The sequence below is a fragment of the Chitinispirillales bacterium ANBcel5 genome, assembly GCA_029688955.1.
GTDB lineage: Bacteria > Fibrobacterota > Chitinivibrionia > Chitinivibrionales > Chitinispirillaceae > Cellulosispirillum > Cellulosispirillum alkaliphilum.
Genome location: JARUKZ010000008.1, coordinates 57,672 through 159,063 on the forward strand (window position 1 = coordinate 57,672; position 101,392 = coordinate 159,063).

71 protein-coding genes and 2 pseudogenes (1 of these 73 running past the window's edge) are annotated in these 101,392 nt (G+C 42.0%); 27 read left to right on the top strand and 46 right to left on the bottom strand.

The window, feature by feature from the left end:
- From QA601_06150 to recA, 3 genes are all read right to left on the bottom strand, one after another.
- Nucleotides 1-739 carry the 5' portion of a geranylgeranylglyceryl/heptaprenylglyceryl phosphate synthase gene (locus QA601_06150; protein MDG5814649.1) on the bottom strand. Its footprint begins 17 nt before the window's first position, so 739 of the gene's 756 nt are visible here — the first part of the coding sequence; it begins with the start codon at nt 737-739; its stop codon lies off the left edge, out of view.
- Nucleotides 736-3,405, bottom strand: coding sequence for an alanine--tRNA ligase (gene alaS, locus QA601_06155; protein MDG5814650.1), 2,670 nt, complete (start codon nt 3,403-3,405; stop codon nt 736-738). Before alaS ends, QA601_06150 begins: the two co-directional genes overlap by 4 nt.
- 73 nt (nt 3,406-3,478) lie before the next feature.
- Nucleotides 3,479-4,555, bottom strand: coding sequence for a recombinase RecA (gene recA, locus QA601_06160; protein MDG5814651.1), 1,077 nt, complete (start codon nt 4,553-4,555; stop codon nt 3,479-3,481).
- A 304-nt stretch (nt 4,556-4,859) separates the two neighbouring features.
- On the opposite strand from recA, the gene QA601_06165 reads away from it, so the two are divergent.
- Together QA601_06165 and QA601_06170 are read left to right on the top strand one after the other, a co-directional pair.
- Nucleotides 4,860-4,949 carry an AURKAIP1/COX24 domain-containing protein gene (locus QA601_06165; protein MDG5814652.1) on the top strand — a complete coding sequence of 30 codons (90 nt, stop codon included), beginning with the start codon at nt 4,860-4,862 and terminating at the stop codon, nt 4,947-4,949.
- A 259-nt stretch (nt 4,950-5,208) separates the two neighbouring features.
- Entirely contained in the window at nt 5,209-5,331 is a 123-nt protein-coding gene (locus QA601_06170) for a hypothetical protein (GenBank protein ID MDG5814653.1), read from the top strand.
- A gap of 56 nt (nt 5,332-5,387) precedes the next feature.
- On the opposite strand, the gene QA601_06175 is transcribed toward QA601_06170, so the two are convergent.
- Genes QA601_06175 through QA601_06190 form a run of 4 tightly spaced genes read right to left on the bottom strand, consistent with a single transcriptional unit; the run spans nt 5,388 to nt 9,092 of the window.
- The gene (locus QA601_06175) at nt 5,388-6,617 is read right to left on the bottom strand and encodes a dihydrolipoamide acetyltransferase family protein (protein ID MDG5814654.1); all 1,230 of its coding nucleotides are present in this window, start codon (nt 6,615-6,617) and stop codon (nt 5,388-5,390) included.
- 14 nt (nt 6,618-6,631) lie between these two features.
- Complete coding sequence (locus QA601_06180) at nt 6,632-7,612, bottom strand: pyruvate dehydrogenase complex E1 component subunit beta (protein ID MDG5814655.1); 981 nt, start codon at nt 7,610-7,612, stop codon at nt 6,632-6,634.
- 19 nt (nt 7,613-7,631) lie between these two features.
- A complete protein-coding gene (gene pdhA, locus QA601_06185; GenBank protein MDG5814656.1) occupies nt 7,632-8,612 on the bottom strand; it encodes a pyruvate dehydrogenase (acetyl-transferring) E1 component subunit alpha in 981 nt (326 codons plus the stop codon).
- Nucleotides 8,613-8,642: 30 nt separating this feature from the next.
- A complete protein-coding gene (locus QA601_06190; GenBank protein MDG5814657.1) occupies nt 8,643-9,092 on the bottom strand; it encodes a pyridoxamine 5'-phosphate oxidase family protein in 450 nt (149 codons plus the stop codon).
- A 169-nt stretch (nt 9,093-9,261) separates the two neighbouring features.
- On the opposite strand from QA601_06190, the gene QA601_06195 reads away from it, so the two are divergent.
- Entirely contained in the window at nt 9,262-10,806 is a 1,545-nt protein-coding gene (locus QA601_06195) for an alkaline phosphatase family protein (protein ID MDG5814658.1), read from the top strand.
- Between the two features lie 10 nt (nt 10,807-10,816).
- Here QA601_06195 and QA601_06200 read toward each other — a convergent pair whose 3' ends face one another.
- Nucleotides 10,817-11,491 (bottom strand): thioredoxin family protein, encoded by a 675-nt coding sequence (locus tag QA601_06200; protein ID MDG5814659.1) that lies wholly within the window; start codon nt 11,489-11,491, stop codon nt 10,817-10,819.
- A 180-nt stretch (nt 11,492-11,671) separates the two neighbouring features.
- Nucleotides 11,672-12,178 carry a DUF4168 domain-containing protein gene (locus tag QA601_06205; GenBank protein MDG5814660.1) on the bottom strand — a complete coding sequence of 169 codons (507 nt, stop codon included), beginning with the start codon at nt 12,176-12,178 and terminating at the stop codon, nt 11,672-11,674.
- Between the two features lie 284 nt (nt 12,179-12,462).
- Here QA601_06205 and QA601_06210 point away from each other — a divergent pair, with 284 nt between their 5' ends.
- Nucleotides 12,463-13,188 carry a Bax inhibitor-1/YccA family protein gene (locus tag QA601_06210; protein ID MDG5814661.1) on the top strand — a complete coding sequence of 242 codons (726 nt, stop codon included), beginning with the start codon at nt 12,463-12,465 and terminating at the stop codon, nt 13,186-13,188.
- 861 nt (nt 13,189-14,049) lie between these two features.
- On the opposite strand, the gene QA601_06215 is transcribed toward QA601_06210, so the two are convergent.
- The 15 genes and pseudogenes from QA601_06215 to QA601_06285 all read right to left on the bottom strand — a co-directional run bounded on the left by QA601_06215 (nt 14,050) and on the right by QA601_06285 (nt 33,860).
- On the bottom strand, nt 14,050-15,594 hold the full coding sequence (locus tag QA601_06215; protein ID MDG5814662.1) for a dockerin type I repeat-containing protein: 1,545 nt from the start codon (nt 15,592-15,594) through the stop codon (nt 14,050-14,052).
- A 254-nt stretch (nt 15,595-15,848) separates the two neighbouring features.
- Nucleotides 15,849-16,700: a metal ABC transporter permease gene (locus tag QA601_06220; protein ID MDG5814663.1), complete on the bottom strand. Its 852-nt coding sequence runs from the start codon at nt 16,698-16,700 to the stop codon at nt 15,849-15,851.
- Nucleotides 16,697-17,323, bottom strand: coding sequence for an ATP-binding cassette domain-containing protein (locus QA601_06225; protein MDG5814664.1), 627 nt, complete (start codon nt 17,321-17,323; stop codon nt 16,697-16,699). Before QA601_06225 ends, QA601_06220 begins: the two co-directional genes overlap by 4 nt.
- A complete protein-coding gene (locus QA601_06230; protein MDG5814665.1) occupies nt 17,320-18,228 on the bottom strand; it encodes a metal ABC transporter substrate-binding protein in 909 nt (302 codons plus the stop codon). Before QA601_06230 ends, QA601_06225 begins: the two co-directional genes overlap by 4 nt.
- A complete protein-coding gene (locus QA601_06235; GenBank protein MDG5814666.1) occupies nt 18,225-19,517 on the bottom strand; it encodes a hypothetical protein in 1,293 nt (430 codons plus the stop codon). The genes QA601_06230 and QA601_06235 overlap by 4 nt, the downstream gene beginning before the upstream one ends.
- On the bottom strand, nt 19,501-20,040 hold the full coding sequence (locus tag QA601_06240; GenBank protein ID MDG5814667.1) for a hypothetical protein: 540 nt from the start codon (nt 20,038-20,040) through the stop codon (nt 19,501-19,503). Before QA601_06240 ends, QA601_06235 begins: the two co-directional genes overlap by 17 nt.
- Before the next feature lie 116 nt (nt 20,041-20,156).
- Nucleotides 20,157-20,579: a hypothetical protein gene (locus QA601_06245; GenBank protein MDG5814668.1), complete on the bottom strand. Its 423-nt coding sequence runs from the start codon at nt 20,577-20,579 to the stop codon at nt 20,157-20,159.
- Between the two features lie 396 nt (nt 20,580-20,975).
- A complete protein-coding gene (locus tag QA601_06250) occupies nt 20,976-23,429 on the bottom strand; it encodes a PAS domain S-box protein (GenBank protein MDG5814669.1) in 2,454 nt (817 codons plus the stop codon).
- Nucleotides 23,395-23,778: pseudogene (locus tag QA601_06255) on the bottom strand (mechanosensitive ion channel). Before QA601_06255 ends, QA601_06250 begins: the two are co-directional and overlap by 35 nt.
- A gap of 255 nt (nt 23,779-24,033) precedes the next feature.
- Nucleotides 24,034-24,825: a glucosamine-6-phosphate deaminase gene (nagB, locus tag QA601_06260; protein MDG5814670.1), complete on the bottom strand. Its 792-nt coding sequence runs from the start codon at nt 24,823-24,825 to the stop codon at nt 24,034-24,036.
- 250 nt (nt 24,826-25,075) lie between these two features.
- Nucleotides 25,076-28,390: an AAA family ATPase gene (locus tag QA601_06265; protein ID MDG5814671.1), complete on the bottom strand. Its 3,315-nt coding sequence runs from the start codon at nt 28,388-28,390 to the stop codon at nt 25,076-25,078.
- A gap of 12 nt (nt 28,391-28,402) precedes the next feature.
- The gene (locus tag QA601_06270) at nt 28,403-29,641 is read right to left on the bottom strand and encodes an exonuclease SbcCD subunit D C-terminal domain-containing protein (protein ID MDG5814672.1); all 1,239 of its coding nucleotides are present in this window, start codon (nt 29,639-29,641) and stop codon (nt 28,403-28,405) included.
- A 411-nt stretch (nt 29,642-30,052) separates the two neighbouring features.
- Nucleotides 30,053-31,201, bottom strand: a complete 1,149-nt coding sequence (locus QA601_06275; protein ID MDG5814673.1) for an ATP-binding protein — start codon at nt 31,199-31,201, stop codon at nt 30,053-30,055.
- Between the two features lies 1 nt (nt 31,202).
- Entirely contained in the window at nt 31,203-32,672 is a 1,470-nt protein-coding gene (locus QA601_06280) for an ATPase domain-containing protein (protein MDG5814674.1), read from the bottom strand.
- Between the two features lie 414 nt (nt 32,673-33,086).
- Nucleotides 33,087-33,860, bottom strand: coding sequence for a hypothetical protein (locus tag QA601_06285; GenBank protein ID MDG5814675.1), 774 nt, complete (start codon nt 33,858-33,860; stop codon nt 33,087-33,089).
- A gap of 602 nt (nt 33,861-34,462) precedes the next feature.
- Here QA601_06285 and QA601_06290 point away from each other — a divergent pair.
- From QA601_06290 to QA601_06300, 3 genes and pseudogenes are all read left to right on the top strand, one after another.
- On the top strand, nt 34,463-39,802 hold the full coding sequence (locus QA601_06290; GenBank protein ID MDG5814676.1) for a PAS domain S-box protein: 5,340 nt from the start codon (nt 34,463-34,465) through the stop codon (nt 39,800-39,802).
- Nucleotides 39,803-39,921: 119 nt separating this feature from the next.
- On the top strand, nt 39,922-40,629 hold the full coding sequence (locus tag QA601_06295) for a hypothetical protein (GenBank protein ID MDG5814677.1): 708 nt from the start codon (nt 39,922-39,924) through the stop codon (nt 40,627-40,629).
- 166 nt (nt 40,630-40,795) lie between these two features.
- A pseudogene (locus QA601_06300) lies at nt 40,796-41,150 on the top strand (integrase core domain-containing protein).
- Nucleotides 41,151-41,531: 381 nt separating this feature from the next.
- Here QA601_06300 and QA601_06305 read toward each other — a convergent pair.
- From QA601_06305 to QA601_06315, 3 genes are all read right to left on the bottom strand, one after another.
- Nucleotides 41,532-42,863, bottom strand: coding sequence for an MBL fold metallo-hydrolase (locus tag QA601_06305; GenBank protein ID MDG5814678.1), 1,332 nt, complete (start codon nt 42,861-42,863; stop codon nt 41,532-41,534).
- A gap of 437 nt (nt 42,864-43,300) precedes the next feature.
- Entirely contained in the window at nt 43,301-43,696 is a 396-nt protein-coding gene (locus QA601_06310; GenBank protein MDG5814679.1) for an endonuclease domain-containing protein, read from the bottom strand.
- Nucleotides 43,697-43,969: 273 nt separating this feature from the next.
- The gene (locus tag QA601_06315; GenBank protein ID MDG5814680.1) at nt 43,970-44,740 is read right to left on the bottom strand and encodes a hypothetical protein; all 771 of its coding nucleotides are present in this window, start codon (nt 44,738-44,740) and stop codon (nt 43,970-43,972) included.
- Nucleotides 44,741-44,953: 213 nt separating this feature from the next.
- Between QA601_06315 and QA601_06320 the strand changes: the two genes are divergently transcribed.
- Nucleotides 44,954-45,613, top strand: coding sequence for a hypothetical protein (locus tag QA601_06320; protein ID MDG5814681.1), 660 nt, complete (start codon nt 44,954-44,956; stop codon nt 45,611-45,613).
- 247 nt (nt 45,614-45,860) lie between these two features.
- On the opposite strand, the gene QA601_06325 is transcribed toward QA601_06320, so the two are convergent.
- The gene (locus QA601_06325) at nt 45,861-46,061 is read right to left on the bottom strand and encodes a hypothetical protein (GenBank protein MDG5814682.1); all 201 of its coding nucleotides are present in this window, start codon (nt 46,059-46,061) and stop codon (nt 45,861-45,863) included.
- A gap of 334 nt (nt 46,062-46,395) precedes the next feature.
- Between QA601_06325 and QA601_06330 the strand changes: the two genes are divergently transcribed.
- The 4 genes from QA601_06330 to QA601_06345 all read left to right on the top strand — a co-directional run bounded on the left by QA601_06330 (nt 46,396) and on the right by QA601_06345 (nt 50,681).
- The gene (locus QA601_06330) at nt 46,396-46,875 is read left to right on the top strand and encodes an NUDIX domain-containing protein (protein MDG5814683.1); all 480 of its coding nucleotides are present in this window, start codon (nt 46,396-46,398) and stop codon (nt 46,873-46,875) included.
- Nucleotides 46,876-47,008: 133 nt separating this feature from the next.
- Nucleotides 47,009-47,968, top strand: coding sequence for a GDP-L-fucose synthase (locus QA601_06335; GenBank protein ID MDG5814684.1), 960 nt, complete (start codon nt 47,009-47,011; stop codon nt 47,966-47,968).
- An 81-nt stretch (nt 47,969-48,049) separates the two neighbouring features.
- Nucleotides 48,050-49,114 (top strand): GDP-mannose 4,6-dehydratase, encoded by a 1,065-nt coding sequence (gmd, locus tag QA601_06340; protein MDG5814685.1) that lies wholly within the window; start codon nt 48,050-48,052, stop codon nt 49,112-49,114.
- Between the two features lie 274 nt (nt 49,115-49,388).
- Complete coding sequence (locus tag QA601_06345; GenBank protein MDG5814686.1) at nt 49,389-50,681, top strand: glycosyltransferase family 4 protein; 1,293 nt, start codon at nt 49,389-49,391, stop codon at nt 50,679-50,681.
- On the opposite strand, the gene QA601_06350 is transcribed toward QA601_06345, so the two are convergent.
- The 12 genes from QA601_06350 to QA601_06405 all read right to left on the bottom strand — a co-directional run bounded on the left by QA601_06350 (nt 50,626) and on the right by QA601_06405 (nt 69,900).
- On the bottom strand, nt 50,626-54,429 hold the full coding sequence (locus tag QA601_06350) for a right-handed parallel beta-helix repeat-containing protein (protein MDG5814687.1): 3,804 nt from the start codon (nt 54,427-54,429) through the stop codon (nt 50,626-50,628). The genes QA601_06345 and QA601_06350 overlap by 56 nt on opposite strands.
- Nucleotides 54,430-54,555: 126 nt before the next feature.
- Entirely contained in the window at nt 54,556-55,734 is a 1,179-nt protein-coding gene (locus tag QA601_06355; protein MDG5814688.1) for a glycosyltransferase family 4 protein, read from the bottom strand.
- The gene (locus tag QA601_06360) at nt 55,709-56,968 is read right to left on the bottom strand and encodes a glycosyltransferase family 4 protein (GenBank protein MDG5814689.1); all 1,260 of its coding nucleotides are present in this window, start codon (nt 56,966-56,968) and stop codon (nt 55,709-55,711) included. Before QA601_06360 ends, QA601_06355 begins: the two co-directional genes overlap by 26 nt.
- Nucleotides 56,969-57,045: 77 nt before the next feature.
- Nucleotides 57,046-57,978: a beta-1,6-N-acetylglucosaminyltransferase gene (locus QA601_06365; protein ID MDG5814690.1), complete on the bottom strand. Its 933-nt coding sequence runs from the start codon at nt 57,976-57,978 to the stop codon at nt 57,046-57,048.
- A 103-nt stretch (nt 57,979-58,081) separates the two neighbouring features.
- Nucleotides 58,082-58,939, bottom strand: coding sequence for a glycosyltransferase family 2 protein (locus QA601_06370; GenBank protein ID MDG5814691.1), 858 nt, complete (start codon nt 58,937-58,939; stop codon nt 58,082-58,084).
- 10 nt (nt 58,940-58,949) lie between these two features.
- On the bottom strand, nt 58,950-60,281 hold the full coding sequence (locus tag QA601_06375; protein MDG5814692.1) for an O-antigen ligase family protein: 1,332 nt from the start codon (nt 60,279-60,281) through the stop codon (nt 58,950-58,952).
- A 155-nt stretch (nt 60,282-60,436) separates the two neighbouring features.
- Nucleotides 60,437-61,921, bottom strand: coding sequence for a lipopolysaccharide biosynthesis protein (locus QA601_06380; protein ID MDG5814693.1), 1,485 nt, complete (start codon nt 61,919-61,921; stop codon nt 60,437-60,439).
- Between the two features lie 4 nt (nt 61,922-61,925).
- Entirely contained in the window at nt 61,926-63,059 is a 1,134-nt protein-coding gene (locus tag QA601_06385) for a glycosyltransferase (GenBank protein ID MDG5814694.1), read from the bottom strand.
- A 36-nt stretch (nt 63,060-63,095) separates the two neighbouring features.
- Nucleotides 63,096-63,869 (bottom strand): WecB/TagA/CpsF family glycosyltransferase, encoded by a 774-nt coding sequence (locus QA601_06390; GenBank protein MDG5814695.1) that lies wholly within the window; start codon nt 63,867-63,869, stop codon nt 63,096-63,098.
- 17 nt (nt 63,870-63,886) lie between these two features.
- The gene (locus QA601_06395) at nt 63,887-65,755 is read right to left on the bottom strand and encodes a polysaccharide biosynthesis tyrosine autokinase (GenBank protein ID MDG5814696.1); all 1,869 of its coding nucleotides are present in this window, start codon (nt 65,753-65,755) and stop codon (nt 63,887-63,889) included.
- Between the two features lie 1,383 nt (nt 65,756-67,138).
- The gene (locus tag QA601_06400) at nt 67,139-68,386 is read right to left on the bottom strand and encodes an SLBB domain-containing protein (protein MDG5814697.1); all 1,248 of its coding nucleotides are present in this window, start codon (nt 68,384-68,386) and stop codon (nt 67,139-67,141) included.
- 71 nt (nt 68,387-68,457) lie between these two features.
- The gene (locus tag QA601_06405) at nt 68,458-69,900 is read right to left on the bottom strand and encodes a sugar transferase (GenBank protein MDG5814698.1); all 1,443 of its coding nucleotides are present in this window, start codon (nt 69,898-69,900) and stop codon (nt 68,458-68,460) included.
- A gap of 1,801 nt (nt 69,901-71,701) precedes the next feature.
- Here QA601_06405 and QA601_06410 point away from each other — a divergent pair.
- From QA601_06410 to QA601_06475, 14 genes are all read left to right on the top strand, one after another.
- Nucleotides 71,702-73,213 (top strand): hypothetical protein, encoded by a 1,512-nt coding sequence (locus QA601_06410; GenBank protein ID MDG5814699.1) that lies wholly within the window; start codon nt 71,702-71,704, stop codon nt 73,211-73,213.
- Nucleotides 73,206-74,525 (top strand): Coenzyme F420 hydrogenase/dehydrogenase, beta subunit C-terminal domain, encoded by a 1,320-nt coding sequence (locus QA601_06415; protein MDG5814700.1) that lies wholly within the window; start codon nt 73,206-73,208, stop codon nt 74,523-74,525. The genes QA601_06410 and QA601_06415 overlap by 8 nt, the downstream gene beginning before the upstream one ends.
- Before the next feature lie 8 nt (nt 74,526-74,533).
- Nucleotides 74,534-75,691, top strand: a complete 1,158-nt coding sequence (locus QA601_06420) for a polysaccharide pyruvyl transferase family protein (protein ID MDG5814701.1) — start codon at nt 74,534-74,536, stop codon at nt 75,689-75,691.
- Nucleotides 75,676-76,695: a glycosyltransferase family 2 protein gene (locus QA601_06425; protein ID MDG5814702.1), complete on the top strand. Its 1,020-nt coding sequence runs from the start codon at nt 75,676-75,678 to the stop codon at nt 76,693-76,695. Before QA601_06420 ends, QA601_06425 begins: the two co-directional genes overlap by 16 nt.
- The gene (locus QA601_06430; protein ID MDG5814703.1) at nt 76,695-77,936 is read left to right on the top strand and encodes a hypothetical protein; all 1,242 of its coding nucleotides are present in this window, start codon (nt 76,695-76,697) and stop codon (nt 77,934-77,936) included. Before QA601_06425 ends, QA601_06430 begins: the two co-directional genes overlap by 1 nt.
- Nucleotides 77,902-78,951, top strand: coding sequence for a glycosyltransferase (locus QA601_06435; protein ID MDG5814704.1), 1,050 nt, complete (start codon nt 77,902-77,904; stop codon nt 78,949-78,951). The genes QA601_06430 and QA601_06435 overlap by 35 nt, the downstream gene beginning before the upstream one ends.
- 69 nt (nt 78,952-79,020) lie before the next feature.
- Nucleotides 79,021-80,196, top strand: a complete 1,176-nt coding sequence (locus QA601_06440) for a hypothetical protein (protein MDG5814705.1) — start codon at nt 79,021-79,023, stop codon at nt 80,194-80,196.
- Nucleotides 80,197-81,294: a sugar-transfer associated ATP-grasp domain-containing protein gene (locus QA601_06445; GenBank protein MDG5814706.1), complete on the top strand. Its 1,098-nt coding sequence runs from the start codon at nt 80,197-80,199 to the stop codon at nt 81,292-81,294.
- Entirely contained in the window at nt 81,272-81,466 is a 195-nt protein-coding gene (locus QA601_06450; protein MDG5814707.1) for a hypothetical protein, read from the top strand. The genes QA601_06445 and QA601_06450 overlap by 23 nt, the downstream gene beginning before the upstream one ends.
- Before the next feature lie 210 nt (nt 81,467-81,676).
- Nucleotides 81,677-82,771: a sugar-transfer associated ATP-grasp domain-containing protein gene (locus tag QA601_06455; GenBank protein MDG5814708.1), complete on the top strand. Its 1,095-nt coding sequence runs from the start codon at nt 81,677-81,679 to the stop codon at nt 82,769-82,771.
- The gene (locus tag QA601_06460) at nt 82,749-83,804 is read left to right on the top strand and encodes a glycosyltransferase family 4 protein (GenBank protein MDG5814709.1); all 1,056 of its coding nucleotides are present in this window, start codon (nt 82,749-82,751) and stop codon (nt 83,802-83,804) included. The genes QA601_06455 and QA601_06460 overlap by 23 nt, the downstream gene beginning before the upstream one ends.
- 21 nt (nt 83,805-83,825) lie before the next feature.
- Entirely contained in the window at nt 83,826-85,175 is a 1,350-nt protein-coding gene (locus tag QA601_06465; GenBank protein MDG5814710.1) for a hypothetical protein, read from the top strand.
- Nucleotides 85,172-86,353 carry a hypothetical protein gene (locus tag QA601_06470; protein MDG5814711.1) on the top strand — a complete coding sequence of 394 codons (1,182 nt, stop codon included), beginning with the start codon at nt 85,172-85,174 and terminating at the stop codon, nt 86,351-86,353. The genes QA601_06465 and QA601_06470 overlap by 4 nt, the downstream gene beginning before the upstream one ends.
- Nucleotides 86,354-86,663: 310 nt before the next feature.
- Nucleotides 86,664-89,393, top strand: a complete 2,730-nt coding sequence (locus QA601_06475) for a FlgD immunoglobulin-like domain containing protein (GenBank protein MDG5814712.1) — start codon at nt 86,664-86,666, stop codon at nt 89,391-89,393.
- A 31-nt stretch (nt 89,394-89,424) separates the two neighbouring features.
- Here QA601_06475 and wecB read toward each other — a convergent pair whose 3' ends face one another.
- The 6 genes from wecB to QA601_06505 all read right to left on the bottom strand — a co-directional run bounded on the left by wecB (nt 89,425) and on the right by QA601_06505 (nt 100,481).
- Nucleotides 89,425-90,651 carry a UDP-N-acetylglucosamine 2-epimerase (non-hydrolyzing) gene (gene wecB / locus QA601_06480; GenBank protein ID MDG5814713.1) on the bottom strand — a complete coding sequence of 409 codons (1,227 nt, stop codon included), beginning with the start codon at nt 90,649-90,651 and terminating at the stop codon, nt 89,425-89,427.
- 18 nt (nt 90,652-90,669) lie between these two features.
- On the bottom strand, nt 90,670-91,434 hold the full coding sequence (locus QA601_06485) for a WecB/TagA/CpsF family glycosyltransferase (protein MDG5814714.1): 765 nt from the start codon (nt 91,432-91,434) through the stop codon (nt 90,670-90,672).
- A gap of 149 nt (nt 91,435-91,583) precedes the next feature.
- Nucleotides 91,584-93,440 (bottom strand): polysaccharide biosynthesis tyrosine autokinase, encoded by a 1,857-nt coding sequence (locus QA601_06490; GenBank protein ID MDG5814715.1) that lies wholly within the window; start codon nt 93,438-93,440, stop codon nt 91,584-91,586.
- Nucleotides 93,441-93,622: 182 nt separating this feature from the next.
- Complete coding sequence (locus tag QA601_06495; protein MDG5814716.1) at nt 93,623-94,870, bottom strand: SLBB domain-containing protein; 1,248 nt, start codon at nt 94,868-94,870, stop codon at nt 93,623-93,625.
- A gap of 73 nt (nt 94,871-94,943) precedes the next feature.
- Nucleotides 94,944-96,386, bottom strand: coding sequence for a sugar transferase (locus QA601_06500; protein MDG5814717.1), 1,443 nt, complete (start codon nt 96,384-96,386; stop codon nt 94,944-94,946).
- A gap of 1,269 nt (nt 96,387-97,655) precedes the next feature.
- Nucleotides 97,656-100,481, bottom strand: coding sequence for an InlB B-repeat-containing protein (locus tag QA601_06505; GenBank protein MDG5814718.1), 2,826 nt, complete (start codon nt 100,479-100,481; stop codon nt 97,656-97,658).
- 237 nt (nt 100,482-100,718) lie between these two features.
- Between QA601_06505 and QA601_06510 the strand changes: the two genes are divergently transcribed.
- The gene (locus QA601_06510) at nt 100,719-101,015 is read left to right on the top strand and encodes a hypothetical protein (protein MDG5814719.1); all 297 of its coding nucleotides are present in this window, start codon (nt 100,719-100,721) and stop codon (nt 101,013-101,015) included.
- The last annotated feature ends 377 nt before the right edge of the window (nt 101,016-101,392 follow it).

Sequence of the window (101,392 nt, forward strand, 5' to 3'; positions counted from 1 at the left end):
CTGCAGAAGCGATCTCTTTCATAGTACTGATACCATTTTCCTTACTAAGCATATTTCCGGTTACTATTATATCGGCGCCTGCACTAAGTTTTTCTGCTGCGGTTTCAGTATCTCTGATCCCTCCGCCCACTATTACCGGAATATCAATATAAGAGCACACAGCTTTTATAAACTCGGGGGGCACAGAGATTTTGGCCCCGCTTCCAGCTTCAAGATACACCAGGTGCATTCCCATGTACTGAGCCGCAAGAGCATGAGCAGCAGCAATTCCTGGTTTGTTTCGGGGAAGCGGCCTTGTATTACTCATAAACTCAACGGAACTCACTGATCCACTTTCAACCAGCATGTATGCTGTTGCTATCGGTTCGATACCGATGCTACGGATTTTTGGAGCAGCTTTCACATGTTCCCCTATGAGGTTTACTGGATTTCTACCTGAAACAAGAGACAAATAAAGAAGGGCATCTGCAGAACTGCAAAGCTGAGTAGAATCACCGGGAAATAGTAAAACAGGTACAGAAGCTGCCTTTTTAACTTCTGATGTAAATAAATCGAAGTGGTTTGAATGCAAGAGACTTCCGCCTATAAGTAAACCATCAACACCACACTCCTGGGATTTCACAGCGACATTCTTAGCCTCTTCTATAGTGAAATCATCAGGATCCAGGAGTACCCAATACATCTTTTTTTCTTGAGCATGTGCTTCTACAATAGAATTCAATACAGGAGAGTTTCTCATATGTTCGCCTTTTGAGATAATTGTTCTTTTACCTCTTTTAGTGCCTGTTGGATTTTGGTATAGTCTTTACCACCAGCCTGAGCTCTATGCGGTGATCCACCACCGCCACCGCCTGTTATTTTAGCAGCTGTTTTTACCAAATCACCACACCGAATGCCCTTTGAGACGGCATCTTTACCCGCACCAGCTGCAAACAACGCCTTCTCCCCTACTCTGGCCCCTATGAGGATGACCACACTATTCAATCCGCATTGCTTTATAGTATCACTGATTGCATCGGCAAATCCAAGAAAAGCCTCCTTATCCACTTCACCCATGTCTTTTACAGAAAAAGCGATCTCACCCTTATTATCCTCAGCTTCGCGAAAAAGCTCAGCCACAGATTCTTTAGCCCTTTGCACATTATAAGTCTTTAGTTTGCCTTCAAGATCCTTAACGGTATCAAGAAGACCACTTACTTTCTCAACCAAAGACCCTTCAGCGCATTTCAGAAGAGTTCCTAACTGTGAAAGTCTCATTTCCTTGTCCCAAATCGCATTGACTGTTTCCATACCGGTTATGGCACTTATCCTGCGAATACCTGCAGACACACTCTCTTCACCCACTATATGAAACATGCCGATTCGCCCTGTTGAGAGAACGTGTGTGCCCCCGCAGAGCTCTTTTGAGATCTCTCCAATGGTGATCACACGCACCTTTTCACCATATTTTTCACCAAAAAGCGCCGTTGCCCCCTGGGATTTTGCCTCATCAGCCCCCATGACATCTGTAACCAACGAGTAGTCTTCCATTATCCACTCATTTACCAGTTGCTCTATGCGCTTTAATTCTGCAGATGTGAGAGCTTTAAAGTGTGTAAAGTCAAATCTCAGTCCCCAGGGATCAACCCTGGAACCAGACTGCTGTACATGATTTCCAAGCACCGCTCTTAAAGCAGCCTGAAGCAGATGGGTAGCTGTATGATTGCACCTTGTTGACGATCGAAATGCAGTGTCGATTTCAGCTGTAAGGGGAGCCTTTAGATCCTCATCACTCAGAGATGTTCCCGATTTACACTTATGAATAACAAGATCATTCCATTTAAAGGTATCCTCAACTACAAGCTCTGTACCGGAGGATGTTTGTATAAGTCCCCTGTCTCCAACCTGCCCACCTGCCTCAGCATAAAAAGGTGTTTTGTCAAGGATCAGAAGATACACTACTTTTGCGCTCTCATCCTCGACTCTTTTGTATCTGCATACATTGACTTCCGTGCTATCTGAATCATAACCGACAAATGCAGTTCCTGAAGCCTCCCTGAGCTCCACCCAGCCTTCGGGACTCAGCCCACCGGCCTCACCTTTTCTGGCCTCTCTTGCTCTCTCTTTTTGTTGCTTCATCAGTTGAGCATACCCCTCTTCATCAACCCCCATTTCCATTTCAGAGGCCATCAAGCGGGTGAGATCCATAGGGAAACCGTAAGTATCGTAAAGCGTGAAAAGATCGCTGCCCGAAAGTTTTTTACTCCCACTCTTCAGGGAGTTTTTAACCATAGTTTCAAATTTTTCGATACCCTGTTCAAGTGTGGCTCCAAAACGCTCCTCCTCAGAGCGAATTACCTCTTCAAGATAGGATTGTCTCTGAGCGATTTCATCAAAAGCTTCCCCCATGTTTTTGATTAGAACCGGCACAAGCTTATAAAGGAAAGGGTCTTTAAAACCCAACTCTCTGCCAAACCGGTATGCCCGCCTCAGAATTCTCCTCAGCACATACCCTCTACCCTCGTTTGAAGGAAACGCTCCGTCTGTTACTGCAAATACAAGTGCCCTAATGTGATCGCCAATAACTCTGAAAGGTGTTCCCTGCGGACCATTTGAATAGGCCTTTCCGGACATCTTTTCCAATTCACTAATTATTGGCCGGAAAAGATCGGTATCGTAATTTGAATCTACCCCCTGAATAACAGAAACAATTCGCTCAAAACCCATTCCGGTGTCCACATGACAGGCAGGAAGAGGTGAAAGCGAGCCGTTTTTTTCGCGATTGTACTGAATAAAAACCAGATTCCATAACTCACGATATCGGTCATTTTCACCATTAACACCCCGTAGGGGATCGTTAAAGGTAGCCTCTCTTGTGGAAGCATCCCCGGTATCAAAGTGAATTTCTGAACAGGGACCACAAGGGCCGGTTTCCCCCATTTCCCAAAAATTACTCTCTTCACCGAAACGCATAATCCGATCATGAGCAATATCGGTCTCACTTTTCCAAATAGCTAATGCTTCATCATCGTCCTTGTAAACGGTAGCAAAGAGTCTGTCTTTTGGCAGTTTCCAAACCTCAGTGAGAAGCTCCCAGGCCCACTTTATTGCTTCCTTTTTATAATAATCACCAAAAGACCAGTTGCCTAACATCTCAAAAAACGTATGATGATAGTGATCTCTTCCTACCTCTTCCAAATCATTATGCTTACCCGACACCCGCATACATTTCTGGGAATTAACTGCGCGTTTAAGCCCCCGGGGGTTATCACCCAAAAAGATTGACTTAAACTGATTCATACCTGCATTGGTAAAAAGCAGTGTAGGGTCATCCTGTGGTACAACCGGTGCACTTGGAACAAGTGTATGATCCCGTTTTTCAAAGAAACGGATAAACTCTTTACGTATTTCGTTAGAAGATTTCATAATCGATTACATCAATACCCGAAAAAAATGTTATTATAAGTGTTTCAATTTTTTACCTGAATGTAAGCAGAAGTTACTGCACAGTTTCCTTCTGCTCTTGATCCTCCACAGGAACCACGGCACGTTTAGCCTCCACCCGCTCCCGTACTTTGGCTTCAATAGTGGAGAGGATGTCTTTGTTTTCCATAAGAAACTCCTTGGCCTTCTCTCTGCCCTGACCAAGTCTTTCACCCTCATAGGAGAACCACGCTCCACTTTTATCGACTATGCCAAGATCCACCCCAAGATCAAGAATATCACCGGCAAATGATATCCCTTTACCGTAAAGAATATCAAACTCGGCCTCTTTAAAGGGAGGAGCCACCTTGTTTTTCACCACTTTTGCCCTGGTACGATTGCCAACCACATTCTCACCATCCTTTATAGCGGCAATCCGACGAATATCAATACGTACCGAAGAATAAAACTTAAGGGCATTCCCCCCGGTAGTTGTCTCCGGATTACCAAACATCACACCAATTTTCATTCTCAGCTGATTAATAAAGATCAGAGCGGTTTTTGACTTGGAGAGAATTCCGGTTAGTTTTCTGAGAGCCTGAGACATAAGCCTTGCCTGAAGGCCCATGTGACTGTCCCCCATCTCCCCCTCAATTTCGGCTGCAGGCACCAGTGCAGCAACACTGTCTACCACAATAATGTCGATTGCGCCACTGCGGATAAGGGTATCAGCAATCTCAAGAGCCTGTTCACCAGTATCTGGCTGAGAAACCAGTAAATTTTCTATGTCTACACCCAGACTTTTAGCATAAGCTGCATCAAAAGCGTACTCAGCATCAATTAAAACAGCAATCCCCCCCTGTTTTTGCGCATTCGCTATGGCATGAAGCGCAACAGTGGTTTTACCGGATGACTCAGGCCCATAGATCTCAATTACTCTACCCTTGGGAAATCCACCAACTCCAAGGGCAGTATCAAGGGATATTGATCCTGTAGGGATTACCGGTACATTAATATTTGAGCCTGCGGTTCCAAGGCGCATGATTGAGCCCTTACCATGCTGTTTCTCTATTTGCCCCACCGCCTGCTCGATTGCATTTATCTTATTTTTGCTCTCAGCATCAACACTGGACGAAGCGTTTTTTCTTGCCATCGGATTACTCCTTGTGGGTTAGACCGAAAAAAAAACATTTCCGGATCGTTTCACGTTCTATATATAGTTCTAAAAGATACGATTTGCACACTGAGGTTATAAAACATTATTTAAGAAACATCATACGGCCCCTTTAAACGATAATCATTCGATGCAAAACCTCTTTTTTTCTGCCCAAAAGTGATTTTTTTTATCTCAAAAACGAGGTTTTAAATTAGTTTCTTGACTGAAATAGGCCGCAAAATGCATTTTATACAATTCTCTAAAGCTTTTAAGCACAATAAATGAAAGGATGTCCGTCGAAATGGCGAGTGTAAAAAAGAAAAGAAAAGCCAAGATCAATAAACATAAAAGAAAAAAAGCACGCCGCTTAAACCGCCACAAAAAGAAATAAGCGCGTAACTAAGAGACATTGATACCTCCTTTTTGAAAACACGGGACTCTCTATTTGCAGAGCCCGTGTTGTTTAATTGATACAGCCACTAAAGCCATATTCAGTAGATATTAACTTGTTCTGTACAGCTTAAAGGTACTATCTTCAGGCTTGCCTCAATTAAGCACTTAATGGTATAATTAGCAAATGTTCAATCTCTTGCCCATTTCAGGGCTTTGTATTATTTTGAAAATAAGCCATGCATTTTTTAGGAGGTTAAATGTCAAACACTATAAAAATCGCTGCAATTGTTGCTGTAGTGGCATTTATTGTTACTTTGGTTTACGGTCTCAGTCACCGCAAACAAAAACCCCACTATGATGACGACTGTTGCGGATGCTAAAAGATCTCCCTAAGGCGGCGTATAACTCATAGTACGCCTCCTTTTTGATACTACGGTTAAAACAACATACTTACCGGATTTTCAAACACCTCTTTTAAAGTCGCCGCAAACTCTGCTGCCAACGCTCCATCTACTACCCGATGATCACAGGAAAGCGTCAGAATAATCGTAGACTGCACCTCTATATCTTTGTTTTGAGCAACAACTGGTTCTTTAAATACCTCGCCCACCGCAAGTATTGCGGAACCTGGTGGATTAATTATTGCAGTAAAGTGACGCACCCCATACGATCCAAGATTGCTTATAGTAAATGTTGCATTAGTGTAATCTTCAAGCGAAAGCTTACCCTTACGTGCCTTTTCAACCAGCCCCCTCAACTCCTCATCAATAGTAAGTATTCCCTTTGAAGTACAGTTACGTACCACCGGGGTCACCAGTCCATCCTTAACTGCTACTGCAAGTCCTATATCGACCGCGCCGAAATGCCGTATTGCATCATCCTGCCAGGTTGAATTAACCTGAGGATATTGACGTAGCGCTTCAGCCACCAGTTTAATTAAAAATGCATTGAGAGATATTTTTTGGTCTCTTTTTGCATTTAAGTTGCGCCTGGCTTCCACTATCAAATCAGCACATACATTTACCGAAAGATAAAAATGCGGAGCAGTAAACATAGACTGGGAAAGCCTCTGAGCGATGACTCTTCTACGCTCAGAATGGGGAATTTTTTCCTCCCTCATTGCAGAAGATGTAACCGGAGCGGTACTAGCCGCCTCTTTCTCCTTAATCCTTCTTTCAATATCCTGCTTTATCACCCGCCCTTGCGGACCAGTACCATGAACCGTAGTGATATCTATGCTGTTTTTTTTGGCGAGTTCTCTTGCCAGTGGTGATGCCTTTACCCCTTTGGGCGGTTTTTGCTTACCATCACCTTTAGACTGTTTATGCACTCCGTCTATCTCAGCTTGCTCTCTGATAGCCCCCTCAGGTTCTGCTTCTTTTTCCTGTTCCCCTTCTATCTGTTTAAGCAAAGCCGAAATATCCTCTCCGGGACTCCCTGCGATTGCAATTACTTCTCCAACCTTTACCCTAGCCCCTTCACCAGCAATAATTTTTAGAATGGTTCCATCACTGTTAGCCTCATAATCCATGGTGGCTTTATCTGTTTCTACTTCACATAATACATCACCGGCAGAAAAAGCCTCTCCCTGCTGTTTAATCCATTTTGCAACAGTAGCTATCTCCATAGTGGGGGAAAGAGCAAGCATTACCAGTTTCTCAGCCATATTTTTTCTCCTTATCAGACCATATAGGCGCTTTTCTTTGCCGCCTGCACGGTTTTTCTTACGGATGGCAACACTGCCAGTTCCAGGCGGTGATTATAAGGTACCGGAACATCTTCGGAACATACCAACTCAACTGGAGAGTCCAGAAAGTCGAAACAATTACTTGAAACAAGATAGCACAGATGAGAGCCGACACTGGCATAGGGCCACGCTTCGTCCAAAACAACACAGCGATTGGTTTTTTTCACTGAGGTATAGATAGCCTGCTCATCAACCGGCCTTAAACTCCGAAGATCAATCACTTCAGTTTCAAGTCCCTCTTTTGCAAGCTCTTCTGCAGCTTCCAGTGCAAGTCTGACAGGTTTTGAAAAAGCCAGTATAGTCACATCTTCACCTTCCCTGACCACATTTGCTTCCCCAAACGGTATAAGGCTTTCTGAAGATTTTATCTCGCCCTTCCAATTATACATAAGTTCACTTTCAAGAAATAGTACCGGGTTATCATCCCTGATAGCGGTTTTTAGCATGCCCTTAGCGTCGGCAGGATTTGAAGGAGCCATTACTTTTAAACCCGGACAGTGACAGTAAATGGACTGCAAAGCCTGTGAGTGCTGCGAAGACAGAAATTCTGCCGGCCCATTAGGGCCTCTGAACACAGCGGGTATTTTAAACTGTCCCCCAGACATATGACGCATTTTCGCAGCATTATTATAGATCTGATCGAGTGCCTGAAGAGAAAAATTAAACGTCATCCATTCTACGATAGGTCGTAAACCCACCATAGCTGCACCTATCCCTATTCCAGTAAATCCTTCCTCTGAAATGGGAGTATCTATTACCCGTTTTGAACCATACTTCTCAAGTAAACCCTGGCTCACTTTGTAGGCTCCGTGGTACTGCGCTACTTCTTCACCTATAAGAAAGACCGTTTCATCCCGCTGCATCTCTTCATCAATTGCCTGGCGCAGCGCTTCTCTGAATGTTACTTGTGCCATTTTTTATCCCCTGTTTTTTTCAGGCAAGAACATCCTGGTATATAGATTCAAGAGGCGGCTCTTCACTCTCCCGGGCAAATTCAACAGCCTCTTCACACTCTTTTTTTACCTCAGCATCCATACCCAGAAACTCTTCTTCTGTTAAACGTTGATCCCTTATCATCCGAGCCTTCAAAAGAAGAATCGGATCCTGTTCCCTGAATGCATCCAGTTCCTCTCTTGTACGATACCTTGCCGGGTCACTCATTGAATGCCCTTTATAGCGATAGGTTTTAAGCTCAAGTAGTGAAGGCGCATGCTCTTTGCGTGCCTTTTGCACCATCTCCCCCACAGCATCATACACTTCAAGGACATCCATGCCGTTTACCTGCTTACCTTCAATACCGTACGATGTTCCCATAACAGAAAAATCGGTCACCGCACTTACTCTGCGATAATCGGTCCCCATACCGTACTGATTATTTTCGCAAATGTAGAGGACCGGCAGGTTCCAGATTTTTGCCATATTCACACTTTCGTGAAACGAACCCTGATGAATCGCTCCATCGCCGAAAAAACAAAGCACCACGCCATCCTGTTCTCTGTAACGGATCGCCAGAGCTACACCTGTTGCGGTTGGGATATGAGCACCTACAATTCCATTGCCCCCCAAAAAATGCTTCTCTTTATCGAAAAAATGCATCGACCCCCCTTTACCTCTCGAGCAGCCGGTTACTTTTCCATACAGTTCAGCCATAAGGACACTGGATTCCATTCCACTTGCTATAGCCAAACCATGATCTCTGTATGCTGATACCACGTAATCTTTTTTGAGATCGAGAGTAGCTATAGCCCCTACCGCTGAAGCCTCCTGTCCTATATAGAGGTGACAAAACCCACCGATTTTTCTCAAGCCATACATTTGTGAGGCCTTCTCTTCAAAACGCCTGATCAGCAGCATTTGTTTTAAGAGAGAGAGCAGCATCGTTCTGTCATATTGTTTAACTTCTCGCATTTGCATTTTCTTTAAGCTCCTTAGATGAAGAGACTTCTATGCCTTAGCTTCAAACTTAACCGTTTCGCGAGTACCATTCATAGGTGTATAGTACATCGCCTCATCAATCACCAGTTCAAGCACCACAAGCTCCCCTTCACTTACATTTGCTTTCCAAAACGCTGCCAGTCTTGAGCCGATAGCCTCAAGAACCTCTTTTCTTATGGAAGGATTTTCAAGAATATTCATCACTCCTCTTACGTTTATGACTTTATCCAGTGCAGGAGACTGAAGCATCATTTCCACATGAGGATTACTATGGAGATGTTCCACTTTTGAGAATTTCAGTGCAGTAACTGTATAAAGAGCCCCCGGACGATTTTTTAAGACTCCCGGAATAACCCAGCGGATATGAGGTTTTTCATCCTGATCAACGGTAGCTAAAACAGCCGTTTTAGACTCATCTATGATTGTTTCCATGGCAGAAAGTATCTCCTGAGTGTTCATATAGCCCCTCATGTTTAAGCATTTAACTCGATGGTTTTTCCTGAAAGGATCAAAGCAAAACTGCAACTCCCATGCCAAAAAATTTACCGGGACAGAGAAATCTTTGGCACAGTTATTGTCTCTCTCTTAGTTTGCAGATAATACCAGGGAATCTAAAGGGAGTTTTTTTTTGAGGGAAACAAAAAGAGAACAATTGCCTCAGGGCATCATTATGCTACAAATTGATGGCTTAGGGATGAAACAGTTCCAAAAAGCACTCAGCTCCTCAAAGATGCCATTTTTGGCTTCACTTCTAGCAAAAAAGAAGTATTCGCTCCATTCATTTTACTCCGGTCTCCCTTCGAGCACCCCGGGAGTGCAGGCCGAAATCTTTTTCGGTGAAAAAACTGCTGTACCCGCTTTTGGATACTTAAATAAAGAAACCGGTGAATACTGTAATATGCTAAGTTCCAAAACCTCACGTCGCATTCAACGAGAACTTAAGCAAAAGGCAGATTCGCTTCTTAAGGGTGGAAGCTCCTATTTAAATGTATATAGCGCCGACAGCATAAAGTCAGGCTTTTGCTCCACTGATAATGGAATAAAATTTTACCTGAGTCTCATAAACCCCCGTACACTGTTATCGATTTTGTTTCTTCATGGGTTTATGATTGTCAGAACGTTAATTCTTTTTATAGTCGAATTTTTTCTGGCTATTTTTGATTTTTTCAGAGGAATAATACAGAGGGAAAGTTTATGGAAAGAGATAGAGTTTGTTCCGGCAAGAGTAGGTATTTGCGTTCTTTTACGGGAGCTTATCACTGCAAATGCCATAATTGATGCATCAAGAGGGCTTCCAATCATACACTGTAACTTTCTGGGTTATGATGAGCAGGCACACCGCAGAGGCCCTTCATCCCGATTTGCCCACTGGACCTTAAAGGGAATAGATGATGCGATTCGCAGAATCCACAATGGTAGCAAAAAATCATCAAAACGCAACTACACGCTTCTGGTTTATTCCGATCATGGACAGGAACAAACAATCTCTTACACACGACAGTACGGCAGGTCTGTTCAAAGTGCAGCCGCTCAGATTCTCAGAAACTCAGGAATAAAAAATGTATCAAACGGAAGCATTTCTGAAAGTATTCAACTTAAAAGAATCGCACTTTTGGGAATACAGTTTATAAACCGATTATCTGACGGTCATCTTTATAGCTTTAGAGAAGAGCGATCACCTGGAAGGATTATAGCAGTTGGGCCGGTTGGACACATCTATTTGCCAAAAAAAATCTCCTCATCACGTATGGATCATATTGCGCGGGCTCTGGTACACGAAGGCAACCTCCCTTTGGTTATGCGGGTAGAGAGATCGGGGAAAGTTATAGCCTGGAACAGTGAAGGCAAATGGCACCTGCCGGAAGATACCGCAAAGGTAGTAGGTGAAGACCATCCCTTCTTGAACGAACTTTGCTCCGATCTACTGAATTTGGTTAAGCACCCTCATTCGGGGGATTTTGTATTTTCAGGTTGGAGCCCCAGTCAACCGCCGCTTAGTTTCCCCAGTGAAAACGGAGCACATGCCGGTCCTGGAATAAACGAAACCCGTGGCTTTGCATTGATTGCACCAAATATAAATACGGTATCAAAGGACACTAAGTATTTAAGAGGCGCGGTATTAAGAAAGGTTGTTTTAGATTTTTTACAAAACCACTCAAAAAGCGCCCCCTAAGAGGCGCCTGCTAAACGATTTTTGTTCGCTCCAGATAGCGCTCACAACAAAGTTCCTGATCAGTTGATGTTTTATCCTTAGTACTAAGGTAGCGCTGGTATTCCTGAACATATGCTGGAAGAGTATCATCGTGCCATTTGATGGCACAACCGGGGAAAGTATCTGTCTGAGAGGTTTTGATTTTTTTGTGTTTTACAACCGAATTTAAAGCATCTCTGAGCAAAGCACCCGTTACAGGCACACCATTTCCTGGCCTGCTCTCATCCATTTGTCCCTGGTATACGAGGTGACCGTTTTTGTTGAAAATGAAAAAATGAGGCATAAAAACTACTCCAAATGCTTTTGCCACTTCCTGTGTACCATCAAAAAGATAATAGAACGGGTAGTTGTGAAGCTTTGCCTCTTCGCTCATTTTTTCTGGACAGTCTTGGGGTGAAAGCGTAATGTCGTTTGAATTTATTGCAGCAATATTTACCCCTCTTGTCTGGTACTCACTTGCCAGTTTTTTGATTACTTCCCTTATATGTTTTACATAGGGGCTGTGGTTACATATAAACATGATAAGAACAGCTTGAGCACCCATGGTCAGATGATCTCTAGGAATAATAGCTCCTCTGTAATCGGGAAGCCAGAAATCGGGAATCTCACTGTTCAGGGGAAGAACCGGATTTGGATAATTACTCATAATCTTATCCCCCTTGTACAAAAAGAGCAAATCCAAAATTCTTTATATACTCTAAAAATTGCAATTATTATGCCCCTGAGCCGAGAATGAAATTCAAAACATAAGCAAAAAAAAGCCGACATCTTGCTGTGCAGAGTATCGGCTTTTCTAGTCTAGTTTCAAACGAAACGAAGTAATCTATTATCCAAGCTCTTGTTCCATTAGCTCATTGTACCTTTCCTGATACTCCGGGCTGTTTTGAAGACTCATAGCGATCTGATTATAACGTTCGGGTGTAAGCCCTCCTTCATCTATTATTTCAAGGCTCCTTTGATGCAGTTGCTGATCAAGAGCTTCCATCTTCCCGGAAATCTCCTGTGCCTTTTCAAGCTCCTCACCCGTTGCGACACTTTCGGCTTCAGGGTTATTTTCTGCAGTAACTATATCGATGTATTTTTCAATGCTAAACCCCTGCTCTTCAATTATCTCAACCATCTCTTTTTCTGCTTCTACCTGCAACTCAATCATCTGTTTGTTAACTTCAACAAAACTGACCATATCTTCTTCGGTAAGATCGATCGTCTCTACCTGTGATGCACCGGCACCAAACATCGGCGCCTGACCTAAACCAGCTACCAATAGTGATGTTATCACAAGAAGCCCTGCTACTACAGTGGGCCATCTCAAGTACTTTCTGAATCTGTTCATAAAAGTATGCTCCTAAAATAAATAAATAAATAAAAAGTATTTACTGATCCTAACGGTGATCATCCGGCCCCTGCAGACTTTCTCCCAGGGTGATTTCTCAGACTAATAACGCCCAAAGGGGGGATATATTTTAAAAAAAAAGAGAAATTTAATGTATCGTATCCCAGCACACAGAAAACTTTTTCTAATCTATGCTTTTTCTGTATATTGTTGCCTTTTTTATAATATTTTTACTGTACTCAAACCATCATAGAACTCTCAAATTACCCTAAGGAGCCCAAAATATGAGATCATCCAATCCGGCACTTTCAACCAAAGTTTTTCAGGAGCAGTATAGCAGAGCAGGCCAGGAAGTCATGGACATGAACGGAACCGTGAACAAATCCGGTTTATTGCTTTTAATTGTAATCACTATGGCCTCGGTGACCTGGACAAACCCATCCATTGGTATGCCTTTTATCCCTATTGGCGCACTGGGCGGATTTGTGATAGCACTCATCACCGCTTTTAAAAAAGAGTGGGCGCCCGTTACAGCTCCTCTCTACGCTGTACTTCAGGGAGCTTTGCTTGGCGCACTATCCATGATGTTTAATCAGATGTATCCGGGGATAGTAATAACTGCCGTCTCACTCACATTCGGGACCCTGCTAGTGATGCTTATGGCCTATAAAACCGGTATAATTAAGGCTACAGAAAAGTTTAAAACCGGGGTAATTGCTGCTACGGGCGCCATAATGCTAGTATATCTGGGCAGCTTTATTTTAGGTTTTTTTGGCGTAAACACCGGTATTCTTCACGGAAACTCTACCCTTTCTATAGGTATAAGCGGTGTAGTGGTAGTAGTCGCAGCACTGAACCTTGTGCTTGATTTCGATTTCATCGAAAACGCTTCAAAAAGAGGGCTCCCTAAGTATATGGAATGGTATGCAGCATTTGGCCTGATGGTAACGCTTGTCTGGCTGTATCTTGAGATTTTAAGGCTTCTGGCTAAGCTTAGAAGCAGAGACTAAGTTTTTTCGCCTACTAGCTGTTAGCACCTAATTATTGAGTATGCTTTACGAGGCCCGGGACCGGGCCTCTGCTACTAGCCAAAACCTTTTTTCGCAGCTTACATCTACTACCCAACGCTATGATTAAAAGCATTTTGCATACTGCTTTGGTGTTTTCTGCCGCAACCCAGCGCATCTACCCCATGCTGGACAATGCTTTATCTTTCAATCTTGAGGCACATGCATTAACCGATTTTTGAACCCTGACAGACTTTTGTGTGAAACACGAGTTTGGATTTTGCCCGCTTTGTTACATATGATTTGAGAGCCATTTGCCAACTGATCTAAACCTGCTTATTACTGGATTACAATGTTTGTTATGTTTTTACTATGTTTTGTTTGGTTATTTCAGAATACTGCGTTTTAGAGTATCGTTTACAGAATTCGAAACAGGCAAGATCCATTCCGTGATGAGCATTACGGATTTCAGTAAGTCTGGAACAGTTCCATAGATCCTGGATCGAGTTTTTATGGACATCACCAGCCCATTCAACATCACTGTACCAATGAATATGCCCGCAAAGTGGTACTAATCCATCCCATCTTATATAAATAGTAAAATAGATCTCTGAACAGCGTTTTAGCGTTGTAGTTTCTTCTTCGTGCCCTGATGTGAGCGTATTAAACCTGATGTAATCTCGGGAAAAGGAATCCAGTTCTGTTTAAACATGTCGATCTGTTTTGAGGTGATGTTAGGGAATATTACGTTATGAATCTGAAGCTCGGGCAGCTCCCTGCGTTTTCACTCGTCTGATAGTAAAGGAGACGTTTTTTGGTTCCAAAACGCCTCCATTTACCTCTTCCTTAGCACTAATACTTCTACTACATCCTCTCGACAGGAAATTCATCAATCATTTCGAGAATATATCTTCTTAGTAACACTAAATCGGTACTATCGATATATCCATCACCGTTAAGATCAGCAGCTTGCTTATTGAAGTTTTCAACCTCATGATCAAGAATATATCTTTGAAGCAATATATAATCATTCGAATCTATTTGACCATCACCATTGACATCACCATATAAAACAACATTATAATTTTTTCTAATCTCGATGTTAAATGCATCATCATGTGTCCAGGTCAGGTTATCACTTTCCCGTCCATTTCTTCCAACAACTTTAATTTCAACGTTTCTGCCTGCATAGGTTGCATCTGGTACCCATTCCAGAACTCCGTCCCATTTTTCATTCTCCCAGTCCCCTGAGTATTCAACAGTTGATTTCCACCTGTTATTGACAAAAAGTGCTATATGACTACAATTAGTCGCTTCTACGTTTACCTTTAAGGGCTCATTGACACGCGTGTTCCAATTAGCATAGGGGTTATCAGAAAATTTCTTTATTTTTACTGAGGGTACATAATACCCATTATTTCCTGAATATCTATATGACCTGGTACGTTCAAAGGTTATTTTTTCTTTGTTACCTCCAAACACAACGTCAAATTCTAAATAATGCTGAATCTTTCTTTCACCCATAGCTATACCCTGATCATATGGAGCAAAAGGAACCACTGTGTATTTAAATCGTTCTTTGGGCCTGCTTAAATTACATTTTGCAGAAAACTGTGTACCCCTAAATGCTACTCCATTACCGAACCGATTACTATTACCCTCGAGATCTTGATCGTAGGTCAAATAATTATCATTACTCTCTTCAATTGCTGTGCTAAACATATCACCGAAACCTAAAAGGCCATCAAATGTCGAAACAACCGCGCCAACCTTGTTTGCTTTTGGAATTAATCCAACCACAGTTTTTATACCAGGAACGATACTAAACTGATTTTTCCTATTACGATAAACGACCTCTCGAGTCGTACTGTAAATTATATCCTGATTCCCTTCAATTAATCGTACATCAATTAAAGGATTTTCAACACTTACTTCATATGGAATATCACCTATTTTTCTGATTATTCTATTCCTTTGAGGATCAGTTGAGCCATAATCATATTCATAAAAGCCAGAATGTACAATTTCAACACCTATAGATCCATTACCTGCTTCTCTGTTACCATCACTAATATCAGAGGGTTGACCACTTGTAATAAGCCAGTAAATTATACCTGTTTGGTGCACACTAGGTAGCCCGTGAACTTCCCATGTTTTATAAACATATCCCCAGGCACCACCCTCCCAGTCTCCAGTCATTACCCCTTCACCAACAGATGAAAAAACATTGGTCTGCACATTTGGTATTTTTATACCCTCGTCCCAGGTTGCTCTGTGCTGATAAGTGTTTCCCATAGTTTCGGTGTTCTCTTCAACTTCAATCGATGCAGGGTTTTGTGAGCATCCAGCAAACAGAGTAATTAAATATAATGCAATCAACAAAAAAGCATTCTTTTTAGTATTCATCATTGTTCCTTTGGTATTAGTTTACCCCAACCGTTATTATTTTTATGATTTTCAAAAAAAAGCAGGCCTTGTTTTCCAGAAAACACTGCTTATAAAATAGTAACAATTGAAAGCAAATAACATTCAAAGGTACAAATTAGTGTTTCAAATTTTGAAACACCCAAAGAAAGCGAAATTGGTACTGAAATGATCCTATAGCATAAATGATTTACAATAGGTTGACCACTCAGCATGAGCTGTTTGAAAGTACTAAAAAATCAGGGTCGTTGGGAGCGACGGCCTTTTACATATCCAACACCAACAACACCTGTTCTGAGCACCATGCCCAAAACTACAATTGCCACCGATGCGCTATAAGCGGGTGGTATATCCGCTGCTACTCCTGCAATAAAGCCAGTGATTGAACCTGTAAGCCCCATTACTACCGCGATGAGAAAAAAGATGCTGATCGAGCTCTTCCCTGTATCTGAGAGTAACGCCGGAAAGATGAGCAGTGCAGATGTAAGCAAGGGTCCGATAAAGAGAACTGAAGCAGAGATAAGTACTGTAATTATAATCCGGTAAAGAATAGTGAACAGGGAGAAGTGTACTGTCCTCAGACGCATCAATTCTTCATCAATACAGTAGGAAAAAACCGCATTTTTGAAGAATAAAAGCAGCACCCAAACAGAGAGACACAGAAATGCAGTTTGGATAAGTTGCCACATTCCTAAGGAAAGCAATTCACCGGTCAGTAAAAAGCTTAGATGATTGTGGGCTTGTGTAGAGATACTCATCAGTAGATGTGTCATTACACTTCCACCGGCAAACAGTGAGGCCAGGATTATCTGGCGCTTTATTCGCGAAACCCGAATGCTACCAAGAATTGACACAACAACAAAAGCTACGATAAACGAAAACGTTATAAGAGCAATGTGATTTTCTGGTGAAAGACCTAAGGCAACACCTAAGGTCAAAGCAGCTCCTGTCAGCGGAGGCAAAGCGATAGCCAACATCACTTCATTTCTCATGTAAAGAGCTGAGCCGACTGCGGGTAAAATGGTGGCAAACACTGACAAAACAAAAAACGGTACAAGAACAAACTGAAAGGTAAATAGAAAGTCACTCATTTTTTTACATTCTCTTCAAGTTGTATACGCCTGGCTTCCTTTGCCCAATGTGGTGCATGCGATGTGGCAAGCACAGCCTTGTCCTCAGAATTAGTAAGCTCCACAAGCAACTCTTCGAGCACCATTTTAGTAGCTTGATCGATATTTGCAGTGGGCTCATCAAGTATGATTAACCTGGGATCAGAAACAAGGGCTCGTGCTAAAAGTACACGACGGCGTTGCCCCCCGGAGAGAGCACCGTAGCGATTATGACCTTTAGTTTCAAGACCTACTCGGTTCAATACATATTTTATAGTTCTCATCGATACACCCCCAAAGGGGAAAGTACTCTTAATTACATCTATAGCCGTTATAGGAGCACTAAGCTCCACAGCGGCATCCTGGGGAACATAGCCAATCTCAGCTCTGGGTATATTTAATGAAACATCACCTTTAAAATGGGCTCCCATTTTCAAAAGGGCCCTGATAATAGTGGATTTTCCACATCCATTTGAACCATCTAAAACGACAAACTGTCCGGAAGCAAGCTCGAAAGATATGTTAGAGATTACTGGAGTGAAAATCATTCCTGAGAAGTACCCAAAGCTCGAATCCCTGATACTGAGAAGAGGTGATGAGGTCATCTATCCGCTCCCAAAGCCTCAAGCAAAATACGGTTATTATATTCCTGCAACTGAAGCCATGTTTTAATCTCTCTTTTAGCACCCACCGCATTTGCTATTTCAACAACCGGAAGGCCAAGATTGCGCGCCAGCCTTTGCGGTATTCTCGGTGATTGAGATTGATTATGAATAATCAACTTTACGTCACGTTTTCTTGCCTCTGCTTCAAGACTTCTCAAATGTGCAGCTGTGGGTGAAACACCTGCTTTGGGTTCGATATGTCCGATTATTTCCATATCGTAAAATTCAGCTAAATAGGGCAGATCAGGGTGATAATCAATTACGGCAATGCCGCTAAGGGCAGAGCTTCGCTCTTTGAGAACTATGATAGTACTGTCAATCTCTTCCATATAGGAACCAAGATTTGCCTTGAACAGTTCTCTGTGTTGAGGAGCAGCAGTAGATAGTGCATCATAGATATTTTGAGCCATAACAGTTCCGCATTGCGGTCCTATATTGTAATGAGGGTTACCTCTGGGGTGCTGTTCACCTTCGCTGCGGTCGATAATATCCGCAATACCTAAAACAGTAATCCCCTTATACACCTCTACCCACCCCTCTCTTCCTTTCATAATTTTAGGATTACGGGCTTCTTTCACAAGAGCAGGTAACCAAGCATGTTCCGCATCCAGCCCAAGGGTGAGCAGAATATCTGCTCTGTTAAGGATGGGCAAAAAACTTGGTCTGACCGGGACCGCATGAAAATCTTCACGTCCCGTGGCAAGGGTAGTTACTTTTATTTTATCCCCACCGATACGCTCTGCCATATCGCCCAGATCAGGAACAGAAGCAACAACATTCAGTTTACCTGCTCTGAGAATCGTTAGCGGCATAAGTACAACTAATATACAAAGTATGATTTTCATCTTTGCCTCCCGTGCGTATGATATCCAATAGTAGCATCATACTGAAGCATAATGCGATTCACCCCGTCTAAATATCCCGGATACTCATAGCGGCTGTATTCAAGACGTAAATACTGAAAGTGAGTAATTACAAACGTTATATATCCCCCGGCATGAATTCTTAGATCGTTATTGAGATCGTTAGACTGAAACAGACTCCCAAACCCTCCAACATGCCACTGTTCTGTATGCTGATAGTCGATGTGAGCGATTCCGCCGGTTCGAAACCCTTCAATAATTTGGCTTGTAGGGTACAGACTTTCATAACTTTCCTTACTGCCAATTACTTCAAACCCCAACTGCAGGTTACGATATTGATTCGCGTGTAAAGGGTGCCAGAAAAAGGTTACATCTGCACCCCATAGTAATTTATTATAGAAGTCTGGAAAACCTTGATCGGAACGCGAAGATTGTTTCCATTGTCCCTGATATAATATACTGCCTCCTACATCGGCACTCAGCTCTGTGCCAAATTCAAAGCTGGTTGTTATACGACCACCGTAGGCATAATCTTCCGGGCTTCTTAGCCCCCTGTAAACAGTAGGGTTGTTGGGGATCGGTAGATTCAGTCCCAGTTTTTCATTTGCTATTTCATACAATTCGCTCTCATCATATATATGGCGATCCTCATAGTCATAATGGCCACCGTGGGGAACCGCGCCGATCATTTCAGCAACTCTATCTGCAGTAAAATATTGAGCGTTATCGGGCGGATCGAAATCGTGGGTATGCCCATCAATAAGGTCATAAACCGAAGCAGTAACCTCTAAATAATGGGGTATTGGTACCAACCATGATAACTCTATACCTCTAAGCCCCATCATACCTCCGGCATATTCCCTGTGGATACGCGGCTCAGATATAAAGGGCAAAGCATGGGTATGAAAACGGTTCCACCTGCCAAAATTGGCCAGCATCAATCCGCCCTTTAATTTAAGATTAAACGGCAACAGCGGGAATTGAACAAATGCCTCATGCAATTCTGCTCCTTGTTGGGAAAACAGTACATTTCCCACCAAAGAGGCGTAGGGATCTATATTGGCACTGATTATCAATTCCGCCTCTCGCAGGATGAGCCCCGGGCTCTTCCAGGAACCCGAAGCATCATGCACATCAGTGACAGCATCTACAGTCAACCCAACGTTTGGATTTTGCCACGTTGGAGATACTTGTGAACCTAAAACCGATGTAGCCACAAAGGCACCAATAATCAAAGCCCGGAACGACGTTCGATTAATGGCTATGCCCATGGCTGCCCTCCTCAATAATTACTTCCACAGTATCAAATGCTGTGGGCCCAATTTTTATAATGTTTTCACCAGGGTTTGCACTAAAAACAATCGCTTTTTTTATCAATTCACAACCAGTCTCTTCGGCGATTTGCTGTGCAGTGAATGTTCTCTCAATTTCTGATTGTGCAACACCTTCGGCTGTGCTGTTGGTTATTTCAAGCGGCACATCTTCGCTGGTCATTACAAACACATCTCCGGTGATATCGGGGCCTAAATAGATATAGCCGCCTTTACCCCCCTCTATATCGGTAAGAACGACCCTGAAGAGCGTGTGGTAAAAATCCTCCAGTTGCAGACCAGGATGAGTTGAAGCAGCCTCAATGACCACCCCTTCATCGGTCATGTGATCACACCCATGCTCGATTATACCGAAATCGCTGTGGTCACCATGAACACATGTTGATGAGTCATTGCAGCCAGTAGCCCATAAAACAACTATTGCTATGAAAAAAACTTGTACTACCATATGTATAAATTTCATTGTATACTCCTGTTCTGTATTTTTGTTTAGACAATAGGAATTAACGCACAAATAGCTTCTATCTGTTTAACAATGCTTATCTGCGATCTTAAAACTTATTACGGAGTTGTTACAATTCAAAACAGAGGTGGAGCACGAGATCCGGGTAGTAGATAGGAGATGTCTGAAAAAACTACAGTTTTCTTTGGCCTGATAGTACTTTGAAAGTGGTAAGAGATGAGATTGGCGACTTGAAATAGTGCTGTATTTCGTTTAGCCATTGCCTGCCACATGCATGGGGAGCATAAATCTTTTTTATGCTTATCATCATTGCACTCAGGGGCAGCAATTTGTTCAAATTCAGTGTACTCAGAGTGATTACATATATGTTTTTCTTCACTGCAGGTTTCATGCTCATTAAACCCATGATCATGAAATGCAGGTAAATGGGAAGTAATACTGATAAAGGTATATAGCAGAATCGTCAGAGCAACAGTTGTTTTAGTCTGGAATTTATACCTCGTTTTATTATCATTATTCATGATTTTAAAATAGTTCATGTTCTCTTATCTACCCAACACGAAAGTGAAACATCTAATTATTTTAAACTTATGCTTCCTATTGTTTTTAAGTTGCGAACTTTGCTGCTATTTGTTTCCACAACTTCTATGCCATAATCATTGTTTTTAAAGGTAAAATAAAAGAAGCTATAGCTGATACTACAGGCGAAAACGACAGTGGAAAAGTAACTGGTCAAAAAAAAATGTTTGCGTTTATCTGACACACGATCACCCGTTAGCCCCAAGTGTGCAACGTCTATTGATCATAGAAACTTATAAGAAAAGTGGGTACCATTATTAAAACGATTTTTCATAGCGACGGCGACACGTAAGTTTGAAAGATCGCTTCATCCCTAACCGCAGCGTCTGTTTACCTCAGCCCCCTGAGCCTAACTCTTAGGGCAAAGTAAAATAAAACACAGCCCCTTTATCAGGCTCCCCCTCTGCCCACACTTTACCCCCATGGCGCTCAATAACTCTTCGTACAATAGACAAACCGACCCCGGTACCACCATACTTTTTCTCTGCATGTATACGCCTGAAAGGTTCAAAAATGATCTGTGAAGAGCCTTTATCAAACCCTATTCCATTGTCCCTGATAAAAAAGCGTTTAGTGCCATTGCTTGTAGTTGTTCCAAATTCAATTCTGGTAATAGGGCGTGTTGAGGTAAATTTAAAGGCATTTCTGAGAAGATTTTCGAGTACCATATGTATCATACCGTCATCTGCCCTGGCGTGTACATTATCTTCAATAACAAACTCCACTTCTCTTTGGGGATGATCTTTTTTCAGCTCCTCTGTAATCTCTTTTACCATAGCACTGAGGTTAACATCATCTCGGTTTACCTCTTGTCGGCTGACGCGTGAAAGCTTAAGCATATCATCTATAAGCCGCTGCATTTTTTCTACACCATTTTCGATCCTGCGCAGGTACTCCTGCCCCTCTTTATCCAAGCACTCGGCGTATTCCTCTAAGATAATGTGGCTGAAAGACCCAATGATACTTAGTGGATTTCGCAGATCATGGGATACAGAGTAGGAGAAGGATTCCAGCGAATGGTTAGCTTCTTCGAGCTGCCACTGCATACGAAACAGTTCAGTTACATTGCGCACGATTTGTGCTGCGCCCATGATTTGACCCTGACTATTGCGAAGGGGATTGAAACGAATGTCATAAACCTGTTTTTTCTCTTGTGTGGGACCAAATTCCTTTATCTCCCTAAAGGCTTCTCCTTTCATTGCCCTTCCCCACAGTTTTTTTGCCTTAGCCTGCTCCTCCGGCCAGGGTGCCATGACATCTAACATACTCATTCCCACTTTTACCTCTCTTCCCCAATACTTATCGAAATCATGCCTGAATGGTTCATTTAAAAACAGAAAACGAAAATCCAGATCCTCTGCTGCAATAAGATCATCTGTTCCCTGCGCAATGCTGTAAAGGAGTTCGTGTGCCCGACGAAGCTCCTCCTGAGACCGATTGCGTTCTGTAATATCCACAGCAGAAGATATAAACACCTTCGTGCCCCCCAGCTCAACAACTTCAGCGGAAAAGAGCAGATCTAACGTTTCACCATCTTTGGTGCGCATCACCGTATCCTGAAGGTATACTCTGCCTCCTGAAACGATTTGTTGTTTTACTCTCTCCATCGCCTCAGGTGTGGTGATACCAAGCTCCAGAGGAGAATGCCCAATCAGCTCACCTCTTGAAAACCCGGTAAGGTTACAGAAAGCATCATTAACATCCAAAAATTTGTCATCCTCAACACGCATCAGCGAAATTAAGGCCGGGCTGCTATAAAAAAAATTAGCGAACTTGGTTTCGCTTTCATAAATTTGACTTTTTGATACTTTGGCTTGCTCTGTTAGATCCTTCCAGTTGCCTATGGCTCCTATTATTTTAAATTTTGAATCGCGTATCGGGGCCGCATCTACCTGAAGATGCTTTGTTTGCCCGTTAGTTTTGAGTGCCAGTTCGTTTCCACTATACACTTCACCGGTAATTACTGCTTTTGAAAGGGGTATATCACCAGGACGGTTCAGTCGTAATCCATCGGGCCACTGAAGGTTAAGCTTTTGAAGCAATGCAGTTTCGCTTGAATTTTGTAAGTCAATAACCGGTACACCTAGTATTTTTTCCAGGTACCTACTGACTCTCAACAGCACATGATTAGAATCGGTAATCATGATACCTTCAGGAATAAACTCAAGCAAAGCATTTAGCGCAGAGGTACTTTCTTCACATTCTCTTCGTACATTTTTCAGTTCGGTGACATCATTACCGTCAATAATGATTTCAACCACCTCTCCTGATAAGTCACGTACAGCTCTTGCACTCCAGGAAAAGTTGATTATGCTGCCGTCCTTTCGTACCCCTTCACTCTCGTTGTGGTAGTGCTCATAGGGACTTTGCAATAGTTCTCTTATGAAAAAATTGTTTTTTCCATCATCAGGTATAATGGTACCTACAAACCGCTTTCCCATAAGCTCTCTACAGCTGTAACCAAACACTCTTTCGCTGAAATGGTTAGACTTTGTGATTAAACCATCACGGTCAACAGTAATAATAACGCAGCTTATCTCTTCAACCAATTGGTGGTACTTATGTTTTGATTGATGTAACTCTGTTGTATCCTCTATTGTAAGAAGAAATATGGCGGGTACCTGCCCCCCCATTTTCATAAATCTGGCATTAAAATGCAGCATTTTCTTGCTGTTCTCTTCAAAAAATTGCGCCTCTGTATATTCTTTTTCACATTCAGAATTCTTTAAAACACTAAGCAGCTCATGAATCACGGGGGTATCAAAAACCCCCTTTTTAAGCGTATAGAATGGAACCAACGATTTTATCACTAAGAGTCCAGTTAATAAGGGGGTTTTCTATCAGGTTACTGTTGGGAATAATAAGGTGCTCGTTATTGGGTGTGCGTATACGGGCACTTCTAAGACCGATCCTTTAAACCGTTCCAATTGAAGTGTTTAGTTCGATAAGGTCACCTGTTTTAACCGGCCGCTCCACAAGGAGAACAAGCCCACTGATAAAATTTTTAATGATATTCTGACTTCCAAAACCGAACCCCAGAGCAAGTGCACCACCCAGGAGAGTGAATACTGTTAATGGAACCTGAACAATATTAAGTGCATATAAAGAAAAAAGTAACGATAACAGGTAAAAGGAGAGCTTCCTACCTGAGAGCAACATATATGGTTCTTTGTTTCTTACTACCATAAATGGATAAACTTTTTTAAGCTGTAGAAACACCTTTTTAATTAAAATATATAATGCATTTCTGCTGGTGTCTGATAAAGAAGTGAAAGCCAGCTCCTAACACAAAAAGTCGTTTTGTTACAACGATTCAAATAACCTACGAAAGGAACCACTTAAAACAAAAACAGCACAGGCCCCTTTTGTAGGACTCATGCTGTTAACTTGAATTTGTTACTGTAACTTATCAGTTTACCTTCCCACTCTCTTTTGTACCATATGTTTGTTATCCCGAACCCAATTGTAGTACTCTTTTCTGGTAAGCTTTGAAGCAGCGTCTTCATCAAGGATTACCGTTGCATAACAGTGTAGCTGCAGGGCCGAAGCGGTTACCTGAGAAGTCACGGGGCCTTCAATAAACTGCGCAACCACATCAGCTTTGCTCCTTCCGTTCGCGATAAGCAGAATTTTACGTGATTCCAGAATTGTTCCAATTCCCATTGTTACCGCAAAACGTGGTACTTCATCAATGTGATTGAAAAACCGCGCATTGTCTTCGATTGTCTGTTTATAGAGAGCCTTTACCCTTGTGCGGCTGGCAAATGACGAACCGGGTTCGTTAAACCCGATGTGACCATCCCGTCCTATGCCCAGTACCTGAAGGTCTATACCACCAGCTTTCTGTATCTGCGACTCATACCAAAAACTAAATTGCTCAGGATCATCAATATGCCCCTGAGGTACAAACACATTTTCCTGGTTAATATTAACGTGCTTGAAAAAATTCTCCCGCATAAAATAGTTATAGCTGTTAACATGTAACGGAGCAAGACCGACGTATTCGTCAAGATTAAAGCTTTTAACTTTAGAAAAATCCAGCCCTTCTTCATTATGCAGGTTAATGAGATGCTTGTAAGTACCAATCGGTGTGTCTCCAGTAGCCAATCCCAACACCAAATCGTGTTTATTCTTTATCTCTCTTGCAATATATTCGGCTGAAACTCTGCTCATATCCTCATAATCAGATGTGATGATTATCTCCATGTATGGCTCCTTTATTCAGATTGGGGATTAAACGAGTGGGGATCGAAGTCTTTTTTAGAAAATATTAATCAGCAATAGTGAAAATGAAGAAAAAAATGTTTTTTTTGCATAGTTTCTCTGCTGATTTGAAACCTGCTTACTTAGTATCTGTACTGAAGTATACACTATGATACTGGAATTGTGTATCTATGCCCTAACGAACACTATAAAGGTAACTTTCTGGGTTTAACCCCCTTCAGCTTACCCTAAATTATACTGCCAAAGTAGACTCTTTCTCTGTGGCCCGCCCTATATCTTCGTTTTCATTCTGATTTTTATCTCTTGAGTTATACCTTGCACACCCCGGTCCACCGAGCACACTGTGACCGCCCGAAACCGGCGTTACGCTTATCTGTGTACTGATCTGCTCTTTTAATGCACTAACATGGGAGATTATTCCAATCAGTTTGCCATCCTGCTGAAGCCCCGAGAGTGTTTCCAATGCAGTTTCCAAAGCTTCCTCATCCAGGGTACCAAAACCCTCATCGAGAAAGAGTGAATCCACGCGAACCTTGCGACTGGCCATCCTGGAAAGCCCCAGTGCCAGAGTAAGACTTACGATAAAACTTTCTCCACCCGAGAGATTCTTTGTCGAACGGATCTCGCCAGCCTGATAGTTATCAATTACATTGAGCTCGAGGGGTTCCTGGTCATCACGAATAAGCAGGTATCGATCGGTCATATTTTGAAGCTGACGATTGGCGTGGGACACCATCAACTCAAATGTCAAACCCTGAGCAAAGTTACGGAATTTCTTTCCGTCTGATGATCCAATCAACCCGTGCAGCTTCTCCCAGCGCCGACACTCCCCCTTCTGAGCCTCTATCAGGGACTGTTTCTCCTCGATACGTTTTTTTGCTGCAACATTCTCCCTTAACCTATGATTAATGCCTGCAATGGTTTCACGCATCTGTTTCAGTGATAACTCATATTCTTTATGCTGCAGCTCAAGTTCTTCCAGTGGTGTAGCTGTAGTAACTCTCTTATTTTCTGTTGCCAAACGTGTTTCACGGTCCATTTGTTTCGCCCTGATCTCTGTTTGCCGGTCATCCATCTGTTTTGCTTTTAGAGAGATAGTCTGCTGTTGGTCCGTACTCAACCGGGCTTCAAGAAACTCCTTTTCATCAGAAAAGCCCAAACCTTCCAGTGCTGCATGTAGTTGCGATTCTGAGTTTTTCAACTCGCCATTTCTAATGACTATAGTACCTTTTAGTGATTCCACAAGGGTTTGTGCAGCGTTGAACTTTCGCTGAACCTCCTCTTTAGCCACTCTGACTTTTTTTTCTTCCTCCTCAGCATCACTTATAGCACGGTTCAAACATTGTTCTTCATAATTGGGCCTTTTCTCACCAAAGAGCGCCTTACGCTCTTCCACTCCTGCAGCAAACTCTTTTTTTAGAGCCTCAAGCTTTTTATACTTTTCATCTAAAACATCATCTTGGGTCTCGATAACCGCATCCAGGCGCCTCAGATCACTTTCCGAAGTTGCAATCAATTTCTCTATATCACTTTTTCTGTTTGCATGTGACAACCAGCCATCAAGACGTTTTTTTAATGATAGAAGCAGTGAAGAAACATCGCTGATCTCGGTAATACCAAGGGGCTTAAGCCTCTCAGACGCAGCCACTTTTAAGGCGGCTAACTCAGATCGTTTTCTCTCCAGGCTCTCCCTAAGCTCAGACACCGCTTTACCGGCAATCCCTTTCTCGTGCTCCGCGGCGGCTTCACGCTTTTCACATTCAGTCAGAAGCTTAAGTGCTAAAGCGTGCTCCTCTTCAAGCTTCCTTATGGCAACCTCCTGATTCTCTGCCTGTTGTATTATTCCGTTAAGCGATTCAACTCTCTTTTCAGTCTCATCGGGGACAGGAACATTACCCTGTGCAAATGGGTGCTCGTGTGCCCCGCAGAGCGGACAGGGTTTTCCATCCTCAAGTCGTGAGCGATGATCCTCAAGCTCTGAGATCTTTGCCAAAAAAGCCATCTCCCGAAGCAATGTATCCTTCTCTGTTCGATACTCACGCAGCAATCGCCCTGCCAGCAGTTCGCTTAGAGTTTCTTTTTTATGCTGCAACCTTTTTACTATGTCATTGAGTTCCCGGCTACGTACCTTACACAGTTCCTTGCTCTCTTCTGATTTTTTTGTCGCCTCATCCAGTACGCCAAAAGCTTTTTTCTGCTCAGTTTCCTTTTGCTCAATTTCCTTTTGTCTGGAAAGAAGCGCTCCCAGCTGCTCCTCTACCCCAGCCAGACCACTGACCAGCCACTCATCGTGTGAGTGTTCTGATAAATACCGATCCGTATTCTCCAAAGACCGCTTTGCTGTGGTAAGTTTTCCTAACAGCGTCTTTCTTTCCTGTTTGTCCCGATGGATCTTTTGAGCATCTTTTTTGCAACCATCCTCACACTCTTTTATAGCTGTTTTCTGCTGCCATAGCAACTGATCAAGAGAGCGGACTTTCTGAATAACCGGCGCCGCGGTTTTAAGCTCCTCTTTTGCTTTGACTATGTGTTTCTCAGCCGACAACAGCCGTTCAGCAAAACTACTTACAGCCTTTTCCAGGTCAGGAAGCGCCTCCTTCTCTTTTTTAAGCGACTGCTGATCATACGCCAACTGATTTCTTAATCCTGTGACCGACGCATACATACCATCCAGTGACGCTGCCTTCTGTGCACGGGCAAGCCTTTCACGCTGTGGTTTGAATGCCTCGATATCACCTTGCAATCGGGACCATTCATCAGAAAGACCGACCAGTTCCTTTTTCAGCTCTTCGACCGATTTCAGACATGTAATCGCTTGTGCAGCTCTATTTGCTTTATTGGTTAGGTCTTGTTCCTCTTTTTGCTTCTGTTCAAGTTCCTTCTGCAGCTCTTTTTCGAACTCAGGCTCAAGGATCACAATGCCTTTTGTTTCTGCCTGAAGCAAACTGAGTTTTTCACGTTCATCACGTTGCCGCTCATGAACACGTCGTGAGATTTCCGAATAGATCTCTGTACCGGTGATCTGTTCGAGGATCCTGGATTTCTGCTCAACATCAGCTTTAAGGAAGGTGTCAAAACCTCCCTGTGCTAAGAGTATCGACCGTGTGAACCGGTCAAAGTCCATACCGGTTTTCTCTTCTATAACAGCGCCCACCAGACTCTTTTTTGTCTCAATAAGTTTACCGGTATCTCCATTGGCGATCTGATGTTCCTGATCCTGTAATTTGCCATCAGTCTTTTTACGTGCCCGACGCTGCTCCCAGTGGCACCGATAGCGACCGGCCTGAGATTCAAACAGCACTTCTGCATAGCATTCACCGGTTTGACGTGACATAATCTCATTTGCACTCTTTGTAATCTTTCCAAGCCGGGGTGTGGCGCCATACAGCGCAAGACACAGTGCATCAAGGATAGTTGACTTACCTGCACCTGTTGGTCCTGTCAGTGCAAATATGCCGTTTGAAACATATTCCGGATCGGTGAAATCAATAATCCATTCACCATAAAGGGAGTTAAGGTTCTTAAATCTCAGTTCAAGTATCTTCACAATCAGCCGCTCCTATTCTGCGTTCCTGTCATCTTCTTGAAGAGACCTGAGTATTTCGTTATAAGAAAGCGTCAGTTCCTCCCGGTCTTCATCAGTAACATCAAACGCATCCATGCAACGGGCAAAGACATCTCCTTCATCCAGATCATCAAGGGTTTCTTCTTCACAGATATTATTTATGACCCGATCAATTGCCCTTCTGTTCCTTATCCGCCTTATTTCCATTGTAGAATCAGCTATTGCTTCATCGAGCATATCCCTGAGATTACCAACAACATCTTTGCCTGTATACTCAATTTCCAGCCATGCCCCACTGTTTTCAGTTTTAAGCTGTTCGATCGTTGTGAGAATATCGTCCAGTGATCCAACGATTCGAATCAATTGCTGAAAAAGCGGCACCTTTATCTCTTTTATATCAGGTGCGGTGCCGTTAAAATCCACAACAATCACCTTTTTTTCATGATTTGCTTCGCCGTAGCCCATCGGCAGAGGTGAACCACTGTAGCGTATGTGCTCCCTTTTCCCAACTACCTGAGGGACATGAAGATGTCCGAGCGCAAGATAGTCTATCGATGATGGAAACAGATCGATCCCTACATGGGCAAGTGACCCCACGTAAAGCTCACGTACTCCGTCGCCTTCAACAGTTTTACCCCCCGCTGTAAAGAGATGCCCCATAGCGATGAGTGGAACGTTAGTAAAGCCCATCTTTGAAAACTCCAAACGTTTCTTCTCTGCAACCGCACAGACTGTCTCGTAGTGGCGTTTTACTCCATCGATGAGCCGGGCATTTTTATCATCAATTGTTTCTCCCGGTAAAGCAGTGCGGATATCCTTGTCGCGCAGATAGGGTACGGCACATACGATCGCCTCAGGCGTATTGTTGTTAAGTAGGCATAGCACTTCATCCTGAGCAGATTCTGTCATGGAGCCGATCACATGTACATTAAGAGCCCGCAGCAGCTCTTTGGGCGCGTTTAGAAATGATGGCGAATCGTGGTTACCGGCTATAACTACGACATGCCGGCAGCGACTGTTTGAAACAGTACAAAGAAAGCGGTAATAGAGCTCCTGAGCGCGATTTGCGGGTGTGCTGGTATCAAACAAATCACCGGCCACAAGCAGAGCATCAATACGCTCCTGCTCAATAGTTTTAGCCAACCAGTCCAGAAACGCAGCGAATTCATCATACCGTTTTCTGCCATAGAGCGAGCGCCCCAGGTGCCAGTCTGATGTATGAAGGATCTTCATGGCTCCCCCGCTGATCGCTTGTTGTTTTTACTTTGGCAGCTTCTTTTGCCGAGCTGACGATGTAGCTTCATAGAGTGCATACGCTCCTGAGTGGTAGTTTGGGCGTTTTCCCGGTTAAGTACCTAATAATATACAAGGTGCCCGGTGTTTAATATTCTGTTTAAGGCGTTTTAGTTTATGCTTTCGATGATTAAAATGGAGCTGTTTTTTGCAGGGGGAAGATCGGCTCTCAAGTCGTGGAACGGTCTTTGTGGCAAAAGGCCCCGGGGAACTGAGGTAGTGCATTTAGCGTTTCCTGGGCGGAGATTCAACAGATCCGCCCCTCGGCTACGCTCGGGGAACTGAGTTAGTGCGCTGCACGGCAAGCAGATTCAGCTAGCTTCCTTAGAACTGAAAACACACCCTCCCCCTCTACCCACCTTCCTTCAGGGTAAAAAAGAATGTTGCACCTTTGCCACTCTCACTCTCTGCCCAAACACTCCCCCCATGACGCATTATGACTCTCTCCACAATCGCCAGCCCCACACCTGTACCTTTAAAGTCCGAATCCGCGTGCAGTCGCTGAAAGGGAGCAAAGAGCTTCTGAGCGTGCTTCATATCAAAGCCCGCACCGTTATCCCTGATAAAGAAAACCCGTTGTTCGTTTTCTTTAACAAATGAGCCAAATTCCACGCGGGGACGCTCGGTTTTAGCAGTGTATTTCCATGCATTTGACAACAGGTTCGTTAAAGCGACGCTCATTAACTGCCGATCCGCGCGCACCCGAAGCCCCTCTTCTATGCTGACCGTAACCACCCTGTCGGGGTGTTCAGCTTTTAACTGCCCGATCGCCGAACGAACCATTTCGCTAAGATCGAGTTCTGAGATATCCATCTGCTTACGCGATATCTTTGAAAGCGCCAGCATGTCATCGATAATGGTATTCATCCGCTGCGCACCAGAGTGGATCATTCGAAAATAATCCTGGCACTCTTCACTCAGCTCCTGAGAACAATCTTCAATGATAATATCAGCGATGCCTCGTATGGATCTGAGCGGATTACGCAGATCATGGGCAACCGAGTAGGAAAATGCTTCCAGCTCCTTATTAGCGGATAAAAGAGAAGCCTCTGCCTCCCTGCGTCGTTTCAGTTCTTCTGCGATACGGTACTGAGATTCACGGGAGCGAAGAGCCGAATGAACCGCCGATAAGAGTGTGCGCTTGAGTACCGGGCGCTCCAAAATAGTAGTGTTAAGTCCTCTGACACCGGTGTTGATAATCGCCCACGTTTTATCTGATGTAAGCCCTATACTTGCCATAACAATAACCGGCAAATCGGACCATTCAGGTTGCTGATCAATAGCTTCAGAAAGCCGCGCGATATCCGCCATTGAAAATACCTCTTCCGCGATGAGCGCAGCACCCGCACCTGTACTGATTCTATCACACAACTCTTCAAATGAATGGCAGACGCGACACTCCAGACCATCCTTAACAAGTACATTTTTTAGAACTGAAGCATCTTCCCCTGCAGGAGCTAAAATGAGAACAGTGTGTTTGGTAGGGAGACAATCAGCCATATTAGTTGTTTTCCTTTGGTGGCAAATCGGAGCCGGTATATTTTGGTGATCCGGTTCCGATACCCTCAAACTCCTCTAACACCGGACCAATATGCACCCCCTGTGAATCCATATACAGCTCCCTGATTGATCGCTGGTGATTACCCGTACGCTTTTTCACCACCGATAAAGCCTTATGCACTTCACCCCTGTGTTCAAAATAGCCAAGATTAATCACCGTATCTGCCACATAGGAAACATTAAAGGTATGTTCCGCTGCACTTAACCCAAAACCGACATGATGAGCCATGGTTAAAAAGGTAACTACACCCTGGACACTGAGAAAACTGGCCAATTCATGAATATGTACCGAAAGAAAGTGCTCATCAGGGAGTGCATACGCATACCCGTTTAGGCTATCGATAATAATTTGTGAGATATCCTCATTGAGCACAGAACGAACAATAATATCAGTGAATTCACCTGCCGACAGTTCCGCAGGATCAACCTGATTAAAGACAATACGGCCATCGTTCATGTAAACATCTATGTCTATCCCAAGACTTCTGGTTCTCTTAACAAAGGTGGATATGCGTTCGTCAAAGCAAAATACCAAAGTGCGCTCATCGCGTAGTGCCGCAGCTGAAGCGAACTGGGACGCAAGCGCTGACTTGCCGGTACCGGCGGCACCCTGAAGAAGGACGCATGTACTGCGGTCTATTCCACCACCCAGGTTGAAATCAAGCTCAGCAATACCACTTGAAACTAATTCGGGTGGAAATTTCCTGCGATAATCAGATGAGATCAGACGGGGAAAAACCCTTACACCTCCCTTTACAATTTTATAATCGTGGAAACCAGAGATGAAAGGGTGACCACGGAGTTTTTCCACACGAATACGACGCCGGTCTGGTCCATAAAGAGGTTCGCTCCGGCTCATCTCGATTACACCGTGCACAATGGTCTTCAAAATGGTGTTTTCTTCCCCTACCGTATCGGTCAACAGAGCGGTACAGGAACGGGGCTCCAGAAATCGCTTCAGCGTCATTAGTTGTCGCTGGTACCAGCTGTTTTCTCTTGCAAGCAATCGTATTTCACTCAGAGAGTCTATCACCACTCTTTGAGGACTATACTCTCTAATTAAATTAATCAGCTTTTCGACGATCTGGGGCAGCTCAATCTCAACAGGGTAGAGCATCGTTTGACCAGGGCCCGGCTTATCGCCAAAATGAGTGGAGATGTGTTCAATCTTAAGCCCCTTAAGTGACCACCCATGAGAGGTGGCTATTCGCTTAATCTCAAGTTCTGTCTCCGATGTGCAAAGATAAAGACATCGCTCCTTATCTGCAACACCCTTTAGCAAAAACTGAAGCGATAGCGTCGTTTTCCCGCTACCGCTTGTACCATATATGCCATACATCTGATCCCGGGGTAAACCGCCCTGAAGAATTTTATCCAGGCCGGAAATACCGGATTTCATATATTCAGTCATTTCTGCCACTATTACCCACTCTCCTTTACCATCAAATTTTTAAGCAAACAGGTATAAATCTAACGCTGTTTATCCTGTGGCCTGTTTTGCTGCTGTTTTTTGTTCTGAGTCTGAGACGCTCCTCTGATACGCTACGTCCTTAAGCCAAGTTCCATCAACTGTTTCATATACGCTTCTTGAAAGCCCCAACCTTCAACATCACCGTTTTTTATATAATTAATTGATTTTCTGATCGGAGCACCCTTTTGCCCTTAAGCGCCAATACTGTACTCTATTCCAAAGCCCTTGCGTGGTGATAAGCTTTCGATTTGAAGCGCGGCCTACTCCCCGTGATCGCAAATATTATTCCCCTGTCTTCCCTCTAGTGTATATCCCTATTGAAACCAGCAATCAGAGCTGCCAGAAAGTAGGCCGCTACAATCGGTACCGACATTTAATGAGTAGTTTTGCCGCAAAATCTCTGACCTCAGGTACCAATAGTTGCTCAGCGTCTTTTTCCAAACCGATTCCGGACAGTATCAGACTTCTCACGGTTTCAAACTGAATCCCTCTGTTAGGATCATTAAGATTCTTGTACAAAAACTCTTTTGCACCCAAGTCGTGTAGACCACTCAGAGATCGTATTACCTTGTATTTAACCATTTCTGTCTGATGAATACTGTACAAGCCAATAATTTTACGAGAGTCCATTTTGACCCTGTGAGAATACACCATATGACCAATAACATCAATCAGTTGCTCTAAAGCCAAAAGCGATTGCAATTGGTATGCAAAATCAATAAACCGACCGAGATACTGTTTATCAAAACGGCACAGTGTACGTGCGGCTAAATCTCGTGGCAATGGGTAGGATGTTTTTAGAAAGCCTTTTTGGGGAATCTCTTTTTGCTGATTATTACCAATTGTAGAGAGCATTTCAAGCAGATATGGATAGGCACTATCCTGTAGCGTAACTAAAGACTCACAAACAGCTATCCGTGTATATAATTTCTTCTCCACCCAAAGCCGATCGCATAGAGCTTTAACTGATCTCTCAGTCCCACATTCAGACAGTAATTTAGAAGCGATTGTTCTTTTAGCCGCAACTGATGAATAAAGCATTTTTATCAGTGTATCTTCACTGTACCCTTTAAAGGGAGCGAGTTCATCATCCCCGATTTCACCTCTGCCTCTTCTATCGTTTACCATCGTGTTGCCTGATCCAATTGTTTTTAGCGGATAACTACGTTATTATCTCAGGAAAATATATCTTCCCTGTATTGTTACAGGAGCTTTTGAGATATTAGTGCATAGGAGTTTTGCTGAGCTTATTCAATTTCCCTTTCCTGCAAAACTGTCCCGAAGGCTAACACATACCCCCTATTGTACCTTTGGGCAGCATTTGTTTTAATACTTGTCTCCCAAAAAAGAGTCCCTCTAATGCCAGTTTATACAACCCCTTACAGCTACTCCAAGGCTTAAAATGTTCTTAGTTTGAACTATTTAACAAAAAATTTAAACGAAACTCTTTACACCCTGGGTATAATTTGATATAATGATTGTAAGAATTTACTGCTGGTTTTTTGGATAGACTTCCATCTTCCTGACAGAGGGCCATAAGCGATTGTTTAAGCGCTTCAAAATTCGCTGGTGCTTGCAAGAGAAGGTAACATGTGATAAACATAATTGCCACATTTCTGTTCAGTTTTATGACTGTGTTCAGAGCTAAGCAGAAAAACCTTTGATTTTTTGTGATGAAGATGACATCCAGAAGCAAAGGAGATAAGGGGTTTGGGCAAAAAGGAAAATATATGGGAAATGAGACTAATCCAATCATAAACAACCCTATTATGGGCTATGCTCACCACCGTATTATTCTAAACGATATGGGGATTCCCATAGATTATGAGTTTTTAGAAGTAAACAGGGCATTTGAAACTATCACCGGATTAAAACGAGAGGAACTGATCGGTTGCACTGTTCGCCAGGTACTTCCCGATATTCAAAAGGATCAGTTCGATTGGATTGGCTGTTATGGTGAAGTGGCACTTAAAGGGGGTGAGAGGGTGTTTGAGCAGTACACAATGCCATTTAAGAGGTGGTATAAGGTACATGCTTATAGTCCCCAAAAGTATTTCTTTTCCACCACTTTTGTTGATGTAAGTACAAATCATTTCATAGCAGAAGCATCAAAAGAGATGAGTGCTTATTCAGTGGAAAATGTTGACTACCAAAAAATTGCCGAAACAATGCTTACTCTTTCGGGTGCCAAATATGTGGGATTAAATAAATTTGAAAAGAATGGAAAGAATTTTAGAACGGTTGCCCTGACAGGTGAAAAGGATCATCTGAAAAGGGCCCAAAAAATTCTAAACTCCAGGCTTATAAAAAAAGAGTGGGCATATGACCCAATCCGTGAAAAAAAGACAAAAGATAATAAAACAACCTTTTTTGATAATCTTCATGAGCTTACGGGTGATTCATTACCCGGTTCTTTAATAAAGGTAGTGGAAAAAACCTTTCATTTGGGTAAAGTCGTCGTCGTTAAAGCTATTAAGGATGATACAATCCTGGGAGATTTTACGCTTATCTATGAATCAGAAAAAGAGTTGCAAAACCAGGTTATAGTAGAGGCCTATTCTGATATTACCGGCATGCTTTTTAGCAGAATTTATGCTGAAAATGATTTAAAGAAGCAAAAAGAGGAGCTTGAGTGTTTTTTCTCGATGAACCTTGATCTTTTATGTATTGCCGATCTTAATGGCTACTTTTTAAAAACCAATGAAGCGTGGGGCCAGGTGCTTGGCTACGCGACCGAAGATCTGAACAAAAGAAAGTTTCTTGACTTCGTGCACCCTGATGACCTTAAGCCTACTTTGGAAGCAATACAAGATCTGTCTGAAGGTAAGGATATCCTAAATTTCGTCAACAGATACAAATCTAAAGATGGCAGCTACCGATACATCGAATGGCGGTCTCATCCTAAAGATAATCTTATTTATGCTGCAGCCCGGGATATAACTGAACGAATCACCAATGAAAAAAAAATCCAAAAACAAAATCGGTTCCAGAAAATTGTTACCGATATCTCAGCTCTTTTTACAGGAATTCAGGGACAGCATGAGTTTGATACAAGTGCTAATACAACCTTACAGAAGCTCGGAGATTTTTTTAGTGCAGACCGGGGCTATATTTATCAATTGTCTGAAGACCAGGGTAGGATGAGCAGCACCCATAGATGGTGTTCGGAAAACACTACTTTGCCAATGCTTCATTTTCGGGATATATTGGTGGATTCACTTCCCTGGTGGAAATATCATATAACAGCAGAAGACTTTGTTCATATACCGAGTGTAGAAAAACTGCCCGACGAAGCAAAAGTCGAAAAAAAGAGATTACTATCAAACGGAATCAAATCTGTTCTCACGGTGCCAATGTATGGTGATCGTGGACAATTAAAGGGCTTTTTAGGTTTCGACAAGGTTCGCACTACCTATTGCTGGTCCCAAGAAGCGATCTCCATGCTAAAAGTTATTGGGGGTATCATTGGTAACTCCATAGAACGTATGCGTACTCTGGACAAACTAAAGGAGAGCAAAGAAAAAACAGCAGCAATACTAAGAAGTATGGATGACCTCGTTTTTGTACTTGATCGTAATCTGACTATTAAAAGTATACATCCATTCAAATCCAAACACCTGCTTTTTAAACCCGAATTTTTCCTTGGACAAAGTTTTGATGAAGTTGGGTTCCCCGAACCAGCATATAGCACATTAAAGAAAAGTCTTTCAGAATGTCTGCAATCCAACGATTCCACTTCCGCGCGATATTCTATTGATCTGCCTGCAGGCAGATTCTGGTTTGACGCAAAAATAACTATTCTTAAAGACAAGGATGGTAACACGGCCGGACTAACCTGTGTTATCCGAAACATAACAGACACTATAAAACAGGAACAGGAGTTACTCAGGGAAAAAAGGCAGAGTGAAATATTTTTTAACCAATCTCTTCATGGATTTTTCATAAGTGTATTGGATGAGCCAGTCGAATGGAACGACTGTACCGACAAGGAAAAGGTTTTAGGCTATGTATTAAGTAACCAGCGAATCGTTAGAGTCAACAAGGCTCTGCTTGATCAGTATGGTGCAGATGAAAAGGAACTCATTGGCACTACTGTGGAAGAACTGTTTAAGCATGACATCCTGCATGCCAGAAGCATATACCGTGGGTTACTTGACCGTGGCTCCTGGCATGTAGAAACCATTGAACGAAAGATGGATGGAACACCCATAATTATTGATGGTGACTATATTTGCATGTATGATGAGCAGGGCCGTGTTACAGGACATTTTGGTGTTCAGGTGGATGTAACTCAAAAGAAAAAACAGGAAGAGCAGATCCGCTTTCAAAGCACTATTGTCCAAAACATGACCGATGCTGTTGTAGCCACTGATTTAAACTTCAAAATAACCTATATGAATCAGGCAGCAGAAAATCTTTTCGGTTACTCTCTTGAAGAAGTTAAAGGTGAAAACTTTGGGATATTAAATGCCAAAGCTATGACTCATATCAGTGAGAATAGTTTGTACGATTCTCTGATTAAAGGAAAAGTGTACAAGTCAGAGGCAATTAACAGGCGTAAGGATGGCAGCACATTTAATTGTGAATACAAATTCATGTCCCTGCCAGACAAATTTGGTGAAACTACAGGGTTTGTGGTCATTCAGAACGATGTGACTGCCCAAAGAAAGGCAGAAAAATCTTTACGTGAGAGTGAAGAGAGAATCAAACAGATCATGGCTAACACCCCTGCGGTGATTTATAGTTACAAAATAGACACAAAAGGAAACCGTCACCTTGTTTTTATAAATGATAAGGTCAAAGATATACTTGGTTTTAAACCCGAAAGCTTTATCGGCCATATGGAGTTTTGGGAAAGCCGTATTCATCCTGAAGATCTCAGTAATGTACTGTCAAAAATAGCACGTCTGAAGGACCATCCCAAAACAGAAATTATATACCGTTTCAAGAACAGTAGTGGGCACTGGAGATGGATAATGGACAGACATTGTGTTACAAACAGAAGCGAGCAGGACACCGAAGTTTCAGGAGCATGGTCAGACATCACCGTTCGTAAAGAGTCGGAGGAAGTGCTGCGTGTTTACCAGAGAAGGTTATCGCTTGCCCAGGAATTTGCTCGTGCGGGCACATGGGAATATGATATACAAACATCTTACCTCTACTGGTCTCCTGAATGTGAGGCCTTGTTTGGCCTGAAGAAAGGATCCTTTGATGGAACATTCGATACGTTTCTGTCTTTTGTACACCCTGAAGATAGAGAGCGTGTAGTCAAAACCAGTGAACCTATTAAAATTCTGCAACAGGATACCCCTTTTGAATTTGAGCACAGAATAATAACCCCAAAAGGAGAGATTCGTTGGGTTAGAGAATCAGCAGGTGTTATTCGTGATCAACATAACAAAGCAGTCAAGGTAACCGGGTTTGTCATGGATATTACAGACAAAAAACAGACTGAAAATGAATTACTGCTCGCCAAGGAACAGGCCGAAACCGCTAACAAAGCCAAAAGTGAATTTCTGGCAAATATGAGTCATGAGATCCGTACGCCTCTTAATGGTGTAATTGGCTTTACTGATTTGCTCAAAGATACCCCCCTTACTTCCGCGCAAAAGCAATATGTAGACAAAGCAAATGTCTCCGGACACGCTTTGCTTGGTATCATAAATGACATCCTCGATTTCTCAAAGATTGAGGCTGGTATGATGGAGCTGGAAGTTATCAGAACAGACCTGATAGAACTTATGGAAAACAGCGTGGATATCATAAAATACGCAGCCAGCAGAAAAAACCTTGAAGTGCTGTTAAATATCGACAGTACGATGCCCCGCTTTGCAATGGTAGATCCGGTCCGCCTCAAACAAATTTTTGCCAATCTGCTCGGCAATGCAATTAAGTTTACCGAAAACGGAGAGGTGGAACTGAAAGTAACCTATCAGGAGAAGCAGAAAAACTACGGAAAGCTTGCCTTTTCAGTCCGTGATACGGGAATTGGAATCACTGAAGCACAGAGAGAAAAGCTGTTTAAAGCGTTCTCTCAGGCAGATAGTTCTACCACACGGAAATTTGGGGGGACCGGACTTGGACTAATTATTTCCGATATGATAGCCAAAAAAATGGGCAGTAAAATTAATATCACCAGTACCCATGGTGAAGGAACAACGTTCTACTTTGACCTCTACACCGAAACCGACAAGGGTAATAAACAGAATTCTACAACTCTAAAGCACATCAAACGGTGCCTCATAATAGATGACAATGAAAACAACCGCCTGATTCTAAAACATATGCTAAGTAAGTGGCGTATTGCCAGCGAAACGTGCAGTAGCGGTCTTGAGGCGATTAAACTTCTTGAAGAAGCATCGTCACCTTTTGATGTAATCATCTCCGATTACAATATGCCCCATATGAATGGTATGGAGACAATACGCGTTATCCGTGAAAAGCTAAAACTAACAAGTGATATTCAATCGGTTATTCTACTCCACTCCTCCTCAGAGGAAGCACTGCTGCGAAAACAATGCGATGAAATGGGTGTACGGTTTCGCTTGACTAAGCCAGTAAAATCAGACGACCTTTTTTCTTATCTTTGTAATCTCCATGATTCAAATTTAACAACAGAAAACCGGAAGCAATCTACTGTTTCTGATGTGGCACAAACATCCAAAAAAGCCCAAACAGAAGGTACGTTCAAAATACTGATTGCCGAAGATGTCCCTTTGAATAAAATAATGCTTACAGCGATGCTTGGCGGTTTATATCCCAACGCAATTGTTTTCGAAGCCCAAAACGGTCTCGAAACGGTAAAGCTCTATAACGACCAAAACCCTGATCTGATCCTTATGGATGTACAAATGCCTGAGATGGATGGACTGGAGGCTACAAAAGAGATACGCAGACAAGAAGAACAAACCAAAAAACATGTACCCATTGTCGCACTGACTGCAAGTGCGTTAAAAGAGGAACGGGATAAATGTCTTAGCACAGGAATGGATGATTTCCTAACCAAACCGATACAACAGGAAAAACTCGCCTCGGTGATAAATGATTTTATTCGCACAAAGAGCAAGTGACTAGTTTGTTTTTGCAATAAGAGCTGCGAATTGGATTACGCAAGGTTATAGTACCAGTGCCGGTCAATTTCCAAGGCAGAAAACGTTTCAGGATACCTGCCCTGTACCAGCGCCTGGAAATGTCTATATACTACCCCAAAAGGGTTTTCTATTTTAGCCCCATGAAAATCCTTTTTCCCACAAATCTCGATGTCATCAACGAATATCCCGCGCTTTCAGCGCTTGGGATCTTTTTATGCGCCAGCACCCGGGGCTGCGCCAGAAGACTGGCTTACCCCGGGCTATTATATTGCGCGCTTTCAGCGCTTAAGAAAAAGACCAAGGCCAAAGAAAGTATCATCTACAATAGTGGCCGCCCTGTTGAGCTGGAAGGAGCAAGAGAAAGGAACACTCCTTCTAAAAAAACCATAGATCATACAAATTCGTCTGTTAGCATGATTAACCGATGGGAATTAGTATGTATTACCCCGAAGGGGTTATTCATATTAGCCCCAGGTTTCTCTACCTGGGGCGATCTGGTATTTTCTAAGGTTGGAAGGTTTTTGAGATACTGGTCAATTAGTGAATTCCCGATAGAACAGTTACGCCTCTCGGCTACGCTCGAGGAACTGATTAAGTGCATTGTCCATAACACCCACCTGAGGTGTGGATTCATCTCTTCATCTCTTCATCTCTTCATCTCTTCATCTCTTCATCTCTTCATTCCTTCATTCCTTCATTCCTTCATTCCTTCATTCCTTCATTCCTTCATTCCTTCATTCCTTCATTCCTTCATTCCTTCATTCCTTCATTCCAAATTCCAAATTCCTCCCGCGCTCATAGCCTAAGGCTCCCCCCAAGCGGGTCTTCACACGCTTTCACCACCTGGCCTCCGTAGCTCCCGCGGAGGAGGCCCATAAAATCCTGTTATCTGTTCCTATCGAATAAGAGAGTGTGTGTGTCAAAAAACAGGGTGACTCAGTCAGCCAGTGTCGGTAGTATGATACAGAAATGGTGTTAAGGGCCCTTAGAAGAGCAATTAGAAACAGAAATCCTCAACCTGGTGTTATGATACACTCTGATCGAGGCACCCAGTATGCAAGTGAAGCCTTCAGGGCGGAGTTAGAGAAACATGATTTTATTCAAAGCATGTCCAGGAAAGGTAACTGTTGGGATAATGCTGTTGCAGAGTCCTTTTTCAATTTATAAAACCGAATTGGTTTATCATGAAGCATTCACTGACAGGCAGCATGTTCTAAGTAGCACCTTTGAATATATTGAGCACTACTATAACAGGAAAAGAAGACACAGTGCAACAGGATACTTGTCACCAGTTGATTTCGAAAACCATTTTAAGAAGGCAGCATAAAACCGTGTCTACTTTTTCAGGGAAGATCCAGGTTTCCTACCCTATGCGATTCCCAGACCCTATGCGTTTTCGGGGTATTTTAATCCAATACCAAACGTTTGATTATGCGAAGATGGGTAGTTACCAATTCCCCAAAAAAATAAAGCCACACACCACATCAGGGTATTTTATCCAATACCAAACGTTTGCCTATGCGAAGATGGGTAGTTAACAGTTCCAAAAAAATAAAGCCACACACCACATCAAAATACCACGGTACCACCGATGTAATACCCCGAAGGGGTTACGGCCATAGCATGGGGTTTCCTACCCTATGCTATTCCAGACCCTATGCTATTCCAGACCCTATGCTATTTTTGGACTCATGGAATTCTCTGTTGTTTATTCTCTTTTCACACACTCTCCCTGTCCCGCCGTCTTCATCGCCGTCCCGCAGTTATCTTCCAAAAGCTCCTGTAGCGTTCTGATCGCCGTAGGCTCTCCATGGTTTACAATCCATTGTATGTCTTTGCCCGGTACAGCACCGGCCCATTGCAAAAGTTCATCCTGACCGGCATGGGCCGAAAAGCCACCAATGGTTTCGATCCGTGCGTTTACATTTATCCTGTCTTTGCCGATCTCCACAGTGTTTGCGCCATCAACCAGACTCCGGCCGGGGGTGCCCTGTGCCTGATACCCCACAATCATCACCGTGGTTGATTGGTGGGGAAGAAAGGTTTTGAGATGATTTACAATTCTTCCTCCGGTACACATACCCGATCCGGCAATCACAATGAAAGGCGGGCGCATTCGCGCGATCGATTCTGACTGATTATAGGAGTCTACTATTTTAAGGCCTGTAAATTTAAGAGGTTTATCACCTGCCCTGAGTTTGGCACGTGCCTCGTCATCGTAGTTATCCCGGTAGCGGCTGTAAATTTTGGTTATGTTCGCTGCCATGGGTGAATCCACAAACACCGGCAGGGGATCAATTTCCCCCGACTGAACCAGCGTATTAAGGTGATAGAGCATCTCCTGTGTTCTACCGATGGCAAAGGCGGGGATAAGAAGCACTCCCCTGTTTTCTATGGTGGTTTTTACAATTGAAGCAAATTCCCTGATAGTGTTATCCCGGTCACGGTGATTGCGGTTCCCGTAGGTGGATTCAATGACCACCGTATCGAAAGGCTCTTTCCAGTTTCTGTGGGGGTCCCTGATAAGGGGGGTATTAAGCGGGCCAATATCGCCGGAGAAAAGTGCCCCCTTATCTCCGGCCCGGGCCTCTATATGAGAGGAGCCCATGATATGGCCTGCGTCATAAAGTTTAAATCTGATATCTTTAATGGTGAATGGTACCTGATAGTTGAGGTACAGAAGCCTGCCGCGGGTTTCCTTTACCGCTTCCATGTCGTAGTGGCTATAGGGGCAGTTTCCCCCAAGACGCGCCGAGTCCTGCCATATAACCGGAGCGATCTCACAGGTGGCATACTGACCGTAAACAGAGCCCTTAAAGCCCTGCTGTACAAGTTGTGGTATTTCTCCTATGTGATCCAGATGCCCATGCGTCATCAATACCGCGTCGATCGATTGGGGATCAACCGGAAGCGTTGAATCTTTTTTCGCCTCGTTACCCTGGATGGTTCCACAATCGATCAGCACTCTGGTTTTTTTGTATTCAACAAGGATACAGGAGCCGGTGACACTGTTTTTTGCTCCCAGAAGTGTGATATTCATCACAGTTCTCCAATGGTTATGGTTGTTTTTTAACGCTTTGGTAATAATATATAAGGTGGAATCTTACAAAACAAAAATTTTATTTGACTAGCAAAAGCTATTGAATGGGTTCCCCTTCTCCCCGTGGGAGAAGGGGACAGGGGATGAGGCCCTAACGCTCCACTCACACCCAACCCACCCGCACCTCCCAACAATCCAAGAGACCTCACCCCGGCCTTCGGCCACCCCTCTCCCACAGGAGAGGGACACGCAGAAACGCTTCACTTAGCACCAAAAATTCGGCTTGGTCTGTAAAAAAGATTGGGAGAAAAACAAACACAAACTTTACACTTACAATCCAAAAGCCAATGAATGGGTCCCCCTTCTCCCCCCGGGAGAAAGGGACAGGGGATGAGGCCCGAATGATCTAAAAACCCCCCAACATTTCCCCCTAAATATTAAGCCATTCTTTCCTTAGCTGTTAAAATAATTGTTTGGAGACACTCTTCTATACACCCAAACACCTTCTCGTTTGGTATTCGCAGCGTATAAATCCCCCTTCCCTTAAAAACAGTCTCTCTGTATTTATCACGATTCATCTGCCTAGGGGTTTGGTGCACCAGTCCATCAACCTCAATAACAAGTTTTGCTTTTTCACAATAGAAATCAGCTATAAATCCTTGGATTAGCTGTTGTCTTCGAAATTTCAAACCTGCTAGCTTTCTGTTACGCAACCGGTTCCAAAGAACTTTTTCTGCAGGAGTGCACTTTTTTCGCAACCTTCGGGCATTGGCTATTTGACTATCCTTTAATCGCTGAGATCTGATTATGCCGCTGGTAAGCGATTTTACCATATTGATTTTCTCACTGTTAGGTGTACAACCTTACTGAATAGGTTCCCCTACTACCGGGAGACCTCACCCCGGCCTTCGGCCACCCCTCTCCCACAGGAGAGGGACACGCAGAAACGTTTCACCTAGCACCAAAAATTCGGTTTGGTCTGGAAAAAAGATCGGAAGAAAAAACAAACCCAAACTTTACACATAACAAACTAAGAGCCACTGAATGGGTTCCCCTTCTCCCCGTGGGAGAAGGGGACAGGGGATGAGGTCTCCCCCCCTTTCACCTTACTCGCAGGAACAGCTTGCTTCCTCTTGTTCCGGTGTCTCTTCTGTAACCGGTTTTCTGGGCCGTCTTCTTGGTGGAGAAACCCGGAACTGATCGGCAAGTTCTCTTTTAAATCTAAACGCCCAGCGTGCATGGTGCAGTTTTGGGTCGAGGGAGGTTTTAAGCAGGGTAAAACTCTTATCCCGTTCGATACGCAGCTCCGGGGATGTACTTCTGTCCAGTGTCGCTATTGCAAGCAGTGCGGATAGTTTTGAAGAAAGCAGTGCGGCTTGCCGGACATTTTCCATATCGTAATTGATCCTCCTAAGCGGTTCGGGATTTTCTCTGAACAGAACAGAAACATCATTTAAATCCTGAATAAAGTCCGCATTGGATGCTCCCTCACGGATAACACTTAACCGTCCACGAATATGCGGGTCATCTGCGTAGACAAAATCTCCTGTCACCATAAGGTCATAGAGCAGTAATTCCGCTTCATCTTTTGCCGCAAGCCACTCTTTTCTCGATTTGGCATCAGGAAAATTGATCATTGCGCACTGGGAGTGCAGTTCTCTGCTGGAACCAATCAGTTGGGGTATTTTTTCCGCCTTTTCCCAATCCATGTGCATATCAATAAGCGTATCCCTATGTTGTTTCATACGCTTGAAAGCCATCATCGATTCCTGAAGATAATATTTTTGTGGCATATTTACCGAAATGATATCATCCTCACACATTTCATCAAGTAGATGTTTGACCGCCAGGTAATCCTCATGTGGAGTTGTAGCCATTGCAGGGCTCCTTTTTTTGTTGAGGGAATAAATGGTTGATTAAGTAAATTGTTGTTTATATGAGAAATTAAACAATACTTATCTTTTTGTTTGCAATGTTAATGTAGAAAATGTGAGAGCCAGGCAATTTTTGTGAGAGTCTAAAATGAAAATATTTATATTCTTCTTTGAGAGTCAATGCTTTTCTCACTTTTTTTTCAGAAAGGAGAAACGATGGTCAGATACAGGGAAAAAAAACCTGCCCCGTGCCCAAGAATCACCGTACCTGATGTTGCCCAGAAAGCAAATGATATCGTGGTAGCCTGCACAAGAGATCGGGAGGATTTGGAAAAAGCACATTTCCAGTGGGAAAAAGTACAGAAGCTCAATGACCTGGGGTGGGAATGTATGGATGCCCAGGCAGAGTGGATATTCTGCAAAGAAAGAAGCAGAAAGGAGACAAAAGCCTTAGAACGGTATGTAAAAGAGTGCCAATCTCTGAGACGGGAAATAACGGATGGGATGCGGGCCGCAAATACATTCAATCAGTTTCTAATAGTTATTCCTTCCTACCGTAACAGCAAAAGCCGGGCTGAACTGGTACAGGATCTACACGACCTCTTTATTCTGTGTGAGCATTATGAGGAAGACCTTAGAAAGGGTGGGTTCAACACAGCACTCATTCGAAAGGCTTTTGATGAATCGTGGAATCTCTCAAACCAAATCGCTGATACGGTATTAGAAAGAGAACGATTGTTAAAACAGGTTCGTCATCGCAACGAAGTATGTAAGGCGACGGTCGATTTGATCCGCGATATAGGTGGTTTTGCCCGTACTGTCTTCGCTAACGATCCCCGGAAGAGCGATTACCGCACCTCGAGGCGCCATTTCTGATAATTTATCAAAATTTATAGTAGAAACAGATTATAAGAAATAGTACATGAGAGCATTTTAAGCACATCTGAGATGGGCGGACTTATTAAGGACAGTGTCCGCGAGAGTTCCGCCCATGGGCGGACTTGTTCGGGACAGTGTCCGCGAGGGTTCCGCCCATGGGCGGACTTGTTAAGGACAGTGTCCGCAAGGGTTCCGCCCATGGGCGGAGATGTTCGGGACAGTGTCCGCAAGGGTTCCGCCCATCTCAGATGCCCATTATTTGCCATCCGTGACCGTAGCCGGGCTGGCAGTAATGATTACCGGAGCATGAAAAACCCTGAAATCGGCACCTGAAGGGTCTGCCGGAACCATCTGTACCCCAAAAATGGGTATCTGATTGGTTTGCGAAGTCATCTGAAACGCGAAAACGGGTGTCGGAAACCACTACTCCTGAAACAAAAGCCACTGAATGGGTTCTCCTTCTCCCCGTGGGAGAAGGGGACAGGGGATTAGGTCCTACCGAACCCCCCACCACCATGTTTACACCTTTCGTGAACTTCACTCGCACCACACGCCACCTCCCCCCAACCAAACACACCCTACCACCTCTCCCCCACGGTCTAAAACCAAAGTTCACTCAGAAAGAATTTTTCAATTGCAATGATTATTGACCTGAGTTAATTTATCAATGTCCCTTATTTTTTACTCTTTTGAACTGTGCCGCTACCAGTTGTTTTCGCCGGTTTTATAGTATAACAAAACCAACGTGCTAAGTGCCAACGGAAAGGTAAGATACACAAATGACCTCAGCAACTGCTGAAAGTACCTTCATTCCTCAGGATACCTATAATACCATATTAAAGAACATGCCCATCGCCTGTGTGGATTTTGTGCTTATAGCTGATGGAAAGGCGCTTCTTGTTTTAAGAAAGGATGCTCCTGCCAGGGGACAGTGGTGGGTGCCCGGTGGACGTATTATAAAAGGCGAAATGATGCGTGAGACCGCCGCACGAAAAGCGACCGAGGAGGTGGGTATAGAGGTACATGTGGGGCCAATAATCCATACCGACGAAACGATTTTTCCCGATGGCCCCTGTGCGATACCGGTACACAGTATCAATACCTGTTTTTTTGTCTATCCTGCAGAGGGAAGCACCACTCCTTTTCTGGATTCTCATCACGAAGAGTTTCGTTGGGTAGAAAACATTGAGCCGGGACTTCACCCCTATGTGCGCAGATGTCTTGCAGGAGCCGGTTTAAAGGAGAGTGGCGAGAGTTAACGGTGCCCAAAACAGATCCGTGCATCTATGACGGGCGGTACAGTCAGTGTGTATACGTGGTAAGTTGATATAAAAGGTAATAGTTGAAACACAACGGCAAACATTCACCCGGAACAAAGAAAGCAGGTAGCAAATGGAATTGCAGGAAAAGATTTTTGTAGCCGGCCATCGCGGTCTTGTGGGATCTGCGCTCTGTAAAATGCTTCGTAAAAAAGGGTATAAAAATATTATCACCCGCACCCGTGATGAGCTTGATCTTCTGGACCAGGCCCGGGTAGAACAGTTCTTTAAAGAGGAAAAACCAGATTATGTGTTTCTCGCTGCGGCAAAGGTGGGCGGGATTTACGCCAATAACACCTATCCCGCGGAGTTTGCCTATTCAAATATGCAGATACAAAACAACATCGTACACTCCTCCTATAAATCCGGGGTGCAAAAGCTCTGTTTTCTTGGCTCTTCCTGCATCTATCCCAAATTCGCGCCACAGCCCATGAAAGAGGAACACCTTCTTACAGGGCAGCTTGAGCCAACCAACCAGGCATATGCTTTAGCCAAAATAGCGGGAATTACCATGTGCCAAAGCTACAACAAGCAGTATGGTACCAATTTTATCAGTGTGATGCCTACCAACCTTTTTGGTCCGGGGGATAACTATGATCCCATGAATTCTCATGTACTGCCCGCCTTTATAAGAAGATTTCATGAGGCTAAGGAAAACGATACTCCGGTAGTAACCATTTGGGGCACCGGTACACCAAAACGGGAATTTCTCTACTCAGAGGATCTGGCGGATGCCTGTATCTATCTCATGAACAACTATAATGATAGTGAGATTGTAAATATCGGAACCGGCATCGAGGTTAGCATCGCTCAACTGGCTCTTGCCGTTAAAGAGGTGGTTGGTTATGAAGGAGAGATTGAGTACGATTCCACAAAGCCCGACGGCACACCCAGAAAACTTCTTGATTGCGCCAAAATCCACGATCTTGGATGGAAACATAACACAGGACTTAAAGAGGGTATTGAAGCAGCGTACGAAGATTTTTTACAGAGATGGAAAGAGGGTTGCTTTTCTGAACCCCAGCACGCGTAAACAGCTATTCATCACAGCACAGAGCACTGCGGTACCGCGCTCTTTGCGGTGTTACAGAACGGACAAAGGAGATAAAAGTAAATGCGTAAAGTTGCCCTTATTACCGGTATAACAGGCCAGGATGGTTCCTATCTTGCGGAAATTCTGCTGGATAAGGAGTATGATATTCATGGTATCGTGAGGCGGACTTCACAGTATAACCGGGGAAGAATAGAGCCCATTCGTGAGATGGCCGCGGCCAGGGGCAGAAAGTTTGAACTGCACTATGGTGATATGTGTGATTCAAGCAGCCTTCATCGTATAATATCTATTGCCAAACCCTTTGAAATCTATAACCTTGCTGCCCAGAGCCATGTACGGGTATCGTTTGATGAGCCTGAGTACACCAGTGATGTGGATGGCATAGGCGTTATGCGGCTTCTGGAAGCCATACGGCAGACCGGGCTGGATTGTCGGTTTTATCAGGCTTCAACCTCTGAACTCTATGGTAAGGTCCATGAAGTTCCTCAAACGGAAAACACCCCGTTTCACCCCCGATCAACCTATGCGGTTGCCAAGATGTACGCATTCTGGATAGTGAAACACTACCGTGAAGCGTACGGTTTTCATGGCAGTAACGGGATTCTCTTTAATCATGAATCGCCACGAAGGGGTGAAAATTTTGTGACAAGAAAGATCACCTACTCTTTGGCCCGTATCCTTGCCGGTAAACAGAAGGTATTGCGCCTTGGTAATCTTGACGCAAAGCGTGACTGGGGTTACGCGAAAGATTACTGTTATATGATGTGGCGGATGCTCCAGGAGGAGGAGCCCGATGATTATGTTGTTGCCACAGGAGAGACCCACTCGGTGCGGGAATTTGTTGAGCTTGCAACAAAGCATGCGGGTTTTGATCTTGTGTGGGAGGGTGAAGGGGTAAATGAGAAGGGCATCGATCGTAACACCAACAAAGTAATCGTTGAGATCGATCCGCGCTATTACCGTCCCTCTGAGGTTGATCTTCTTTTGGGTGATCCAACCAAAGCCAAAGAGAAACTGGGCTGGACACCAGAGGTGAAATTTGAAGAGTTGGTGGAGATTATGATGCAGGCAGATTTGGAGCTTTTGGGAGTGCAACGTTGCAAAGATGCCGGTGTGGTAGTGTGAGATTGGGGGGCGGAGTTTAGGGGGTAATAGGGAGATTTTCATCCCGACCGTTGCCCCCTTCCTCTCGTACAGGAAGAGGAACACGCAGTAGCAGTGTTTTTAACATTATAGTTAGATTTTGCGCAGATACACCCAAAAGGCTGCGCCAGTTCTCCGGTCTTTGAGCGGGAGACGAAAAGTTGGTGAAAAGTCTGTAGTATTATGGCATAAGCGATAGCTGTTCAAATGCAGGTTTTTCAATTTTTCTAAGGCATTACAATCAAAAGGTAAAGAATTGAACATTTTACACATCGTTTCCGGTAATTTAAATGGTGGTGCATTCAGAGGAGCTTACTGGCTTCATAAAGGTTTGCAGAAAATTGGTGTTGATTCCATAATGCTAACCAACAGTCGTGATACAGGAAATGATGACTCCATCGTAAGCATCAGAAAAAATCCCAAATCCAAAATTGTCGCGGAGATACGACCTCGTTTAGATCGTTTACCACTCCTGTTTTATAGAAATAGAAGTAAAAAGATATTCAGTACCGCCATAACCGGATTTGATTTTACCAAAACAGCGGAATACAGAAATGCGGATATCATTCACCTGCATTGGATTAATGCCGGGTTTGTTAACATAAAGGACCTCAAACAAATTACTAAACCCATTGTATGGACTTTGCGAGATATGTGGCCAATGACTGGTGGGTGCCATTATAGCATACAATGTAATAATTTTAAAACAGGTTGTGGAAACTGTTGGCAGCTATCATCTAAAAGAAGCCTTGATCTTTCCAGGTTTATTTTAAAAAGAAAGCTAAAACACCTACCCTACAATATGAAGCTTATTGGAATAAGCAACTGGATGAGTAGTCTTGCTCAATCGAGTATCCTGTTTAAACAGCACGACATAAGAACGATTTATAATAACATCAACTGCAAAGAGTTTTTTTCGATAGAAAAAACTACTGCCAGAGAGATTCTTGGCATTAAAACCGATAAAAAAATCCTACTGTGCGGTTCTACAAACATCAGCGATTTTTATAAAGGATTTTCAAAGCTTGCAGACGCATTACAAAATCTAAACAAAAACAGAATAATGTTGCTTTTTTTCGGGTCTGCTTCAAACGAATTCCTTACCTCACTTGGCTATGAATACAAGAGCCTGGGATTTTTAAATGATAATATTTCTTTGCGATTAGCTTATTCTGCCAGTGACGTATTTGTAGCTCCAAGTTTAATGGATGCATTTGGAAAAACAATCGCAGAATCCATGGCTTGCGGAACACCCACGGTGTGCTTTAATGCAACAGGGCCAGGCGAGATTGTGGATCACAAGATAAATGGCTATGCAGCTACCCCGTTTGAACCGGATGATTTGGCCAAAGGGATTAAATGGGTATTGGAACACCCTAATTACCAGGCGTTAACCCAAAAGGCACGAAAAAAAGTTTTAACTAATTTCGATAACAGTGTTATAGCAAAAAAATACTATGATTTGTACCAGGAACTGCTGAACAATGCGACCCTCACGGCCGCACAATCCTCATCGAAGCCCGGGAATTACGGGTTCGTAACGCTATAATATACACCCCACTCCCCACAGGATTACCGTTGGAAAGCTTTCCATCCCAATAGGCCGTATAGCTGCCGGGACGCATATTTCTGTTCACAAGATCGGTTACTCTCCTGCCCCGAAGATCAAAGATTTCCATGGTCACCCGCGTACGACTGTCATCAATGGAACCATCTGAATTGAAAGTAAAGGGTACCTGATAGGGAATCTTTACCAATGCGCCGGGCCTTACCACCCGTGCTTTAGAATTTTTGAAGGCCAACCGCTGCGGAAATTCCGAAAATGCCGAACCACTGGTGGTAACTATGAGCGTACGCTCAAAGGTTTCGCTGTTATCGGCAATGGTTATATAGGTACCATCCTCTATCTCGGTAAAATTATCACGTTCCGCCAAGATTATTCTGTAATCGCCCGTGTTATCGAGACCATCAAAACGGATTCGTGTAGAAGCCGAACCACCCTTATGGGGTGAAAAGGAGAGGGTAAAGGTCTGCGTGGAATCGGAAAGCCAGGTTCTGCGAAAATCGCTTGAAAACGCGGGGGTTACGGTGTTCCAGTCGGGACGATTGAAAAAGAGTTGCCGGCCACCATCGGGACGTGTTGGTTTAGGCTGATCGAGGTAATCACGCCGGTTAAGTGCGTTCTGAGAAAAACCAAAAAAGGTCTGTTGGTCGGTGTACCCCTCTGTTTCCGCGATGATCTGCACCACCCAGTCGGTTTCTTCACTACCCACCCTCTTTTGCAGAACCGGTAACTCCTGCTCCTTTTCAATATAAGGGAATCCATCAAGCTCCACTTTCCGCTCTCCCTCGGGATTGTAGAGATACCCGGTCCAGGGTTTCATCAGATCCCCTGCCCGTTCAAAATCCTGGATGTGTTCATTCCAGCGCCACAACTCATTTTTTCCGCTCCAGCGCACCGGATAGGTATAAGGGGAACCGATATACTGCCACTCTCTGCTGTTTTCAAACTCAAAGGTGTAAGGACCACTAAACAGTTCACTCTCCTCTATGGTGTACACTACCGGTTCTTTGGCAGTGTACCAGTAGGCATTCCCCACCGCTGGAGATTCAACAGCTTTAAATCCCAGTGGAACTGTAATCCCACCATTAAGCCCCAGGTCTTTGAGCACCTCTGAGGTAGATCGGTTCTCTGTGCTTTGCTGCGCGCCACTTTTTAGGAGCCGTCGCACCGTTCCATCACCCGAAAACGAAAGGTTTTGGGATGGGAAAGCAACAAGCGCCCAGTTTGATGATGGAACCGCGCGTACGGTAACACTTGAAACAGTTACAGTATCGTTGATACTATCATCACCATCAGAGCGCAGTGGAGTAACCGCAATCGCGAATTCCCCATCAGGAAGGGGGTAGATATCGATTTCGCTACTCTGTGTGGTATACTCAAAAACTGTAGTCTCGTCAGACAGGTCGGTAACCTGCACACGGTTTCCCCCCGGAACAAAGCTTTCGGCCGCTATTGTGTAACGCACCAAAGAACCGTAAACAGAACGATGGAAACTGCCTACGACTTCAGGCAGTGAAGTATCAAAGTGGCGCTCTATGTAATCCCCGGGCAAGACCCCCTCAATACCCTTATACTTAGCACGCATTACCAGCTCGCCCGGAGCGGTTCTGAATACAACGGTATCATGTTGTGCGGAGCGGTAGATAACCGGAAACTCTGTACCGTTACTGGCCACCCGAAGAGTTACATCCATTTTGTTGAGGTAATTGGTTCTGGCAAAAACAAAGGATGCCCTGTCGCGGTAAATATGCTTCTCCTGTAAAATGGGAAGGAGTGGCTGGCGGTGATCATAGTTCTCTACCATCGCCAAAATATCCGGAAGCATCTCCGGTCTGAACGCTTTAGCCCCTACATTTTCTCTTCCAACAAAGCCACCGCCCCGCTGCCGTTGAAGCTCTTTGGCTTCGGTAAGGGTGGAAACGGTGTCGTTACGGGTGACGAGGCCGTATTCTGGGATTTGGCTTGCTATGCGACTTCTGCTTTCACCAACAATGATGTTATCGGTGATGATGTTGCCTTTGGGAGTATCGGGTTCATCATCCAGTATAAATTGAAGTGCAGGAAAATTGGTGGTCCAGGGTGGCGCTTTATAGGGCTTTGAAACAAGACGTTCATAGGCTGTTCCACCGGGCAGGATATGTTTGCGAAAAGGTCCTGTTTCTGACATTGCTCGATTATCGGCAGCAATCCAACGAGAACAGTTGGAAATGATGTTACCTCTAAAAAAAATATCCCTGCCACCTCCGAGTTTAAAAGCTGTGGGAACATTTTCAATCAGGTTATTCTCAACTACGAGACCACTGACCATATCATCGAGATAGACTCCATTTATATCACCAGTACCTGATGAATGCAGATAGTTTTGACTTATTATGTTACCCCGGGCGGTCCAGTCGCGACCGGTATAGATAATACCCATATCCTGAGATTCTCTGCAGACATCATATACTTCGTTATATTTAAAGATGTTATTTAGACCATTAATTTCCATACCCTGATGTGGTGCCCCAAAGGCAGTGTTGAATAAAACGGTATTCCCACTTCCCGCAAGACGAACCGCTGCTGAATACGTTTTTCTGAATCTTCCCCAATTACTTAGTGTGTTACCAACAACAAGATTTCCGCTTTTGTTTTGTTCTTTTACATCGCCAGAATTGACAGAGATGGCATTACGCCCTGTATAACTTACATTGTTATTTAAAATTAGTACAACCGAGCTGTTTGATACTGAAATGCCATTCCCGCCAGTATTTCTAATTTCGCATGATATCAGCTTAATGTTATTGCACTGGTGAACATGTACACCGTGCCTGCCGGAAAAAGAGATTGAGATATCAGAGATAATGACATCATTAGACCTGGTGATATTTAACAAATTTTCATGGTTGGCGGTTAGAACATACTCCGGTACCTGGTTATCCAATGGCCACAGGAAAAGCTGATTAGTTCCAGTATCAATTACCCAATCGCCCGGTTTTTTAATTTCATTTAAAATATTAAGTGCATAAAACCTTTGGCCCTCACGAAACCCATAAGGACTTTTTCTACTGGGCACAATAATTACATCATCAACTACATTCTTAGGAAAGAAATAATTTGCATACCAATCATGGTACCAAAACCCAAAAAACGCAATTCTGTCCTTTTCCTCTACCCAATTAGATGCACCCTGTGTTTCCAATGCATACGTACTGCCATCTCCAATGGCTCTTACATTTTCAATTGTGGTGTACCCTGAATCTGGCCACCGGGTTAAGTTGAGTGGTGTATCTCCTGAAACTAATCTGGGCAGAATTTGCTGCCCTAAAACTTTTTCATTCCAAAAATCAGTTGCATTAACCCCGATCTCACTTAGTGATACCTTTCTTATTTCGTCTCTGAAGTCTCCGGGTACTCCTAGCACAATATCATCGTCGTTAATGGGTCCCAACTGGTGAGATGGTATTGTAATACCACCCATTATTCTTACATTTGCACCATTTTCAGATTTTATTGTAAGGCCATCGACATTATCGATAAAGATCTGATTGCCAATGAGATAGCTACCCTCCTGTACTATTATTGTATCGCAAGCGGGACTGTTTTGAAGTGAATTTATAGCATCTTGAATGTTTGAGAATGGGTCACTGTATTCACCAGTTGCACTATCCAAACCATTGGGTGAAACATAGATTACATTGCCAGCCATGCTTAGTGTGTAATAAAGAATTATTACTAGTAAGGACAAATACATAAAATTCTCCACAGTTGATTTATTATATAAATTGTACTGCAGAGTACCAGACTGTGCAATATATAAATGCCAAACCAGCTTCTAAAAAAAACACATTTGGAATGTTTAATAGGGGATTAAACTATACTAACAAACTTTTGCAGGTATGACGGTTTCCTTCATAAATGGCTTATATATCTGAAAGAGATTATCAATAGCCACAGTATCAGTATATTTAGCTTTAAAGGTTTTTTGTGCATTGCAACAGAGTCGATTATAAAAAGCACAATCATCTAAACTTAAAACTTTTTCAAGTAAATCTTTTTCATTACCTTTTTCAAATAGTAATCCATTAGTTCCATGGTTGATGATGCCTGGTAATCCCCCTATTCTTGTAGCAATAATGGGAGTACCAACCGAAAAAGCCTCTATGATTATCATGGGGAACATCTCATACCAACACGAAGGAAGTAAAACGGCTTTGGCTTTTGCCATTTGCTGCACTACCTCACCTTTTTCCAAAGCACCGAGGTACACAATATTTGAAGGAAGATTCTTCATTTTTTCGTTCAATGGCCCACTCCCCGCAATCCATAGTTTTTTGCCGATTTTTTCAAACGCTTTTAGCAAAAAAGGTACGCCCTTCTCGTGACTCAAGCGTCCTACAAAGAGAAAATGCTCCTGTTTGCCTATATTGTTTGTCTGGTACTGGTTATGCGTCCAGTTGGGTTTTACTACTATTTTTTCTTCTGTGACCTTCAGTGATGAATTTTTAAATGTAGTAGCCGCAAACTCATTTAAACAGATATAACGCTCAACCGTGGTATTCCATGTATTTATGAGTTTGTGTAGGCATAATGTAACAGCCAATGCAAGGGAGGGGGCAAAGCCTTTAAAACACCTATGCCGAACACCATCTATGGGGAACTTCTTATGTCTGCATTTTTCACATATCTTACCATCTCTTAAAAAGAGCGCCCCGGGGCAAAGTAGTCTAAAGTTATGTAATGTCATAACTACCGGGACATTGCATATACGGGCTGCCCATAGCACAGAGGGAGATGCAGTGTAGAAAATATTATGTACGTGTATTATGTCGGGTCTAAATTTGCGTATTACTCTAAGTACTTTAAAGAAGGATGAGAATGAAAAAAGGGTATCCCAAAAAAGCAGTACTTGTAAAAGCAAGTTTTTTGTTTTTTTGTTCTTGAATATAAGCTTTTGTATAGTGTACCCATTATCCTCTAATAACCCGCATTCATTATCAAATACAGTATCTTCTCCACCAACTTGCGTATACCTATTGTGTAGTAACAATATTTTCATTTTTATCTAAAGCCTTTATAATACCACTAGCAAAATTTTCAGTCATAGCTTCAATGGTGTATTTCTTTCCATCATAGATTGCATTCCTGGTTATGCGCTTTCTCTTTGCCGTATCATTTAACAAATCAACTATTGCGTTTGAAAAAGATTGTATATCAAACCGCGTAATAATACCGTTATGCCCGTGTTTTAAATAAGAAATTTCGGGACTATGATATGGATAATCGGTAGTCACCATAGGAAGGCCAAGTGCAAAGCTATCTAAAACTGCAAGTCCAACAAGGCCAGGTAATAAAAACAGGTCTGAGGCAGCAAAATACAGCACCTTTTCTTTGCCAAACTTTGCACCTAAGTAATGTATATAACTCTTGTTTTTTGCAGCTTCTTTAGCAATAACAGAATCGGGACCATTCCCAATTAAAAGCAACTGGAATTCTGGGATGCTTTCAACAACTTTTTTAGAAGCGTTGACTAAAAATCGAAGTTCTTTTTCCTTATACATACCTCCACAAAAAATACCTATGAACGCATCGGGTGGTATTTTCATCTTCTTTTTCAATTTCCCAATATCACAGCTACTTATATTAGATCTATATTCTTTAAGTGTTTTAGTATCAATAGCATTTTGAACATTGGTTACAGTATCTTTCTTCACCCCATTTCCAATAACCCAATCGGCTACTGTAGCTGTATATGCAAACCACCAATCAGGCTTCTTTAACAAACGCCTTTTGATCCTATTAGAAAAAGATGTTTTACTCTGCTGATGGCAATAACCGTGGCCCCAAAAAGCTATTTTGTATTTGAATAAGGGTCTCAATAAAAACAATACATAATTGAGAAGTAATTTGTGTGCCTGCTCTACTATAATGAGATCAGCACCGTAGATTTTCTTTAGTGCTGGTTGCCAAACAAAACCAAAGGGCAAGTACAGATTTTTGATCTTTTTGCACCATTTTAACTCTACAGTATCATTTCTCTCTCTTTCTTTAGCTTTAGTTTGGCCATAAACAAATACCAGCTTAATATTTTCTGAATATAACTTACATTTTAGATTTTCAACAAACGGTATTCTGTAATGAGTTAACACTCGTTGAATGATTACTACAGTTTTCTTTCTTTTTCTTAGCTTTTTTTCTAACACTAATAATCCTTCTTCTAATATATTGCCTATTGATATTGTACCAGCGTTGTGCCTATAAGAACATTTGGAAACAAAGTGATTTTTTTGCATTCACTTATCTTTTATTTTAATCAAAAATTGTAAAAGACGTACTACATGCACACTCTTGCTACTTTTTCTGCTAAGTTTCAATCTTCTAATATGCGTTGTTTTTCAATCATTTTAATTAATGTTTCTGATTGACCTGATTTAGCTTTTCTAAAAAACATTTTTCCAGAGTTCAGTAATAAATCGTAATGTGTTTCATTATATACCTTAATTTCATCTTTGTATATAATAAAATGTAGTGGGGTTAATCTTGAGAGACCGTTGTATTCAACATCATCATAGTGAATGGCGTTTTTACCATATTTTGAGTTAAAAACAATAGTTTGAACACACATTTCCCTTGGAGCAAATGCAGTTTTAAAATATCGTAATAATTCATGTTCAGTGCATAGCCTATGGTAAACATGCCTTGCACATTCATAAGTGATACCCCACCAGTCGGAGCCCATATAAATATCACATTTTGTATTACCTAACTTTACCTGAGGTTCTTTTCTAAAAGGTAACTTGCGCATTATTATTTTTGATGTCCCACTAAATAATCTCTTAATATTTCTATTTCTTATTTTTATGCTTCTAAAAAAGTGGTAAACAGTAAAACGTTCCCTTTGTGCCAGAGTGTTACATTTTGTAAGATTCATCCCCATAATAAATTCTTTCTTTGGGTCTGCCTCAAATTCAGATAGTATTTTTTCATTGGAAAATATAGGGTAATCTAACCCGCTTAAACATACTACTCGGTTATAATGATTTTCAGATTCTACAACACACTTTAATAACTCCTTCAATGCTAGAATTTGTGAAAATGCAGCCCATTGTATGAATGCTCTTTTCTCAACAAAATACACATTTTTTATATCTTCAAATAATACTTTAAAAAGGTCAATGTCACTTTTCTGGTCTATATGTATAAAAAAATCATTTTCTTCTCTGTAATTTAAAGCTTCAATTAATCTTTTTAATTGCTTAGGATCATTATGTGCCAAAATAATATAGGCAATTTTTTTATTCACATTTTGTCCTTTACTTGTTAGTTTTTATGTAAAAATGCTGCTTGTATCATTCCAAATACCTTTCAGAGAAATTAATATGAATCGCTCCCTGTTATAATTCTTTTCAAATTTTTTTTTTATATAATATACTGTTGTATATAACCTTCAAATATGGTGTAAAGGACCATACAGGCCATAGCATACCACCATGCCTAAAAGAAAACAACATCCAATCTTTAAAAGGTAGCCCTTTTGACGACAACATCTTTTTTATTCTAATTTTAAATGGTAATGTAACGTCTTTCCAGGTTCCAACCGAACTATTCCTGCTGCATTCCCCTAAATAACCTTGAGCAATAATTACTGAACACCCGGCCTTTTTTGCTCTAAATGCATAATCCATATCGCCAAAAGCATGTGGAAAACTTTTGGTCAAATTACCAATTTTTTTATAAACACTTCTTGGCACCAGCACTATATTTCCATTGATAGTATCTACATGCTGTATAGTTTCATTAGGCTCAACCAGTTCAAATTTAAAAGGATGAATGCCTTTTTTTCTTCTCATACCTCCATAGGTAGTTTTATTTTTTTCTTCAGGATCACATGTGGTGCCAGAAACTATACAGGCCTCATTTTGATTTTTTTTCCATGCCTCAATTAAAACATCTAATGCATTGTCGTACAGTAGTGTATCATCATTAAGCCAAAGATAAAAATCATAATCTCTCTTGGCAGCCTCCTTAAATGCCAGGTGCATACCTTTGTTCCAAAATAAAGAGCCGTTGCCTTTAATTATAGCTACGTCGGGATACTGTTCACTTACAGCTTGTGCGGTCCCATCCGTAGAACCATCATCAACAAGATAAACGTCTTTCAATACGATTTGATCGGTTTCAATTGTATGTACTCTTTCTAAACACGCCAGTGTATTTTTTTTTCTGTTATGACAGGTGAGCAGTATTGAAACTCTTTTTTTCATATAGTAATCTCTATTCTGTATTAAACGGTATATATTTTTTTTTACTAGTACTATGTAGTTTTTGAGTATAAAAGCATAACACCAAAAACAACACCCAAAATATATTGGTAGAGAAGAATCTATCTTCAGTCATGTTAGCTAAAACAATAAACCACCACAATGCGTGTAAAAAAAACACATCATTATTGGGCTCCTTAAAAAGTAAAGTTATTATTTTCATATACGTAGTAATAAGTACTGTAACCAATAGTAGTAAACCGATAAAACCAAGTTCTATAAATACACGAATAAAACCATTATGTGCCTGTCCGGTAAAAGCACGTGGAAAACCATATCTATGTACCATTGAATAGGACAAACTTTCAAGAGAATGTGGGTTGAAAAAACCATTGTAACCATACCCAAAGATCCAATTGTGTATGCTTCTGCTATAGTTCACAAGGAAAGACCAGAAAGGTACTCTGCCTGTAAGTGAAAAGTCTCTTTCAACTAGTTCAAAAGTATAAGGTATGACATTTGAAATAATTACAAAGAAAATAAGAGGAATCAGAAACGTAATTGCAGGAAAAACCAACAGAACAGTTCTTTTTTCAAAATTATTAAGGAAAACAGATAAATACTTGCTTATTAACATTATTGCAAGAACAGTAACACTAATTATGATAGAAGTTGCAGAATGTCCTAAAATTAACAAGTGTATGTATGCTACGAGGGACAAGTACAATATAATTTTAGTCTTTTTTTCAAATAAATAGTAGTAATTCAATAATAATCCAAATGCCATTAAAGGACCAAAAAAATTGGGATGCGAGAAAATACTATTGAATCTTCCATCATCTAAATAAAAATTTCCTCCGTAAATAAAAGCAATATAGCTTGTTAGTGCTATTCCTAATAATATAAAATTTAAAACTTTTAGGTTTTGCCTCAGAGTTAATAAGGACAATATTGCAATCGTAGTATTTAACAATATAACAAGACTAATACCACTAATAAAAGTTCTATTTGCATCATAACTCCATATTGTAGAAGCAACACAGTACAATACCAAGATCTGGTTCATATACAAAAATATTTTGTTTTCCTTTATTTTATTTTTGTTTACTATAAAGAAGCAAATATACACCCCTAACAACAATAAAAAGAAAAGATAGTGTCCCATTCTGAAGGCACCAGCTAACGATAAGTTATGAATAATAGGAATTGCTATGCTAAAATGAGCTAAATAGTATAAAACAACAAAAACTAGCATTCCTAATTTAAACTGTGGTTTTTTCTTCTCTATAGAAAAAATCAATGATAGTATCAGCCAAATGGCAGAAAGCGTCAATAGTAAACCCATTTAATATAGTCTTCCAATAACAAGTTTAGGAAATGCAAAACAATTATTACATTTTATAGTTTTAACTTAATATAAATAATGTATAGATTAAATATTTCTTCTCATTTACAATCAGCATCTATTATAACCTAAATATTCGGTCGTTTCTACCTAAACTATGTAAATAGTCTTATAATCTGGTTTGTTTCTTTCAGCCCTAAGTTCATTAAGACCTTTTTTATTTCTACCCGCAAAATATCTGCTGGCCCATAAATGATAAAAAGTACCATTACAATTGCACCCCACGCTATCTGTACCATTAAAGTAAATAAGCTGTTTATTACGAAGTGGTTTGCTGCTCCTGAGATAGCTACTAAACCAAACATAATCAGTATTGATGGTGCAGTAGCAATAAAATATTGGTAAAAAATAATTTTTGCTTTTTCCCCAAAAATTTGTTTAGATAAAAAAACGTATCCTAACCATCTTATACAGTTACAAAGTAAAAAGACCAACAATACAGCATTTATACCGTATGGAACAACAAACCATAGCGCAAGGGTTAATACTACAGAATAGGAACTTTGCAGAACAATTTTGGTATTAAGTTTTGCGCCAGCCTCAAATGCAACCCCAAAAATGTGGGAAGAAAAATTAAATAACATCGCAATGGAGAGAATTCTTACAGGAGTAATTACAGGAACCCATTCTGAACCAAGAACAGTAAGTACAATCTCTTCCGCCCCTGCACTCATCCCTAAGCATAGTGGCAAAATAGCAATAATTAAGAGATAGTTAACTTTTAAAAAAGAGTCAGCAAATTCACCGCTTGCAGCATTCTTTCTGCTGAATGCAGGAAAAAGCACACGGGATAAACTGTGAGACAGGTGGTACAGCGGCAACTCGACAAGTGTGCGGGCACGGTTATAAAAACCAAGTGAAACGCTACCAAGAAAACGTCCAATGAAAAAGGTGTCTGCTGAAGAACTAATAAATTCCAAAAAACTAATGATCGATACGCGACTACCATACCCAAGTAGTGCACTATAATATTTCCACTTAAAAACCGGTAGTACGCATAGTTTCGCCAGTATTGAAAAAGCTACGGCATTAATCAATCTTTGTGTTATGGAAGCAATAACCAGCGACCAAACACCCATACCCTGCAGGGCACAAAACACACCGACAGCACCATAACCTACTATATATGATAACACTTCCACTTGTGAAATAGCTTTAAAACGCATATCACGCCTTAAAAGACCTTCAGAGGGCATTGCAAAAGCGGTCAAAAGAAAGTTAAGCGACATAACTCGTACAATAGGAACAATTGCATACTCTTTGAAAACTATAGCTGCTAAAGGAGCTGTTATAAAAAAGATAGATGCCACTAATAAGCCAAGTACACTACTAATGGTAAAAGCAGCTCTTTTTTCTTTGAAACTCAGTTCAGGTTTTTGGACAACAGCAGAATTAACTCCCATCTGTGCGAAATAATAACCAAATCTAAGCACAACATTAGCCATTGCCACTAAACCAAACGCTTCCGGCCCCAAGAGCCTGGCCATCACAGCAGCAAAACCAATATTAGCAAAGGCTTTAATACCTGTCGCCAAATAGCTCCACTTTAAACTATGTATAGTTTTATGTGCAAGATTCATTTTGTTACTTTACCAGCAATCTTGTCGCGTATTTTATTTCCCTGTTCTTATCTATCTCAGGCAGTAAGTAATCCAAAGATGGTTTAAAACTCTGCTGATTTTTTGTAGTAACATACTCCTTACATATTTTGAGCATGTTCTTCATTCTTTCATAATTTGTATGCTTTTCAAGTATATAGCCCCTTGTATTTTGAGCTTTTTCTCTCAAAGCTTCTGGGTCAGTATCAAGTAACTCATCAATTTTTTTCAGAATGTTTTCTTCGGTAACCAAGTACCAGTGCTCATCGTTCCTTAAAATTTTTTCTACTCCTGGAACATATAAATCAACAAGAGGTACACCACTACCAGCAGCAATAAATGGACGATTAGAGGTATAGTAATCTGCTACGGAGTGTGGAAAACCACCAAAAATTAATCTACCTCTCTGGCAAGTATCGTACTGCTTATCAAAAGAAATAGGCCCTTGCCAACTCCTCATTCCATTCCAATTATGCCCAAATAACCCAAACCTCTTACCATAACGCTTGTCCATTTGTTTTACCATGTTAAATCTTTTTTTAGCGCTATAATAATAATTGCTAACTATATTTCTTACCTTGATTGCACTACCTATAAATACCACATCGAAATCATTTCTCGCTTTTACCTGATTCGATGGTTTGAACCTTACCTGACACATTGAGTGTGGCATAAGAATGACATTTTTAGCACCCCAACCAACCATCTTGTCAGCACACTTTCCCATTTGAGTAGAAAATGTCAAATCTGCCATTCTTGATGCAACTTGAAAACTTTTTGGATAATAGGGAGGCCTCCAATTACCGGAAAATGGATCCCCGGCACTGGTAACTATTAAAGGTGGTTCTTTCAACCTCCTTAATTCATTTATACAATTTACAGGTGAAGCTATACTCTTTCCATGAAAATATTGAAAATAAACGATAGTAATATTTTCTTTTCGGCATACATCAATAACTTTATTGTAAAAAGCGTCCCAACCATGTTCCCGTGCAAATCCATAAAAGGGAATAACTGAGTAGTGTTCAAGAATACCTTCCTGTTGCATTTTTTGGAAAGCATCATGGTGACCACAATGATCTTTTGTTTCGGTACCCTGCATCAAGAATAACAATCTCATTTCATATCTCCTCAGGTACTTTTTACCTAGTTTGATTTAAACCTGACTGCGAATATAAGCAGCTAAAAAACGTGTATTTGTCAGGCAATATCGTTTCCATAACCTTCCAGGCTCTTTACACAACCTGTACAACCACTCCAGCCCTCGTTTCTGCATCCAGGCAGGCGCTTGTTTCACCGTACCAGCGTGAAAGTCAAATGCCGCTCCCACACAAAGCATGGGCATAGTGATCTTACCTTTCTGTGACGCGGCCCAAAGTTCCTGCTTGGGGCACCCCAGACCAATAAACAGTATCTTTGCTCCACTACTGTTTATACGCTCCGCGGTCTCCGCGTTCTCCTGATCAGTTAAAGCCCTGAATGGTGGAGATTCCATTCCGGAGATAATAAGCATAGGGTACTTTTCCAATAAGTTGTTCTTAAGCTTCTGGAGAACAGGTTCAGTAGAACCGTAAAAATAGACCGGTATGTTTTCCTCTTCAGCCCTTTTAAGCAGACGCAGGGTAAGTGTAGGCCCATAGACCCGGTCCTTTAACCGGGCTTTGTGCATTTTATTTAACGCCCAGCGTACCGGTTGGCCATCGGGACACACCATATCAAATTTCTTTTTTATGGCTTCATCAAATCGTGGATCTTCAACCGCGGTCATAAGACCATGTACCGGCATAAAATCGATACACGCAGAAACAGAAGCGATAGCAGCATCTATAATGCAATCGGTGGCTTCTTTATAAGAGGTAGGGGTAACCGGTATCCCAAACACCTCTTTTCTTGCCGGCCATACAGGTGTGACCTGATATGTTTGTTCCATGTTCATAATTTCCCTTTTCAGGCTTTTTTACTGTAACTATAGTACCCGTATTTGAAACCCGCGTTTTTGTTAACCTTATTAATAATTACACCGAGTACCGGCAGATTCTTATCACTGAGCATTTCCTGCATATGGCGTAGTCCTCTCCGTGATGTTCCTGCATAGTCGGCAACGAGTACCACTCCTTTCATACCCTGTGCAAGATAGAGCGTTTCTGCCACCATGGTGATTGGTGGAGTATCAAAGAGTACCACATCATAGGTTTCTTTCAGTTCCTCAATAAAGTAGAGCATCTTTGGTGACGCGATAAGTTCCGCCGGGTTTGGCGGCACCCGTACACTGGGGAAAATAGTCAAATTTGATGCATACTCTGGTGTCCATGCGATCTCATCCAAATCTGCTTCACCTATAAGGTAATCACTTATTCCCTTTTTAAACCGGGTAGAGAATATCTTGTCCAGTGCAGGCCTTCGCAGATCCAAACTAACCAGTGCTGTTTTCTTGCCCATATCCGCAATAAAATAGGCCAGATTTGCGGTTAACGTTGTTTTCCCTTCACCTGGCTGGGCACTGGAGATCATAATAGATGAATTTTCTTCTGTCAGGACATTTTTAAACTTCAGGTTTGTGTACACCAATCGTAGCGCTTCAGCAGAGAGAGAGTGAGGCTCATCTTTCATAAAGATATTCACCTTTTTTCCAATATAGGGCACCGCTCCCAGCGAATTGGTCTGGAGGATCTTTTTTATCTCTCCTATATTGTAGGGTTTATCCTTTACATACTCATAAAAGAAGGATAGTCCAATACCAAAGAACAATCCTGCCAGCGCGGCAGCAGCAACCCCCCGCTTCTTTTGCGGTAGAACGGGATTCTCGCCGGGCACCGCAGGCTCAATCAGTTTAATACTTGCCACCTGCGCGGCTTCACGTATCTTATACTCCTCAAATTGTGATAAAAGATTGGTATAGATCTCATTCATTATACGCTCATTGCGTATTAGTCGCGCAAGCTGTATCTCCAGAGGGGGAAGGTCTTTCATGCTTTGATGCTGGCGGTTAAGTTGTGCGTTTATTGCTCTTAACCGGGCAGTTAAGCTTGTCTCATTTATATTTATCTGCTCTCTTGTGTTTGCAAATGATGTGTAGTGTGGGGCAGCCTGAGAACCGACAGCCGAGAGTCGCTTTTCCACTTCTTCCCTTTGCGCTTCCAGTCCCCTGAGCTCAGATTCGAGGCGTATGCGCTCTGCTTCAAGCTCAGCCATCGCGCTCACCCGTATACTGGTCTCCTGGTCAAGAGCCACAGTATGGGATCCTGTTTTAAACTCCATCAGGGCATTTTCAGCCTCTTCAACCTTCTCTTTTTGTACTATAAGCTGCGATTCGATAAACTCCTTCGCGGAACGAACATTCTCCTGGTTTAGATGCTGGCTCTGCTCAGAGAAGACTTCCGCCAAAGTGTTTGCGTAAAGCGCGGCCCGTTGGGGATCGGTATCCCTGGCGCTGATTTTTACGATGTTTGTCTGGCGTATATGCTCGAAACTAAATTTTCCTAAAAAGGAGCTATAGGCAGCCAGCTTCCCCTCTTCGTCCCGTACATCACAGCGCCTTATTACCTCTTCTATTATAGGTCTGGTTTTGATGATCTCAATCTGAGTGAGGATAGGATCGGATCTACCAATGCTTTGCATCATTATGTTTTCGAGGCCCATATCACCAAATCCGCCTCCTCCGGCTCTGTCTTCAACCAACAGAATTTTGCACTGTGATTCGTAGACGGGATCCGCAAGCAGGACGTAGGTCGCCGCGGCAGCGACGATAACAAAGAACGAGGCCGCTATAACCCATTTACGACGTACGATAACATTCCAGTAATCGATAAATTCCATGTGTGTTTCCTTTTACGCTTTGAGCTTTGAGCTTTGAGCTGTGAGCAGGAATTATGAAAGAGGCATCTGATTCCTAACTCGTTTTCTATTGACGTGTTCTTAATTCTTGTTCCTGTTTACGTTTTTTGTTTCCTAACTTCCCATTCAGTTAGGCAGTCGGTGAACAGCCTGTTAGTACTGTTCATTTTTTTTAAGATTTGAACTAGCTCGCCGCCCAGGGCGGCGGCTCGAAGGGCCTTCGGCGACCCACTTTCTTTCCAAGGCCAAAGAAAGTAGGCAAAGAACGCCTTAGAGCCCCACACTGGCTCTCTTATTCGCACTTTCGCCGGGGAGGGCCAAAACTCGCGGACTCAGACAATTGGCCCCGGGAAAAAGACCGGCGAAAGCACTCATGAGCCAGTGATTGGGGCGGATTTGCATCCCCAAATTTCCCCTTAGGGCTCACTGCCGTTCGCCCAACCAATGCTACCTGTTTCCGAATAACTGGAATCCCCGCCTCCTCTTAAATAATGCGTATAGGAGATAACGTTATAGCACCTGTATATATACCTTGTCGTTTCAGGACAGCTTTTATTCCTGCGTAGTTCTCTGTCTTCTGTTCCCTAGTTCCGGAGCGCGGCGATATGCGGTGCGTTTACATCGACCCAGACGATTCCGGGAGCGCAACGACAAGCGGCGCGCCTACATCTACCGAGACGATTCCGGGAGCGCAACGACAAGCGGTGCGCCTACATCTACCGAGACGTCAGTACTGGTACCGAGACGCGGCGACCAGCGGCGCGTCTACATCGACCCAGACGATTCCGGGAGCGCAACGACAAGCGGCGCGCCTACATCTACCGAGACGTCAGTACTGGTACCGAGACGCGGCGACCAGCGGCGCGTCTACATCGACCCAGACGATTCCGGGAGCGCAACGACAAGCGGTGCGCCTACATCTACCGAGACGATTCCGGGAGCGCAACGACAAGCGGCGCGCCTACATCTACCGAGACGTCAGTACTGGTACCGAGACGCGGCGACCAGCGGTGCGCCTACAATCTACCGAGACGTCAGTACTGGTACCGAGACGCGGCGACCAGCGGCGCGTCTACATCGACCCAGACGATTCCGGGAGCGCAACGACAAGCGGTGCGCCTACAATCTACCGAGACGTCAGTACTGGTACCGAGACGCGGCGACCAGCGGCGCGTCTACATCGACCCAGACGATTCCGGGAGCGCAACGACAAGCGGTGCGCCTACATCTACCGAGACGTCAGTACTGGTACCGCGACGACCAGCGGCGCGTCTCGGCTCCGCTCGACGAACTGTACCTTACTTACTACTTAGTACCACGTTTCTTACAATTAGTAATTGGTAATTGGTCATTAGTAATTACCAATTAATTCCTCATCCCCACGATAATCGCCACAGTCGAAACCACAGTCGCCGCGGCGCTTATAATCGGTGACCACCGTCTGATCCATTTGTCTTCCTCAGCTTCGGGGACCATAATGATATCCCCCGCGGCGAGGCATGTTGGCTCGCTTATGGAGTAGGCATCATCGGTAAATGGGGTGATTGTTTTTACATTTCTCCTGTCGGCGGTTCTGGTAAATCCGCCGGCCTGTTGTATATAGTAACCCGCGTCTTTTCCACTTCTATAGGGGTAGGCCCCCGGCATGCGGACACTTCCGCTTACATACACATTTACCTCAACGGGCGGTATAACGATCTCATCACCGTCTTCAAGGGGTGTTTGTTTTCTGGAGATGGGGATTACGGCATAGTCTTTTGACGCAGCCAGATAGTGAAAGCCGCCTGTTACTTCTGGCCGTACATTTGTTTGCCCCGCGAGAAACGCTTCCGCGGGCTGTTTGTTTACCTTTCCCTTGCGAATCAGGTAGGCGCGGTTGATATCCCCTCTCGGCGAAGCCCCCCCTGCTTTTTCCATAATAACAGAAAGTGGTGTTTGACCATGCGTGATGGGATAGAGCCCCGGCCTTGCAGCTTCACCACTTACCCGCGCGACCGAGTGACGGGGTACGTTTTCTTTGGGCAAAACAGAGATAAAGTCTTTATTCTTAATTGGCATATCAGCGAGCTCATCGAGGGTATAGGCGCGCTTCTCTTTTCCATCACGGTGAAGCACAATGGCCGAAGAATCCGCGTCCGCGGTAAAGGTAAAGAGTGAGAGAAACTCTTTAACTGTCTCACCCTCAGCGATGGGAACCCGTCCGGTAAGATATCCTCTTACCTCTCCCTGTACATCGGCAAAATCAACGGCGAAATCGAGACGCACACTCATGCCAGCGTTTATGAAGGGATTATGAGAATAATCACCATCATTTAGAAACTTCAACAGATCGACCACCTGGGTTTCGCCATGTTTTTTCACCTGTACAGCACGGCTGTTAATAACCCTGAGGTCAGGAGTTTCATTCACCGAAGCCCGTGAGATTATGTCGTAAACCCGTAACGCGGGTGGAACATAGTAGGTTCCGGCTTTCACGCCTGCCCCATGAATAGTAACGGGCACCAGTTCAACCTCTGAATACCGTGGAGTGAAAGGGGTTAACTGAGCAACAACACTCAATTGTAGCAAAAGAAGCATGCTAAACGCGCTGTATGGCAATCCCTTAATTCTCATCTGTATTTACAGCCTTTCTTTTAGTATTTATTTACTGTAGCACTGTTTCAGATTAGCCGCGTTTTTTCTCATCATGAAGCGCCTACACCAAAAATGCTCACCGGTACGGTTTTAAAGAGAATCTTCATATCAAGCCACAAAGACCACTGGTCTATGTACTCCATATCCATCTCCATCCACTGATCAAAGGTGATATTGTCTCTTCCCGAGACCTGCCAGATACAGGTAATCCCTGGCTTCACCGAAAAACGCCTTCGCTGCCAGTCCTTATCAAAGCCCTCATAATCTCTTATGGGAAGGGGACGTGGCCCCACCAGTGACATATCACCCCTTAACACATTAAAAAGCTGCGGCAGCTCATCTATGCTAAACTTCCTTAAAATCTTACCTATGGGGGTGACCCGGGGGTCATTTGTTATCTTAAACGCCGCACCATCCTTGCGCTCATTAAGATGCGAAAGGTCATCAAGTTTCTTCTCCGCGTCGGTACCCATGGTGCGAAATTTCACCACATTGAAAATTCGTTTGTTCATTCCCACCCTGGGCTGGAGGAAAAACACCGGGCCCTTACTGGTAAGCTTTACCGCTATCATGGTGGCGACAATCAGCGGAGAGAGGATAAAAATGAGAATAAGCGCGGATAAAAAATCGATGATCGACTTTAACAACACCATTCGTGTGTACATTCCCCCGGTTACAACGGTGATAAGAGGGCTCTCCCCCATGTGCTCAACCTTTGTTTTGGCCTGCTTGAGTTTAAAAAGATCGGTGGACATTCTCAGAAGTATCCCCTGCTCCTGAGCGGTATCCATAATAGTAGTAATTTGCTGATAGTAGGTTTTGATAGGAAGACACACCACCACTTCATCAACTACATTTTTCCTTATATATGATGAAAAGGAGTCAAAATCACACACTATTTCCGGTAAACCACTTTTGGGATCTTTTGGGCCGTGCCATGATGAATCCACAAAACCAAGGACACGGTAACCAAGTTCAGGGTTATTGTCTATATAATTGTAGAAGGAGAGTGCGCGCTCTCCTGTACCGGCAATGAGGATATAACGCACATTGCGCCCCTTTGCACGTAAAAGGCCCAGCGCGTGACGCAGTAACACCCGAAAAGTCATAAGAGAGAGCAGGCTGAGCCAAAAGAAGAAGTGTACAAAGGGAAGGTTCACCAGATCCAGAGGGCGGTAGAAGTCCAGAAAAACTATGGTAGCGGTGCAAAACAGCACACATTTTAACATAAGAAACGCTTCTTCAATAAGCGCGGTAAAGCGTTTGGTATTGTAGGCCCCGAAAGTAAGAAAGATAAGATGCCAGCTCAGAAGCATCAGTATCCCTAAAAAACTGTTAAGCGCGGAGATACGGGGCGAAACCATTTCGGTAATTCTTGCAAGTGTATAGGGAGGATTTACCAGTATATCAGCACCGATAAATGCCGCGACGAGAAGGAAAACATCAGCGAGTTTAAAACTATCAAGTAAGACTTGACGGTGCATTGTTTTCATAGTACTATTCCTGTAGGTTTTTTCAGATGAATCGCCCCTTGACCAGAAATTGTGGCTTCTAATCGACAGGAAGCCACTTTTCTGGTTTTTATTAGTCTGAAAAACTTAACACTTCAGCTCTTTTCTACTTTATTGTAAATACCGTATATACATGGTATTATCGTAGACTTGTAAAACAATGGAAGCCAGATACAGATTACTACCAGCTAAAGAATTTTCTTAATAATAGAGAAAAATCCCAACAATTTAAATTTTAGTATTCCAATATAGTAATTATCACCCAGTAATTAACAGTAAAAAATTGATTAGTTGATAACTTTTTTTTGGTGATCGCAAATGAGAGCAGATCTTCCTTGGCAACCGATCTTGTGAACAATTGCGTTTTTAGAGTTGGTAAAGTTCTGGAGGTGATGGGTGTAGTTACTTTTAATTTCAGGGAGTTAAGGGGGGCTTTTTTTGGAAAGTCGCCTCTCGGCTCCCCTCGAGGAACTGCTTATGTGCATGCTCGGGGAACAGCTCTCGACTCCGCCCTTCGACGCACGCTCGGGGCATGCTCGGGGAACTGCTCAGGCCAACGGCCGGGATGAGCCCCTCCCCTTTAAAACCAACTGCAAGAGATTACCACAATGCCTAAAATGATATCACTGCTCTGGAGTCCCTGCCCTGTAAGGGCAGTCCATTTATAGCCAGGTCTTTTAAGGCCTGGTCTCTATAAGGCATGGTCCAGCCAGGGTAGGAAACCCTTCGCTGATAGAGGAAAACCTTGCAGGTTATGATAGAGGCATTCCCGGCCTGTCTTTAAGGCAGGGATGTTTTTGGTTTATTTGCCAACAGCAACGCCCGGCACGTCGATGTAATACCTCAAAGCCCAGGGTAGAAGAAACCCTGGGCTACTATAACAAAACCTTTCAGGTTATTATATCTACACTCACAAGCTTTGGATAAGGCAGCGAGAATTGCTGTGTGATAAAATCATTAAAATCGTGGCATTGTTACATCCTGCCCAAAAACAAACATTCGGGACATCGATAGAATACCCCCAAAGGGGGTTATTTATATTAGCCCCGGGTTTCCTACCCGGGGCGGTTTTCTGGGGCGATCTTGAATTTACTAAGGCATGAAGGTTTTTGGGATACCTGAGCAATCTGTGGTTTTATTTTAGAACCGTTACGCCTCTCGGCTACGCTCGAGGAACTGATTAAGTGCATTGTCCATAATACCCAGCTGAGGTGTGGATACATCCTTCACTCCTTCACTCCTTCATTCCAAATTCCAAATTCCAAATTCCAAATTTTCTTTCTCCTCCCCTCGATTATAGCCCAGGGGTCCCCCCAAACGGGTCCCATCACGCTTTTACCATTGACGCCCGGGGGTGACCCAATCTATCGCCTTTAGCCCCATAAAAATCTAAAAATCCTTTTTCCCATAAAAATCCTTCCTAAAAACGCCTGTACCGAAACTTAACCCCAAACCCCAAATTCCTCATTAGCACAATTTTTGCTTTTACACACTGTTTACTTTAATATATATTGACTGAATACGTTTAATTCCGATTATTGAAATTGCTGTTTTCGCCCGGTAAGAAAGTTGCTACCTGATTCTGAATTCATAACGCAACATTTTAAATAACACTGTCTAAGCAGAGGAAATAGGGCCATGTGCTGGTGGGATGCAGAAAGTTGAACAGTGCATTTAGTTTTTTTGCTTCAGCATTTTACGCACCACTTGTTATGCTTTTCCCTACTGTTTTGAGAAAAAACGTAAGAAAACCCGAAAGTAGTTATCGGTAACACGAAACACTATGAGACCTACAGACCGCATACTCAAAAACACCGCTTTTATGTACATAGCTTTGGTGATTACCGTTATCACGGGGTTATATACTTCACGTCTTGTCATAACCAACTTAGGGGTGGTGGATTACGGGATCTATTCCCTTTTAGGTGGATTGGTGCTTTTATTTGCAATAATCAGCGGCTCTATGGCCGGTTCAGTGCAGCGCTATCTCACCGTTGCCATCGGTCAGGGCGATGATCGGGAGACATCGAGAGTTTTCAGCGCGTCGGTTGTTATCCACCTGTTATTTGCAGCAGCGATTTTCATTTTAGGTGTAACCATTGGGCGATGGTTCCTTGAAAACTTTCTTAATATTCCACCCGAGCGACAGGATGCAGCGTCATGGGTGTTTCACTTTGTTTTGATTTCGTTTGCCTTAAAAGTCATTACCGTACCGGCTCAGGCGATGCTGAATGCTTTTGAGGTGATGGGCACACTGGCGTTTACAACACTCATTCCTACTTTCGGTAAATTGGTAGCAGCCCTTGCACTGCCACTGGTCGGTTCCGATAGTTTAAAAACATTCTCCTTTCTGATATGTTGTGTGGCTATTGTGGAGGTTATTGCAATTTACACGGTGACTAAAATGAAAATCAGGAGCTGTAAGTTGGTTCGTGTAGCCGAAACAAAATTATACTTCGATTTATTAAGTTTTGCGAGCTGGGGACTCATTGGGGAGATCTCTCATAGTTTGAAAGTACAAGGTGTTCCCATTATATTGAATATATTTTTCGGCCCGGTTGCCAATGCTGCCTATGGTATTGCGGGGCAGGTAAAACATCAATTAACTACTATGGCCCAGATAATTATCAAAACTACTAACCCACAAATTATCAAAAACTATTCTACCGGCTATAAAGAAAAGTGTTTTACTTTAGTTTTTCAGGCATCTAAGATTTGCTTTGGTCTGCTCTTTATCGTAACCATTCCCCTGCTTCTTGAAACCGATCTAATTCTTACCTTCTGGTTAAATGAAGTACCCCCTTTAGCGATCACCTTCACTCGTTTAGTAATAATTGTTACGTTGGTCGAAGCGGTTTCATTTTCCCTGATTACGTTATCAAGAGCTACCGGAAAAATCATTCTATACCAGAGTACGGTTGGTGGATTACTGCTGTTAAACCTACCAGTTTCCTATATTCTGTTAAATAATGGCATGCCACCCGAAACTGTATATTTTGTTAACATTATAATCGCGGTAATCGCGCTTTTCGCGCGCTTACCAATTTTGAAAAAAACAGCTGACTTGCCTGTCAAGTCGTACTGCAAAAATGTCCTCCTCAACTGTGCTATTCTTTTTTTACTAACAGGGGCTGGTGCTTTTTTAATTAACACACAATTCGAAGTTACTTCTATGCATATAAACATGTTTTATATTCCTCTGCTTTCCGGATGCTGCGCGTTGTTTATTATACTGAAGGGTTCAGAGAGAAATTATCTGATAAACTTAATTAAAGCCAGGGGCAACAATGGCTGATTTTCGATCATTACTACAGACTGTTGTACAGCGCGGCTTTTGTGTTGGATGTGGTGTTTGTGCCTCGCAATGCCCTAAGAACCTGATCATAATTTCACAAACCCCCGCAGGTCAGTATACCCCCCAATTGAAAAACGGCGGAGAGTGTACCGCCTGTGGTCGTTGTGTATCGGTTTGCCCGTTCTATTTTGAAAACCATAACGAAGATTTTATTGGTGAACATAAATTCAGGAACAATGCCGCTTTCAGGCATACCCCTGAGACCGGATTTTTTACCGATACCTTTGTGGGGTATGCAGATGATAAAACGAGAATCAATGGTGCTTCCGGGGGGGCACTCTCCTATTTGCTCAAAGCAATGCTTAGTAACGAAATGATTGACGGTATAATCACTGTTGAGCCTCATAATGATCCCCGTAAGCTGTTTAAATACACTGTGATAAACTCGGTAGAGGGTATCGAACGCTGTGCTAAATCGGCCTATTATCCTGTTGAGTTGAGTGAGGTGCTTTCGGTGGTAAAAAAGGAGGAGAAACGATACGTATTGGTTGGACTGCCGTGTGTAATTAAGGCTGTTGAGCTTGCTCGTATCCAGGATCCCACTCTCAGAAAAACGATCGTGTACACACTTGGGTTAGTGTGCGGACAGAGTAAAACCCAGAAGTATACCGAGTATCTGATTACACAATTTGGCGTACCGGTTGAAAGTGTAACTAAAGTAACCTATCGCAAAAAGGTCGCAGATCGCCCAAGCTCCGATTATGCTTTTGAAATTGAAACCAACGATGGGACGACTTTGCGCAAATTGTGGTCTGAAGGGGTCAATACCGTATGGTGTAATGATTTTTTTAAACAAAAGAGCTGCTATTTTTGTGATGATGTATTTGCTGAGTGTGCTGATGCAAGCTTTATGGATGCATGGTTACCCCCATACAGTACTGATTACAGGGGTCATAGTTTGGTAATAGGTAGAAATAGTGAAATAACCCAACTTTTTACCCAATCCTGGGGTTTTGAGCCTATAGGGGTAAATGAAATTATTAAAAGCCAAAAGCCGGCTTTGATCAACAAAAGGGGGAAGAGTGTACAACTTTTCCGCACTCAAACAAAAGTGCCGGTACCACAAACGAGAAACTTTGATAGTATAGATGATAGTAGTAGGTTTGCTGCGTTCAGGAGAAAATACAAGAATTCACAACTAACCAGATCGGGTGATGATTCATTAGTATTTAAGTCAGTTACAAGATTGTGCAAAAATACTATATACAAGAGAATACATAGAAAATTTATAAGACTCATTTCATCGAAGTGAATATACACATGAAAAATAAATCAGTAGGCATACTAAACATGCATTCCTCCAATAGTAATTACGGTGCTGTTTTACAGGCTGTTGCCATTCAGGAGTGTGTAAACAGGTTAGGATACTCTTCTGAGCATATTGATCTTATCATACCCCTAACAGATGAAAGTATTTGGCGACAACTCTACGACAGATTCAAAAAGCAGGTTAAAGTGTTGTTGGGAATGGCCTACAATGTGCGGGGCCAACGCGTATTTCAGGAATTTAGGGACAAGTATCTTGCGCTAACAGACCACACTTTCTATACGATGCAGGATTTGGACAAACACACTTTCACGTATGATGCAATTGTAGTGGGCAGTGATCAGGTCTGGAGACCCAAATACACCAAAACGGTGGCGATGGCCTACTTTTTGCCTTTCGTTGGTTCACCAGTTAGAAAAATTGCCTATGCGGCAAGCTTTGGGGTCAGTCGGTGGGAAGAGTTTAGCGACACTGCTCTTACAACTAAAGTTGGGCACTTATTACAGAAATTTGATTCGGTTTCGGTACGGGAGGATTCAGGTGTAGAGATATGTAAGGACGTTTTTACTATAAAGGCACAGCACGTGCTTGACCCCACTCTTTTGATAGGCGCGGACTTTTTTAAGAAAACAGTTCTTAAAGAGCATACCACAAATGATTATGATGGGATTGTGTATTATAAGCTTGATCGATCCCAGGACTTCCTAAACTTACTCTCCTTTTTGGGGAAAAAATATAGTTGTTGCACCAAAAATATCTATCATAAAAAGGTATCAAAACGACTAAGAGAGTATATACCCGTTTCACAGTGGCTAAATGCAATTCATAACAGTACGATTGTCGTTACCGATTCTTTTCACTGTATCTGCTTTGCAATCATGTTTAACAAGGAATTTATCTATTACGGTAATGAACAAAGGGGTATAACCAGAGCTCAAAGCCTGCTAAAGATGTTGGGGATAACGGGAAGAATGATCAGTTCGTTTGATACAGAGAAGGTGGAAATGATAGTACGCAGGCCAATCGACTACAAAACAGTTAACTCTAAACTTGATCAGTTTAGGGAAGAGTCTGCCCATTTTCTTGCTGCAGCATTAAACGAGAAAATTATTCCCGCAGATAAGATGGATGAGTTATGCAACAACCACTAATCTCCGTAATTATACCCGTCTATAATGCCCGGGGTTTTCTACATGAGTGTCTGAATTCTGTTACACACCAATCATACAGAAACCTTGAAATCATTACTGTAAATGACGGTTCGGGTGATGATTCTCTGAACATATTAAAAGAGTACCAGGCCAGGGATTCGCGTATAAAAATAATCGACCAAAGCAATGAAGGGGTCAGCTCTGCACGCAATAGTGGAATTAAAATTGCTAAAGGTGATTATATCTTTTTTCTGGACGCTGATGATTTTCTTTCCTTAGAAACATTTAAAGAAATGGTGAGTTATGCAGATGAGGGTAAATGTGTAACTGTTAGATGTGCAATATACAAATTTAGAATGGAGCGGGAGACTATCGCTGGTTGCAACAGTTTAAATGCTATGAATTCTACATCATCTATCAGTTACCAGGATTATATTAAAGGGCTCTTAACAGGTAAGTATTCCGGCTTTATGTGGGGCTTACTTTTTCCTGCAAAAATGATTAAATCTATCAGACTAAAAAACGATCTAAGCCATGGAGAAGACTTGATATTTTTGCTATCATGCATGTCACAAACGGATGGTTGTGTAGTAAGTATAAGGGGTAAATCTCTTTATTATTACCGGGCACATGAAAACGCGGCGACATCCAAAACAACACCTAATTCCATCAAGTCATCTATAAAAGTAGTGGAGTACGCAAAGAGTGTCCTGTCAAAAAAGTACTATCTTGAGCTCAATATATCATACTGCATATTGTTATGGACAATGGTAAGAAATATTTTACGAGACAAACAATATACCAGATCAGACGCTATTACTCTTATTACTACTATTCGTTCTATCAGCTCTGATTACAAATACACTTTGCCGCTAAAGGCACTCTACTCTTTCCCTAAAGAAGCAGTACAATATGTTGTATCAAAAGTACTACTGTATTCAGTATACAACCTGAAAGGATTTGGATTAGATATGTTTAGAAGATACTATGGAGTTAAATTGTAATGTTATACGACCTACTGGCAATTGTCTCTTTTGTCTATGGTGTGATTTTATCTTTAAGGGTCAAAACTTTCGATAGTGTTTTGACTTACCTGATTGTAATTCTATTGTTGATACCACGAACGATTTATCTTCCGGGTGTTCCCGGTTTTTCTGTACACTCTGTATCGGTGTGTGTGATGCTGTTTATATTTTTTATGCGAAGAGTATTTCTTAGAGACGAATCTATCAATTTGTACTTCCAGCACAGAGATTATTTCATGTTTCTCTTCATTGTGTATGTACTATTTTTATCCTGGAGCTACAACAGAACATCCGGCATCCCCATTTTGTTTGAAAATTACTTTATACCTTCCCTGTTCTTAATCTTTATATGTTCCAATGTATCCACTTTGAAAGGGAACCATCTAAAACTGATGGTCAACATTGGTGTAATGATCTCAATCTACGCGATAGTTGAATATATCACCCGGTATAACATCATCTACAGAGATCATTATGCGGATCTGACATGGTTTGGAGAGTACAGGGAATTAGCAACTGTTTTTAGAGTTTCTTCCACTATTGGCCACCCCTTAATGTTATCATCATTTTTACTTCCACTTCTACCTTTTACAAACACAACACGGTGGCCTGCATTATCCCGTTTCTTACTACTGATAGGCATTCTGGTAACCGGGGCACGTTCCGCTGCTCTTATTGCTGGGGGTTATATCGCGCTGCATATACTCTGGAATAAGAAATTAGGACAGTTGATATTGTTGGTTGTAGCAGGGTTTTTCATCATTTCCTACGGTTCTCAGATACCCATTATTGATGGATTGTTCCATCGCTTTGAACATGCAACCCATTCATCTGAAATCAGGTATATTGTATTTGAAAGCTTACCAGTTTTAGTGCGGGAATCGTTTTGGGGACATGGCTTACGATCAAGTGAATTTATGTTTTCTCAACTCATTGGATTAGATTACGTTGTAGAAAACCCCTGGATATCCTTATTGTTAGAGATCGGTATTGTTGGTCTCTTATTCTATTGTGCAATGATGTTAGTTTGGGTAAGCAGAATCGGCTTTAACCGAACCCATATTGCTCCAACTGCATTAATTATCGCTATGATCAGTGGATACAACTCGATAGCGGTGAATACAAATCTGCTTCTATACACAATTATACTATTATCCTGTATAAAGAATAGGTATGAGGAAAAAGATGAAAAAAGTAGTACATCTGGTCTTTTCGCTTAATAACGGTGGGTTAGAGAATATGGTAGTGGATATATGCAATGAGCAATCTAAATCCGCTGAGGTTACCTTGATAGTTATACATTCTACCATAGACACAGCAGTCAGCGATTTATTAGACTCAAAAGTCAAATTTATTTGCTTACAACAAAAACCACCAACCAGATTGCCCTTTTTTGTAATCAGTTTATGGGCCATACTCTGGAAAATTAAACCTGATATTCTTCACCTGCACAATAGAATGAGTATGAAACTGTTTCCCCGTTTTTTACCAAAAAGTAACACCAAGATTCTACTTACTATCCACAATACCGGAGGAAAATTGGGTAATGAGATACGAAATGTAGATATAACATATGCTATTTCCAACGCGGTTAAATCAGATATAGAAAAGCGTTATAACATTAATACTTGTATAAATTATAACGGCGTTCGTGTTAAAGACATTGTCTCTAAAACAGAATGGTGTTTACGAAGTTGTGAGCCATTGAAAATCATCCAAATCAGTAGGCTGATGCACAAGATAAAAGGTCAGCATGTGCTTTTAAAAGCGACTCAACTCCTGGTGCAAAAGGGGGTACCTGTAATCGTTTCATTTATTGGCAATGGTGAATCGCTCGACTATCTAAAGGAACTGGCTAAAGAATTAAACATCGAGAATTCGGTACAGTTTCACGGTTCTTTACCCAAAGAGGATGTGTACAAAACTCTCAATCACTACGATGTGCTTATTCAGCCGTCTCTTTACGAAGGTTTTGGATTAACTATCGCCGAAGCGATGGCTGCCAAAGTACCGGTAATAGTACCCAATATCGAAGCTCCTCTTGAGATTTTAAAGAATGATAAAAACGGCTATGTTTTCAGAGTTGGGGATTCCCAACACCTGTTTGAAAAAGTCTTGTGTTGCATTGAGGACTATCGGTCGGGTAAAATAGAATCCATTGTTCATAATGCTTACACTCATGTAAACGCAATGTTTAATATAAAAGAGACCAGTAAAAGATATTTAGAAGCGTAGTTATATCCACTACTGTCTATGCAGCTAACCAAAACTCGGTAACCAAATCAAAAAGAATTTGGAAAACATATGAGAATACTAAAACCAGTGTTAATCGTGATTGTTGTAATCACATCTTCTACCATCATAGTATCTCGTCTATTGAACCATAGTACTGTTGTGCAGGCAATACCCGTGCAGATTCAGAGACGGCAAATGCTCTTACACGATAACCTGGTATTACAGGATTACGATTCTTATACAGGTGCTCTTATTGCTTCAAGAGGGGCCTCTGTTTATATCAGCAACGATACAGGCAGAACTTTTGAAAAACTGTATACAATGCCGATCCCGCGTAGCATTCCCTTTTTACTATCAAGATTTGGTTTTTTCAGAAACATCGTTGGTTTCCATGAAGTTATTGAAGCACTGGTTGTCGGCCCAAATAAACATCTTATTACCTATGGAAGTCAGATGTTCAGGTGGTCAGAAAATGAAGGGTTAAAAAAGCTTGAGCATACCATACGTCGCTTAGGCGGAAATAAATACCTGTTGTCTCAAAGTATAGAGCAGCTTCCGGATGGAAGGATCGTGTATGGTGAATATGGCCGAAACAGTGACTTTGATTCAATTCAGGTTTTTATCAGTAGTGATACAGGAAAAACCTGGAGGAGAAAGTATCGTTTTGCACCCAATACAATTCGTCATATTCATACTGTACGATACGACCCGTATGATAGTCTTTTGTGGATTGGAACCGGTGACATTAATGAGCATGTAATTCTTGGTACACTATCTGATAACGAACTGAATGTTATACGAGAAGGCGATCAATACTATAGAGTGGTAAGCCTTATTTTTGATGAGGATTATGTTTACTGGGGTACCGATTCTCCGGACATCGATACCAACTATGTTTTCTACTTCAACAGGTCAGAGGATACAGTCGTGGCAATGGGAGCGGTAAACGGACCCATTTGGTACAGTACCCAAACATTAAACGGGACGATCTATCTGGGAACTGCTCATGAGACAATTGGAATAGGTATGCACAATGATTCCGTTTCTGTTTGGAACATAGACTCTCACCGGCAGTTAAATAAGGTTCTTTCTATTAAAAGAGATCTTGGTCAACGGAGACACTCGATAATCAGATTTCCCAAAACAGATGGTGTTCCGGTCTTATGTTTCTCGGTTCATAATTCAGCTCTGGGTGGTTCGGTTACCTTCATCGAGAACAACAATATTTGCTATAAGGAGAACTAAATGCATCCATTTTTTTTTAGATTTAGAAAATTTTATAATGAACATGTTTTATATATGGTTAAAGATAAACAAAGAAAGAAATTACCGCTCATACTATTTGAGATACTACTCTTTATGATACATAAAAAAGATACTCCACAAAACTATATCAAATTTGGGGGATACAAAAAGGGGTCGGATACCAAAAATTTGACAACATACTTAACTGGTACGAGATTTGACAGGTTTCGGTCAAAACATCTTAATGATAAACAATACCTGTATCAGCTTGAAAACAAGTGGGAGTTTAACAAGCTATTACGAACCTCAGGTTTGAAGACTACAGAGGTTATCTGCAAAATAGAAAAGGGAAAGATAATTTTGCCATCAGATGACAAAGAGACGACCATAAGCGCTCTGATCTCCAGAATCGACCAGGATTTTGTAATAAAACCCATTTCTGATTCAGCACATGGTACTGGGGTGGAAATTGTTTGTTATTCCCAGACAACCGATCTAAATACCCTGATATCCAAGTATATAGATAATTCTTATACGACACCATTGCTTCTTGAGCAAAAAATCAACCAGCACAAAGATATTAGTGAAATCTACCCTATAGCGGTAAATACTGTTCGCATCGATACATTTCTAAGACTGGATGGAAGTGTTGATATTTTAACTGCTATTTTACGTACCGGCAAAAACGAGCGAAAAGTAGATAACTGGGCAGGTCATTTGGGTGGTGTTGCGGTAAAAGTAGACCTGGAAACTGGTTGTCTGGACAAGGTGGGTTTTGACTACTTTTTGAACAGATATAATAAGCATCCGAATACCAACTTTATCTTTGACTCGTATCAAATTCCTTTCTTTAATGAGGTAAAAGAGATAGTAAAAAGAGCTGCCCGTTGTTTTCCAAAGATACGCTCTATAGGGTGGGATGTGGCAATATCTGAAGAGGGGCCAGTAGTTATTGAGGGTAATTCTGATTACAGCCTACAAATGCCTCAGACCATCATTGGGCCCTATTTACTTAACAAAGTATTTACCGGGGCCATGAAAAATGAGCTGCTCTCTATAAAAAAGGGTGAAAAATATGAAAAACATTTTGTTGGTTAGCCCAATACTGGATGGTATGGGTGGTATTTCATCGGTGGTGCGAACATTGATGAACGTGTATTTAAAAACAGGCACAACAGGCATTACAAAAGCAATAACGGTGAATACCCGGCCACAAAAGATTTGTCGTATTCATCGGGTATATAAAACTTTTGTCAAATCAGGTATGTAGTTTCTGTTTATACGATTACTTTTGAAATAAACACTGATAAGGTAGTTTCTATTCAAAGGAATTCTAAACCAAAAGAGGCACTTGCCCATTCCATTTCCCGAAAAAATATGTGTGTAACAGTCTTATGATTCTCAGTTTTTATTATTCAGCTCCTGGTGGTTCGGTTACCATTATTAAGAATAAAAAGTTAAAAAAAATTGAGGACACTAAATGTATTCATTTTTTTTCAGATTTAAAAAATTATATAACGAGCAAATTGTATATATGGTTAATGATAAAAACAGAAAGAAATTACCCCTCATACTTTTTGAGCTCCTACGGTATATGATACTTAAAAAAGATACTCCTCAGAACTATATTAAATATGGGGGCTATAAAAAAGGGGCCGATACCACTGAATTGATCAAATATATACCCGGTGCTACCTTTGATAAGTTTCGGTCAAAACATCTTAATGATAAGCGATACTTGTTTCAGGTTGAAAACAAGTGGGAATTAAACAGGAAGTTATTTGCTTCAGGTTTGAAGACTTCAGATATTATCTGCAAGATAGAAAAGGGGAAAATAGTTTTACCATCAGACGAGAAAGAGACGACCATAAGCGCTCTTGTCTCCAGGATAAAAGAGGATTTTGTAATCAAACCCATAGCTGATTCAGCACAGGGTAATGGATTGGAATTTGTTTGTTATTCACAGGCGACTAATCTTTATACTATATTATCCAAGTACATAGAAAATTCCTATACTACACCAGTGCTTCTTGAATATAAAATCAAGCAACACAAGGATATCTCTGAACTATATCCTATAGCAGTAAATACTATTCGCATCGATACATTTTTAAGATTAGATGGAAGGGTTAATATTTTTGGCAGTACATTACGTACTGGTAGAAATGGGCGTAAAGTGGACAACTGGTCAGGTCGCTCGGGTGGTATTGCAGTAAAAATAGACCTGGAAACTGGTTGTCTCGATAAGGTGGGGTTAGACTACTATTTAAACAATTACAAAAGCCACCCCGATACCGGTACAACTTTTAACTCTTACCCGGTACCATATTTCAATGAGGTGAAAGCAATGGTAAAAAAAGCTGCCCGTTGTTTTCCCAAGGTACGTTCTATAGGGTGGGATGTGGCTATAGCTGAAAATGGGCCACTGATTATTGAAGGAAATTCTGATTATAGCCTGCAAATACAAGCATGCACCGGACCGTATTTACTTAATAAAGTATTTACTGGGGCTATGAAACAGGAGCTACTCTCTATAAAAAAGGGTAAAAAATATGAAAAACATTTTGTTTGTTAGCCCAACACTGGATGGTATGGGTGGTATCTCTTCGGTGGTTCGCACACTGATGAATTCAGATTTAAAAAACAGGTGTAAAATATCGCACTATAGCAGCTACGTCGATAAATCATTTTACCACAAACTAATCAGCATCATTACCGGGTATATAAAATTTCCATTTTTTTTGTTGAAAAACAGAGACATTGAGATCGTACACATTCACGGATCTATGAGAATCAGCTTTTTACGCAAGTCCTATTATATGCTTTTATCCAAATTAGCTCAAAAAACAGTCATCTACCACATGCATAGCTCAATGGTCAATGAGTACTTTGACAGGAATAATAAATTTAAAGGTGCGATTATTAAAAAATTGATGAATCAATATGATGCGTTTATTGTTTTATCTTCCTACTGGGAACAGGTTGTTAAAAAGTACACCAACTCAACCATTTTTGTTACTCATAATCCTGTCTCTGAAATAAATGCACCCTCTTGTTCCAAAAACTTTAATGATAATAATAATGTGCTTTTTCTGGGAGAAATTGGCCAAAGAAAGGGTGTCCATGATTTAATCAAGGTTGCAAAAGAGCTAAAAAACAGAAACACCGACGTACATTTTCACATTGGTGGTAACGGCAATATCGATGTTTATAAAAAACAAGCTGATAAACTCAATGTCAGCGAAACTATAACCTGGTATGGGTGGGTACGGGGAGAAGAGAAAGAACAATTATACAGAAACTGTAGTATCTACTTTTTACCCTCCTATTTTGAGGGACTCCCAATGTCAATACTGGAAGCCATGGGCAAAGGGTTTCCTGTAATATCTACCAGGGTGAGTGCTATACCCGAATCCGTTATACACCAAAGAAACGGATATATCTATTCTCCCGGCGATATCACCGGATTTGCCAACGGTATCGAACACATGCTATCTAATCCCAAACTCTTGTTTAATATGTCACGGGAATCAGTTAAAATCATCAATGAAAAGTTTAGCATTGAAAAGATCGTGTCGCAACTTTATACAGTATATAATAGTGTTTAACTTCACCCAAAGTGAGGATAAATGGGTATAGATAAGTTATCCCAAAAGGTTGGTCCGCGATTAGCAACCGTCATTTATTCAATTTGTGGCACCTATCTTAATATGAGCCGCTATAATAACAGATATAAAAAGATACTCCAAAAATTAACCGCTACCCAAAAGTGGAGTTCTGATGAATTTTCAAAGTACCATCTATCGCACCTGAAAAATGTCATTCATGAAGCAGTTAATTATGTTCCCTATTACAAAAGCTGGGCGAAGGAAACCGGTTTTACAGAAAACGATTTTACCAGCCTTGAGGACATTACACATTTTCCTATTCTAAAGCAAAAAATTGTAAAAGATAAGCCAGAACTGTTCATTCATGAAAAGCTTAATAAATTCAGATATCGTTGGACGGAGACGGGTGGCACTACCGGAAGAGGGTTAAAACTTCCCATTGAATTACAATGTGATCATGTTACATGGGCCGCGGTTTGGCGCTCCCGCTATCGTTTGGGGATGAGCAGTAATGATTGGATCGCACAGTTTTTCGGCAGAAATTTTATCGACCCACGGAGGAAAAAAGGGCCTTTCTATTCCACTAATTACCCCGGTAAGCAACATTTCTTTAGTTCACACCATATGAGTTCCGAAACAATATATGACTATATAAATTCTATTAACAAACTAAAACCCGCGATCATTACCGGCTATCCTTCTGTTCTTGCCCGTCTTGGAAGCTATATGTTGGAGAACGGCAACAAACTTAACTATAGAATAAAAGCAGTATGGCTCAGCTCCGAAACGCTCTTCTCTCATCAACTAGAGATAATAAAAACAGCATTTAACTGTCCATGTTATCAGATTTATGGCCACACCGAACAAGCTGCGTCAATCAGCAGTATTTCTGAAAATGAACTGGCGGTGGATGAAGAGGTGGGATATGTGGAATTTGTGGAAAATGAGTACGGACACCAAAGGATTATTGCTACTGGATTACATAACAGAGCATTTCCTTTGATCCGTTACGAAACAGGGGATTTTGTAACGAGATGGTACCTTAAATCCGGAAGGAGGGTTGTTGATCGTATAGAGGGTAGAGAAAACGATTTTCTTCTTACCAAAAGTAACAATAGAGTAAATACAATAAATCAGATCTTCAAATATGTTAAAAATATCGAATCACTACAGTTTAAGGAAGTACAAGCAGGCGAATATAAAGTTTCTATAGTTCCTGCCAATTCAGATTACCAGGATGATATCTATACAATACAAAAGGAGATCAGGAAGCTTGCAGACGGAGAGATCAGTTTGGATTTTGAATGCGTACAATCGTTACCTGTTACTAAATCTGGTAAATTAAAATTAATAATGAGAGAATATTCATGAATATTGAAAAGGAAACAACGAAGCTAATTCAATACTGCGAAAAACAAAGTTATCGTGGCTATGATCCCTATGATGGTCTAAACAGTTCTATAATAAAAGTGCTTACATTGAAGAACAAGTACCTTCGTATTATAGCCACGCAACTTATCCGCCGTTGCCCTGTAAACATCAGGCCCATTTTGGGTATAAAACGGGGCGAAAACCCAAAAGGGCTCGGGCTTTTTCTTTGGGGATATACCAAACTGTACCAAAAAGACCCCAAACCCGAATATCGTCATGAAGTCGAGTATCTTTTTTCACGTCTTGAAGCACTCGTTTCAAAAGGGTATAGCGGCTTTTGCTGGGGCTATAATTTTGACTGGCAATCACGAACCTTTTTTCGCCCCGAAGGGACACCAACAATTGTTAACAGCTCATTTATTGGACATGCGCTTATAGACGCTTACGAAACATTTGGAGACCGCAAGTATCTGGATAGGGCGCTTTCTATCCGCCATTTTATCTTGAAGGATTTGCGTCGGACAATGCACGACTCAAACAGTTTTTGTTTCTCCTATACCCCCGTAGATACTGCAGTTGTGCATAATGCCAATCTTTTAGGCGCCGCACTGTTAATACGACTGTTTAAGCATTGCCAAGAACCGGAAGTAAAACAAGCAGCTCTTTCGAGTCTTTCATACTCCATGAAGCATCAACGTGAAGATGGCTCATGGTACTATGCAGACACACCATCAGAAAAATGGATCGACTCATTCCATACAGGATTTAACCTGCAGGCAATTCGCTACTTTTTAAGCGAAGGCTTTGGGGAGGAGTACAGAGAGGGCTATAATCGAGGGGTTAACTACTATGCTGAAAACTTTTTTCTAAATGATGGCACACCCAAATTTTTCCACAACCGAACCTACCCTGTTGATTTTCACTCACCTGCTCAGGCTATAGTATTCTTTTCCGGTGAAGGAGAGCAGTACCAGGGGCTTACCAATAGAATTCTAAAGTGGACCATGGATAACCTCTACAGTGGGAAGGGGTGGTTTTATTTTAGAAAAAGCCCTGGCTACACCAATAAGATATCCTATATGCGCTGGACACAATCCTGGGCGTTTCATGCGCTTACAGAATTTTTGCTAAACCAAAACGCGTGCAAAAACAGCGAAAATGTTGTGATCAACTCCTAAAAACAGGTTTAAAAAAGACGCGATACTAAAAGACTTTAACCAAAAATAATCCTATTCCTGGAAGCTGGCACCTTTCTTGGGGCGCTATAATAATAGAGGGTAAAACCAACTTAAATAATAGCTTAAACGAAATTTTGTTTGTATCAATATCCCAAGATGTTACAATTGAGGCAGATTACCCTTAATGAGGATTTTTAAACTATAGCAAAGACCTAAAAACACAATTACTATAGCCCCAAAATCCTTGTCGGGTATCATTGAATCATTTTTTTCATTGTAACACCTTAAGTAAGATGGGGATTTTTTTATTATGGTTAGGGCTATACTTCCTTTTTTCTTTGTAGTTATACTGTGCTACAACTCTTTTAGTATCCAGGTACTAGATGAACGCCCAAGAGTATTTTTAAACAGAAGTACAGTATATAAATTACAGGATGCATTATCCAATCCGGAATCGTATCAATACCAGCAGTATCAAAAGATCAAAAACCTTAACCATCCCTGGGTAAAAGCATTAAATTTTCTTGTTTTTAATGATACCGCTCAGGGACTGGCTGCTATATCTACCACCCTCACTGAGCTCAAAAACCATAACAGGTACCAGGTATTTCAAACAGCATTTCAGTATGGAGCCAGTGTTTATGACTGGTGTTATCCATTGTTGTCTGAGAGCCAAAAAGAGGAATTTATTGAGCATTTTATCCGGATAGCTCATATAGTGAGCCCATCCTACCCTGCACGAATAGAAGGTACTTATTTTGTTGCAGCCCATTTAGGCTGGCTACAGCTTGGTCAAATACCAATTGGTTTGGCTATTTATGATGAAGACCCAACGATGTTTGATGCTGCCATAAAAGCGATGAAAAAGGGAATTGCGCCGGTTGCAAATTTCTACCATCAGGCCCATATGCATCACCAGGGTGATTCATATACCGGTGCACGATTTTTCCAGGAAATATCAGCCACACAAGCCATCATTGCCGGTACGGGCCAAAATATATTTACAGAAAAACAATCACGCGTTCCGTATCAACTTATCTATCATTCCAGACCAGACCGCCTCCAGCTCAGAACCGGAGACACCTATAACAGCTTAGGAAGCAGAGATAAATCTCATATGCTATTAACAGCAGGTTTTTTGTATGATGATCCTGTTTTAGTATCATTTGGAAATGATGATTTCTTTCACTCCATCAGTCCTGTTCAGGAAATGATGAGTATTATACTCTCGGTTAACAGTTCTGTTGTACCAGAAAAAAATCTCATAGAGAATCTACCAACGGCAAAATACTTTCCTTCACCACAGGGCGAGATAATCTGGAGAAACGATTGGATTTTAAATAACGATAAAAGTAATTCACCCCTGATCCAGATGCGAATTGGGGAGCATTACTTTGGCAATCACCAAAGAATGGATTTTGGCACCTTCCAGATCTACTATAAGGGCTCATTAACCGGTAACAGCGGCTATTTCGGGGCCTATGATGATGACCATTGGCGAAATTATCACAATGAAACGATATCTATGAACGGGTTACTCATTTATGATCCTGATGAAAGAAGTAGGTGGAGAGGTGGAAGTGTCGTGAGTGGTGGACAGTATGCCAGAGGCACCCCGCGTAATTATGATGAGTTAGTCCGCAACAAAGCCGGAAGTGTTATCTCCCGGTACATATCCAAGGACTACAGCTATGCCTATATTTCCGGAGATATTACCGAAGGCTACACCGATAAGGTTTCTGAAGTTACCCGTTCAATGGTAACACTTGAAACGGATAATCCCGACTACCCTGCAGTATTTATGGTCTTCGATAGAGTAGAATCTTCAAACCCGGAGTTTAAAAAAACGTGGCTACTGCACACGCTTGAGGAGCCGTTAATCGATAATAACCGAACCACTGCCATAAATACCAGGCCCTACTATAATACAAGAGGCGACCTTGACCCATCTTTAGGCCACTATAGCGGGAAGTTGGTTTCTGACTGCCTGCTTCCCAGAGATGCCACAATAAGCAAAATTGGAGGACCTGGAAAAGAGTTTTGGGTAGAACAGGCAAATCGTAATATCTACCCCGAGCCTCATTCAGTTCGCCATTATGGCAGAGACTCAATTATTGCATCATTTGAAGCCGGAGCCTGGCGTGTAGAAGCCTCTCCCTCACAGCCCGCAAAAAGAGATCATTTTCTTCACGCAATGGCAGTGATGGAGAACCCCACAGAACTAATAGAACGATCAAAGCTGCTGGAAACAGAGCAGATGTATGGCGCTCAATTACTGGGAAAAGCGGTGTTTTTCAGTAAGGAAAAAGCACTCCAGAAAGATTTTACCTTTAATTTCGGTGAAACAACGGTCGACCTTTTACTCACCGATCTTAAACCCGGGCCATGGGTTATCAATCATGGTAGTACCACCACACAAATCGATGTTTCTGATACTGCAAACGTTGCGTTTATCGAAAAAGTTACCGGTACTATTGATGCCGTACATGGATCCTCTGCTCCTTCAATGCCAGATCTTGGTGATGGAGATGGTGATGGAGATGGTGATGGAGATGGTGATGGAGATGGTGGTGACACAGATGGTGGTGACACAGATGGTGGTGACACAGATGGTGGTGACACAGATGGTGGTGACACAGATGAGGGTGATACAGATGAGGGTGATGATGATAAGGGTGATGCTGTATCAGCCAACAGCAACCTAGGCGCAACAGCTAATTATCCTAAATATCTTGCCTTTGGGATTTCCAATGCCTCACTGGTTCACCCCGGACAACGTATAGGTATACCCTACTTTGTTCCAATGCACAATTCTGATAATTCAGTGAATGAAGGTCGTCTTCAGCACGTACGAATGGATGTAGTAGATCTGCGTGGCCAGGTAGTAGCAACCATTGTAGAAGGTAGAAAAGGCCCCGGGTCATACATCGCTCAATGGGATGGTACACTTGCCAACGGAAGACCTTTAAGCAGTGGTGTATACATTGTCACTTTAAAAACACAAGATTCCAGAGCAACTATGAGATTAGTACGTCCCTGATGGTTACCAACTAACCGACCGTTTATTTTGCTCAAACTGCTTTGAATTTGGATTCTTCTTCAAATTCAAAGCAGACCTCTTCTGTTTGCAAGTGCTCAGATACTATACAGTTCACTATCCTTTTAGCAGTATTTCCATCCCACAGTTTTGGTCTTTTGGGTTTACGATCCTGAGCGATACACCTGAGAAACTCTCTTCGTATGTTACTCACCGAATTTCCAACCAGAACACTGGCCCCACCATGTTCTTTGAGAGTAATAGGGCGTTCAGTGTTCCAACGCATTGTCAGACATGGTGTTCCCAATACACAACACTCTTCCTGTAGCCCTCCGCTGTCGGTGAGCATTATATCAGCACTCATATTGAGTTTGAGCATCTGCAAATAACCAAGCGGTTCGGTCAGAAGCAACTTTGGATTTTTCAGAATGTCCTCTAAAAGGCCGATTTTAGCAATGATGTTTTTTGTGCGTGGATGTATAGGCCAGATTAAATCTAGTTTGCTTGTGGCTTCTTCTGCAAGAAATGTTACAATTTCCCTAAGTACTTTGGGGTTGTCAACATTTGAAGGCCGGTGCATAGTAACGAGTCCAAACTGAGAGCCATTCATTACACTCTCCGGAATCTGCTGCTCAGCCAACATGCTGCTCTTGACAACAGACTCTGTAGAAAGCTTTTTTGCTTCAGTGATATTTGTCTCAAGAGTATCGATCATTATATTGCCTACCAGCTTTATTTTCCTCTCATCAACACCCTCGTCTTGAAGGTTGTTACTGGAGATTGAATCTGGTGTAAGCAAAAGATCTGATAGTCTGTCGGTTACAAGACGATTTATCTCTTCAGGCATAGCAATGTCATAGGAACGCAAACCAGCTTCTATATGTGCAAGTCTTATACCCTCTTTTTTTGTGGTGATAGAGCAGGCACATGTTGCATTTACATCACCAACAACCACAACCCAGTGTGGCTTTAAGTTTTTTAGTACTTTTTCAAAGGCTATCATGGTGTTACCAACCTGCTCAGCATGAGTACCGGAACCGATTTCAAGATTCACATCCGGCTGATCGATCTGCAGTTCCTTAAAAAAGGATCCTGACATCTTTTCATCATAATGCTGCCCGGTGTGTACAAGCGTATGGTCTATATATATATCTGAACTTTTGCTATTAAACTCTTCTATGGCCTTGATAAAGGGGGCGATTTTCATGAAGTTAGGCCGTGCTCCAACCACTGAGATAATTTTAATGCTGTTTATTATCATAAATATTTCCCGGAAACGTTAAGAGTAGTTGATCTGTGTTTTTATGGTTTTACTTATAAGAACGTGTTTTGCTGTCAGATAGATAAAATAGGTGTTAGTTATCAGGTACCGTTTAAACATTCTTCTGGGCTCTTTGTACACACGGTACAACCACTCAAGCCCACTTATTTGCATCCATTTTGGTGCTCTTGATACAACGCCCGCAAGTACATCAAAGCTTCCCCCCACACCCTGTATAACAGGTGTATTCAATAGATGCCGGTTATCATAGGTCCACTGTTCCTTTTTAGGGCTGCCAAAACCTAAAAACAATATATCAGCATCGGAATTGTTAATTTCTTCTACAACGGAAACATTTTGCTCCTCTGCAAAATATCCATTTCTGTAACCTGCTATCCTAAGTTTTGGGTATTCCTTTTTGATATTTTTACACATCAACGATAAGTTTTTTTCTGTAGAGCCAAGAAAGTAAACTGTTTTCCCGTTTTTTTCGGCTCGTTTAAGAAGCAGTTGAAACAGGTCTATCCCAGCAATGCGCTCTGGCAGATTTCTACCCAGTAGTTTTGAAGCCCAGACAACCGGGACACCGTCTGGCAAAACAAAATCAAAACTGTTCATTACCTTTAAAATCTTGGGGTTTTTATTGATTTCATAGGCTTTGAGCGCATTTACAAAGAAAATACTACTCTTTTGTTTATTATTTATACGTTCAAATACCGTATCGATTAAAACATCTGTTCTGATACTATCCACATGAAAATTAAGTAGTGAAACCCTGCCCATATGCTTTGCCCCTCTTAATTAGTTTGTGAATATTCGATGTAAAAACTGTTAGGCTGTTTTTATAGTAAAATACGTAAATTATCTCCAGCGGTTTATAATTAGTTCAGCATCAGTTCTGTTCATATCACCTCGAATAGTAATTTTCTTTTTTAGCTGTGATAGCTATAGTTTGTGGTTATTCCTAACTCTACCTTGTTAATTATCACACCTAAAAGTGGCAACTCTTTATCCTGTAACATGCCATTGAGTACACGCAGTCGCTTCCTTGATGCTTCAGCTAAATTACTTACAAATATTAATCCATCCATGGATCTGGCCAGGTCCAGTGTTTCTGCTACCATGGTAATTGGCGCAGTATCAAACAATACTATGTCATGTGTGCTTTTGATTTTTTCTATTATCGTAGCCATTTTTCTGGAACCCAAAAGTTCTGTGGGGTTTGGCGGGATGTTTTTTCCGTTTGAAAAAACCTTTAGATTAGGCGTTATTTCCGGTGTAGAGACAATATCATCTACATTACTTTCTCCTAAAAGATATTCGGTAATTCCTTTATTAAACTTCTTACCAAAGACTTTATCGATAGATGGCCTTCTGAGGTCAAGATTCACCAATGCGGTTTTTTTCCCCATACACGCAAATTCATAGGCAAGGTTTGCTGTGATGGTAGTTTTCCCTTCTCCGGGTTGAGCACTGGTAAGCATAAGTGTAGCAGGTTTTTTGTCCAAAACATCCTTATATTTAAGATTGGTATATATTAATCGTATGGCTTCTGCCTGCAAAGAGTTTGGAGAATCTTTTATAAAAAGTAGGGGTTTGTTTCTAAATTTGGGTATTGCTCCAAGCTGTGACGTATTAAGTATTTTTACTATTTCATCAATATTGTGTGGGTTATCCTGAATGAATTCAAACAGCAATGCAAACCCAAGCCCCACAAAAAGTGCAGCGATTCCTGCCATTGCCGTTGTTTTGGTCTTTTGCGGATAAACAGGATTATTTGCTTTTACTGCTGGCTCTACAATTTTAATACTTGCTAACTGTGCAGCTTCCCGTATCTTGTATTCCTCAAATTGGGATAACAGGTTGGTGTAAATTTCATTCATTATGCGCTCATCACGTATCAGTCGGGCAAGCTGAATTTCAAGAGGCGGCAGATCTTTCATACTTTGATGCTGACGGTTAAGCTGTGCGTTTATCGCCCGTAACCGTGCATGTAAGCTAGTCTCGTTGATTGCTATTTGCTCTCTTACTTGTGCAAACCTGGAGTAACTGGGAGCAGCCTGTGAACCAACAGCAGAGAGACGATTTTCCACCTCACTTCTCTGTGCTTCAAGTCCCCTAAGCTCTGATTGCAACCGTATACGCTCTGCTTCAAGTTCCGCCATTGCACCAACCCGTACTCTGGTTTCCTGATCAAGAGCCACAGTATGTGATCCGGTTTTAAAGTCCATCAGGGCATTTTCGGCCACCTCAACCTTTGCTTTTTGCACGATAAGCTGAGACTCGATAAACTCCTTTGCAGCACTAATATTCTCCTGGTTTAGTTGTTGACTTTTTTCAGAAAATACTTCAGCCAAAGTATTTGCATAGAGAGCGGCATTGTCTGGATCAGCATCCCGTGCGCTAATTTTTATAATGTTTGTCTGAGCGATATGTTCAAAGCTAAATTTATTCAAAAAGGCCTGAAAGGAAATCAGAATTCCCTGTTCATCTCGTACATCACAGCGCCTGATCACCTCTTCAATAATGGGCCTGGTTTTAATGATCTGAATTTGAGTAAGAATAGGATCGGATCTTCCTATGCTTTGCATCATTATGTTTTCCACACCCAAATCTCCAAACCCTCCAACTCCAGTCCTGTCCTCAACCAACAGTATTTTACAGTGTGATTCATAGAGCGGCTGTGCAAGCAAAACGTATGCTACAGTAACCGAAACAATAACCAAAAATGATGTTATGATAAGCCATTTTCTACGTACTATGATGTTCCAGTAATCATTAAGTTCCATTTATTGTTCCTTTTTTAAAGCTTTGAGTAGGAATGAGACGCGGCCTTAGGCACGTCTCGGCTCCGCCCTTCGACTCCGCTCAGGGACCGCTCGACGAACTGTTACCTTGCTTGATTTATATAGGAACGCGACGGCCAGCGGCGCGTCTACAATCGACCGTTGCGCCTGTTCCCTGTTCCAAATTAATTTCTCATTCCGACGATGATCGCTACAGTAGAAACCACAGTTGCTGCGGCACTGATTATCGGTGACCACCTTCTGATCCACTTATCCTCCTTTGCTTCGGGAACCATAATGATATCCCCTGCAGCAAGGCCTGTTGGCTCACTTATGGTATAGGCATCATTGGTAAATGGGGTGATGGTTTTTACATTTCTCCTGTCAGCGGTTCTTGTAAATCCCCCGGCCTGTTGTATGTAATATCCAGCACTTTTACCACTGCTGTAGGGATAAGCTCCCGGCATTCGCACGCTTCCGCTTACGTACACATTTACCTCAACGGGCGGTATAACAATTTCATCCCCGTCCTCGAGTGGTGTTTTTTTTCTGGAAATTGGAATTACCGCATAATCTTTTGATGCAGCCAGATAGTGAAATCCTCCGGTTACCTCAGGGCGCACCTTGGTTTGCCCGGCAAGAAAGGCTTCTGCAGGCTGTTTGTTAACCTTACCCTTGCGTATAAGGTAGGCCCTGTTGATATCACCTCGTGGCGATGCCCCCCCTGCTTTATCCATGATACGGTAAAGTGGTGTTTCTCCATGGATGATAGAATAAAGCCCTGGCCTGGCAGCTTCGCCACTTACCCGCACAACAGAGTGACGGGGAACGTTTTTTTGTGGCAAAACAGAGATAAAGTCTTTGTCCTTTAGGGTAAGATCGCCGAGTTCATTGAGACTATAGGTTCTCTTCTCTTTTCCATCCCGGTGAAGCACAATAGCTGAAGAATCCGCATCGGAGGTAAAGGTAAAGAGAGCAAGAAATTCTTTTACCGTCTCACCCTCTGCAATTGGAACTCTTCCGGTGAGAGTGCCTTTCAGCTCTCCCCGAACATGCGCAAATTCAACGGCATAATCGAGATGTATGCTCATACCTGCATTTATGAAGGGGTTGTGAGAGTACTCTCCATTGTTTAAAAACTTCAGCAGATCGATTTGCAGTACTTCACCCTGTGATCCGACTCTTACAGCGCGACTGTTTATGTCTCTAAGGTCAGGTATTTCACCTATAGAAGCCCGTGTAATTATATCGTAAACTCTTAAAGCAGGTGGAACATAATAGGTTCCGGCTTTCACACCGGCGCCATGAATTGTGACCGGTACAAGTTCTACCTCTGAGTATCGGGGAGAGAAATGGGATAACTGAGCAAAAGAATCAAATAGTACCAGAAGAAGCAAATTACATGCAATGTACTGCAATCCCTTAATTCTCATCTGTATTTTAAAACCTTTCTTTTGGTAGTATAGTAGTGTTTAAACCGTTTTAGATGAGCTATAGTTTTTCATTTCAGGAAGCACCTACCCCAAAGATACTTACCGGTACGGTTTTTAGTAGTATCTTCATATCAAGCCACAGAGACCACTGGTCTATGTACTCCATATCCATCTCCATCCACCGTTCAAAAGGGATATTGTCCCTGCCGGATACCTGCCATATACAAGTAATTCCCGGTTTTACCGAGAACCTTCTACGTTGCCAGTCCTTGTTAAACAGGCTAAAATCCCTTACAGACATTGGACGGGGACCGACAAGCGCCATATCACCTTTCAATACATTTATTAATTGTGGTAGTTCATCGAGACTGAGCTTGCGTAAAAACCTACCTACAGGAGTAACCCGTGGATCATTTTTTATCTTAAATGCCGGTTCCTCTTTCCGTTCACTAAGATGCATCAATTGCTCTATCTGCTTTTCAGCACCAACAACCATTGTACGAAACTTAATTACATTGAATATTCGCTTATTCATTCCTACTCTGGGCTGAAGAAAAAAGACAGGCCCTTTACTTGTACTCTTAATGGCAATAGCGATCAATAGAAACAGGGGTGCAATAAAGACTAATAAAAGACATGTGGCCAAAAAGTCGAAAACCGATTTAAACAACACCCTTCGGCGATACATGGCACCGGTTACGATCGTAATCAAAGGGCTCTCACCCATATGTTCAATCTTTGTCCATGCCCGTTTGAGATCAAAAAGATCGGTACTCATTCTCACCAGTACACCCTGATCCTGCGCATCATCTAAAATTGTGTATATCTTTTTATAACAGGTCTTAATGGGAAGACACACAACTACTTCATCCACGATATTTTCTCTTACATAAGAGGAAAAGTCATCGAATCCACATACGATGTCCGGTAGTTGTTCGTTCTTTTTTTGAGGACCATGCCAGGAACTGTCTACAAAACCACGTACACGGTATCCAAGCTCCGGATTATTGTTTATATAGCTTACATAAGCAAGTGCTCTTTGACCTGTGCCCGCAATTAATATATATCTAATGTTACGCCCTTTTGCCCGTAAGAACCCCAAAGTGAATCGTAATATTACTCTGAGCGTAATTAAAAAAGTGAAACTTGTAAAAAAGAAAAGGTGTATAAAGGGCAAATTTACCAGATCAAGCGGTCGGTGAAAATCAATTAAAACAATAACAGCAGTACAAAACAACACTCCCTTTAAAACAATGAACACCTCTTCAATGAGTGCGGTAAATCTTTTAGTATCATAAGCACCAAACCATAAGAATATCAGATGCCAGCTCAAAAGCACCAGTAAACCTAAAAAACTGTTAAGAACAGAAATTCGGGGAGAAACCATACCAGTAATTCTTGAAATAGTGTAGTCGGGATTAGATAAATTTTCAGCAACAATAAATGCTGCAATCAGGAGAAGTACATCCGCAAGCTTAAAAATATCAAGTAAGAATTGACGGTGCACGGTTTTCATAGTAGTATTCCTGTAGTTTTTTTAATCCAAACGTTTTCTGAGCAGAAATGGGTATCATCGACGTTATCCAAACCCTTTTCTGGTTTTATATACCTGAAAAACTTAACACTTCTTTTCTATCTTACTGTAAAACCATTGGTATATTACGGTAGTTTTCTGTGTTCAAAAAAAAATGAAAGACAGTTTAGAGTACTATCCAGCTAAATAGAAATTCTTAGGAATAGAGAACTATCGGGAATTGAGCTATTTCAATATAGTAATTACCACTCGACTATTAACAGAAAAAAAAATGATTCTCTGATAGTTTGTGTTATACTTTAATTAGTAAGCCCTTTTATTGTTAATATTTTCTGTGAACATCGTTTTGACTTTGAGGCGATATATTACTTTAGAAAGTTTTTGTATTTCCTGTTATTTCAAACTATTAGTAACAATGACTATTAATTAAACAGGTATACTTTTGATCAGAAAAAAGAGCGACCATTAAGGACAAGCGTACAAAAAGTTTTATCCACATCTTTAGTTAAGCACTCTCAAGCTCAGGAAGTTTTCCGCTGGTATAGATAGTATATAGATACTATAAGCACAGAATCTTTTCCCCCTAAAATAGTAAATAAAGAACCACTGCATCCCAAATAGATCTACTCTTTTTTGAACTTATTTTGTGAAATTACTAAGTACCAAAGAATACAGAGCTAATTTCACGCCAGTTTTATGTAGAGAGAACTGTGGAACCCAATAAGTTTTCTAATTATGCCTAATGAGTTATTCGCAGGAATATTTCTGGTATCAGGCTGCTGTTTGATACGTCTTTTGCTGTTCCAATTTTTGCATCCCTAAGAAGCATAAGCAAAAATGAAATTATTCCCAAGGAGGCCTGTAAAAGTGAAAAATAGGAGTAAGAGGTATCTTTTTCACCAAAATGATTACTTTTTTAGATCGTTCAGCTATCTTATTCTTCGATAGCGGCGCACGTTTACATGAAAAGCGAGGGGTATTGTCCTTAACCCACAAACCCTTGAGTGGAGCGTTTCACCAACTCCGGTAAACAGGAAAAAGAGCACAAAGTGGCTGAAGCCGGAATGCCCCTCAACTCCGGCACTCGACTTCACTCAGGGCATGCCCGGGGGACTGAATTAGTGCACTATCGGAAAATACGGTTTAGTCTGCTCTTGAAAACCGGTGGTGAGCCCTGGTTTCCTACCTGGGGAATTCTAACCAGCTTAGGGCATTATACCAGAAACGTATTCAGCAGGTGAGCAAAGCATATCACCCCTCCAGAGGATCATAGAAATCCAACGGAATTTGAATAAATTCTCTGGATGATGACATGTCGCCATTGCCATATTGACCGAAATTTATCCCTGTTGCCCATAAAGTGCCGTCATTTTTTATTATCATAGTATAGGAATGTAACCCGGATCTGCTACTCCCACCATAGGTATCTACATATGTAACATCGGTTGCAACGGTAACAGGTATTTCTCTCCTATCAGTATCACCGGTACCCAACTCACCCCTGTTGTTATATCCTGAGGCTAACAAAGTACCATCACTTTGCAGAAAGATGCTATGAGATTGCCCTGCAGCAATAGTAGTGATGTCACTGATCCCGTTTAGCTCTGTAAAAACTGAATACCCTGAGGAACCATCCGCTAATTCTCCATAAGTATTACGTCCTGCGCCTTTAACCTGACCATTAATATCAAGAGCCAGTGTGTGCACTAAACCACAACTAACACTTGCCACATTGGTTGCAGCTAAAAGGGGCGTCGTAACACTGGAAGAGTCTCCTAAACCTAGTTGCCCCATAGCGTTTCTACCAGTAGCCCACAACTTCCCCTCACTTGTTAAAATCATACTGTGGCTAACAAAAACAGATACATACACAGCATCACTTATCCCCTGAATTTCAGTAAAAGAGCTGTCGTTATAAGCATCACCAATACCTAACTGTCCGGCATCATTGGAACCGGTTGCAAGCACACGTCCATTATTTTTCACTGCCAGAGTATAACCTCTCCCAGCCGCGACATGTTTGATATCCTGCTCAACTTCCACAAAGCGACTTTCAGGGTCAGTTGTTTCTGTACCAAGCTGTCCCGAGTGGTTGGCGCCTGCAGCCCACAGTCTCCCATCGTTTGTAATGACCATTGTATGATTGCTTCCTGCAGCAACATACTTTACATCATTTTTAACGTTGGTGAAGGTCAGCAGATTTGCATCAGCACCGGTGCCAAGCTGCCCAAACTCATTACTTCCTGCAGCCCATAGCGACCCATCACTAAAAAGAAGCACGCTGTGTTTCTCACCACAGGCAACCATCACCGGATTGGATCTCCAGACGGCATACAAAGTAACAGAACCAACACCCATTTCAAATTCATCTTCATCACCAAAGAAATCTCCACTACCATCTTCCATAGTAGACCAGCCATAAAAGGTCCAGTTGGCTTTTGAATAACTGTTTTTAGTCAGTGCTCTAATCTCGCCATAGGGTATCTCCTGAGGCTTCATTGACCCGGTGGCCGTGCTGCTTGATTTGTCAAAATAGATAGAATAGATTTCAGGAGTCCATACAGCATATAAATCGATGTCCCGGGGCCACATCTCAACCAGTTCACCCTGCTGGTACTCAATATCAGTACTGTTTGGATCCAAAACCCAGCCTGACAGCTTAAATCCCGGGTTTTCAAATGAAGCATAAAGCTCAACCTGTTCTGCTGTTACTGCATCAAGAGTCGTAACCGTACTACTTGCGTCATTTTTATGAAAACTAACAGTGTAAGAATTCGCTTTCCAAACTGCATACAGATCAAGATCTCCGGCAGTCATTGTAATTTTCTGTGTATCAGTGAAGACAATGCTGTCACTGTCGGCTTTTAATGACCAACCTGTTACGGTATAACCGGTACGCTCAAAAACGTTTCTCTCAAGTATAATCTCCTCATTGGTAACTGCTGACTGGTGCCGTTTTAAACTTTTACCATCATTGGAATGAAAAACGATGGTATTGGTATCCTCACCCCATACAGCAAACAGTTGCACCCCTCTGACACTCATCGTGTACTCTTGTTCATCTTCATACGTCGCCTGATTGTCATCGGGATCGTACGCCCAGCCTCTAAAATAGTACCCCTCTCTGGTAAAAGAATTAGGGGTTAATTCTTCCGTTTCACCAAACAGGATTTTTTGATAGGTTGATCGTGCTGTTTCATCATTGGAATAAAACATCACCGTGTTTTCTTCTGAGATCCAGGTAGCATAAAGAGAGAAATCACCAGTAATGGTATCGTCTTGTACCCACTGTTCTGTACCTGCAGAATCGATATACCATCCCCCAAAATTATATCCCTCAAACGCTGGGGGTTCAGGAAACTGAAGAACCGTACCCCATGACACCGTTTCAGTAAATTCCCGCTCGCCATTTTGTGGGTAAAATGTAACCGTGTGGGTATCTCTGCTCCAGTGCGCATGAAGTTCTGTATCCTCTTCACCGATAATAAGTGTGTCTCCACCATAATAAACCTTAGCATCTTCATCACCAAGGGATCGTATCCAGCCATTAAAGGTATGGCCGCTCTTTTGAAGATTACCCACATTGCCGCTAACCGTTACAGTATATCCTACACTATATGCCTGTGCATCTTTGGGCACAGTACCAGAATCATGATCTGCACTTTTATATATAAGCGAATATTTTTCTTCCGGATTTTCGATTACGATCTCCACACTATCAAAGATATATGTTTCATCTTTTAGCAAACCAACGATAGTAAAATAACTGGTCTCGTTAAAAGCTACGATTTCAGGTAAGAAAACTGTATCGTTATCCTTAATTGTTGCGTTATCGAAGTCTATGCTTGAATCTTTTATAGTTCCGTAAGAAAATTCCAAATATTCAAACAGATAAGGAATCGTAACATTTATAGCAATTTCGAAATTTTCACCGGTCGCAAAGGTTTTTTCATCAAGATTATTCAGTATCTCAATTTCAGCGTATTTAAAGTTATGATAGGGATCGTTAGGCTTACTGCAATGAAAGAATGCAAGAAGTTGAGCGATCAGAATAAAAGAATACAAACGCAGTTTCATGGCCCCTCTTTTGGGTTTGAATAGTTTGAGAAAGATAATTGGTATGTCAGAAATACTAAAGAGCATTGTTCTAGTCAATAGTTATATAGATTTTGCATAGATTAGGGACAAGTACCGTGAGGTTTGGAAGCAAAATTACCAATGAAGGTTCATTGTTTAACCATTAGACCTCATTTAGCATAGGGCAGGAGAGACCATGCTTAAGGCGGTGACGGACAAACGGGGTATTTTATTGCTGTGGCGATACATTTTGCTGTGACGTGTAGTTTTTTGGTTGCAATCGCTGCCCGCGCTATCCCCATCACCACCGGGCGGGTAAGATTGATCAGGGAGTTGTGTGAGTCTTCGCGGCTGGAGATACTCCATCCAACCGCCCCTGATTCATCACACCTCAATAACTCCTTCATTGTGGCCAGAGTGATAAATGGCACAAACAGCTTCCTGTTCACCGTTGATGCCCGGAAACAAGCTGAAACAGAGATGTTAAATAATCGCATTGATCTTCAGAGTACCGTTTTGAGCGGAATATGGTAAAGAGCTAACAAAAAGAGTTTCCCTGAAGCTGCAAAAAGAATTTGGCAAAGGCTAACCTGTTGACGATCTCGAACTATTCAGGAGTTTTTACCAGGAACATCCTAAACTATTTTCCGGCGCATCGCGTCGGATTTTTGACTTTACCGCAGGATTGCCGCGAATTTCGAGAATCTGAAACAAGCAGTTGTCGGGCGATCTGATTTTTCCTAAGGCAGGAAGGTTTTTGGGATGCCTGACCAAACTGTGAAATCCCATATCTTAATAGTATATTAGAACAGTTACGCCTCTCGACTACGCTCGAGGAACTGCTCAGGACAACCTTCGACGCACCTCAGGACAATCTTCGACGCACCTCAGGACAATCTTCGACGCACCTC

Coding starts and splice junctions, on each gene's coding strand:
- alaS (MDG5814650.1), bottom strand. CDS start 3,405: ATGAAATCTTCTAACGAAATACGTAAAGAGTTTATCCGTTTCTTTGAA.
- recA (MDG5814651.1), bottom strand. CDS start 4,555: ATGGCAAGAAAAAACGCTTCGTCCAGTGTTGATGCTGAGAGCAAAAAT.
- QA601_06165 (MDG5814652.1), top strand. CDS start 4,860: ATGGCGAGTGTAAAAAAGAAAAGAAAAGCCAAGATCAATAAACATAAA.
- QA601_06170 (MDG5814653.1), top strand. CDS start 5,209: ATGTCAAACACTATAAAAATCGCTGCAATTGTTGCTGTAGTGGCATTT.
- QA601_06175 (MDG5814654.1), bottom strand. CDS start 6,617: ATGGCTGAGAAACTGGTAATGCTTGCTCTTTCCCCCACTATGGAGATA.
- QA601_06180 (MDG5814655.1), bottom strand. CDS start 7,612: ATGGCACAAGTAACATTCAGAGAAGCGCTGCGCCAGGCAATTGATGAA.
- pdhA (MDG5814656.1), bottom strand. CDS start 8,612: ATGCAAATGCGAGAAGTTAAACAATATGACAGAACGATGCTGCTCTCT.
- QA601_06190 (MDG5814657.1), bottom strand. CDS start 9,092: ATGAACACTCAGGAGATACTTTCTGCCATGGAAACAATCATAGATGAG.
- QA601_06200 (MDG5814659.1), bottom strand. CDS start 11,491: ATGAGTAATTATCCAAATCCGGTTCTTCCCCTGAACAGTGAGATTCCC.
- QA601_06205 (MDG5814660.1), bottom strand. CDS start 12,178: ATGAACAGATTCAGAAAGTACTTGAGATGGCCCACTGTAGTAGCAGGG.
- QA601_06210 (MDG5814661.1), top strand. CDS start 12,463: ATGAGATCATCCAATCCGGCACTTTCAACCAAAGTTTTTCAGGAGCAG.
- QA601_06215 (MDG5814662.1), bottom strand. CDS start 15,594: ATGATGAATACTAAAAAGAATGCTTTTTTGTTGATTGCATTATATTTA.
- QA601_06220 (MDG5814663.1), bottom strand. CDS start 16,700: ATGAGTGACTTTCTATTTACCTTTCAGTTTGTTCTTGTACCGTTTTTT.
- QA601_06225 (MDG5814664.1), bottom strand. CDS start 17,323: ATGACCTCATCACCTCTTCTCAGTATCAGGGATTCGAGCTTTGGGTAC.
- QA601_06230 (MDG5814665.1), bottom strand. CDS start 18,228: ATGAAAATCATACTTTGTATATTAGTTGTACTTATGCCGCTAACGATT.
- QA601_06235 (MDG5814666.1), bottom strand. CDS start 19,517: ATGGGCATAGCCATTAATCGAACGTCGTTCCGGGCTTTGATTATTGGT.
- QA601_06240 (MDG5814667.1), bottom strand. CDS start 20,040: ATGAAATTTATACATATGGTAGTACAAGTTTTTTTCATAGCAATAGTT.
- QA601_06245 (MDG5814668.1), bottom strand. CDS start 20,579: ATGAACTATTTTAAAATCATGAATAATGATAATAAAACGAGGTATAAA.
- nagB (MDG5814670.1), bottom strand. CDS start 24,825: ATGGAGATAATCATCACATCTGATTATGAGGATATGAGCAGAGTTTCA.
- QA601_06270 (MDG5814672.1), bottom strand. CDS start 29,641: ATGAAGATCCTTCATACATCAGACTGGCACCTGGGGCGCTCGCTCTAT.
- QA601_06275 (MDG5814673.1), bottom strand. CDS start 31,201: ATGGCTGATTGTCTCCCTACCAAACACACTGTTCTCATTTTAGCTCCT.
- QA601_06280 (MDG5814674.1), bottom strand. CDS start 32,672: ATGACTGAATATATGAAATCCGGTATTTCCGGCCTGGATAAAATTCTT.
- QA601_06285 (MDG5814675.1), bottom strand. CDS start 33,860: ATGGTAAACGATAGAAGAGGCAGAGGTGAAATCGGGGATGATGAACTC.
- QA601_06290 (MDG5814676.1), top strand. CDS start 34,463: ATGGGAAATGAGACTAATCCAATCATAAACAACCCTATTATGGGCTAT.
- QA601_06295 (MDG5814677.1), top strand. CDS start 39,922: ATGTCTATATACTACCCCAAAAGGGTTTTCTATTTTAGCCCCATGAAA.
- QA601_06305 (MDG5814678.1), bottom strand. CDS start 42,863: ATGAATATCACACTTCTGGGAGCAAAAAACAGTGTCACCGGCTCCTGT.
- QA601_06310 (MDG5814679.1), bottom strand. CDS start 43,696: ATGGTAAAATCGCTTACCAGCGGCATAATCAGATCTCAGCGATTAAAG.
- QA601_06315 (MDG5814680.1), bottom strand. CDS start 44,740: ATGGCTACAACTCCACATGAGGATTACCTGGCGGTCAAACATCTACTT.
- QA601_06320 (MDG5814681.1), top strand. CDS start 44,954: ATGGTCAGATACAGGGAAAAAAAACCTGCCCCGTGCCCAAGAATCACC.
- QA601_06330 (MDG5814683.1), top strand. CDS start 46,396: ATGACCTCAGCAACTGCTGAAAGTACCTTCATTCCTCAGGATACCTAT.
- QA601_06335 (MDG5814684.1), top strand. CDS start 47,009: ATGGAATTGCAGGAAAAGATTTTTGTAGCCGGCCATCGCGGTCTTGTG.
- gmd (MDG5814685.1), top strand. CDS start 48,050: ATGCGTAAAGTTGCCCTTATTACCGGTATAACAGGCCAGGATGGTTCC.
- QA601_06350 (MDG5814687.1), bottom strand. CDS start 54,429: ATGTATTTGTCCTTACTAGTAATAATTCTTTATTACACACTAAGCATG.
- QA601_06355 (MDG5814688.1), bottom strand. CDS start 55,734: ATGAAAATATTGTTACTACACAATAGGTATACGCAAGTTGGTGGAGAA.
- QA601_06360 (MDG5814689.1), bottom strand. CDS start 56,968: ATGCAAAAAAATCACTTTGTTTCCAAATGTTCTTATAGGCACAACGCT.
- QA601_06370 (MDG5814691.1), bottom strand. CDS start 58,939: ATGAAAAAAAGAGTTTCAATACTGCTCACCTGTCATAACAGAAAAAAA.
- QA601_06375 (MDG5814692.1), bottom strand. CDS start 60,281: ATGGGTTTACTATTGACGCTTTCTGCCATTTGGCTGATACTATCATTG.
- QA601_06380 (MDG5814693.1), bottom strand. CDS start 61,921: ATGAATCTTGCACATAAAACTATACATAGTTTAAAGTGGAGCTATTTG.
- QA601_06385 (MDG5814694.1), bottom strand. CDS start 63,059: ATGAGATTGTTATTCTTGATGCAGGGTACCGAAACAAAAGATCATTGT.
- QA601_06390 (MDG5814695.1), bottom strand. CDS start 63,869: ATGGAACAAACATATCAGGTCACACCTGTATGGCCGGCAAGAAAAGAG.
- QA601_06395 (MDG5814696.1), bottom strand. CDS start 65,755: ATGGAATTTATCGATTACTGGAATGTTATCGTACGTCGTAAATGGGTT.
- QA601_06400 (MDG5814697.1), bottom strand. CDS start 68,386: ATGAGAATTAAGGGATTGCCATACAGCGCGTTTAGCATGCTTCTTTTG.
- QA601_06405 (MDG5814698.1), bottom strand. CDS start 69,900: ATGAAAACAATGCACCGTCAAGTCTTACTTGATAGTTTTAAACTCGCT.
- QA601_06410 (MDG5814699.1), top strand. CDS start 71,702: ATGAGACCTACAGACCGCATACTCAAAAACACCGCTTTTATGTACATA.
- QA601_06415 (MDG5814700.1), top strand. CDS start 73,206: ATGGCTGATTTTCGATCATTACTACAGACTGTTGTACAGCGCGGCTTT.
- QA601_06420 (MDG5814701.1), top strand. CDS start 74,534: ATGAAAAATAAATCAGTAGGCATACTAAACATGCATTCCTCCAATAGT.
- QA601_06425 (MDG5814702.1), top strand. CDS start 75,676: ATGCAACAACCACTAATCTCCGTAATTATACCCGTCTATAATGCCCGG.
- QA601_06430 (MDG5814703.1), top strand. CDS start 76,695: ATGTTATACGACCTACTGGCAATTGTCTCTTTTGTCTATGGTGTGATT.
- QA601_06435 (MDG5814704.1), top strand. CDS start 77,902: ATGAAAAAAGTAGTACATCTGGTCTTTTCGCTTAATAACGGTGGGTTA.
- QA601_06440 (MDG5814705.1), top strand. CDS start 79,021: ATGAGAATACTAAAACCAGTGTTAATCGTGATTGTTGTAATCACATCT.
- QA601_06445 (MDG5814706.1), top strand. CDS start 80,197: ATGCATCCATTTTTTTTTAGATTTAGAAAATTTTATAATGAACATGTT.
- QA601_06450 (MDG5814707.1), top strand. CDS start 81,272: ATGAAAAACATTTTGTTGGTTAGCCCAATACTGGATGGTATGGGTGGT.
- QA601_06455 (MDG5814708.1), top strand. CDS start 81,677: ATGTATTCATTTTTTTTCAGATTTAAAAAATTATATAACGAGCAAATT.
- QA601_06460 (MDG5814709.1), top strand. CDS start 82,749: ATGAAAAACATTTTGTTTGTTAGCCCAACACTGGATGGTATGGGTGGT.
- QA601_06465 (MDG5814710.1), top strand. CDS start 83,826: ATGGGTATAGATAAGTTATCCCAAAAGGTTGGTCCGCGATTAGCAACC.
- QA601_06470 (MDG5814711.1), top strand. CDS start 85,172: ATGAATATTGAAAAGGAAACAACGAAGCTAATTCAATACTGCGAAAAA.
- QA601_06475 (MDG5814712.1), top strand. CDS start 86,664: ATGGTTAGGGCTATACTTCCTTTTTTCTTTGTAGTTATACTGTGCTAC.
- wecB (MDG5814713.1), bottom strand. CDS start 90,651: ATGATAATAAACAGCATTAAAATTATCTCAGTGGTTGGAGCACGGCCT.
- QA601_06485 (MDG5814714.1), bottom strand. CDS start 91,434: ATGGGCAGGGTTTCACTACTTAATTTTCATGTGGATAGTATCAGAACA.
- QA601_06490 (MDG5814715.1), bottom strand. CDS start 93,440: ATGGAACTTAATGATTACTGGAACATCATAGTACGTAGAAAATGGCTT.
- QA601_06495 (MDG5814716.1), bottom strand. CDS start 94,870: ATGAGAATTAAGGGATTGCAGTACATTGCATGTAATTTGCTTCTTCTG.
- QA601_06500 (MDG5814717.1), bottom strand. CDS start 96,386: ATGAAAACCGTGCACCGTCAATTCTTACTTGATATTTTTAAGCTTGCG.
- QA601_06505 (MDG5814718.1), bottom strand. CDS start 100,481: ATGAAACTGCGTTTGTATTCTTTTATTCTGATCGCTCAACTTCTTGCA.